Consider the following 115,343-nt stretch of genomic DNA (forward strand, 5'->3'; position numbering starts at 1 on the left):
GCGGGTGGCCAGCACGGCGCCGCGGTGCACGGTTCCGGTGGCGGGATCCCGGTACGCGGACGCCGGGTCGAGGCCGCGCAGCCGCAGCGGCGGCTGCGGTTCGCCGAAGGACTGGGAGTGCAGCCAGGCGAGGACGACGATCTCGTCGCCGTGCACGTACTGCACGGCGCTGAGCCCGCCGTCGCCGGGCGCGCGCAGCCGGTACAGGTCGCCGTACTGCACGACGGGCCGGATCTCCTTGTAGAGCTCGACCCAGTCCGCGGCCTCGGCCAGCTCCCGCTCGCTCCACGCCGTCAGGTCGCCGCCGACGCCGAGCACCCCGGCCATGGCGCTCACGAAGCGGAAGCGCAGGCTGCTGACCCGGTGGTTGAGTATGCGGTTGGGGCTGTCGGTGACCCAGGCGGCCATCACCCGGGCGGGGTGCAGCTGACTGAACCCGTACTGGATCGGCAGCCGGTCCAGCGGGTCGGTGTTGTCCGAGGTCCACACCTGGTCGGTACGGGACAGGATCCCGAGGTCCACCCGGCCGCCGCCGCCCGAGCAGGATTCGAAGGCGACGCCGGGGTGCGCGGCCCGCAGCCGGTCGAGCAGCCCGTACAGGCCGTGCACATGGTCGACCCACAGCCGCTGCGGGTAGGGCTCACCGGGCCAGCCGGCGTCGGTGAAGCAGCGGTTGAAGTCCCACTTCACGTAGTCGACGGGGGCGCTGTGCAGCAGCGCGTCCAACTGCTCCCAGAGGTACTCGCGCACGTCCTCGCGGGCGAGGTTGAGGACGAGCTGGTTGCGGAACTCGGTACGCCGCCGTCCGCTGTGGTGCTGCACCCAGTCCGGGTGCGCGCGGTACAGGTCGCTGTCGGCGTTGACCATCTCCGGTTCCACCCAGATGCCGAACCGCATGCCGAGGGCGTGCACCTCGTCGGCGAGCGGCTTGAGTCCGTTCGGGAACCGGTCGGGGTTGGCGGTCCAGTCGCCCAGTCCGGCGCGGTCGCTGGTCCTGGCGCCGAACCAGCCGTCGTCGACGACGAAGAGCTCGACGCCCATCGCCGCGGCCCGGCGGGCGAGTTCGCGCTGCTGCTCCTCGCCGACGTCGAAGCGGGTCGCCTCCCACGAGTTGTAGAGCACCGGCCGTGGCTGTTCGGCGTCCGGGATCACGTGGGCCAGCTGGTGGGCGTGCCAGGCGCGGCTCGCGGCGCCGAAGCCGCCGTCGGTGTAGAGCCCGGCGAAGACCGGGGTGGTGAAGGACTCCCCCGGTTCCAGCCGCAGCAGTCCCGCGTCGTCGTGGCCGGCGCCGCCGGTGGCCTGCACCCGGCCGTCGGGCAGTTGCTGCACGGCGATGCGCCAGGAGCCGGACCAGGCGAGCGCGGCGGTCCACACCTCGCCGTGCTCCTCGCCGGCGTCGCCCGCGTCGAGGCCGATCCACGGCAGGTGGTGGTGGCCGGTGTGGCCGCGCCGGCTGCCGATCACCTTCTCGCCCGCGGTGAGCCCGGTCCTGGCCAGCCGGGTCTCGGCCGCCCAGCGGCCGTGCAGGTGCGACAGCCGCCACCCGTCGCGTTCCGGCAGGGTCCAGGCGGCGGAATCGGCGCGCAGCAGCTCGACGGGGCCGGCGTGCCCGTTGGCCACGTGGGTGGCGGTGGTCCAGCGCTCCACGACGTCGGAGCCTGTGCGGACCCGGTAGTGCAGGGTCAGGTCGAGATGGTGGACGGAGTCGTGGAAGTGCAGCCGCAGCTCGTCGTCCTCGGTCTCCGCCTCCTCGAAGCACCATTCGGTGCCGCGCGCCGTGGCGTCACGGACCGACAGCGCGGGCCGGACGAAGCGCGGGCCGCCTTCGACGGGGTACTCCTCGTGGCCGTCGAGCGGTGACTCGAAGGAGCTCCCGCCAGGGAGCGGTTCCGCGGCCAGCGCCTCGGCGTCGGCGAGCTGGATCCGGGCGCCCCAGTGCAGGTGGAGCAGCTCGTCGCGCTCGGTCAGATGCACGGCGTAGCTGCTGCCGGGACCGGAGAGCAGCCACAGCCGCCCGGTTCCGCTCGTCTCAATCATCAGAACTCCCCTTTTCCGATCACGTCCGAACATCGTCACGCGCGCGGGAGCCGAAGGCAATGGCGCCGCGGACACATACCGGCCGGTACGTCAGCGGGCCCGGTGTCGTATCGTCGGCTGAGGTTCAGCCCCGAGCTCTGAGCCGTGACCCGAAGGAGCGCCGGTGACCCAGCAGCTGCCGCAGACCCCCGCCACCGACACCGAAGCAGGGACCGGCACCACGCCCGGTGCCGAGCCGGTACTGACCGGTGTCCGAAACTTCCGTGACGTGGGCGGTCTCCGGGCCGCCGACGGTCGCCGGGTCCGGCCGGGGAAGCTGTTCCGCAGCGGTCACCTCGCGCACACCACCGACGAGGACGCGGCCTTCCTGGCCACCCTCGGCCTGCACACGGTCTTCGACTTCCGCAACGCCGACGACATCAGGATGGAAGGCCCCGACGTCGATCTGCCGGGCGTCCGCAACGTCAACATGCCGCTCAGCGACCCGGCTCACGGCGCCGACTTCTGGCACACCGTCCGTGACGGCGACCTGGACGCGCTGCGCGACGCCCTCGGCGACGGCAAGGGCGCCGAGCGGATGACCACCGCCTACCGGCAGCTCATCCTGGACCGCACCGCCCAGCACAGCCGCATGCTGGAACTGCTCGCCGAGGAGCCCGCCGTCCCGGCCCTGCTGCACTGCGCCGCGGGCAAGGACCGGGCCGGCACGTCGATGGCGATCATCCTGCTCGCCCTCGGCGTGGAGCGCGCCGACATCGAGGCCGACTACCTGGAGAGCAACGCCGCCCACCGCCGCTACAAGGTCCAGCGCGGCGACGGCGCCACCGGCTCCGCCATCGACCCGGAGATCATGAAGCTCCTCAGCCCGCTCTTCGAGGCCCGGCTGGAGTACCTCACCGCCGCCTTCGACACCATCGACGAGCGCTGGGGCTCCGTCGACCACTACCTGTCGGAGGGCCTGGGCTGTACGGAGGAGCGGCGCGCGCGACTGCGCGAGCTGCTCCTCACGGACGCCTGAGACACGGCCGCCGGGTCACCAGCCGCCCCCGCCCCACCGCTCGTCGATGACCGCGTCGTGCGGGTCGGTGACCCAGCCCGCGGTCAGCACCAGCCCGCTGGCGCGGTGCACGGCGAGGAAGCCGAAGGGGCGGTCGAAGGTCACGGCCACGAACTTCGCCTTCTTCTGCGGTGCCCCGCCCGCGACCATGGAGAATGCGGTCACGGCCGCGGCCACGAAACCCTCCGCGCTGAACGAGGCCGTGATCGACTGCCGTGCGGCGGCCACCGCCAGCGGCACCTCGCTGACCCCCGGGAAGTGACCGCGGCCCGTGTCTCGGGCCGCGCCGAGGCCGAACAACTCCGCACGCTGCAGCAGGTCGTGGTCGTCGCTGACGGTGAAGGCGGCGGTCGTCGTGTACAGCTGCGGGTCGGAGCTGAAACTGGTGATCTTCTGGATCGCGACTCCGGGCCCCGGGAGTCCCTCGGCCAGCCGCCCGCCGGGTACCACCTCGTACGCCCCGGCCAGCACCTCGGTACCCGCCCGGAGTACGTCCCCGGCCCCGGCGGTCTCCTCGCCGAGCAGCAGCCGGACGTCGATGCCGTTCGCACCCTGGACGTCCAGGACGGTGAGCGCTCCCGCCGGCGTCGCCGCGACGCCCAGCAGACCCAGATCGGAGCCGGACCGGGACAGCCCCGCGACCTTGCGCTCCGCCCAGGGGCCGCGCTTCGGCTCCAACGTCCTCGGGGTGAACGGCTGCTGCCATTGGGTCTGTACGCACAGCGCGCTGGCGAGCACCATCAGCGTCGAGGCGTCCAGCTCGACGGGCATCTCCTCGATCAGGCCGTGGGTGTTACGGGCGGCCCAGGCGTCGAGTTCCTTGCGGTCCACGGCCGCGTCGCCGGTCAGCCGCCCGGCGACGCCGAGCGGAAGCCGCTCCACCCATTCCTCGCGCAGCGGCACCTCCCGCTTCGTCCAGACGCCCAGCGCCGTGTCGATGCCGTCGGCCGCGCCCAGTGCCTCCAGCAGCGCGCGGCCGTGCTCGACGGCCTGGTCCGCGGGCACGCCGAGCGCCTGCTCGAGCTCGGCGCGGGCCGGGCCGTCCGCCGCGCCGCCGAGGAAGGCCAGCAACGGCCAGACGCCGACCGCGCTGAACGCGGTGCCGTTCCCCGGCGTGACCGCCACCCCCGCCCATCGCGCCGTCAACGCGTTGACCGCCCGCACCGTCGCCGTGTCCATCACTCGCCACCCCGTTCTCACCGATTGGCGACCGCCTGCTTGACCAGCGTCCGCCCGAAGTCCCACATCAGCCCGCCGCCACCGTGCGCGTCGTCCATCACGGCGGTGAACGCCTCGACGAAGCGGTCCACGTCCGACTCGTCGATGATCAGCGGAGGGATCAGCTTAATGACTTCGAGGTGGTCGCCCGAGACCTGCGTGAGGATCCGGTGCCGCTGCAGCAGCGGAACCACCACCATCTGCGCGAACAGGCCCTTGCGGGCGGCCTGCAGCATCGCCCAGCGGCTGCGCAGGCCGAGTGAGGTCGGCTTGCCGAACTCGATCCCGATCATCAGGCCGCGCCCGCGCACCTCGCGCAGCAGCTCGTAGCGGTCGACGAGGGCGGCCAGCCGGGTGCGCAACAGGTCGCCGGTGTGCCGGGCGTTGGCGACGACGCCCTCGTCGTCCATGACGGACAGGGTGGCGAGCCCGGCCGCCATCGCCTGGGCGTTGGAACCGAAGCTGGCGGAGTGCACCAGGACCCGGTCCATCGACGAGTAGACCTTCTTGAAGATCCAGTCCTTGCCGAGTGTTGCGCTGACCGGCACATAGCCGCCCGACAGCGCCTTGGAGACGCACAGCAGGTCGGGCTCGACCCCGGCCTCGTGCTGGTAGGCGTAGAAGTCGCCGGTCCGCCCGAGGCCGGTCTGCACCTCGTCGGCGATCAGCAGCGCCTTGTGCTGGTGCAGCAGCTCTTGCGCCGCGCGGAGGTAGCCGGGCGGGGCCTCGTGGACCCCCTTGCCCTGAATCGGCTCCACGATCAGTCCGGCCACGTCGCCGCGCTTCAACTCCCGTGCCAGCGCGTCCAGATCGCCGAGCGGGATCGCGGTGTCGGGCAGCAGCGGGGCGAAGCCGTCGCGGAAGCCGTCCTCGCCGTTGACGGACAGCGACCCCGTCGTCAGCCCGTGGAAGGCGTGAGCGCAGTACAGGATCCGCGGCCTGCCGGTGGCGTATCGGGCGAACTTCAGCGCGGTCTCGACGGCCTCGGTGCCGCTGTTGCCGAAGAACACCCGGTCCAGGTGCGGGCTGTAGGTGAGCAGCTTCTCGGCGAGCAGACCTGGCAGCGGCTGGCAGTCGAAGCGGGTCAGGTCGGCGAGCCCCGCGTCCAGGACGTCGTGCAGCGCCTTGCGGACGACGGGGTGGTGCCGGCCCAGGCCCATCACCCCGAAGCCGGCGAGCATGTCGAGGTAGTCCTGGCCCTCGGCGTCCCAGAAGTGCGCGCCCTCGGCCCGCTCGTAGACCTTGTCGAAGCCGATGGTGTGCAGCATGCGCGGCAGTTGATGGTTGAGGTGCCTGGTGTGCAGGTCGTAGCGCTCGCCGCCGCGTTCGGCGAGGAGGGTCGCGAGGTCGAAGCCCTTGGCCACGGGTGGTGGCTCTACGGGCTGCGACTCAGACGGTGTCATCGGGTGCCAGCTCCTTGAGTGCGTCGCCCACGTCGCCGGCCCCGTTGCGGCGGGCGAGCGTGGCGCTGATCCGGCCGGCGATCTCGGCCGGGGTGAGTCCGATGTCGGCGAGCACTTCGCCGCGCTTGGCATGGGCCAGGAAGTCCTGCGGGATGCCGAAGTCGCGCAGCGGTACATCGACGTCCGCGTCCCGCAGCGCCTGCGCGACGGCCGAACCGACGCCGCCGGTACGGCTGTTGTCCTCGACGACCGCCACCATGCGGAACCCGGCGGCGAGCGGCGGCAGCGCGGCGTCGACCGGTTTGACCCAGCGGGGGTCGACGACCGTGACGCCGAGGCCGCGCTCGTCCAGCAGGTCCGCGACCGCCAGGCAGGTGCCGGCGAGCGCCCCGACCGATACCAGCAGCACGTCCTGGCGAAGGCCGCGGCACAGGACGTCGAGGCCGCCGATCCGCTCCAGGGACGGCACCGCCGCACCGACCGTCTCCTTGGGGAACCGGACGACGGTGGGCGCGTCATCGACGTCCACGGCCTCGCGCAGCTGGGCGCACAGCTGGTCGGCGTCGCGCGGCGCGGCGATCCGCAGCCCGGGGACGACCTGGAGGATCGACATGTCCCACATGCCGTTGTGCGAGGCCCCGTCCACGCCGGTGACGCCCGCCCGGTCCAGCACGAACGTCACACCGCACTTGTGCAGCGCCACATCCATCAGCACCTGGTCGAACGCCCGGTTCAGGAACGTCGCGTACACGGCGACCACCGGGTGCAGCCCGCCGGTGGCCAGGCCCGCCGCCGAGACGGCGGCATGCTGCTCGGCGATGCCGACGTCGTAGACCCGCTGCGGGAACGCGGCGGCGAACGCGCCGAGCCCGACGGGTTGCAGCATGGCCGCGGTGATGGCGACGACGTCCGGGCGCTCCGCGCCGATCCGCAGCATCTCGGCGCCGAAGACCGACGTCCACGAGGGGCCGCTGGACGGCGCGAGCGGCTCGCAGGTGAGCGGGTTCATGGCGCCGACGGTGTGGAAGCGGTCGGCCTCGTCCTGCTCCGCCGCCGCGTAGCCGCGGCCCTTCTGGGTCAGGCAGTGCACGAGCACCGGCCCGTGGAAGCGTGCGGCGCGGCGCAGCGCGGACTCGACGGCCGCGATGTCGTGCCCGTCGATCGGTCCGACGTACTTCAGCCCCAGGTCCTCGAACATGCCCTGCGGGGCGAAGGCGTCCTTGAAGCCCTTCTTCGCCCCGTGCAGGGACTCGTAGAGCGGCTGGCCCACCACCGGGGTCCGCTGCAGCACGTCCTTGCCCCAGGCGAGGAAGCGCTCGTAGCCGTCGGTGGTGCGCAGCGTCGCCAGATGGTTGGCGAGGCCGCCGATCGTCGGCCCGTAGGAGCGCTCGTTGTCGTTGACGACGATGATCAGCGGCCGGTCCTTGGCCGCGGCGATGTTGTTCAGCGCCTCCCAGGCCATCCCGCCGGTCAGCGCGCCGTCACCGATGACCGCGACCACATGGTCGGGCCGGCCCAGCACCTGGTTGGCCTTGGCGAGGCCGTCGGCCCAGCCGAGCACCGTCGAGGCGTGGCTGTTCTCGATGACGTCGTGCTCGGACTCGGCGCGTGACGGATAGCCGGACAGGCCGCCCTTGCCACGCAGCTTCGAGAAGTCCTGCCGCCCGGTGAGCAGCTTGTGGACGTAGGACTGGTGACCGGTGTCCCACAGGACGCGGTCGGCGGGCGAGTCGAAGACCCGGTGCAGGGCGATGGTCAGCTCGACCACGCCCAGGTTGGGTCCGAGATGGCCGCCGGTCCTGGCCACCGCCTGTACGAGGAAGTGGCGGATATCGGCGGCGAGTTCGTCGAGCCGGGATTCGGGCAGTGCCTTCAGGTCGCGCGGGCCCCGGATGTTCTCCAGTATCGACACGATGGACCTCGTTCCCCCCTACCGGGATTGCTGCGGTCAGCCGACAGTGACTTCCGGTACCCCGGAGAACGCGCCGTCGGATTCCATCTGCTCGGCGATCTTCATCGCCGGTTCGACCGGCGTGCCGGCCGCGGCCGCCGCCCTCGCGATCGTCGGGGCGCTGCCACCCAACGCGACCGGCCCGCTCCCGGTGCGCCGCGAGGGGCGGCGCATCGGGAGCGGGCGGGCCGGTACCCCGGGCAGGCCGAGCGCTACCGGCTCGATCCCCGACATCGCGGTCGTCACTTCCCGCGGTTTCCGGCCACCGTCTCGCGGGCGGCGCGGAGCGACTCCTTGAGGGAGCCCATCGTGGCGAGTACGGCGGTCGGCTCGTAGCCGCAGTGCGCCATGCAGTTGGAGCAGCGCGGGTCCTTGCCGCGGCCGTACTTGTCCCAGTCGGTCTCCTCGACGAGCTCCCGGTACGTGGGCACATACCCGTCCGCCATCAGGTAGCAGGGGCGCTGCCAGCCGAAGAGCGAGTAGTTGGGGATGCCCCAGGCGGTGCACGGGAAGTCCACCTTGCCTTCCAGGAAGTCCAGGAAGAGCGGGCTGTGGTTGAGCCGCCACTTCCGGCGGTTGCCGTTCGCGAAGGACTTCTTGAACAGCTCCCTGGTCTGCTCGACGCCGAGGAAGTGCTCCTGGTCGGGTGCCTTCTCGTAGGCGTAGGCGGGCGAGATCATCATCTCGTCGACCTTCAGATCGTCATTGAGGTAGTCGAGGACCTCGATGATGCTCTGCGGGGTGTCGGTGTTGAAGAAGGTCGAGTTGGTGGTGACCCGGAAGCCGCGCTTCTTGGCCTCCTTGATCGCCTCGACCGCTTCCTCGAAGACGCCCTCCTTGGCGACCGACTCGTCGTGCCGCTCCTTCAGCCCGTCGATGTGCACGGTGAAGGCGAAGTACGGGGACGGCTTGAAGTTGTCCATCTTCTTGCGCATCAGCAGCGCGTTGGTGCAGAGGAAGACATACTTCCGCTTGGCCACCAACTGGCGCACGATCTCGTGGATCTGGGGGTGCATCAAGGGTTCGCCACCGGCGATGGACACCATCGGGGCGCCGGACTCGAGCACCGCGCCGACCGCCTGGGCGACCGGCATGCGCTGCTTGAGGACTCCCGCCGGGTGCTGGATCTTTCCACAGCCCTCGCAGGCCAGGTTGCAGGCGAACAGCGGCTCCAGTTCCACAATCAAGGGGAACTTGTCACGGCGTCGGAGCTTCTGTTCCATGAGGTACGTTCCGACCCGGATGGACTGGCGGAGCGGCATAGCCATCTAGCTCACCTCCAGGAGAGCACAGCGGTAGTACGGTGCCATTCGAAAAAGGCAGGAAGAATAGCCCTTAGCACGCGGAATGCGGTAATTCCGGTGCGCAGCGTGCCGACACGGAGCAATTCATGCTCGGGAGTGTCGACAACAACGCGGACGGCGGCGACAGGCCGTGGTCCGTGCGCCAGGGCGGCATGGAGTATTGCGGTGGATTCCATATCGACCGCGATCGCTCCTGTCGACCGCAGAACGGAGCGTTCCGCGCCCCGTACGACATGGTCGGACCCGGCCAGGCGTCCGGTGTGAACGGTGTGCCCCGCCGCTTCGAGTGCGGCGGCCAGTTGTCCGGCCCCGTGGGTCTCGTCCGAGACCACCAGGTCGCCGGGGCGCATGCCGGGGCTGAGCCCGGCGCAGAATCCGGTGGCGAGCACCGCCGCGTCCCGCAGTTCCGGGGCGCGCAGCGCTTCGGTGACGGCCCGGCCGGCGGCCTGCGGTCCCATGCCGGTGCGCAGCAGGGCGACGGGCCCCGCGGCGCCGGTCCGGTCCCCGCCCCGCAGGGCGAACCGTTCGACGCCGAGGGCGCAGACGACCAGCAGAGCCGTCATCCGGCCGCCTTCCCCTTCGTCACGTTGCCGATGACTCCCAGCGGTTCATCGCGGGCGTAGCGCCCGAGCGCCGTGAGCGGGAAGACCATCCGGTACAGGTGGTAGTTGATCGAGAAGTCCCGGGGGAACCCGGTCCCGGTGAAGTACGGCTCGTCCCAGGAGCCGTCGGCCTTCTGGGTGTCGACGAGCCAGCGCACCCCGCGCTCCACCGCCGCGCTGTCGCGCTCGCCCGCCGACAGCAGGGCGAGCAGCGCCCAGGCGGTCTGCGAGGCGGTCGAGACACCGCGGCCGATCCACTCCTGGTCGGAGTAGGAGCGCAGGTCCTCGCCCCAGCCGCCGTCCTGGTTCTGCACGCTCTGCAGCCAGCTGACGGCCCGTCGGACGGCGGGGTGGGTCACCGGGAGACCGGCGGCCACCAGCGCGGGCACCGCCGAGCCGGTGCCGTAGATGTAGTTGACGCCCCAGCGGCCGAACCAGGCCCCGTTGTCCTCCTGTTCGGCCAGCAGCCAGTCGATGCCGCGCCGGGTGTGGGTGTCGTCCTCCAGGCCGAGCGAGGCGAGCATCTCCACCACGTGCGCGGTGACATCGGCGGACGGCGGGTCGATGACCTCACCGAAGTCGCAGAACGGCAGCCGGTTGGGGAACGCGCTGGTGTTGTCGGCGTCGAAGGCACCCCACGCGCCGTTCTTCGACTGCATGCCGATGTTCCAGCGGACGGCCTTCTCCACGGCGGCGTCGACCCGTCCCGGATCGGGGTGCTGGACCCGCAGCAGGGCCAGCACGACCTCGGCGGTGTCGTCGATGTCCGGGTAGTTGTCGTTGTGGAACTCGAACGCCCAGCCGCCCGGCTGCAGCCCCGGCCGCTGGACCGACCAGTCGCCCGGCTTGGTGATCTGCTCGTCGAGCATCCAGTCGACCGCCTTGACCAGCGCCGGGTGGTCGGTCGCCACCCCGGCGTCGGCCAGCGCGATGGTGGCGAGGCAGGTGTCCCAGACCGGGGACTGACAGGCCTCGATCATCCGGGTGTCCTCGTCCGGCCACACGGCGAAACGATCCAGCGAGTCGAGCCCGGCACGCACGACCGGATGGTCGAGTTCATAGCCGAGCAGATGCAGGGCGATGACCGAGTACACGGCGGGCGGCTGGATCCCGCCCCAGCAGCCGTCGTCCTCCTGGCGATCGATGATCCAGCGCGCGCAGGCCTTGAGCGCGGTACGGCGCAGCGGTCGGACGCCGACCCTGCGGTACAGGTGCAGGGCCCGGTCCAGCCGCTGGAAGAGCCCGTCCCAACTGGCGAGCGGTGCGGGCGGGCGCGGCGGATTGGGCTGCGCCGGGTCCTTGTGCAGTTCGCTGATCCCGAAGTGCGCCGGCCGGACCGGCCGGTGGGCGGCGACGACGGTGAGCGGGACGATGGTCTGCCGGGCCCAGCAGCCGAAGGCGTAGATGTTGAGCGGGAACCACTTGGGGAGGTAGATGATCTCCGGCGGCAGCTCGGGGAGGTCCTCCCACCGCCACCAGCCGAACAGGGCCAGCCAGATCCTGGTGAAGACCCGGGCCCCGACGACACCGCCGGCCTCGCGCACCCACGCCGAGGCGCTCGCCATGTGCGGCGCCTCCGGCGTGTCGCCCGCCAGCCGCAGCGCGACATACGCCTCGATCGTCGCGGACAGGTCCCCCGGCCCGCTGTGGAAGGTGGGCCAGGACCCGTCGTCGCGCTGCAGCGAGCGGATCCAGCGGGCGGCGGCCTGGGTGGTCCGCTCGTCCTGGATGCCGAGGAACTGACGGAGCAGCAGATCCTCGGAGTCCATGGTCACGTTGGTCTCGAGGTCGCCCTTCCACCACCCGTCGGGATGCTGGGCCGCCAGGAGATGGGCGGCGGCGCGTTGCGCGGCACGCTGCGCCGCCGCCTCGGCACCACCGACGTGTACGGGGTGCGGTGCCGAGGTGGTGCTGGCCGAAGGTGCCTGGGGGGCTGGGGCCCCCGGACCGCCGTCGGTCGTCGCTGTCATGGCTTCCCCTTTGCAGTTGAGACTTCTGCGGTGTTGGGGCTGCCGTCGACCGTTACACGTGCTTGGTCGGCGACGTGCTGCGCTCCACGTTAGATCTTTATTTCTCGCGAACCACCACAAAATCCGCCAGGCCTACGAGCTTACGTTGAATTTCGTCCGGCATGTCCATTTTATCCAGCGCGGCGATTGCAGTGGCGTATTGCCGGCGGGCTTCCTGGGATGTCCACTCCCGGCCTCCCGCCTCTTCGATCAACGCCGCCCGCAGGGCGAACTCTTCCTCACTGAACGCACCTGTTTCAGGATTCTTGGCATCTGCCGCCAGCAGTTCCCCGAGTTGTTCCGAGGCGCTGCCGCCGGCCGCCAGCGCGGCGACCACGGGCAGTGACTTCTTGCGCTGCCGCAGATCGCTCCAGGTCTGCTTGCCGGTCGCGGCCGGGTCGCCCCAGATGCCGAGCAGATCGTCGATCGCCTGGAAGGCCAGCCCGAGGTGGTAGCCGTACTCCTCCAGCGCGTCGGCGTCGGAGTCCGACGCGCCGCCGAGCACCGCGCCGATGGAGGAGGCGCAGGCCAGCAGGGCACCGGTCTTGTTGCCCTCCATCTCCAGGCACTCCTCGACGGTGACCCGCTCGCGGTGCTCGAAGGAGATGTCCTGGGCCTGGCCGTCGATCAGCTTGCGGGTCGCGACGGTGAGCCGGCGGGTGGCGCGGCCCGCGTCCACGGTGCACTGCTCCAGCAGCACCTCGTTGGCGAGCGCGAACAGTGCGTCACCGACCAGGATCGCCTGGGCGGGACCGTGCACCTTCCATACGGTGTCGCGGTGCCGGCGCTGCTCGTCGCCGTCCATCAGGTCGTCGTGCAGCAGTGAGAAGTTGTGCACCAGCTCGACGGCGACCGCACCGGGGATGCCGACCTCGGGCGGCACTCCCGCCGCCTCGGCGGACAGCAGGGCCAGCGCGGGGCGCACGGCCTTGCCGCCGTCGCCGTCGGCCGGCCGGCCGGCCGCGTCGATCCACCCGAAGTGGTAGGCGGCGACGGTGTCCATCGGTGGCGCGAGCCGTTCCACGGCCGAGCGGAGCACCGGTGTGGACAGGGTGCGGCCGCGCTCCAGCAGCTCAAGGACGCCGGCAGCGGTCACGTTTACTCCTCTGGTTGCACTGGCTGTGCTCATACGGCCCTCACAACATCGTTCTCGAACGGAAGGCCTAGTGCGGTCAAAGCTTCTCGGGAGGCGTGCAGTCCGCTGCGCACGGCGCTCTCCATGGTCGCGGGCCAGCCGGTGTCGGTCCACGCGCCGGCCAGGTACAGACCGGGGGCGCGGGTGGCCGCTCCCGGCCGCAGCCGGCCGACACCGGGAGCCGGGGCGAAGGTCGCCGTGCGCTCCCGGGTGACGAAGAAGTCCGTCACACCGGCTCCCCTGGCCGCGGGCAGCAGGCGTTCCAGCTCCGGCAGATAGCGCTCGCGCAGTTCCGCGACCGGCAGATCGATCTCGTCCTCGACGGCGGACTGCGAGACGGCCAGGTACTGGCCGGGACCGGTCATCCCCGAGCTCCCGGTCCGGTCGAAGACCCACTGGACGGGGCTGCCGAGCGCGGCGAAGAACGGCTGGCGCAGCACCTGGCGGTCGTAGACGACGTGCACGTTCAGGATCGGCGCGGTGCCGATCCCCAGCAGCGCGTCCGGGTCGTCCAGCGCGCCCTCGGGCAGCAGCCCGTGGGTCTCGCGCTGCGGCAGGGCCATGACGACGGTGCCGGCGTCGAGCTGCTCGCCGCGCCCCGGCCCGGTCTCGGCGTCGACCAGCCAGCCGCCCCCGGCGGCCGGCTTGATGCCGGTCACCCGGGACCGCAGCATGATCCGGACGCCCGCCGCGTCCAGGGCCTTGCGGGCCCGGTCGTCGTGCAGCTCGCCGAGCGGCGCCGCCGCCCAGCCGATGTCGGCGGCGCCGGCCTCGGACAGCAGCCCGGTCTTGAAGACCATGGCGGCCAGCCCCAGCGAGGCGTTCGCCGCGGTGGCGTTGAGCGTCGCGACGCCCACCAGGTCCCACAGCGCCTCGATGGTGCGCGGGGACTGGCCCCGGTCCCGCAGCCAGCTCGCGAAGTCGGTGTCGTCCAGTGCCGGGTCCGCCAGGTCCAGGGCGCGCAGCGCCAGCGCGGCGCGGCCGACCGTGGCCCGCTCCCGGAGCGACAGGTGCGGATACGTGGCGAGGCTCGCCGCCAGGTGCAGCGGCACGGGCAGCGCGGCGCGGCGCAGCCGGCCCAGCCGCATGGTCGCCGCGTCCAGGACGGGCACGTCGAGCCGGTCCTGGAGGGTGACCAGGTCACGGGCCGCGATCCGGTCGACGAACCACTGGTAGGCGGTGCAGCAGCGCAGGAAGACATGCTGCCCGTTGTCCACGGTCAGCTCACCGCGCTTGAACGAGAACGCCAGTCCGCCCAGCCGGGGACGTGATTCGATCAGCGTCACCCGGAGCCCGGCGTCGGCCAGCTCCAGCGCCGCCGTGGTGCCGGCCAGCCCGCCGCCCACGACCACCGCGGCCGTCTCCGGAGGACGTCCGAACACCTCGGATCCGCTCATCCGCACTCCCCCTTTCGCCGGCGCCCGACGCGACGCGACGCTCCGTCACCGGCACTGACGCGCTGGGGACCTGACTGGTTGCTAGGAACGTCACCCGCGCCCCCGTGCCGAGCGGCGGGCGTCAAGACCGGCCAGACCACGTACGGCTACGTACGCCTTCTGGTGACCCGGAAGCGAAACCCGGCCGCGCAGCACCGCCTCGGGATCCGCGGCGATCCGGTCCAGCAGTCTGCGGTAGATACCCGCCATCGCGGCCACACAGGCGCCACTGCGGCGGTCGAGCATAGGTAGCAATTGGTAGCCGGTCGCGAACAGGGCGCGGGCCCGGCGTACTTCGTACTCGATCAGGCCGGCGAAGTCCGAGCCGGGCGGCGGGGTGTCGGTGTGGAACCCCTCCGAGCAGCCGAACTTGGCGAGGTCCTGGGCGGGCAGATAGGTCCGGCCGTTGCCGGCGTCCTCCCGGACGTCCCGCAGGATGTTGGTGAGTTGCAGGGCGAGGCCGAGGGTGTCGGCGTACCCGGCGGCGCGCTCCATGTCGCCGGTGCCCCGTCGGCCGGGACCGACGGTGCCGAAGACGCCCAGCGAGAGCCGTCCGATGGCGCCCGCGACGCAGCGGCAGTACGCCGCGAGGTCGTCCCAGGTCTCGTACGTCTCGCCGTGCACGTCCATCAGGACGCCGTCGATCAGTTCGTCGAGTCCGCCGAGCGGCAGCGGAAAACGGCGTGACGCGTCGGTGAGCGCCACCGCGACCGGGTCGGTGTCGTCCTCGCGGATCTCACCCGCGCGGATCCGGGCCAGCAGGGCCCGGGTCTCGTCGAGCCGGATCTGCTTGACCGCGGGGTCGAGGTCGCCGTCGCCGATGTCGTCGACGCGGCGGGAGAAGGCATAGAGGGCCGACATGGCCTGCCGCTTGGGGAGGGGCAGCAGGCGGATGCCGTAGGCGAAGTTGCGGGCCTCGTGCCCGGTCACGCTCTCGCAGTAACGGTAGGCGGCGAGAACCGGCCCGGACGTGTGGGCAGAACCGTTCACGGTCCGCCTCACCCCTTTCTTCGCAATGTCGACCCCACTTCGCGCAGCAGGCTTGGTCTGGTGGCTTTCGGCGGTCCCGGGAGCACGTCGTAGCCCGCACTCTCGACCGCCTTCAGCGCGGCACGCCCGCCGCCGACGAAGCCGGCGAGCAGAAGCCTGAGCCTGCCACGGACGCTACCCACCAATGGGGTGCCTTCATTCAGAAGGTCCCGGGCGCGTTCCGCTTCGAATGCCACCAGTGCGCGCACCTGTGCGCCAGCGGTGGGGGCGGCGAGGTCCGCTTCGGTGACTCCGAAGCGTTTCATGTCCTGTGCCGGCAGGTAGATACGGTCGCGGCCGAGGTCCTCGGTCACGTCCTGCAAGTGCTCGACGATCTGCAGCGCGGTGCAGACGGCGTCGGAGAGCCGGTTCCGCTCGGGTGTCGAGGTGCCCGTGATCCCCAGAACGAGCCGGCCCACCGGGTTGGCGGACAGCTCGCAGTAGGCGAGCAGGTCCTCGTACGTGTCGTAGCGCCGGACCCGCTGGTCCTGGCGGTTGGCCTCGATCAGACCCTCGAAGGGGCCGGGGGTCAGCCCGTGCCGGCGGACGGTGGGCTGCAGCGCCAGCAGCAGCGGATGGCGGGGGGTTCCGTCGAACACCTTCCGCAGATCGTCCTCGAACGCGTCGAGCATGACGATCCGGTCCTCGGCGGCGTCCTGCGGAAGGCCGAGCCGGGCGGCGTCGTCGCGGCCGCCGTTGGCCAGATCGCCGTCGCCGATGTCGTCGACGAGCCGGGCGAAGCCGTAGACGGCCATCAGATCGCCGCGCCACGCCTTCGGCACGAAGAACGGAGCGACCGGGAAGTTCTCGCGGGCGGCCTTGTCGAGGACGGCGCGCGACTGCGCGTCGGCGGTCACCGCGGGCTTCCCGTCCCACGCGCGGCCGGCGCGCTGTGGAGCTGGATGGTCCCGATCTTCATGGCCGCCACACTCCCCGTTCTACACCGCTGGGAAGAATCTTCCCATTTCGGACACGCCGCGCCCACCCCGGAGCACCGCTACAGCTTACGTCGGGCAGGTCACCGGCGTACGCCGGGGGCGCGAGCGACAGGCGGGATTCCGTTCGGATTCCCCCCGTCCGCCGGCAATCGGGCTCCCGGCAGCGCCGGTTGGCGTCCCCGGAGAGGGGCGCACGGGGCGTTCCAGGGGTGTGCCTTGGCCCCGGCGGCGGATCACGCGCGAAACGGACGGGCCCCCGCCGGTTCTGCCCGGCGGGGGCCCGATCGTCCGTGCGGCGGCGCGGACCGCTGGTCCGGGCCGCCCGCCGGCTACTTGTTGCTGGCCTCTTCGTAGGCCTTCAGCACGTCGTCCGTCGGGCCGTCCATGAGGAGCTCGCCCTTCTCCAGCCACAGCACCCGGTCACAGGTGTCGCGGATCGACTTGTTGTTGTGGCTGACCAGGAAGACCGTGCCGGCTTCCTTGCGCAGCTCGCGAATACGTTCCTCCGAGCGGCGCTGGAAAGAACGGTCGCCGGTGGCCAGCGCCTCGTCGATCATCAGCACATCGTGGTTCTTGGCCGCCGCGATCGAGAACCGCAGCCGGGCCGCCATGCCCGAGGAATACGTCCGCATCGGCAACGAGATGAAGTCGCCCTTCTCGTTGATCCCGGAGAACTCCACGATTCCCTGGTACCGCTCGCGGATCTCCTCCTGCGACATGCCCATCGCCAGACCGCCGAGAATGACGTTCCGCTCGCCGGTCAGGTCGTTCATCAGCGCCGCGTTGACGCCCAGCAGCGAGGGCTGGCCGTCGGTGTAGACCCGGCCGCTCTCCGGCGGCAGCAGACCCGCGATGGCCCGCAGCATCGTCGACTTGCCCGACCCGTTCGACCCGATCAGGCCGACCGCCTCACCCCGGTACGTAGTGAAACTCACCCCGCGCACGGCATGGACCAGCCGGACGTTGGGCGACGACTTGCGCGAGATTATGCGTCCCAGGGCAGCCGTCGCGCTGCCCTTGCTGTTTCCCGCGCCGTGCACCCGGTAGACGATGTGCACATCGTCCACGATCACGGTGGGGACACGGGTTTCGGTCTGCTCAGCCACGGCCGTACTTCTCCTCAGCCTTCCAGAAATACACATACCCGCCGACGCCCGCGAAGATCGCCCAGCCCACCGCGACCGCCCACACGTGCGGCGGCATCTGCTCGGCCGTCACGCTGTCGATCAACGCGAAGCGCATCAAGTCGATGTAGACGGCCACCGGGTTGATGTCGAGCAGGAGCTTCACGAAATACGGTGCGTCCTTCGTGAAATTGGCGATGCTGTACATCACGCCGGAGGTGTACATCCACGTCCGCAGGATGAACGGCATCAGCTGCGCCAGGTCCGTCATCTTGCTGCCCAGCCGGGCCACCGCCAGCGCCACACCGGCGTTGAACACCGACTGGATGAACAACGCCGGAATCGCCAGGAACCACGACCAGGTCGGCACCTCACCGGTCATCAGCACGATCGAGAACAGCACCAGCATCGACATCAGCAGCTGCTGCAGCTGCATCAGCGTGAACGCCAGCGGCATCGACGCCCGGGGGAAGTGCAGCGCCCGGATCAGCCCCAGGTTCCCCGCGACCGCCTTCACACCGCTCATGATCGACGACTGGGTGAAGGTGAAGATGAAGATGCCGGTCACCAGGAACGCGATGAAGTTGTCCACACCGCGGTCGGTACCCAGCAACAGCCCGAAGATCAGGTAGTACACCGCCGCGTTCAGCAACGGCGTCATCACCTGCCACAGCTGACCCAGCCGGGCATCGGTGTACTGCGCCTGCGTCCGCGCCTTCGCGAATTCGTTGATGAAGTGCCGCCGGCCCCACAACTGCCGGGTGTACTCGGCCAGGCCCGGCCGGGCACCACTGACCGACAGCCCGTACTTCGCCGCCAGCTCGGAAGCCGACAGCCCGCCGTCGGCCGGGGAGTCCGATGGGACACTCACGGCGACGGCGCCGTCGTGCGCTGTTCCGCTCACAGTAGACACTTTCGTCCTCAAGGTGCGCGTCCGGGGTAGGGGGTCCCGGACTGCGACCGATGCTCTCAGGTTCGAGCTTGTCAGATGATCGGGGGTCGGCCCAGTCGGGTCAGCCGCCATACCGTGCGCCACTTCATGGGACGCCGGGGGCCGCACGGTGTCGACCAGCCTTCCCGGAATCCACCGATCCAGGCCCGCAGGGCGGGACCGGAGGGGCGTCTGGCCAGGGTCAGCAGGATCCAGGTGCCGAGGTAGGCGGGCACCAGGGGCCAGGGCAGGTTCCGGCGCGCCAGCCACACCCGGTTGCGGGCCACCATCCGGTGGTAGACCGCGTGCCGGCTGGGCTCGGTGAGCGGGTGGTGCAGGACCATGTCCGACCGGTAGTCGATCATCCAGCCGGCGTCCAGCGCCCGCCAGGCCAGGTCCGTCTCCTCGTGCGCGTAGAAGAACTCGTCCGGCAGCCCGCCGACCTGCGCCAGCACCTTCGTACGGACCGCGCTGGCGCCGCCCAGGAAGGTGGTCACCCGCGAGGAGTGCATGGGGTCGGACGCCCGCAGCCGCGGCACGTGGCGGCGCTGGGTGGTGCCGGTCTCCGGGTCCGCGATCCGGAAGCTGACGATGCCGAGCTCCGGGTCGGCCGCGAAGGCCTGGCGGAGCAGCTCCCCGGTGTCGGTGCCGGGCAGCAGCCCGTCGTCGTCGAGGAACAGCACCACGTCGACGTCGGAGCCGTTCGGGCCGAAGAGCTCGACGCCGACGTTGCGGCCGCCGGGAATGCCCAGGTTCTCGGGCAGCTCGACGGTGCGCAGCCGCGGCGCGGACCCTGCCAGCTCGGGCAGCGGGGACCCGTTGCCGACCAGGGCGACCTCGATCGGCGGGCCGTCCTGCTTGGCGACGGAGTCCAGCAGGTCGCGCAGCTCCACGGGACGGTTGCCCATGGTGATGATCACCGCGCCGAGCTTCAGCGGCGTACTCACTTCAGCCTGCTCGACGCGAGGATGCTGACCAGGTGCAGGAGCGACTGCAGCAGCGCGATGCCGGCCAGCACGGCGATGCCGAGGCGCGAGAAGAACAGATCGCCCCTGACCTGGTCCAGGATCGCCAGGACCAGGATCAGCAGGGACGCCTCGATGCCGAGGACGAGCCGGTGGAACTTCAGCGCCGCGGCGGCCTTGCGGGCCAGCGCCATACCGGACGAACGCGGCTCGGACGCCGCCTCCTTGACCGGCGGCAGCCCGTGCTGGTGGCGGGCGACACCGACGAGGTCGGTCTCCGCCTTGATCAGCACGGCGCCGAGGGCGGCCAGCGTGCCGAGGAAGGCCCACAGCCAGTCGATCCGCCCGGAGCCCCACAGGTCGGCGCCGCGCAGACCGAACCCGACCAGCACCGCGGCGTCGCACAGATAGGCGGCGACGCGGTCCAGGTACACCCCGCCCAGGGAGTACTGCTTCTTCCAGCGGGCGAGCTCGCCGTCGACACAGTCGAGCAGCAGATACAGCTGGACCATCACCACGCCGAGCACGGCACCGGCGATCCCCGGCACCAGCAGAGCCGGGGCGGCGAGGACGGCGGCGACGGTCATCACGTAGGTCACCTGGTTGGGCGTGACCCGCGTGTTCACCAGGTGCCGGTCGATGCGCAGCGAGAGCTCGCGCATGTAGAGCCGGCCGGCCCAGTGCTCGCCGCTCCGCCGGTCCTTCACCCCTGGGGGATGAACGACCGGGCGGAGTTCAGCTACTGATGGTTTTGGCATAGTCGGCGTATGCGTCCTTGATCTGGTCTGCGGACAGGTCGAGGTGTTCCAGGATCGTGTAGCGCCCGGGGCGGGTCTGCGGTGCGTACTCGACCGCCTTGACGAACTCCTCGTCGGAGAAGCCGATCTCGCCGGGTGTGACCGGCAGGCCGTGGCGTCGCAGCACCTCGGCGATCAGGCCGGACTCCTCGTGTGCCCCGCGCAGGTACATGGCGAAGGCGGCGCCCAGGCCGACCTGCTCGCCGTGCGCGGCGGCGCGCTTGGGGTACAGCAGGTCGAAGGCGTGGCTGATCTCGTGGCAGGCGCCGGACGACGGGCGGGTGTCCCCGCTGATCGACATGGCGATGCCGGAGAGCACCAGGCCCTCGGCGAGCGTGGTGAGGAACGCGTCGTCGCCCACCCCGCCCGGGTGCCGCAGTACGGACTCGCCGGCGGAGCGGGCCATGGCGGCGGCCAGACCGTCTATCGGCTCACCGGTCTCACGGTGCGACAGTTCCCAGTCCGCGATGGCGGAGAGGTTCGACACCGCGTCGCCGATCCCGGAGCGCACGTAGCGCACCGGGGCCTCGCGGATCACGTCCAGGTCGATCACCAGCGCTATCGGGGTGGGCACCCCGTAGGAGCCGCGCCCGTTGTCGTTGTCCAGCGTGGAGACCGGCGAGCAGATGCCGTCGTGCGAGAGGTTGGTCGCGACGGCGACCATCGGCAGCCCGACCCGGGCGGCCGCGTACTTCGCGACGTCGATGATCTTGCCGCCGCCCAGGCCGACGACCGCGTCGTACCGCTTGCCGCGCATGGCGTCGGCGAGCTTGACGGCGGCGTCGATGGTGCCGCCGTCGACCGGGTACCAGTCGGCGCCGGGCAGCTCGGGAGCCAGCCGGTCGCGCAGCTTGAGGCCGGAGCCGCCGCTGACCGCGATGGCGAGCTTGCCCGAGCTGGAGATCCGCTGGTCGGCCAGGAGGCCGGCCAGATCGGCGAGAGCCCCGCCGTTGATGTCGACGACGACCGGCGAGGGGATCAGCCGGGTCAGTACTGGCACGCGATCCCCCGTGCCTTCTTCAGGTCGTCGTGGTTGTCGATCTCGACCCAGGCCACGTCGCCGATCGGCGCGGTGTCGATGGTGAAGCCGCGGTTCACGAGCTCCTGGTAGCCGTCCTCGTAGTAGAGGTCGGGGTCCTTCTCGAAGGTCGTCTTCAGCGCGTCGGCCAGATCGGCGGCGGCCGACGACTCGATGAGCGTGACGCCGATGTACTCGCCGGTCGCGGTGGCCGGGTCCATCAGCTTGGTGATGCGGCGCACACCCGCGGCCGGGTCGGTGATGACCTTCATCTCCTCGTCGGCGAGCTTCTTCACCGTGTCGAGGGCGAGGATGATCCGGCGGTCCTGGCCGCGGGCGGCCAGCAGGGTCTTCTCGACGGAGACCGGGTGCACGGTGTCGCCGTTGGCGAGGATCACACCCTCCGTGAGGATGTCCCGGGCGCACCACAGCGAGTAGGCGTTGTTCCAGGTCTCCGCCTTGTCGTTGTCGACGAGGTGCAGCTTGACGCCGTACTTCTTCTCCAGGGCGGCCTTGCGCTCGACGACGGCTTCGCCGCGGTAGCCGATCACGATCGCCGCGTCGGTGAGGCCGACCTCGGCGAAGTTGCCCAGGGTCAGGTCCAGGACGGTGGTGGTGCCCGCCCCCTCGGGATCCACCGGCACCAGAGCCTTGGGCAGGGTGTCGGTGTAGGGACGCAGACGCCGTCCGGCGCCGGCTGCCAGCACGAGGCCGATCATGCGGGTTCTCCTGATTCGTCGTGTACAGCGGGTGCGGCTGACGACACCCAGAAACGGATGCTCTCGGTGAGCACCACGAGTGTCAGCGCCCCGGCGATGACCGTCAGCGTGACGGTAAAACCTGTGTGGTGCGCGAGGGCGGCCGCCGCGGTGACCGCCAGCGCCCTGCCCTCGTGTCCGCCCGTCGCGCGTACCAGGGCCCTCGGTGGCGCCCCGGTGCCGCCGCGGATGCGGTACACCGTGTCGTAGTGATGGTAGGCGACGGCGGCCACCAGGCCGAAAGCGGCGGGCAATGCGCCGTTCACGTCCGAGACGGCCGCCAGCGCGAGGATCGTGGTGTATTCGCCCGCCCGGAAGAACGGCGGGACCAGCCAGTCGAGCGCGCCCTTCAGCGGCCGGGCGACGGCCAGACCCGAGGTCAGGACGTATACGCCGGCGGCCAGCACCGGCCACCAGCTGCCCCACGGGGCCAGTGCCGCGGTGGCCACCAGTGCGGCGGAGCCGAGCAGGGCGACGGCGGGGGCGGTGAAGGACGGCAGCCGGCGGGCGAGCGGCCCGGTGGCGCGGGCGACGGCTTCGGCGAGCGGACCGCTGTCGGCCAGCTCGGCGAGCGCCTGGGCGGCCCGGTCGGTGCGGTTCGCCTTCCGGGTCAGCGAGCGCAGCACCCGGCCGGCGGTGGTGTAGCAGGCGGCGAGCGCGCAGCCGATGATCAGTACGGTCAGGGTGGTGCGCGGCGTGGTGACGGCGGTGAGGACCGCGATCATCGCCCAGCGCTCACCGATCGGCAGCACGATCATCCGGCGCACCCAGACCGTCCAGCCGACGCTGTCGAGCTTGTCGGAGAGGGCAGCTGTCGGGCTCGTGTTGGCCGTCGCGTCGTGGTTGGCCTCGGTGAACGAGAAGTCGACGACGTGCCGGCAGGTCTGCAGCACCATCGCGCCGAGCGCCAGCGCCCACACGTCGTCACCGCCGCGGGCCGCGCCGAGCGCGAGGCCGGCGTAGTACGCGTATTCCTTGGCCCGGTCGAAGGTGGCGTCCAGCCAGGCGCCGAGCGTCGAGTACTGCAGCGAGTAGCGGGCCAGCTGCCCGTCGGTGCAGTCCAGGACGAACGAGGCGATCAGCAGGACACCGGCGGCGACGAAGCCGGGCCGGGTGCCGGTGGCCGCGCAGCCGGCCGCGATCAGGGCGACGAGCAGGGACGCGGTGGTGACCTGGTTCGGGGTCAGCCCGCGGCGGGCGCACCAGCGCGCGAGGTACCGGGAGTACGGGCTGATGCAGTAAGTGGTGAAGAACCCGTCGCGCGCCTTGACGGCGTTGCGCAGCCGGACCTGCTCCCCGTCGACCGCGGCCACGGCCGCGGCGGCTGCGGCACGGTCGGCGTCCGAGGCGGGTACGGCGGCGACCAGGACACCGAGCTCAGGACGGTGCGGAGGCACGCCCTCGGCCTCGATGGCGGTGGCGAGGTCGTCCGGCAGCCGGCCGCCGGCCGGTCCGGCGGCGAGCGCCCTGACCAGCGCGGGACGCGCCGCGGCCTGTACGGCCAGCGCGCCGGGAACGGCGGAGGCGTCGAAGCGGGGGTCCGTGAGTGCCAGTCGCAGTGCGTGCGTGTGGCCGACGAAGCGCCGGTCGACGATGGCCACCCGGTCGGTGGCGGGGACCGCGGCGATACGTGCCGCGAGACCGCCGGCCGCCGCTTCGGACCCGCTTCCGGACTCCGGCGCTTCGATCACGTCGAATCCGAGCGACCTCAGGTCGCCCTCGAGCGGCGACGCCGGAGCCGGCGGGCCGGTGAGGATGGCGATCGGCAGAGGAACTCACTCCCTGGACATGTGGGGGTGCCGGCGAGGATGGCGGTCGGCGGGCCGGTGTGGACGGCGGTCGGCAGAGGCTATCGGATCCGCGGAAGCGGCCGTTCACCACCCGTTTGCTTGCCCGTGCGCTTGCCGGAGCCCTCTCCGCCATGCGAACCACGTGATCATCATGGTCGATCCGGGCCCCAGCAACAAACAGCGGCCGTGCGGTGGCCGCACTCGGCCGTCCGGGTGACGCCGCAGCGGCTCCCGGACGCTTCATCGCCGCAGCTCATCGCGGACGACGGGGGTCATCGGTAGCGGCCGGCGCACTGTGCGTCACGCCGTCGCACCGGCAGCCGGCACACGTGGAACGCGCGTTCCACCGACCCCGTCCGGGTGACATGGAGCAGGCGGTGCAACCACTTCGGTGAGCGGCGCGTGAGGCAGACTGAGGACTTGTCGTCGAATGCGAAGGATGGACATGCCAACCAGTCCCGCCACCGGCCGGCCCGGCACCCCCGCGACGGATCCCTCCAGCAACGGGGTCGCGGAACCGATCATGCTGGAGCTGGTCGACGAGGCCGGTGTGACGATCGGCACCGCCGAGAAGCTGTCCGCGCACCTGGCCCCCGGCCGGCTGCACCGGGCCTTCTCCGTCTTCCTCTTCGACGACGAGGGCCGGCTGCTGCTCCAGCGCCGGGCGATGGGCAAGTACCACTCCCCCGGCGTCTGGTCGAACACCTGCTGCGGGCACCCGTACCCGGCGGAGCCGCCGTTCGTGGCCGCCGCCCGCCGCACCGCGGAGGAGCTGGGAACGGCTCCCGCGCTGCTGCGTGAGGCCGGCACCGTCCGCTACAACCACCCGGACCCGGAGTCCGGGCTGGTCGAGCAGGAGTTCAACCACCTGTTCGTCGGCCTCGTACGGGCGCAGCTGCGGCCCGACCCCGAGGAGATCGGCGAGACCGCGTTCGTGACGCCGCCGGAGCTGGAGGAGATCCGCGAGCGCGGCCCGTTCTCCGCCTGGTTCGGAACGGTGTGGGACGCGTCGCTGCCCGCGATCCGCGAGCTGACCGGCGACGCCGGCTGGTAGGAACGTGCTGATCCGCCGGTGCGGCTCCACGGAGCGGCACCGGCGGACCGGCTCCACAGCGGTGAAGGTTCGTGATCGTCAGCGCTGGAGGTTCGTGATCGTCAGCGTTGAAGGTTCGTGATCGTCAGCGTTGAAGGTTCGTGATCGGCAGTGGCAGCAGCGCCCAGATCACCTTGCCGCCGGAGTCGGTGTGCGTCACGTCGCACATCCCGCCGGCTTCCGCCGTAATGGCCTTGACCAGCAGCAGGCCACGGCCGCCGGTGTCGCCGTACTCCGCTTCCAGCGCCTTGGGGCGGTACGGGTGGTTGTCCTCGACGCCGACCCGGATCCAGTCGGGGCCCACCGCGATCTCGATGGTGATCTGCGGTGACAGCAGCGCCGCGTGCCGGACCGCGTTGGTCACCAGCTCCGACACGATCAGCAGGATGCCGGCCATCAGATCGTCGCCGACGGGCACCCTCCGGTCGGTGATGAGATCCCGGACACCGTGCCGGACCTGGGGTACCGAGGAGTCCACCGCCGGTGCGGTGAAGCGCCACGCCCCGGCGTACGGCGGTGGCGCCGCGAACGGAGCGCCCGGCCCGCCCGAAGCGCCAGGACCACCCGGATCATCCGGATCGACCGGCACCTCGGCCGTCGCCGGATCGGGCGGGACGCTCCCGCGGACCTCCATGACGGCATCCACCATCGCCTTCGTGTGACGTGTCCCCGCAGTTCCCGCCACTGCCCGCTGTCGGGCCGACGACGAGATCCGCCTCACGGATCGAGTCTCCGGAGTGGGGGCAGTTCACCGGGCGGGTGCCCGTAAGTCCGCACCTTTCGGCGCTTCATGTCCATCGGCGAAAGACTTTGTCACCCGGGCGATTGATTCCGATCGCCTTGTTCCTGCTTCGTGGAATGTTCCACCATCGGGTCATTCGGCGGTCCCGCCGGCGCCGCGGCTTCCGGGCCCGGCCCCACCACGCCCTCCCCCCGCGCTTCCCCCTGGGCCGCCGCCTCGGCGCGGGCGTCCGTGACCATGCCGACGACGCGCCGGCCGCCGATACCGCCGGCCATCAGTCCCAGGCCGTCGAAGAGCAGCATGAGGGAGAAGAAGAAGCCGAGGACGTACCGGCTGCTCTCCGGCCAGTTGGCCAGCACCAGGACGCCCAGCAGGATGCCGACCGCGCCCTGCAGCACGGTCGAGACCGTCTGCGGGCCGCGCACCACCAGTCCGCCGAACAGCCGGAACACCCCGCCGGCCAGGAAGAGCAGGGCGGCGAACATCGTCAGTGCCGCGGCGGTGCCGTCCGGCCTGCGGATGACGACGACGCCGGCCGCCAGGTTCAGCGCCGCGACGACCAGCGCGAGCCAGAAGAAGTTCGTGTCGCGCGACTGGACGGCGTGCAGCAGGCCGACGAAGCCCCCGATCAGCAGCAGCCAGCCGAAGAGCAGCACCGAGGTGAGGGTGGCGAAGGCCGTGTAGGCGAGACCGAACAGCCCGCACAGCACCAGTACGGCGCCGAGTGCGGTGAGCCATCCGAAACTGCGGCTGATCCGGGCTTCCGGTCGCGGGTCCCGCTTCCTGAGTGCGGCCACGGCTGCCTCCTCGCCTCGATCGAATGGATGTCCCCTATAGCCTTTTTACCCCTATTCGGTCGCGGATAGGATCCGATGATCGGCCACCTGCGCACAGCACACGCGCCGCGCGGGACATGCGGAACATACGGAAGGGGAGCCCGGATGCCCGAGCCCGGCCCGAAGCCCGGTCCACAGCCCGGACTGCTGCTGGACATCGCGGACGGCACCGCCACGGTGACGATCAGCAATCCGGCGAAGCGGAACGCCATGACCACGCAGATGTGGGAGGCGCTCCCCGGCCTGCTGGACGGGCTCGCCTCCGATCCGGCCGTCCGGGTCCTGGTGCTCACCGGGGCGGACGGCACCTTCTGCGCGGGCGCGGACATCTCGGGGCTGCGGGAGGCCGGCAGCGGCTCCGCCCGGACGCAGGACGCGGCGGTCCGGGCCGAGGAGGCCCTGGCCGCCTTCCCGAAGCCGACGATCGCGGCCGTGCGCGGTTTCTGCGTGGGCGGCGGCTGCCAGCTCGCCGCCGCCTGCGATCTGCGGTTCGCGGCCGAGGGGGCGCGCTTCGGCGTCACCCCGGCCCGGCTCGGCATCGTCTACGCCGCCTCGTCCACCCGGCGACTGGTCGGCCTGGTCGGGCCCGCGACCGCCAAGTACCTGCTGTTCTCAGCCGAGTTGATCGGCCATGAGCGGGCGCTGCGGACCGGGCTCGTCGACGAGGTGCTCCCCGACGGGCAACTCGACAAGCGGGTCGCGGAGTTCACCGCGGTCCTGGCCTCGCGCTCGCAGCTCACCCAGGCCGCGGCGAAGGAGTTCGCGGCGCCCGGCCTGGACCCGGCGCGGATCGAGCACTGGGAGCGGCAGGCGCGCGCGAGCGAGGACACGGCCGAGGGCGTCGCCGCCTTCCTGGAGGGCCGGCCGGCCCGGTTCGCCTGGTCGCCGACGGCCGGCTGACCCGGCCCGGAGGGTCGGTCCTGAAGGCCGGACCCGGAAGGCCGGACCCGGGAGGCCGGCCCCGGAGATCAGCCCGGCAGGTCAGCCGGCGTGCCCGCCCGCTCCGCGACGTGCGGCGGGAGCGGGATGCCGGCTCGCAGGGCCGGGTCAGGCTCGGGCTCGCCCCAGGTGTGGAGCAGCGGCAGCACCCCGGCCCATACGGGCAGTTCGCCGTCGGGGCCGTCGGCGTCGTCGGTGTGGCCGGTGCTGGTCTTCACCGAGGCCTCGTCGATCCCGAGCGCGAGCAGCGTGGTGGCGGCGAGCTCCTTGCGGGACGGGCCGCGCGCGTAGTCCCAGCGGCCGGGCGCGGACTGCTCGGCCAGGACGCGCAGCCCGTGCAGCTTCTCGTCGGGATCGGTGACGGCGCGCGGCACCCCGAGCACCATCGCACTGCGGTAGTTGACGCTGTGCTCGAAGACGGACCGGGCCAGCACCAGTCCGTCGATGTGGGTGACGGTGACGCAGACGGACGCCCCGGGCGACTGCACCAGGCTGCGGCTGGCGGCCGAGCCGTGCAGATAGAGCGTGTCGGCGGCGGCGTCGAATCCGTAGACGGTGGGGACCGCCAGTGGCGAGCCGTCCACCACCACGGCGAGGTGGCAGACGAAGCCGGCGCCCAGCACCGCGTCCAGGTCGTCGCGGGACACACTGCCCTGCTCCCGCAGCCGCCGATGACGGGTCCGATCCGTGACCGGGAGCATGCGCGCGGGTATGTCGGTGGACATCAGGGCCTCCGTAGGACGTACAGCGGACACCTCAATACTATCGATCTCGTCACTTGGCTGCCGTTCCTTCCACTGATTCATGATTCTGGAACTTCTCGTACAACGTTTTCCGTCGCGATGGCCGGAACGTGCGCACGTCTCTCGGCAGCATGCTGACCGGTCGGTAACCTGGGTTCATGACTACTACCGCTTCGGACCCCCGCGCGTCGCGCCGCTGTCAGAACACTCTCAACCCGCTGCACTCCAGTACGTACTTCTCGCCCGAGTTCGCCGCCGAACTCTCCCGGCTCGGCCTCGAGCCCGGCAGCATGACGTACTTCGCGGGCCGGGCGGCGCCGCTGGGGGCCGTCGGAGCCGGTACGGTCACCGCGACCTTCTACAACTTCAACCACGACCTGGTGGCCCGGCACATCCCGCGCGCCTGGACGATCGCCACCCCCGAGGCCGTCATCGACGCCCGGCTGCGCGCCGTCGACACCGCGCTCACCCGGCTGCTCGGCGCGGAGACCGTCGCCTCGCCGGAGATGGCGGAGGCCGCCGCCCTGGCGCTGCGCGCCACCGAGGCCTGCGACCGGGCCGCCCGCCCGCTCTACGCCGCCAACGCCGACCTGCCGGTGCCCACGGAACCGCACCTCGCGCTCTGGCACGCCGCCACGCTGCTGCGCGAGCACCGCGGCGACGGACACCTCGCCGCGCTGGTCGCGGCCGAGCTCGACGGCCTGGAGGCCATCGTCAGCCACACCGCGACCGGCAAGGGCTTCACCCCCCGCTTCGTCCAGGCCAGCAGGGGCTGGACGGCCGAGCAGTGGGCCGCCGCCCAGGACCGGCTGAGGGAGCGCGGGCTGCTCGACGCGGCGGGCGAGCTGACCGACGCGGGCGTCGAGCTGCGGCGGGACATCGAAGCCGGCACCGACCGCGTCGACCGGGCCCCGTACGAGCACCTCGGCGCCACCGGCGTCGCCCGTCTCACCGAACTGGCCGGATCCTTCACCCAGACCGCCCTGGCGTCCGGCGCCTTCCCGCTGGAGCACTTCGGCAAGGGATGACACGGTCGCTCGGTAGCGGGAGGACAACGGGCCGTTCGTGAGCGGATGCACAAGCGCTGGGCGGCGGGTGCGGCAGGATGGGGTCCATGCCGGAACTGACGCCCGCCCAGGTGCGGGCCTGGCGCGTCCACGCGCAGGGGCTGGCCGGCCCGCGCGACGGGGCCGGGGTCGTCGACGCGGCGCGCCGGGCCGGCGCGCTGCAGGCGCAGGACGCCAAGGCGTGCCGGTTGCAGGTGCGCGCCAGGACCTCGGGGCTCACCGCCGGGGACGTCGACGCGGCGTGCGGCGCCGGTGACCGGTCGCTGGTCCGTACGTGGCTGATGCGCGGCACCCTGCACGCCGTCCCGGCGGCGGACGTGCGCTGGATGACGTCGCTGCTGGGCCCGCGTGCCGCCGCCGCGCAGCGCGGCAGACGACTGCGGCTCGGCCTGGACGAGGAGACCTGCGCCCGCGCGCTTCCCGCGCTGGGGAAGGTGCTGGCCGGGCGCCCGCCGATGCTCCGCGACGACATCGTGCGCGGCCTCGGCGAGCTCGGCCTGGTCCTGGATCCGCGCAGCCAGGCGCCGGCTCATCTGCTGCTGTACGCGGCGGCGGCGGGTCTGGTGTGCCGGGGGCCCGAGGCCGAGGGCGACAAGTCGACTTATGTGCTGCGCGAGGAGTGGCTCGACGGGGTCGCCGGGCCGGACCTGTCAGGGACCGAGGCGCTGGCCGCGCTCGCCGAGCGGTATGTCTCCGCCTACGGACCCGCGACCGAGAAGGACTTCGCCAAGTGGTCGGGCCTGCCGGCCGGCCAGGCCCGGCGCGGCTTCCAGGCGGCCGGGGAGAAGCTGGCGGAGATCGCGGGACCGGCCGGCCCGCTGCGGGTGGCGGCCGGCACGGACGCGCCGTGGCCACCGAACCCGTCCATCCGGCTGATCGGGCACTTCGACCCGTATCTGCTCGGCTACCACGACCGGGATCTACTGCTGGATCCGTCCTTCGCCCGGCTGGTCGCGACCGGCGGCGGGTTCCTCACCCCGTGCGTGCTGGTCGACGGTGAGGTGGTCGGCGTCTGGCGGCACGAGCGGGGTAGCGGCGGCCGGCTCACCGTCCGCGTCGACCCGTTCCGGCCGCCGCTCGACGCCGTTGTAGCGCGCGGTATCGAGGCCGAGGTCGCCGATCTGGGGCGGTTCCTCGGGGTCGACGCCGGCTGGGACCGGGATTGAGCGCCAGGCAGGGCCGCAGCAGCACTCCACTCAGCGGCGCGACCCTCAGCTCGCGCTCGCCGTGGGTTCCTTCTCCGGCTGGCCGTCCGACTGCGAACACGGCATCGCCGGGTGCCGTCCCAGCAGCACCACCCCCACCGTGATCGCCGCGAGCCCGGCCGCCTCCCAGGCCAGCGCCCCGGGTGTCACCCGCAACCGGTCCCCGAGGAAGCCGATGCCGCAGGCGATGCCCGCCAGCGGCTGGGCGGCCGTCAGCGCGGGCAGCGACATCCGCAGCGGGGCGGTCTCGAAGGCGCTCTGCACGAGGACGAGCCCGGTGAGCCCGATCGCCGCGACCACGTACGGCTGCCAGTGCACCGCCAGTATCTGGACGCCGTCCTCCCGGGCCAGCTCACCGCAGATCCGCGTCAGCGCGTCCTGCAGCCCGTAGAGCAGGCCGGCCGCCAGCGCCAGCAGGGTCGCCTCGGACGAGGCGGGCAGCCGTTTGGCGCAGGCCACCAGCAGCAGCGCGAGCCCGACGACGATCCCCAGCACCAGCCAGTGGCGCAGCGCTCCCGCCTCCGGGCCGCCGCCGGCCGGCTGCCCGGCGACGATGAAGGCCGTCACACCGAGGGCCAGCAGCGCCACTCCCGCCCAGCCGCTCCGGCCCAGCGGCTGCCCCGACAGCCATCTGGACAGCGCCAGGGCGAACAGCAGGTTCGTGGCGAGGAGCGGTTCGACGAGGGAGACCTCGCCGCGCGCCAGGGCCAGCGCCCCGAGCACCTGGCCGCCGATCATGAGGGCCATGCCCAGCAGCCACTGGGGCATCTTGATCAGGTCGAGGAGGAGTCGGAAGGAGAGGAAGTCCGCGAGCGGGGCACGCTGCGCCGCGCGCTGCTGCAGTACGAAGCCCAGTCCGAGGCAGCAGGCGGCACCGACTCCGAGCAGGAACACGGCCACGCGGCCACCTTAACTCCAGTGACGCGCGACCGAACGCGTCCCGGCCACCCCGGCGGGGGGACGGTCGCGACCGCCCGGCGACCCCGGCCCGGTCAGAGCCCGGCGCCGCTCACGACGGCGGATCCATGGGCCGTGTCTCGGCGCTCCCCCATACGGTCAGGAAGGCGAGGCGCAGACAGCCCGCGAGGGCCGGGTGTTCGATGAAGAGCGCGGTGGTGGAGCCGGTTCCGGCCACCGGGTCGGGCATGTCGCACAGCACCAGCGAGGCGTCCGCGATGATCAGCTTCATCGGCAGCTCGGCGGCGAACCGCGCCTCCTCCCCCGCCTCGCCGAACCGGCGGACGTTCTCCAGGACTTCCGCGTCGCCGAGCGCGTCGTGCGTGTAGATCGCCCGGACCGTTCCCCCGGCCTTGCGCAGCCTGCGGACCACCTTGATGCCCTCGGTGTTGGCGGCGGGGGCGACGAAGGGCGGCTTGCAGAAGCTGAGCAGCTCGTGCCCGGCCTGCTCCTGGATGTCCGCGAACCGCTCGGCGATCACCTTCGGGTCGCGCAGCACCTCGATGTAGTCGAGCGGATCGGTGTGCGTCCGCCCGTCGGTCCAGATCGGCAGCAGCGTGGAGGCGAGCCCGGCCGAGACCCGGTCCAGCCGTTCCAGCGACTCCCGCTGGAGGGCCATCAGCCGGGCGATGGCCAGTTCCGGCGCGATCGCGGAGAACGTCGCCACCCGGCCGGGCCGGGCGACGGCGAGCCGTCGGCGCACGAGCGCGTCGAGGACGTCGTAGACCCGCTGCCGGGGGACGTCCGCCTCGCGGGCCACCTCGGCGGCGGTGTACGACTCGCGTCTGACGAGCGCGAGGTAGACGCGTGCCTCGTACCGCGCGAGCCCCAGCGCCACAAGGTCGTTGACCGGACCCTCTTCGAACTCCATGAGCGCTCAAGCTATACGCCCGAGATCACCTACCGAAAGGAAGACTTTGCCATTGCCCGGTAGTCCCTTGGGGGCAGGTGTCACTACGTTCAGCGTTGGCCACCACTGAACGGGGTGGCAGTTCTTACCCCAGCGTCGGCGTCACCCTCGCCACGCATTCCTCACCAATGAACGTGCGCCACTCGAAGCCCTGCGGCGTTCCCTTCATCAGGTCATGTCATGACCATGACATGACCTGGACGGTTGCCCGCCGCCGGGAACCGATCCCCCCATGGAGGGCTGTTCATTGCCATCGAGAACCCCCACCCGCGCCGGACGCCTCACCCGCCGCGGCGTCACCGCCGTCCTGTCGGCGGCGGCCCTGGCCTCCGCCGGCATGCTGGCCGTCGCCGGCCCGGCAGCCGCGTCGGCCGCCCCCGCAGCGGCCGCGGCGAGCAGCACCACCGCCCACACCGAGCGGCTCTGCTCGGAACCCACGCAGGCCGGCTACATGGCCTGTCACGCGCTGGCCCGCACCGACCTGGTCCAGCACCTGACCCTCGCCCCGAACGCGCTCCCGTCCGGCTACGGCCCCACTGACCTGCAGAGCGCGTACGCCCTGCCCTCGGCCGGTGCCGGTGCGACCGTCGCGATCATCGACGCCAACGACGACCCCAAGGCCGAGGCGGACCTCGGCTCGTACCGCAGCACGTACGGTCTGCCGGCCTGCACCACCGCCAACGGGTGCTTCAAGAAGGTCGACCAGAACGGCGGCACCAGCTACCCGCCGGCCGACGCCGGCTGGGCGGGCGAGATCTCGCTCGACGTCGACATGGTCAGCGCCGTCTGCCCGCAGTGCCACATCCTGCTCGTCGAGGCGGCCACGGCGTCCATGGAGGACCTGGGCGCCGCGGTGAACCGCGCGGTCACGATGGGCGCCAAGTACGTCTCCAACAGCTACGGCGGCGACGAGGACTCCACCGACCCCAGTTCGGACGCCGCGTACTTCAACCACCCCGGCGTCGCGATCACCGTCAGCTCCGGTGACAGCGGCTACGGCGTCGAGTACCCGGCCGCCTCGCAGTACGTCACCTCGGTCGGCGGCACCTCGCTGAGCCGTTCCAGCACCCCGCGCGGCTGGACCGAGAAGGTCTGGGGCGCCACCAGCGGCGACGGCGCCGGCTCCGGCTGCTCCGCCTACGACCCCAAGCCCTCCTGGCAGACCGACACCGGCTGCGCCAAGCGCACCGTCGCCGATGTCTCGGCGGTCGCCGACCCGGCCACCGGCCTCGCGGTCTACGACAGCTACCAGGCGAGCGGCTGGAACGTGTACGGCGGCACCAGCGCCTCGGCGCCGATCATCGCCTCCGTCTACGCCCTCGCCGGCACCCCGGCCGCGGGCACCAGCCCGGCCTCGTACCCGTACGCCCACACCTCGTCGCTCAACGACGTGACCACGGGCACCAACGGCTCCTGCGGCAGCAGCTACCTGTGCACCGCCAAGTCCGGCTACGACGGCCCGACCGGTCTCGGCACCCCCAACGGCACCGCCGCCTTCACCAACGGCTCGACCGGCGGCAACACCGTCACCGTGACGAACCCGGGCAGCCAGTCGAGCACCGTCAACACCGCGGTCTCGCTGCAGATCCAGGCCTCCGACTCGGGCAGCGGACAGACCCTCACCTACAGCGCCACCGGCCTCCCGCCGGGCGTCACGATCAACCCCTCCACCGGCCTGATCAGCGGCACGCCCACCACCGCCGGGACCTACAACGTGACGGTGACCGCCAAGGACGGCACCAACGCCACCGGCAGCGCGTCCTTCACCTGGGTCGTGAACCCGGTCGGCGGCGGCTGCAGCACCTCGCAGCTCTTCGGCAACCCGGGCTTCGAGACCGGCACCGCCACTCCCTGGACCGCCACCGCGGGCGTGGTCGACAACAGCGCCAGTGAGGCCGCCCACTCCGGTTCCTGGAAGGCCTGGCTCAACGGCTACGGCTCCACCCACACCGACTCGCTCGCCCAGACGGTGACGGTCCCCAGCGGCTGCCACGCCACCCTGACGTTCTGGGTGCACATCGACACCGCAGAGACGACCACCTCGACCGCCTACGACAAGCTGACGGTGAAGGCCGGCACCACCACGCTGGCCACGTACTCCAACCTCAACAAGAACACCGGCTACGCGCAGAAGTCCTTCGACCTCTCCTCGTTCGCCGGGCAGTCGGTGAAGGTCACCTTCACCGGTACCGAGGACTCCAGCCTGCAGACGAGCTTCGTGCTCGACGACACGGCCCTCAACATCAGCTGAACCAACGCTGGTTGAGGTAGTCCCGCATCCCGCGAAGAAGTCAGACGGACCCGGGCAGGCCCCCACAGCCTGTCCGGGTCCGTGTCTATGGCTGCCGCACGTCGACCGTCACGGTCCATGCCTGCAGGGCGTGGCAGGAGACCATGCCGGGTGCGGAGGGCGCGGGGCAGGCCTTCCGGGCGGTGGCCAGCTTCACCGAGCCGGGGGCGGACGCGCGGAAGGAGTCGGCGGAGACCTCGGTCAGGCCGGCGCCGGACGTGGTCACCGGGCCCCACCCGGCACCCGGCAGCGCGACGCGGACCGAGCTGCCCACGTCCAGACAGAGGTGGTTGCCGTCCGACGACTCGGTCACGACGGTGGACCCGCAGCGGGGCGCGTCGGCCTTCCCCTTCTGTGGTTGATCCGCACCGCAGCCGACCGCACTCAGCAGCGCCAGCACGGCAACTGCCCCTGCCCATACGCGCATCCGGCGGCCTCCCGGTCTCCCGGTTCCTGAACGGTCACGGGTTGGACGTGGCCCGCGGCATTCCGGTTCCGCCCGGCTGGCCGCGGCCGGGAGCAGGCCCCTGGACCAGGCCCGGACCGGGCCCGGATCAGGCTTCGGAGACCCTGCCGTCCGCGACCTCGATGCGCCGGGTGGTGCTCACCGCGTCCAGCATCCGCCGGTCGTGCGTGACCAGCAGCAGCGTGCCGTTGTACGAGGCGAGCGCCGACTCCAGTTGCTCGATCGCGGGCAGGTCCAGGTGGTTGGTCGGCTCGTCGAGGACCAGCAGATTGACGCCGCGGGCCTGCAGCAGGGCCAGCGCGGCACGGGTCCGCTCCCCCGGTGACAGCGTCGCCGCCGGGCGCAGCACGTGGGCGGCCTTGAGGCCGAACTTGGCGAGCAGCGTCCGCACGTCGGCGGGCTCCAGGTCGGGGACCGACAGCGAGAACGCGTCCATCAGCGGTTCCTCGCCGAAGAACAGTCCGCGGGCCTGGTCCACCTCGCCCACGACGACGCCCGGGCCGAGCGCGGCGTTGCCGGCGTCCAGTGGGAGCCGGCCGAGCAGCGCGGCGAGCAGCGTGGACTTGCCGGAGCCGTTGGCGCCGGTGATCGCGACCCGGTCCGCCCAGTCGATCTGCAGGTCCACCGGGCCGAACGTGAAGTCCCCGCGGCGGACCTCGGCGCCGCGCAGCGTCGCCACCACGGCCCCGGACCGGGGCGCCGCGGCGATCTCCATCTTGAGCTCCCACTCCTTGCGGGGCTCGTCGACGACGTCGAGACGTTCGATCATGCGCTGCGTCTGGCGGGCCTTCGCGGCCTGCTTCTCGGACGCCTCGCTGCGGAACTTGCGGCCGATCTTGTCGTTGTCCGTCGCCTTGCGGCGGGCGTTCTTGACGCCCTGGTCCATCCACGAGCGCTGCATCTGTCCGCGCGCTTCGAGGGAGGACTTCTTGTCGGCGAACTCGTCGTACTCCTCGCGGGCGTGCCGGCGGGCGACCTCCCGCTCCTCCAGGTACGCCTCGTAACCGCCGCCGTAGATGTTCACCTGCTGCTGGGCGAGGTCGAGTTCGACGACCTTGGTGACGGTGCGGGTGAGGAACTCGCGGTCGTGGCTGACCACGACGGTGCCGGCGCGCAGCCCCTTGACGAACTTCTCCAGCCGGTCGAGGCCGTCGAGGTCCAGGTCGTTGGTGGGCTCGTCGAGCAGGAACACGTCGTAGCGGCTGAGCAGCAGCGAGGCGAGGCCGGCGCGGGCGGCCTGGCCGCCGGAGAGCGAGGTCATCTGCTGGTCGAGGCCGATGGACAGCCCCAGCGAGGCGGCGACCTCCTCGGAGCGCTCCTCCAGGTCCGCGCCGCCGAGGTCGAGCCAGCGCTCCAGGCCGGTGGAGTACGCGTCGTCGGCGCCGGGCGCCTCGTCGACCAGGGCCTGGGTGGCGGCGTCGAGCGCGCTCTGCGCGGCGGCGACGCCGGTACGGCGGGCCAGGAAGTCCCGTACGGTCTCCCCGGGACGCCGCTCCGGCTCCTGCGGCAGATGGCCGACGGCGGCGCTGGGCGGGCTCAGCCGCAGCACCCCCTGCTCGGGGGTGTCGAGCCCGGCGAGCAGCCGCAGCAGCGTCGACTTGCCGGCGCCGTTGGCACCGACCAGGCCGATGACATCGCCGGGAGCGACGACGAGTTCGAGGCCGGAGAACAGGACACGGTCCCCGTGTCCTGCGGCAAGATCCTTGGCAACAAGAGTGGCACTCATCAGGGAGCAGATCCTATATGCCCAGCAAGAAGGCGATCGTCCGCCGTCCCAGTCCGCGCCTGGCCGAGGGCCTGGTCACGCACATCGAGCGCTCGCCGGTCGATGCCGCCCTCGCGCTGCGGCAGTGGGAGCGCTACACCGCCGTCCTCGCCGAGCACGGCTGGGAGACCGCCGAGGCCGCCCCGGCGGACGACTGCCCGGACGGGGTGTTCGTCGAGGACACCATGGTCGTGTTCCGGAACGTGGCGCTGATCTCACGCCCCGGTGCCCCCTCGCGGCGGCCCGAGACGGCCGGCGCCGAGGCGGCCGCGGTCGCGCTCGGCTGCTCGGTGCAACGGATCCAGGAGCCCGGAACGCTGGAGGGCGGCGACGTCCTGAAGGTCGGGGAGACCATCTACGTCGGCCAGGGCGGGCGCACCAACGCCGAGGGCCTGCGGCAGCTGCGTGCGGCCTTCGAGCCGCTGGGCGCCCGGGTGGTCGGCGTCCCGGTGGCGAAGGTGCTGCACCTGAAATCGGCGGTGACGGCCCTGCCGGACGGAACGATCATCGGCTATCCGCCATTGGTCGACGATTCGGCCATCTTTACGCACTTCCGACCGATGCCGGAGGAGGCTGGGTCACACGTGGTGCTCCTCGGCGGAAACGCGCTGCTCATGGCCGCGAGCGCTCCCCGGAGCGCGGAGCTGCTGAGCGGCCTGGGATACCGGCCGGCGCTGGTCGACATCAGCGAATTCGAGAAGCTGGAGGGCTGCGTCACGTGCTTGTCCGTGCGGCTGCGCGAGCTGTCCGCGCGGAGCTAGCCATTCCGTATCTGTCCGTAGCTGTTCCATACACCCAGCGGGGCGACGGTTGCCTTTTCGGCGACTCATAACCTACGGTTGCGTAACTTACGTCCCCGTAGGTGCCTTGCCAGCCATCAGGAGCCACCGTGACCATCACCGAATCCCACCGTCCCGGATCGGACACATGGAGTGACGCGCGGCTGCTGTACGCCCTGGAAGAGGTCGTGGAGACCGAGCTCAACCGCCACCTCTCCGTAGCCAAGGAATGGATGCCGCACGAGTACGTGCCGTGGAGCGACGGCCGTAACTTCGACGGGATCATGGGCGGCGACGCCTGGGCCCCGGAGCAGTCCAAGGTCACCGACATCGGCCGGATCGCGCTCGTCGTGAACCTGCTCACCGAGGACAACCTCCCGAGCTACCACCACGAGATCGCCTCGCTCTTCGGCCGCGACGGCGCCTGGGGCACCTGGGTGCACCGCTGGACCGCCGAAGAGGGCCGGCACGGCATCGTCATGCGCGACTACCTGCTGACCAGCCGTGCCGTGGACCCGGTCGAGCTGGAGCGCTTCCGCATGATGCACATGTCGGAGGGCTTCGAGTCCGACAACCGGCACAGCATGCTGCACTCGGTGGCGTACGTGGCCTTCCAGGAGCTGGCCACCCGCGTCTCGCACCGCAACACCGGACACCAGTCGGGGGACCCGGTCTGCGACCGGATGCTGGCCCGGATCGCGACCGACGAGAACCTGCACATGGTCTTCTACCGCAACCTGCTGGCGGCGGCGCTGCAGCTCGCTCCGGACCTGACGATGCAGGCCATCCGCGATGTCGTCGTGCAGTTCCGGATGCCCGGTCACGGCATGCCCGGCTTCGAGCGGGCGGCGGCCCGGATGGCCATCGGCGGCATCTACAACCTGCGCATCCACCATGACGACGTGCTGCAGCCGGTGCTGCGCCACCTCAAGGTCCTCGAGGTCAGCGGCCTGAGCCCGGAGGGACTGCGGGCACAGGAAGAGCTGGGCATGTTCATGGGCGGCCTCAACGACCAGGCCGTGAAGTTCGACGAGCGCAAGCTCGCGCTCGAGGCACGCCGGGCGGCCCGCGCCTCCTGACGCCCGGCCGGGTGGCGGCGCGGCAACTGCCCCTCGGATCAGCGCGTGAACGCGACACCGCTCGCACCGCCGCGTGAACGCAACACCGCTCCACCGTCGCGTGAACGCGACACCGCTCGCACCGCCCATCGCCCCTGCGTACCAGCGCGGGGGCGATGGGCGGTTTTCGTGCGCGGTCAGAAAATCATGCATGCACGCTTGATTGTTCTTGGCGGCACTGCCAGTCTCTGACGCACAACGTTGCTGACCGGGTGTCAACAAGGGGTGGTCATGGCCGATCCACTGTCCGTGCTCGTCGACCTGCGGGCCGAGAGCGAAGACCTCGACCGGCTGGTGGCGCCGCTCCCGGCGGCCCGCTGGGCGGCGCCCACCCCCGCCGAGGGCTGGACGATCGCCCACCAGATCGCCCACCTCGCCTGGACCGACGGCGTCGCGCTGCTCTCGGTGACCGACCCCGAGGAGTTCGCCCGGGAGACCGAGCGGGCCGCCGCGACCTTCGGGACGTTCGTCGACGACGAGGCCCGCAAGGGTGCGTCGCTGCCGCCGGCCGAGCTGCTGAACCGCTGGCGCACCGGACGCCAGGCCCTGCTCGACGCCCTGACCGCCCAGCCGCCCGGCACCCGTTTCCCCTGGTACGGGCCCCCGATGAGCGCCGCCTCGATGGCCACCGGACGGCTGATGGAGACCTGGGCACACGGCCAGGACGTCGCCGACGGCCTGGACGTCCGGCGCGAGCCGACCGGCCGGCTGCGGCACGTGGCCCGGATCGGCGTGCGGGCCCGCGACTACGCGTACTTCGTACGGGGACTGAAGCCGCCCGCCGAGGAGTTCCGGGTCGAGCTGACGGCGCCCGACGGCGAGCTGTGGACGTACGGGCCGGAGGACGCCGCGCAGCGGGTGACCGGTCCCCTGATCGACTTCTGTCTGCTGGCCACCCAGCGCAGGCACCGCGACGACCTCGCCGTACGCGCCGAGGGCGAGGACGCGGACCGGTGGCTGGAGATCGCTCAGGCCTTCGCGGGCCCGGCAGGACCGGGGCGGCAGCCGGAGTCCCCGACGCGGCCGCGGCCCGTGGACCGGCCCGGATCCGTGGACGCGCCAGGGTCGGCGGACACCGCGGCCGAGGACGGGGCCGGCGCATGACCCTCCTGGACACCGCGGACGAGGAGTACACGGCGAACCGCGCGACCATGCTCGCCCGGCTCGCGGAGGTCGACGCCGCGCACACCACCGCGATCGGCGGCGGCGGAGCGAAGTACGTGGAGCGGCACCGCAAGCGCGGCAAGCTGCTCGCCCGCGAGCGCATCGAGCTGCTGCTCGACCCGGACACCCCGTTCCTCGAACTCTCACCGCTGGCCGCCTGGGGCAGCGACTACCCGGTGGGCGCTTCGCTGGTCACGGGCATCGGCGTCGTGGAGGGCGTCGAGTGCCTGATCACCGCCAGCGACCCGACCGTGCGCGGCGGCGCCAGCAACCCGTGGACGCTGAAGAAGGCGCTGCGCGCCAACGAGATCGCCTTCGCCAACCGGTTGCCGGTGATCAGTCTCGTCGAGTCCGGCGGCGCCGATCTCCCCAGCCAGAAGGAGATCTTCATACCCGGCGGCGCGCTGTTCCGGGATCTGACGCGGCTGTCGGCCGCCGGCATCCCGACCATCGCCGTCGTCTTCGGCAACTCGACCGCCGGCGGCGCGTACATCCCCGGCATGTCGGACCACGTGATCATGGTCAAGGACCGGTCGAAGGTCTTCCTCGGCGGGCCGCCGCTGGTCAAGATGGCGACCGGCGAGGAGAGCGACGACGAGTCGCTGGGTGGCGCCGACATGCACGCCCGGGTCTCCGGCCTCGCCGACTACTACGCCCTCGACGAGCCCGACGCCCTGCGGACCGCGCGCCGCGTCGTCTCCCGGCTCAACTGGCGCAAGCAGGGCCCGGCCCCACGGGCGTCCGTCGAGCCGCCGCTGCACGACGAGGACGAGCTGCTCGGCATCGTCCCCGGCGATCTGCGGACCCCCTTCGACCCGCGCGAGGTCATCACCCGCGTCGTCGACGGCTCGCGGTTCGACGAGTTCAAGCCGCTGTACGGGCCGAGCCTGGCCACCGGCTGGGCCGAGGTGCACGGCTACCCCGTCGGGATCCTCGCCAACGCGCAGGGCGTGCTGTTCAGCGCCGAGTCGCAGAAGGCGGCGCAGTTCATCCAGCTCGCCAACCAGCGGGACATCCCGCTGCTCTTCCTGCACAACACCACCGGCTACATGGTCGGCAAGGAGTACGAGCAGGCCGGGATCATCAAGCACGGCGCCATGATGATCAACGCGGTCGCCAACTCCAGGGTCCCGCATCTGTCGGTCCTGATGGGCGCGAGCTACGGCGCCGGCCACTACGGCATGTGCGGCCGGGCCTTCGACCCGCGCTTCCTCTTCGCGTGGCCCAGCGCCAAATCCGCCGTGATGGGGCCCGCCCAGCTCGCCGGAGTGCTCTCGATCGTCGCCCGCCAGTCGGCGGCGGCGAAGGGGATGCCGTACGACGACGAGGCGGACGCCGCGCTGCGCGCCATGGTCGAGCAGCAGATCGAGTCCGAGTCGCTCCCGATGTTCCTGTCCGGACGGCTCTACGACGACGGCGTCATCGACCCGCGCGACACGCGGACCGTACTCGGCCTGTGCCTGTCCGCCGTGCACGGCGCGCCCGTCGAGGGCGCGCGTGGCGGCTTCGGCGTCTTCCGGATGTGAGGGCAGTGATGCCGGATGTGAGGGCAGTGATGATCGAGTCCGTTCTGGTGGCCAACCGCGGCGAAATCGCCCGGCGGGTCTTCCGCACCTGCCGTGACCTGGGGATCGCCACGGTCGCGGTGTACTCCGACGCGGACGCCGGCGCCCCGCACGTACGGGAGGCCGACACCGCCGTACGCCTGCCGGGAAACACTCCCGCCGACACGTATCTGCGCGGCGATCTGATCGTCGCGGCCGCCAAGGCGGCGGGCGCGGACGCCGTCCACCCCGGATACGGCTTCCTCTCCGAGAACGCCGGCTTCGCCCAGGCCGTGCTCGACGCGGGGCTGGTCTGGATCGGCCCGACCCCCGGCGTGATCGAGTCCATGGGGTCCAAGACCCGCGCCAAGAGCATCATGTCGGCGGCCTCCGTTCCGGTGCTGACCGGTCTGCGGCCCGAGTCGATCGGCCCGGACGACCTCCCGGTGCTGGTGAAGGCGGCGGCCGGCGGCGGCGGGCGCGGCATGCGGATCGTGCGTGATCTCGCGCTGCTGGAGGAGGAGTTGGCCGCGGCGCGTGCCGAGGCGGCCTCGGCCTTCGGAGACGGTGAGGTCTTCGTCGAACCGTTCGTGGAGACGGGCCGGCACATCGAGGTGCAGGTCCTCGCGGACACCCATGGAACGGTGTGGACGCTCGGCGAACGCGACTGTTCGGTGCAGCGGCGGCACCAGAAGGTGATCGAGGAGACCCCGGCCCCCGGCATCGGCGACGAGCTGCGCCGTACGCTGCACGACGCGGCCGCGGCGGCCGCCCGTGCGATCGGCTACACCGGCGCCGGGACCGTCGAGTTCCTGGTGGCGCCGGGCGGTCGGCCGTTCTTCCTGGAGGTGAACACCCGCCTCCAGGTCGAACACCCGGTCACCGAATGTGTGACCGGACTCGACCTCGTACAGCTCCAGTTGCGGATCGCCGAGGGCGCCGCGCTGCCGGCGGAGCCGCCCGCTCCGCAGGGCCACGCGATCGAGGCCCGCCTGTACGCCGAGGACCCGGCACGCGGCTGGCAGCCGCAGTCCGGCGTCCTGCACCGGATCGAACTGCCCGAACTCCCCGGACTGCGGCTCGACTCAGGAGTGGAGAGCGGCGACACCATCGGTGTGCACTACGACCCGATGCTCGCCAAGGTCATCGCCTGGGCAGACACCCGGGACGAGGCCGTACGGCTGCTCGCCCGCGCCCTGGAACGGGCCCGGCTGCACGGCCCGGTCACCAACCGGGAGCTGCTGGTGCGCGTGCTGCGGCACCCGGAGTTCGCCGCGGGCCGGCACTCCACCGCGTTCCTGGAACAGCACAGCTCGGTCCTGGCCGGGGACGGCGCGGACACCGGTCAGGTACGGCTGGCGGCGCTCGCCGCCGCGCTGTCCGACGCCTCGGGCCGCTCCGCGTTCGGCGGCTGGCGAAACGTCCCTTCCCAGTCGCAGACCAAGAGTTACGCGACGGTGCCCGGCGCCGAGCCGTACGAGGTCCGGTACCGCCTCACCCGCTCCGGCCTGGACGCCCCGGACCATCCGGGGGTGCGGCTGCTGCACGCGGAGCGCGGGCACGTCGTCCTGGCGGCGGACGGGGTACGCCGCGCGTTCGACGTGGCGGTCTACGGCGACCGGGTCCATGTCGACTGCGCCCTCGGCGCGTTCGCGTTCACCGCACTGCCGCGCTTCCCGGAACCGGTCAGCGGCACCGAGCCGGGCTCACTGCTCGCTCCCATGCCCGGCACCGTCATCCGGATCGGTGAATTCGCCGTCGGCGACCACGTCGAAGCGGGCCGCCCGCTGCTCTGGCTCGAAGCGATGAAGATGGAGCACCGGATCACCGCTCCCGCCTCGGGAACGCTCACCGCACTGAACGCCGAGGTCGGCCGCCAGGTCGACGTCGGCGCCGTACTCGCCGTCGTCAAGGAGGAAGCACGCCCATGACCACCAGCCAAGGCACCTTCGACAGCGCACTCCTGGAAAGCGACGAGCGGCGCGCCCTGCGTGCCGCCGTCGGGGATCTCGGCCGCCGCTACGGCCGCGACTACTTCACCGCGGCCGTTCGCGCGGGGAAGCAGACCGACGAGCTGTGGCGGGAGGCCGGCGCGCTCGGCTATCTCGGGGTGAACCTCCCCGAGGAGTACGGCGGAGGAGGCGGTGGCATGGCCGAACTCTCCATAGTCCTGGAGGAGTTGGGTGCGGCCGGCTGCCCGCTGCTGCTACTCATTGTCTCCCCCGCCATCTGCGGCACCGTCATCGCCCGCTTCGGCACCGAGGAGCAGAAGCGCCGCTGGCTGCCGGGGCTGTCGGACGGGTCGCTGCGGATGGCTTTCGGCATCACCGAGCCCGAGGCCGGCTCCAACTCGCACCGCATCACCACCACCGCCCGCCGCGACGGCGACGACTGGCTGCTGACCGGGCGCAAGGTCTTCATCTCGGGCGTGGACATCGCGGACGCCACGCTCATCGTCGGCCGCACCGAGGACGCGCGCACCGGCAAGCTCAAGCCGTGTCTGTTCATCGTCGACCGCGAGACACCGGGGTTCGAGTACCGGCAGATAGAGATGGAACTCGGCGCTCCCGAGAAGCAGTTCCAGCTCTTCCTCGACGATGTACGGCTGCCGGCCGACGCCCTCGTCGGCGACGAGGACGCCGGGCTGCTGCAGCTGTTCGCGGGCCTCAACCCGGAGCGGATCATGACCGCCGCGTTCTCGCTGGGCATGGGCCGGTTCGCCCTGGACAAGGCCGTCGAGTACGCCCGCACCCGCCAGGTGTGGCAGTCCCCCATCGGCGCCCACCAGGCGATAGCCCACCCGCTCGCGGTCGCCCACATCGAGCTGGAACTCGCCCGGCTGATGATGCAGAAGGCCGCCTACCTCTACGACGCGGGCGACGACATGGGGGCGGGCGAGGCCGCCAACATGGCGAAGTACGCGGCCGCCGAGGCCGGGGCCAAGGCCGTCGACCAGGCCGTGCACACACTCGGCGGCAACGGGCTCACCACCGAGTACGGGCTGGCCGCCCTGCTCACCGCGTCCCGTGTGGGCCGGATCGCTCCGGTCAGCCGTGAGATGATCCTCAACTTCGTCTCGCACCACACCCTGGGCCTGCCCAAGTCCTACTGACATCCACCCATTCACGGTGATTCGCACCGAGTCCGGGGCCCGGAGTCCTTCCGGGCCCGACGAGTCCCGCCGGGCCCGCCGCGGCCTGCCGATCCGCATGGAGGAGACCGATCGTGTCCGACGCGCCCTTCGTACGCCGCGACCACCAGCGCGGTATCGCCCTGCTCACCCTGGACTCGCCGCACAACCGCAACGCCCTGTCGGCCCGTCTGGTCACCGAGCTGCGCGAGGGGCTCGACGAGGCGGTCAATGACCCCGGCGTCCGCGCGATCCTGCTCACCCACACCGGGAGCACGTTCTGCGCGGGCGCCGACCTCAAGGACCCGGCCGCCGGCGGGCCGCTCGGCCTGGCGGAGCTGCTGCGGAGCATCGTCGAGTCGCCCAAGCCCGTGGTCGCCGAGGTCACCGGCCACGCACGGGCCGGCGGTCTCGGACTGCTCGCGGCGTGCGACATATCGGTGGCCGGCGAGGGAGCGACCTTCGCCTTCACCGAGGCGCGGCTCGGCCTGGCCCCGGCCGTCATCTCGCTGACCGTGCTGCCCCGCACCGACCCGCGTGCCGCCGCCCGCTACTACCTGACGGGCGAGGTCTTCGACGCGGCGGAGGCCGTCAGGATCGGCCTGGTGAGCGCGACCGCCGACGCGCTGGACGGCATCCTCGACGGTCTGCGGGCCGCCTCGCCGCAGGGTCTCGCCGAGTCCAAACGGCTCACCACCGCCGAGGTGCTGCGCACCTTCGACCGGGACACGGCGGCGCTGGCCGAACGGTCCGCCCGCCTCTTCGCCTCGCCCGAGGCGGCGGAGGGGATACGGTCCTTCGCCGAACGCCGGAGCCCGTCATGGGCGTGGTGACCACCCGGGCCCCCAAACAGGACCGCAGCCGCGCCACCCGGCGGAAGCTGCTGGAGGCGGCCGTGTCCTGCCTGGCGGAACGCGGCTGGAGCGGCAGCACCGTCGCCGCCGTCGCCGAACGCGCCGGGGTCACCCGGGGCGCGGCCCAGCACCACTTCCCGACCCGGGAGGACCTCTTCACCGCCGCGATCGAGCATGTCGCGGAGGAGTGGCTGGACGCCGTCCGGGAGCGGGCCCGCGCGCTGCCCCGTGACGGCGCGTCCCGTACCCGCGCCGTGGTCGACATGCTCGTCGGCGTCTACACCGGCCCGCTGTTCCGCGCCGCGCTCCACCTGTGGGTCGCGGCCGCGGACGAGGAACAGCTGCGGCCCCGGGTCAACGCCCTGGAGGCCCGGATAGGCCGTGAGGCCCACCGGCTCGCGGTGGAGTTCCTGGACGCCGACGAATCCGTCGAGGGCGTCCGTGAATCCGTCCAGGCGACCCTGGACATGGCCCGCGGCCTCGGCCTCGCCAACCTGCTCAGCGACGACTCGGCACGCCGCGCGGGCATCGTCCGGCAGTGGTCCAGCATCCTGGACACCGTCATCCGCACCCGTCCGGAGCAGCCGCCGGGGTCGTGACGGCGGCGTTCCGCGCTCGGCGGATGATCACGGGCATGGGCGCGCACGGCAGGCGGGCTGTCGGACCCCGGCCCTACCATCGATCACAGACAGCCACGGTCCGCCGCCGAGCCCCTGGAGTCGCCATGCCCCGCCGCGCCCACGACCCGCTCGCCGTCCGCGGAAAGGTCCGCGAGTTCGCCCTGCGGTTGCCGGAGGCGGTCGAGGAGTTCCCCTGGGGCGAGTCCGTCATCAAGGTCAACAAGAAGGTCTTCGTCTTCCTCGGCGTCGAGGACGGCAGCTATCCGCCGGCCATCACCGTGAAGCTCAAGGACGAGGACGTGCACGCCCACGCGATGACCGCTCCCGGCGCGGAACCGGCCGGGTACGGCCTGGGCAAGGCGGGCTGGGTCCGGATCCCGCTGGACGAGGGCGTCCCGTCCGCGGAGCTGTTGTCGGACTGGACGGAGGAGAGCTATCGCGTGATCGCCCCCAAGCGGCTCGTCAAGGAGCTGGACGGGCCGCCGGCCCCGTGACGGCGTCGACGAGCGCGGTGAGCGCCCGCACCACCGCGGACAGACCGTCGGTGGGCGCTCCGCCCGGCTCGGTCATATAGAGGTCCCGGCGGATCTCGATCATGAGCGCCGACACCTCGGTGCGGTGGCCGTAGTGCTTGAGCGGGACGTAGCAGCCCGCGAACGGGGTGTTGAGGCCCAGCTCACCGCAGTCCGCGAAGGCCCGGCGGGCGGCGTCGAGCAGCCAGGGCGGGGTGTGGTGCTCGTCCGTGCCCAGGCAGATGGCGGGGCGGGCGCCGGCCGCGTGCAGTTCGTAGGGCAGCGGCCGGGACGGGTACGAGTGCACGTCGATGATGACGGCGCGGCAGGCGGCGGCGAGGCGGCCGTCGATCAGCTCGGTGAAGGCGGCCGCGTACGGGTCGAAGTGCTCGGCGAGCAGCTCCCGTTCGTGGTCGGGGTCCTCGTCGCGCAGCCGCCCGCGCTGCGAGGTGCCGGTGTAGACCGCGCCCATGCCCACCGCCCGCATCTCCTCCCGCTCGTCGGGGAATCGCTCGGGGTCGACGACGAGGCGCGAGAGCAGATTGGCGTGCGTCCAGGGCGTGACGGCGGCGCCGTCCGCGGCCCGGCCGGCGATGAGGTCGGTATGGGCGTCCGTCATGTGGTCCAGCTCCCGCGACAGCTGGGCGTCGTCCAGCAGAACGCTCCCTCGTGCGGCGGGAGTCAGCGTCCGTGAACTGTGCGGGACATGGAGGACGACGGGCGATCGGTCGGCACCGGGGCTCTGCTCATACATCGGTCCGGTATATCCCAACGGATCTTCCCGATCACCTGCTTTGCGGCGTCGCCACCCACCCGGCACCGGCACATGACAAAGCAGCAGGCCCGGTGCTTGCGCACCGGGCCCGCTGTGTAAGTAGCGGGAACAGGATTTGAACCTGTGACCTCTGGGTTATGAGCCCAGCGAGCTACCGAGCTGCTCCACCCCGCGTCGGTAAACCTGACTCTACGCGTTGGGTGACGCAGGACCAAATCATTATCCGCGCGGTGCCACGCAACCCGCGCGGTGCTCCCCGGGAGCCGGTACAGCCGGCCCGGCCGGTCAGAGCCGGACCACGACCTGGTCGAGATCCTTGCGGTGGATGTCCGGGACCCGGGCGCCTTCCGCCGGGTACCCGACCGGGATGACGTACGAGGCACGCTCCTCGGGCGGGCGGTCGCAGACGTCGTTCAGGAAGCGCATCGGGCTGGGGGTGTGGGTGAGGGTGGCCAGACCCGCCTGGTGGAGGGAGGCCAGCAGCAGGCCGACGGCGATCCCCACCGACTCCTTGGTGTAGTAGGGCCGGGGCGATTCCGGGCCCTTGTGGACCTCGAAGACGACGATGACGGCCGGGGCGTCCTCGAGGAACGGCTTGTGCCAGTCGGTGCCGATCGGGGCGAGGGCCGTCAGCCACTCCTCGGAGGCCCGGCGCTCGTAGAACTCGCGCTCCTCGGCCTCCGCCGCCTCGCGCAGGGTGCGTTTGCGCTCCGGGTCGGTGAGGACGACGAAACGCCAGGGCTGCACGTTCGCCCCGCTCGGGGCGGTGGCCGCGGTGCGGATCGCCCATTCGACGACGCCCTGCGGGATCGGCCGGGAGGAGAAGTCCCGCACGGTCCGCCGGCTCGCCATGACCTCGTGGAAGGTGCGGCTGCGCGCCTCCGCCTCGTGGGCGGGGACCGTGTGGGGGTGGAGCGGCACCGTGGGATATGCGGAGTCGTCAACCATGGGCATCACCTCAGCACATCGCGCGCCGCCACGGAAGAAGGCATCCGCGGTCCCGCGACCCCCTGCCACCCGGGCGGCGGGCGGCAGGCGGCAGGCGGCAGGCGGCGGGTGGCAGACGGCGGGCGGCAGGCGGCGGGTGGAAAAGGCGTTGCCCGCCCACCACCCCCGGCGTAACGTCGTCGTCGGCCCTGTTGTCGTCGATTGGAGAAGGCCGTTGCGCGTCTGAGGTCATGAGACACCGTGCCCGTGGGATTCCCGCGTGCCCGAGTGCGACCTCGGCAGTGTGACCCGCCTTCCGTTCCGCCAGGGCGTCACCACCCAGTCATCTCCCCTCCGGGGTTGAGCCGCGTCGCGTTCCGGTGTCTCCACAGTTGCCCTCTCATCCAGCAACCAGGAGGCCCTCATGGCATTCACCCCCCTTTCCATCAGCTGCTCCCGTCTCTCCTTCTCCTGGCCGGACGGCACCCCCGTGCTCGACGACTTCGACTTCGCCGCCGGCCCCGGCCGCACCGGCCTGATCGGACTCAACGGCTCGGGGAAGTCGACGCTGCTCCGGCTCATCGCCGGTGAACTGCGCCCGGCCGAGGGGACGGTGAGGGTCTCCGGCGAGATCGGCTACCTGCCGCAGAACGTCTCGCTCGACACGTCCGTCAGGGTCGACACCGCGCTCGGCATCGACGTGACCCGCGCCGCGCTGCACGCGATCGAGGGCGGCGACGCGAGCGAGGAGCACTTCGCCGCGGTCGGCGACGACTGGGACGTGGAAGAACGCGCCCTCGCCACCCTCGACCAGCTCGGCCTCGGCCACATCACCCTCGACCGCACCATCGGCGAGGTGTCGGGCGGCGAGTCGGTGCTGCTGCGGCTGGCCGCGCTGCTGCTGCGCCGGCCGGACGTCCTGCTGCTCGACGAGCCGACCAACAATCTGGACCTGGACGCCCGGCGCCGGCTCCATGAGGCCGTCGCGTCCTGGTCCGGGCTGCTGCTCGTGGTCAGCCACGACCGGGAACTGCTGGAGCTGGTCGACCGGATCGCCGATCTGCGCGGCGGCGAAACGCACTGGTACGGCGGGAACTTCTCGGCGTACGAGGAGGCGCTCGCCGTCGAGCAGGAGGCCGCGGAACGGATGGTGCGGGTGGCCGGGACCGAGATGCGCCGGCAGAAGCGCGACCTGGCCGAGGCCCGGATCAAGCTGGCCCACCGGGCCCGCTACGGCCAGAAGATGTCCGACCAGAAGCGCGAGCCGAAGATCGTGATGAACCAGCGCAAGCGCGACGCCCAGGTCTCCGCAGGCAAGCACCGCATCCTGCACACCGAGAAGCTGGAGGAGGCCAAGGAGCGGTTCGACGAGGCCGTCGAGGCGGTCAGGGACGACGACGAGATCCGCATCGACCTGCCGCACACCGCCGTCCCCGCCGGCCGGACCGTACTGACCCTGCGCGGGCTGGAGGTCCGCTACGGCGCCCGCGCCGACCTGGACGTGCACGGCCCGGAGCGGATCGCGCTCCTCGGCCGCAACGGGGCGGGCAAGTCCACCCTGCTGCGGACGATCGCCGGGCAGCTCGAGCCGGTGGCGGGCGAGGCGGTGGCGCACGTACCGATGCGGTACCTGCCGCAGCGGCTCGACCTGCTCGACGACGGGCTGACGGTCGCGGGCAATGTCGCCCGCTTCGCGCCCGGCGCGACCGACAACCAGATCAGGGCGCGGCTGGCCCGTTTCCTCTTCCGGGGCGGGCGCGCGGACCAGCCGGTCGGCACCCTCTCGGGCGGTGAACGGTTCCGCGTGTCGCTCGCCGCGCTGATGCTCGCCGATCCCGCTCCGCAGCTGCTGATGCTCGACGAGCCGACGAACAATCTGGACCTGGCCAGCGTGCGCCGGCTCACGGCGGCCCTGGCCTCGTACCAGGGAGCGCTGATCGTGGCCGGCCACGATCTTCCGTTCCTGCACGGCATCGGCATCACCCGCTGGCTGCGGCTCGACGGCGAGCTGACGGGCATCGATCCGCCCACCGCCGGCGGGGAGCCGGAGCGGGAGGCGTGGAGGGAGGTGTGAGCTGGAGGTTTGGGAACGCCGGCGGTCCGACAGGAATGAGAGATGGACCCTCGTACAGTCGTTCCCCCCTCGCTGTCCCTTGCGCTCTCCGACGAAGTGCGGGACGCCCTCGACCGGCGCGCGCCGGTGGTGGCCCTCGAATCGACGATCATCGCCCACGGTCTCCCCCGGCCCCGCAACCTCCGGGTGGCCGTGGAACTGGAGGAGATCGTCCGTGCCGCGGGCGCCGTCCCGGCGACCGTCGCCGTCCTCGACGGGACCGCGCACATCGGACTCGGCAAGGATCAGCTGGAGCGGGTCGCGAGCGACCAGGGCCTGCGCAAACTCGGCTTCCGTGACCTGGCCCCGGCGCTCGCCACCGGCGCCGGTGGCGCGACGACGGTCTCCGGCACGGCGTTCCTGGCCGCGCGTGCCGGGATCCGGGTCTTCGCCACCGGCGGTCTCGGCGGGGTGCACCGGGACTGGGTCAGCCACCAGGACGAGTCCGCGGACCTCAGGCTGCTCGCCCGCACCCGCATCACGGTCGTCTGCGCGGGTGTGAAGTCGATACTCGACGTGCCGGCCACCCTGCAGCGGCTGGAGACGCTCGGCGTCGGCGTCCTCGGCTTCCGCACCGGCACCTTCCCCGGCTTCTACCTGACGAGTTCCGGTGAGCCGCTCGACTGGACGCTGCAGGAACCGTCCGAGGTCGCCGCCGTGATGCGCGCCCAGGACGCGCTGGGCGGTCCGGGCGCCGCGCTGATCGTGGCCAATCCCGTACCGGAGGCGGAGCAGCTCGATCCCGCGCTCCATGACCGCGTACTGGTCGAGGCCCATGAGGCGGCTCGCGCGGCGGGGGTCACCGGGCAGGCCATCACGCCGTTTCTGCTCGCGTACTTCGCCGAACACACCGGCGGCGCCTCCCTGGAGGCGAATCTGGCGGCGGTGCGGGGCAATGTCCGGCTCGCCTCCGCGATCGCCGCGGACTGGTCGCGGCACATATGACGGCGACGGCCGCAGGAACGTCCCTGCTGGTCATCGGTGACGTCGTCACCGACATCGTGGCGCGGCACCACAAGCCGCTCGCGCCCGACACCGACACCTCCGCCAGGATCGCGGTCAGACCCGGTGGGTCCGGCGCCAACACCGCTTCGTGGGCCGCTCGTTCGGGGGCCGACGTGCGGCTGCTGGCCCGTGCCGGGGCGGATTCCGCCGACTGGCACCGGGACGTGTTGCGGCGCTGCGGGGTACAGCCGCATGTGCGCGTCGACCCGTCGCTGCCGACCGCCGTCGTGATCGCCCTGGTCGACGCGGCGGCGGAGCGCACCCTGGTCACGGACAGCGGCGCGAGCATGCGGCTCGGCCCGGCGGACTGGGACGCGGCGCTGCTCGACGGCGCCGGCCGGCTGCACCTTTCCGGCTATCTGTTCTTCAACGAGCCCGGCCGGGAACTCGCCGCGCTGGCCATGGCCGCGGCCCGCGCCCGGCACATCCCGGTGAGCGTGGATCCCGCCTCCACCGGTTTCCTCCAGCAGCTCGGCGTCCGCCGTTTCCTGGACGCCGTCGCGGGCGCCGACCTGCTGCTGCCGAATCTCGCGGAGGCCCGGTTGCTGACCGGCGACCCCGATCCCGTGCGCGCCGCCGAGCAGTTGAGCGCCGCCCATGGAGTGGCGGTGGTCAAACTCGGCGGCGCCGGTGCGCTGGTCGCCGAGCGGGGAAAGGTCACCGCCCGCGTGCCCGGAGTCGCGGCGGACGCCGTCGACACCACGGGGGCCGGCGACGCCTTCGCCGGCGGCTTCCTGGCGGCCCGGCTCACCGGCGCGGACCTGGCGGGAGCGGCGGCCGCGGGCTGCCGTACGGGCGCGGCGGCGGTCGCCGCGGTGGGCGGCCGGCCGGAATATTCATGAGACCAGGCGCACTGTCATACGGCAAGGTGATGATCGTCGCCGATCACGCAGCGGGGCGGTTCCGCGGGCCGTCGATCCCGCGACCGGCCGACTCCGCCGCCGTCCGAAGGAGCAGCACCCATGCGCACCACCACACTCGGCAGCAAGGGCCCCGCCGTGGGCGTCGTCGGACTCGGCTGCATGGGCATGACCCATGCCTACGACCCGAGCGGCCGTGACGACACCGTGTCCGTCGACGTCGTCCGGCGCGCCCTCGACCTGGGTGTGACGCTCATCGACACCGCCGACGCCTACGGTCCCTGCACCAACGAGGAGTTGGTCGGCCGAGCGCTCGCGGGCCCCTACCGGGAGCGGGCCGTACTGGCCACCAAAGTGGGCCTGGTGCTGACGGGCACCGACGAGGGACGGCCGGTCTACGGCCGGAACGGGCGCCCGGAGCACATCAAGGCGTCGATCGACGCGAGCCTGCGCCGGCTGGGCACCGACCACGTCGACCTCTACCAGCTGCACCGCATCGACACCGAGGTCCCGGTCGAGGAGACCTGGGGCGCCCTCGCGGAGGTGGTGGCCGCGGGGAAGGCCCGCAGGATCGGCCTGTCCGAGGCCTCGGTCGAGGAGATCGAGCGGGCCCACGCCGTCCACCCGGTCGCCTCCGTCCAGTCCGAGCTGTCGCTGTGGACCCGCGACGCGCTGGCGGACGTCCTGCCCCACTGCGAACGCGAGGGCATCGCCTTCCTGCCGTTCTCCCCGCTGGGCCGCGGCTTCCTCGCCGGCCGCTTCAGCTCGTACGACGACCTCCCCGCCGACGACATGCGCCGCAACCTCCCCCGCTTCCAGCAGGAGGCGCTGCGCACCAACCTCGCCATGGTCGGCACGGTCCGCGCCATCGCCGAGCGCACCGGCTCCACCCCCGCCCAGGTCGCCCTCGCCTGGGTCCTCGCGCAGGGCCGCTACGTCGTCCCGATCCCCGGCACCAAGACCCCGAAGTACCTCACGGACAACGCGGGCGCCGCCGGCCTCACCCTCTCCCCCGCCGACCTCACAGAACTGAACGACCTCCCGGCCGCCACGGGTACCCGGTACTGACCCGCGGCGCCCTGCCGGCCCGGAGCATCAACGGGTCGCGGAAAATCACCGGGCGGCCGCCGCGCGCCCGATGGCGGTAACGGCGGACCGCGAGGAAGGTGGTCAGCGGGGGATACACACACGCCCGGGCGCCGCCCGCGGCGGACCACCGCTGGGAGACGCCAGATGTCCGAAGTCACCGCTCCGTACGAACCCGGAACACCGTGCTGGATCGACCTGATGGTTCCGGACCAGCAGGCCGCCCTGGACTTCTACCGTGACCTCTTCGGCTGGCAGGGCGAGGTCGGCGCCGAGGAGTTCGGCGGCTACTCGATCTGCACGCTGAAGGGCAAGCCGGTCGCCGGGATCATGAAGGCGATGTCGATGGGCGACGAGCCCGCACCGCCACCCAACTGGACCAGCTACTTCTCCACCGCCGACGCCGACGCCACACAGGCCGCGATCAGCGAGAACGGCGGCACGGTGATGGCCCCCGCGATGGACGTCGGCGACACGGGCCGGATGCTGGTCGCCGTGGACCCGCAGGGCGCGGTGTTCGGCGTCTGGCAGCCGAAGGAGTTCCCCGGCGCGCAGATCGTCAACGAGCCCGGCGCCCTGGTCTGGAACCAGCTCGCCACCCCCGACCCGAAGGCGGCCGGCACCTTCTACGAGGCGGCGCTGGGACTGGCGGCCGGCCCGATGCCGGACATGCCGGAGTTCACCGGCTTCCAGGTCAAGGGCCGCACCATCGGCGGCGTGCAGGGCATGGAGAACATGCCGGAAGGCGTCCCGCCGCACTGGCTGGTGAACTTCGCCGTCGACGACGTCGACAGCACGGTCGACGCCCTGGTCCGCGCCGGCGGCTCCGTGATGGCGCCCCCCTTCGACATGGACAAGGTCGGCCGGATGGCAGTCGTGGTGGACCCGCAGGGCGCCGCCTTCGCCGTGGTAGCGACCACGGCACCCGCACAGCCCTGAGCAAGCCCGTGCCGGGCGCGTTCGTCGCGCCCGGCCCCGGCCCTATTCAGGTGCCGTCGCCAGCAGCAGCGCCTCGTCCCGGACGTCCGGGCGCGGGTGGCGGCGCAGCAGCCGCAGCTGCTCGCGCCAGGACTCCGACCACTGTGTGCGCCTGCCGCCCACCTCGGTGAGGGCGACGGCGAGCAGCCCCGCGAGACAGCCGTCCTCCGTGGACAGCCGACGGGCGGCGTGCAGCAGGCCGTCCGGGGTGCCCGGCTGCCCCGCGGTCTTCAGCCGTCCGCGCAGGATCTGGGCGGTCCGTACGGCGAGCGCGGGCCGGCCCTCGACCAGCGGCACCAGCCGGACGAGGGCGGCCGTGAGCACCGCCGGCTCGGCGTCCAGATCCACGGCGCTCACCAGGACGTGGGCCGCGTCGGGTACGAACGCGTCGAATCCGGCAAGGAGCTCGCCGGCCGCCTTGGCGGCGGGCCGGGTGGCACCCGCCGCCATCCGGGCGTGGACGGCGAGGTGCTCGGCGAGGGCCCGGACCCGCCGCCGCGCCGGGCGGTCACGGTCGGGGGCCGCGTCCGGCTCGTCCGGCAGAGCCGCGGCGGCCACCAGCGAGGCCAGGGCGCGGGCCAGCGGGTCGCCCTGCCCCGAGCCGGCCGATACGGCCGATCCGGAGATCGTCAGGGCGATCAGCGCCCCGGCCGCGGCACTCCACGTCTCCCGGTTGTCGAGATCGGTGACGGCGGACACCACCACCTCTGCCGCCTCGGGCGCCCAGAGGGCCCATTGCGGAAGTGCCCCCAACGCACGCAGGGCGGTTTCCGGATCAGCGCTCTCGCACACGGCGGTGACGAGCCGCGCGTAGCGCCCGCGGTACCGGTCCGCGATGTCGAGCGGCTGGGTGCGCAGCACGGCCTGCCGGACTTCCGGCCCTCCGGTCGCCGCCGCCTCCAGCAGCTCCCAGGCCGGTTCGCAGCCGAGCAGCCCTGTCGTGAAGGCCACGCACGCGGCCCGCACGTCATGGTGCTGGCCGGCCCGCCGGTAGGCCTCGGCGAGCAGGGCGGCCGCGTCCGCCAGGGGAAGCCGGGTGGCGGCCAGCCTGGCCGCCTCCTTGCGGCTCGTCACCTTCGTGGGGGCGGCGTCGTCGGGCAGCAGTACGGCGCGCAGGTGGGCCTGCAGCCGGGACGGCTCGACGTACAGCGTCGCGCGGGTCGCCGCGTAGGCGGCCACCCGGGCGCGGTCGCCCCCGACGTGGGCGAGCAGCTCCGGCAGTGCCTCCCCCGGCCGGTCCGTCCACACCAGCGCGCCGAGCGCGGCTTCGGCGAGCGGCACGCTGGAAGACCCGGTGAAGCGGCGGACCAGGCCGGCGCCGAGTTCCGGGATGACGGCGGCCTGGGCCATCGCCGCGGTGCGCTCGTGCATCGACAGGGAGGCGTCAGCCGCGCGCCGGGCCAGCAGCCGCGCTCCGGCGGCCTGGTGGCGGGGCAGCCAGTGATGCACCGACCTGTCGATCCACGGCATCCATCGGGCCCCCTCGACCAGGAAGCGCCCGTAGGGCGGGGTGTCCCCCAGAACGGCGTCGAGCAGATCGGTGCGGTGCTCGGTCAGTACGGTCAGGACAGGCTGCAGCACGGCCGCCGACGGTTCGAGTTCGAGGATCACGGCCACCTCGGTGTCCCGGTCCGGAGAACCCTCCAGCCAGTACCCGATGGCTTGCTCCACCGTCGCGTTGTCACCGAACCGGATGGCCTGCCACAGCAGTTCGCGCAGCTGTGGCATGGCGCGGGCGCGCCGGCCCAGCGAGCGGGTGAGGGCGAACGTCAGGCTGTGATCCGCTTTCGCGGCGCCCGCCTCCAGCCACGGCCGCAGTGCCTCGAACACCTCGTGCTCCTGGCCGCGGCGCAGCTCCTGGTCCAGCCGGCCCAGATCGACGCCGCCGGTGTGCCCGTGCAGCCGCTCCATGGTGCTCAGGGCCCAGCCGACCAGCCGCTGTTCCCGCGTGGCGGCATGTTCGCGCAGAAGGTTCACGGCGAGCGTGCGCAGGGCGTGGTGGGTCTGCCAGGACGAGTCGCGGGCCTCGATCGCGTCCGTGGTGATGCGCTCCAGGGCATCCGCATCGCCATCCGTGAAGAGGCGGGCATGCGTCTCCGCGAGCGCCGCGAGCGCGGCGGACCGCACAGGATCCTGCTCATTGCGCAGGCGTTCCATCGTGCCCAGCACCGCGGTGACGCGCGCGGGCTCGCCGGAACGGGCCGCGTTGCGCACCAGCAGCGGCCACGCCTGAGCCCGGCCCTCCGCCTCGGACCGGCGGGTCGCGGCGGTCAGTTCCGCGACCGCCTCCCCGACCGGCAGGTAGGAGACCGCGGTCAGCACCGCCGTCCAGAACGCGCCGCGCTCGCGCGCCTGAGCGGCCATCCGGCGCGCCTCGGACTCGCGGCGCGCACGCGGAAGCACCTCGAGCAGCACCGGGTCCAGAACCGCCCGGCTCATGTCCCGCCCGCTGGTGAAGGCATCGAACAGGGCGTTGCGGCGGGACGGCGGCTGCGTCTTGAGCAGCTTGGCGAGAGCCGCGTGGTCGTGGCTCAGAGCCCGGCCGAGATCGGTCAGTTCGGGCGGGTCCAGGCGTACGAGGCGGTTCAGGGTGGAACGGTTCAGGCCCCGCCGCCGCAGCACGTCGGCCCGTTCGGGGGCCAGCAGATAGCGCAGGGCACGGCCGGGCGCCGCCGACACGAGATCGTCGATCCGGTCCAGGATCCGGGCCGGGGGCGGCCCGGGACACAGCCGCTCCAGCAGATCGAGCACGCGCTCCGGCTCCGCCGTCACGGCCGCCGCCACTCCCGCCGCCCGTCCTTCCCACCAGGCGTCGCGCATCGTCTCCGGCAGCGCTTCGAGCTGGCGTCCCGCCTCGTCCAGCACCTCCACGGGGTGCCGCAGCCCCAGCAGCGCCCATCCCCTGACGGCGTGGGACAGTTCCGGCAGCAGCCGTACGACGGTCGCCGTACCGCACGCGGCCAGCAGCCGGGCAGCCTCCTCGTCGCCCCAGCACGTCCGGTAGGGATCGATCAGCCGGTCGGCGAGCACGGAGCGCCGCCCGGCGACCACCGCGCGAACCACCTGGCGGCGCACGGCGGCGGGGGCGTCGTCGAGGACGTCGACGACCGCGGCATCAGGGATGTGCCCGCGCTCGACGGCCTTGACCGCATACCCGCGCACGAGCGCGTCCGGGTCCGCGAGCCTGACCTGCAGATAACCGACGTCACGTCCGACGGCAGCCGCGGCGGCGGCCAGCCGCCGTTCGTAGGTGCCACGGCCCGACAGCTCCCGCAGCAGCACAGCCAGTTCACCGCGCGCGGCGGCGTCCCGTGCGCGCCGGGCGAGCTCACGCATGCGCGCCGGATAGGGCAGCGGGTCCAGCTCCGTGAGCAGGGCGTCGGCGAGGGATCCGGAATCGTGCGGGATGCGGGCCATGAGAGCGATCATGCCGGGCCGACCACCGCCCTGACCAGCGGATTTGCGGGCAGCGAGCGACGAGGTACTGCCCCAACGCAAAAAGTGCCGACCGAAGACCGGTCGAGACTGTGAGGACCGGGGCCGCCTCCAACGCCAGGCCATCGACACCCTCGGGGTCGTTCTCAGATCAACCGAAAAGACCCCTACAACCCATCCGTCGCGCAGCCGTAGTCCGCTGACGTTTCCGTCAAACACCCCAGGTGCCCCGGCCGGAAGGGCTTCCGGTCGGGGCACCATGTTCACTAGGGCGAATGACTATCCTTCGTCAGCCGAAGGGGCACTCTTCGGGAGCTGAGACAAGGCCCCCCTGTGACCTCACCATTAGATCGCTCCCGGATTTCCTCACCGATTCAAGGACCTGGTTCACCCGGTGACCGACTTCCATATCGGACGTCATCACATGGATCCGAGAAGAGCCCTCAGGCAAATATGTGAGATGCGGCTCGATATGGACCGCGACATCACCACTCAGCCACCAGGATGTCTCGCGTGACGAAGCACACTCCACTTCGGAGAGTTCGCTCAGATCACCCAGAGCATCTAGCACATCGCCCGGATTACCGTCACACAGAGCCAGCCTTCGCCATCCGACGAGATCAACCCAAATAGCGCTTGACTCGACTAGACGGAAAACGTCGGAATGCCATGGCAGAAATTCTCCCGACCAGGACACCCCGAAGTATCCATCCGCCCTGCAGACGAGTCCGCACTGGACGAACTGCGGCTCCGCGAAGTTGAAGATCCATTCACCAGCCCCGGATTGCCACGGCTTCCCAGATTTGACACCGAGCCGCATCCAACCTTGCAACTCGCCTCCCTGTACCGGAAACGAAATGCCTCCGAATTCCTGTTCATGCGAGAGAATTACGTCCCTCACGTAGCCAGGAGCGTCGAATGGAATCATGGGAACGGGCCGCGAAATCCTCTTTCCCCAGACATCCAGAAAACGGTGAGCCTTTGGCGTCAATTTAGTTACCACTTACGATGCTCATTTCTTTCCGTCAAGGAAATCGAAGAGCGCTCTGCACGAAGGGCATTTCGGATAGAGCTCACCATGCGCCTCGGGCCCGTACTCTTGGCTTCCTCCCATCACCTTGACGGTCGTAGCCTTAGTTCCTGTTAGATCCGCACCCTGCAGCTCCAATTCACACAGCGCCCCAATCTCAGAACACCCTCTGTGGTGCCCTGTGGCCTCTGCTGCAGTGCGCACCTGGGGCGTTAGCGCAGAAGGAGCTCGCGCACCGCTGACCCCGTGCCCGACCTTCCCGTCCGCTGAGACGATTTCGCTGGCCGTATTAGTCTTGCCGATATGCCCGTCAGCAATATCGAGTAGTTCGTCGGACGCATCGCCACAGTTATGAACCAGGACCGGCGTAGCCCCCGCCAGCACATAGTACGTGTGGATGCCGGCGACGGTGAGGTCATGTGTGCGCTGGCGCTTGTCGAAGTGGCGGACCGCTTCGACGGTGACTCGATCACCCTTGGGGGTGTGGAGGTTCATGCCGGGCTTGAGGTCGCCGGCGTTGATCCACTTTGCTTCGGACTCCACCCAGAAGGGGTGGGTTGTGGTGGCGACGATCGCCGCCGCGTCGGTGGTCTCGGTCTTGACGGTGAGGTCGACGAAGTGCTTGTCGTCCTCGGTTGTGATGGTGCCGACGACCTCGCGGGTGGACGTTTCACCGGTGTCGGGTTCGGTGGTGGTGACCTTGTCGCCGAGGGCTACTTGCTCGATCGGTTTGGAGGTGCCGTCACTTAGCTGCACCAAGGTTCCAGGCAAGAAGCTATGGGTGCACTCCGGTCCCTTACTGAGCAGCTCCTTCCCCTTGGCTACGGCGACCTTGGCCTTCTCACGGGCTATTTTGAGCGCGTCCTTCGCCCTGCCGAGGGTCTTGGAAGCCTTGCCGATGTCGCGGATCCCGCTGATGAGGTCGCCGACCAGCCCGACGACCTTCTTCGCGAGCTTGATGCCCTTGGCCCATTTCCATGGGGTGCCGTACTTGGCAAGGATCTTGCCTGCGATACCGCCGGCGAAGCTGCCCGCGACGTTGAGGAGTGTCTCTCCGCAGGCCCCGAGGTCTCCGCTGGAGAAGCAGTCCAAGGCCGCATCAATACCGATGAGCTCCTTGACAATATTGATCAGGATCTTTGCGGCTTGCTTGACCTGGTGCTTCTTGTTGCTGAGGTTCGTCTGAGCGACGTCTACGTCCTGCTGGGCCTTGGACTCGGCGTCCTTCGCCGGGGCGCAGACGCCGACGGTGCCCGCACAGGGATCCGATGAGCCCGTGCAGAAGGGCGCGAAGGTGCAGGTTCCGGTGGGGTCGGAGTAGGTCACCGGCGAGTTGTGCGAGTAGGAATACGCGTTCATCTGCTCGGGCTGCGTGTAGTCGATGATGGGATCGACCGACATGAATTTGCCGATATCGGCGTCGTACTCCCGGGCCCCGAGGTGGGTCAGTCCGCTCTGGGCGTCACGAGTGCCGCCGACGAAGCCCTTTTCGCCGGGCCAGGCGCCGGCCGGTGTCCCGCGGTTCGCTCCATAGGGGTCGAAGCGGCGTTGGCTGACGACTCCGGTGGTTGAGTTGATGGCGAGGCTGCTGGTGCCCTGGTGGTCAGAGGCGAGGAAGGACAGGTCGCCGTTGTTCTGGCGCACCGCGATGGATTCGCCGGCGAAGGAGTAGTAGCGGGTTGCTTCCACGGTGTTGCCACCGGTGGGCAGGCGCAGTTCCAGGCCGGGCAGATAGACGGTGGTGGCGCTCGCGTCACGGCGCAGGACGCGGCTGCCGTCCGTGTCGTAGAGGTAGCTGGTTTCCGTGCCGTCGGCCTCGACGGTCTTGTTCAGTTCGCCCTGGTCGTTCCACTGCAGTGACTGGGTGTTGCCGCCGGTGGTGCGGGTGGTGGTGTTGCCGGCGTCGTCGTAGCCGTAGGTGGACTTGGACTCGCCGGTGGGCTTCTTCTCGGTGAGGGTGGTGGCCGCGTGGGGTCCGTCGCCGTTCTCGCCGTAGGTGTAGGTACGCGAGACGTCCTTGGCGGCGTCCAGGGAGGTGTCGTGGTCGACGTCCTTGGTGCGGTTGCCGATGGAGTCGGTGGTGTAGGACTTCCAGTACGCGGCCGGCCCTCCCAGTGCGCTGGTGCCGGGGGCGGCGGCGCAGGCGCTCGGGGTACTGGCGGGGGTGTCGGCGCCCACCTTTCCGCCGACGGTGCCGGAACCGGTTGCGGTGGCTGCGGCGGCGGCCGGGGTCCACGCCTCGGCCAGGCGCTGACCGCTGTCGTAGGCGAAGCACTGGACGTCCGGGGACGCACCCGCGGTGTCGGAGATCGACAGGACGTTGCCGGCCTGGTCGTAGGCGTACTGGGAGGCCTTCACCGCGCCGGTGACACCGGAGATGTCGACCTTGGAGCTGGTGAGGCGGTCGGTGCCCTTCTCGTAGGCGAAGGTCTGCTGAACGGCTTTGCCGCTGCCGCCGGTGGACAGCGTCAGACCCTTGAGCTGACTGGTGGGCGTGTAGACGGTCTGGGTGACGTAGGTGGACGCGCTCGTCATGGTGCTCGGGCGCTGCAGTTCGTCGTAGGTGTAGGCGATCGCCTCGCTGGGCAAGGCGCCGGCGGCGGGCAGGCCCGCACCCTGGACGGTGCCGTCACGGTTGTAACTGCTGGTGAAGGAGTAGGTGCCCTTCAGGGCGCCCTGGGCCGCCGGCACGATGTAGTCGGTGCGCAGCGGGCGGTAGAAGGCGTCGGTGCCCTGGACGACGGTGGCGAAGTACTCGGTGGCGCTGGTGTAGCGCAGGCTGGCCCAGGCCTGCCCGAGCCGGCCGGCCTTGTCGTAGCGGCTCTCGGTGAGTTTGGTGCCGGTGGTCGGGTCGCCGTTCCAGGTGGTGAGGGTGCGTCCCAGCTTGTCGTAGACCGTTGAGGTCTTCTTGCCGCGGGCGTCGGTGGACACGATCGGGCGGTCGAGTCCGTCATAGGCGGTGGTCGAAGGGCCCGCGTCCGGGTCGACGGTCTTGATCTGACGGCCGAGCTGGTCGTACTGGAAGCTCCAGGTGTGGTTCTGGGCGTCGGTGACGGTGTCCGGCTGTCCGCTCGGCGTATACGTGTACTTGGTGCTGTCGTACTGCGCTCCGGGCGATCCTGGGAGCGGTGCGTCGCTGTGGTAGTGGCGCAGTTCGGTGGTGCGGCCCTGGGCGTCGGCGATGCTGGTGGTCGGCATCTGGCCGGTGGGCGGGTCGACGTGGGTGCGTTCCCCGTCGTAGGTGGTGGTGGTGCGCCATTGCTCGACACCGGCCACCTGGAAGATGTCAGCGGTGGTACGTCCAAGGCCGTCGTACTCGGCGAGGCTCTGAGCCCCGACCGCACCGTTCGCGACCAGCAGCAGTTCGTCGGAGGGGGTGCCGGCGGCGTTGTAGGTGTCGTTGGTCTTCTTCGGCTTGCCGATGCCGTTGTAGAAGACGTCTCCGACCATGCGGGTGCCGCCGGGGCCTTCGGTCTGCTTCTGGCGTGGCCGCAGCAAGCTGTCGTAGAGCTGGTATTCGACGCCGTAGTTGCCGCCGTTGTCGATCTTCTCGGTCTTGATCGCGGTGGGCTTGTCGCGGCGGACGTTGTAGGTGTACTTGATGCTCGGGGTGGAGGTCTTGGCCCGGTCGGCCAGCCATACCGAGGTCAGGCGGCCCAGCGCGTCGTACGCCAGGTCGGTGCGCTTGCCGTTGGGATCGGTCTGCCCCACCGAAACGCCCCAGGCCTGGGCGTAGTCCGTGGTGGTGACGTGGCCCAGCGCATTGGTGTTCTTGGCCTGCGTGATCAGGCCGTTGAGATCGGTGTACCCGGTGGTCGTGGTCGCGTCCCCGGCATCCGTCTGCGAGATCGGGCGGCCGAACTTGTCGTACCCGGTGACACCGGTGACCTGGTAGGTGGCGGTGGTGCCGTTGTGAGCGGTCAACCGCTCGGTCTTGACGGCGTTGCTCTGGCCGTCGTACGTGGTCCGTTCGTCCGCCAGGACCTGGGTCTTACGGTCCGGGGTGGCGGCGCAGGTGACGGAGACGGCTTCGCTGCGGGAGGCCAGTTCGTAGATGTTCCTGGCCGGGTCGTCGGCGTACCACAGTCGGGTGCACCGGTCATCCGCGGTGACCTTGGGGTCGCTGTCGCCGAGGTCCTCGGTGTACTGGAGCCGGCCGTTGGGCACCGAGGTGTCGTACGTCGAGGTCGACTTGGTGGCCTGCCAGCTGTTGTCGGACTTCTGGGTGTAACCGCGCGACACACCTGTCTTGACCAGCGTGGCCTTGTTGGTGCCCCAGGTCCTGGTCTGGGTGGCGGTGTCGTACTTCCACGGCTCTGAGATCGTCTTGGCGATGACCTTGCCGCCGGTGGCGTTGTCGTAGGTCTGGGCCTCGATCTCGAAGCCGGTGTACTCCTTGTCCCCGGTGTATTCGGTGCCGGTGGAGTCCTTCACCTTCTCGCTTCGGGTGCCACCGCCGGGGAGTTTGTCGCCGTCCAGTCCCTGCAGATAGGTGTAGTTCAGCCGGGTGGCAGGGGTCTGGCCGTTCCCGCTGGTGACGGTGACCTTGCCGTAGCCCTGCCACTGCCCCCAGGTCAGGAACTTCTCGTCGATGATGCCGTTCGGCTCGGCGTGCCGCCAGCCGGCATTGCCCTCGTAGTCGTAGTGGGTGACCAGGTCGTCGCCACCGCCGGTGCGGTCGGTCTCCCGGACCTCCTGGACGACGTACTTGTGGAACCAGTCCGTCTTGGGCTCGATGGTGCCCGGCGGGGCCCACACCACGGGGTAACAGCGCTTGGTGGACTCGCCCGGCTTGGGCAGCGCGGCGGCGGTGCACTCCGTCGGCGCGTAGGTGACGTCCAGTTGCGCCCCGGTCTCACTGACGACCGTGGCCAGGCGGAAGCGGTGAATGGCGTCGGTGTTGTCGGTGTCGCTGTCCACCCGGTTCTTCAGGTGCACGCCGCCCAGTTCCAGAGAGGGCAGCTTCTCGCTGCCACCGGCCTTGCCCTCATGGTCGATCTTGGCGAGCCACAGGGTCTTCGTGGCATCGCCGTTGTCGGTGAAGGTGTGGGTGAAGGTCCAGGCGTCCACATCACCGTAGGCATCTGCGGCGGGGCCGGTACTCATCTGGGTGGTGATGCCGGTCAGTCGCTTGGTCGTCCAGAAGGTCGGGCTGGCCTGGCTGAGGGTGCACTTGGTGCCCACCGTGCAGGACTGATCGACCGGGGTGTCCGGCCAGTTGGCCGCGTTCGCGGTGGTGAACTTGGCGGCGGCGCAGTCGAAGGTGTCGGTCGGCAGGCAGCGCTCTTTGGTGCCGAAGACCACGCGGGCCGGGGCCTTGGCGTAGGCGGCGTCGGCGCGCTGGCCGTAGTCGATGTGCTTGAGGTAGCCGCCGCGGGTGTAGCTGGTGCCGTTGACGTCCGTCTTGCCGTTCAGCGCGTAGGCGTTGGCCTCTTTCCCGTAGAAGTAGGACATGGCATTGCCATGGGTGTCCTTGACGAAGTCGAGGTTCCATCGCCATGCCTGGTCGCAGTGCGCGTTGGCGAAGGTGGCGTTGTAGCAGGGCTCGCCCGAGTCATCGCCGAAGACCGGTGATGTCCAGGTCGATGCGGTTTCTTCCTTGCCGGAACTCCAGCCGGGCAGCCGGTTGAGGCCGAAGTAGTACTCGGTACCGTCGGTCGTGGTGATCTTCCAGTGCTCGCCGTCGTTGTCCCCGTTGCCCGTGACGGTGTCGGCGTTGCTGAGCTGTTCGATCTTCGAGCCGGACTCGGAGGCGAAGTGCCACTTGCCGGTCTTGTCGTCCTTGATGAGCTCACTGGATGAGCCGTCGAGCATCACGGTGGCGTTGTCGAACGCCCAGCACTGCTCGCCGGAGGCAGGGTGCCCGTCGTCCGAGCAAGGCTTGTAGGAACGCTCGACGTAGCCCGGCTCGTAGCCGAAGCCCTCACCGACCCAGGAACCCTGGTTGTTGGTGGCCGAAGTGCGGCCGTCAGCGGACTGCGAGGAGTAGCCCAGGCCGACCGTGGGGCTCAGACCGCCCGGGGTCGGGACCACGCGCAGCGGATAGTTCCAGGAGAATCCGCCGGAGGAGTTGGCCACCGACCAGCTCGCCGACGGGGACAGCGAGGTGGCCTTGTAGTCGCCCTTCGAGGACGAACTGCCGGCGGCCAGCGCGTACACGGCCGGCGCGGCTTTCGCCGTCCGGGTGTTCGCCGCCATGGCGGTCGGCGCCGCGGCCACTGTTGCACTCACGGTGAGCGCGGCGGTGTCATTGGTCGAGGCGATGACGGTGGGCGTGGCGGGGCAGTCCCGGCCGGGAGCCTTGGTGGCAGCACACGCAGGCAACTGGATCAGCCGAAGACGCGAACCGTAGCCACCGCCGGCCGCCTCGGTGAACTTCGAGTAGTCCAGCGAAAGCTGTACCGGGGCCGCGTCGGGCACCGCGTCACCGCGCTCCACGGTGAGCAGGGCCGCGCTCCCCCATTGCTGTGCCGTCTGTCGGCTCAGTGAGGTGACCTTGACGTGGGCAGGCTGCTTCGCGGCAACGCGCCCCTTGGCTGCGACGGGACGCACCGCAACGGGCAGGCCACCCACACTGGCTTTCGCCCCCTCGGCCGCCGACCTGGCTACGGTTGCGGCAGGCAGGGGTATGTCGATGCTTCCGGCTCCCGGCCATGCGGCCGGATCAAGGGTCTTGACCGCTGCCTTCTTCGCAGCATCCGCCGGCCTTGCCTTGGCGGCGTTCGCGTTCTTGCCCGCGACCGGGTCCGGGTTGTCGGCAAAGCCGGGCAGGCGCCCGGTCTCCGGCGCGAACGCCGCGGCTTGAAGGGTGCCGGCCGACAGCGCCAGGGCCAGACTCAAAACGGTGCTGGCCACCGCACGCCGGGGCATGCGAGAGGCGAGCAGCCGACCGTTCAGAAACATCACACAACTCCGCAAGGAAAGATCAAAAGAGCAGCAAAGGGATGATCCGGCATGCCTGTCCGGGGCCGCGGTTGGTGGCGGACCCGGACAGGCAGGAGAGCGAGCGGTTACAGGTCCGAGACAGGCAGGTTGACGGCCATCCGCTGGATGGCCACCTGGTCGACAGCGCCTTCGTACATGCGGACCTCGTCGATCGCGCCGGCGAAGTACGCGCTGCCGCCGGCCTGCGCCGAACGGCCGATCTGCACGCCGCCTGTGGAGGGCCAGTGCGCGGTGTCGACGCCGGTCGCCGTGTCGGTGTGGTTACCGTCGACGTACAGCCGCACTTGATGGGTGAAGGCGTCGTAGGTCACCGCCAGGTGACTGCCCGGAAAATCTGCGGTGGGCAGGCTGTCGCCATCGGTGACCGTGGTCGCCTTCGGACTGGTGCTGTCAGCGTCGGTCACGGCCAGTTCCCATCGCTGGCTGGCGGCCTGGTAGCGCACCACGAGACGATCGGCGTTGTGACCCGGCAGGGACAGCACGGTCTGGGACCTGGTCGGATCCAACGAGGTGAGGCGGGCCCGCACCGCGACGGTGAAGCTGCCTGACCCGCTCACGACCGGCGCGGCGGTGTCGGCCCAGTCGTCCACGCCGTCCAACTGCAGATGACCGCTCCCCGTCAGGGCCGGATCGGACAGATCGTCCGCCTGCTGGTAGATGCTCGCCCCGTGCACCAGCAGCGGCGCTCCGTTCGCCTGCACATTCGCGACGCTGTTGCCGGTGGCCTGATCCAGTTGCCAGTAGGCCTTCCGGGTGGGCTTGACCGTCATCAACTCGGCGACCTGCGCCGACGGCAGGATCCGGTCGTAGGCGCGTACCTCGGCCAGATCGCCTTGGAAGGGATCCCGGTAGCCACCGGCAGACATGGCGCGGCCGATCTGGAAGTTGCCCTGCGCCGACCACTTGACGGGGCGGGCAGCACTCCAGGCTGCATGGTCATTGACGTAGATCTTCAACTGCGGCTTGGCCGGATCGGTCGCATCGAAGACACCGGTCACCAGGTACCACTGGTTTGCCTTGACCTCGTAGCCGGTGGCCGTGGCCTGGTACCGGGTGGTCATCTCACCGTCCGCGTCCGGGGTGGAGAACACGAAGGCCTTGGAGCCGGCGTCATAACCCAGCACGAACCCGGACTCATCGGTGCCGTCCTGGCTCACCACGGCCATGTTGCGGTCCACGGCGGCCGGTTTGACCCAGGCGCTCACACTGAAACTTGAGTCCGTGTCCAACACCTTGCCGCCCGTGTCCAGGTACGCCCCGGCGCTACCGTCCAGGCGAGCCGCGTAGTCCGCGGTACCGCCCGGCCCGGATACACCGAACGTCGCTCCCGGGCCCGCCGTGGCGGCATGGTCTGCTGTCTCGTCATGCGCCTCGGAACTCCCAGCCTGGTCCGCCAGGTTCCACTGACCGGCGGGTGCCTTGCCGTCGGACACCAAGAATTCGTAGTACGCCGGGACGCTGGAGGTGTTGCCCGCTCCGTCGTATGCCTCGACGGTCACCGAATGGCGTCCGGACCACAGGGGTGTCCAGTTGACGGTGACCGCGTCGCCCTTGGTGGTCGGCTTCGTCGCCGTCGCCTCGCCATCGAAGGTGTAGCGGTAACCCTGTACGTCGTTGTCCTCGGCGTCGAAGGTGAACTTGCCTGGCGTGCCCACCCCGTCGCGCACCGTCTCATCCGCCTTGTACGGATCGGCGCTGACCGCGGGAGCCTTGGGCCGGGCCGCATCGCGGCGGACGAAGCAGCGCAGGCCACCGTTGGCGGCACTCCACGGCCCCCACGCGTCCCCGTCGAAGGCCCGCGCCTGCCAGGAGATGAGCGAGGTCGCCGGGATCGCGGCGTCGCTGCGCCAGGTGCCGACGATGGGGAGCATGCCGGTGCCGCCGTAGACGAACGACAGATCGGCGACGTTGTTGGTCGACTCGTTGTTCAGGTAGAAGAAGTGGTTGCTGGGCCGCCACACACCGATCGTGTCGATCTTGTCGCCGTTCCAGTCGCCCACCACCGGCTTGTCGATGGCACTCCCGAAGGACATCTCGTAGCTGTTGCCGCCCGAGCTGTTGGAGTCACGTACATAGAACCTGTACGTCGATGGAAGGAACATGCCGATCGAATCGATGCCGTTACCGTTCCAGTCGCCGGCGATCGGCGTCATGCCGGTGCCACCGTAATTGAAGGAGTAATCGGCGACGCTGTTGGTCAACTCGTTGTTCAGGTAGAAGAAGTGGTTGCCCGGCCGCCACACACCGATGGTGTCCTTGCCGTCGCCGTTCCAGTCCCCGGCCACCGGCAGGTCGCCTGCGTTGCCGAACTTGATCTCATAGTCGTTGCCCCCCGCGCTGTTGTCGTTGCGCAGGTAGAACGTGCTTGTTGTCGGGTCGTACATGCCGATGGAGTCGACACCGTCGCCGTTCCAGTCGCCCGACAGCGGGGTCATCCCCGAACTCCCGTACTTGAACTCTGCGTCATTGCCACCCGAATTGGCCGCGTTGCGCTGGTAAACCGTGCCCAAGGAGGGGGCCCACATGCCCACGCCGTTCCCTGCGGCCGGCTGGACCACCTGGTGGGTGAAGGCCGTCCCCGCACTCGGCGACTTGTAGCCGGTCTCCGCGAAGTAGTTCTTTTCCGCGCCCGCCTTGTCGGTGTAGAACACCTGGAACTGCATCTTGACCTGGTCGGTGTTGGACGCGGTGTGGTCCGGATCCCGCGCCTCCGCGCTCAGCTGCGGCAGCACATCGGCATAGGGCGCGGATGCGGCATCGCGCACGCACTTGCCGCCGGGGTTGGACGACATCAGCCGGAAGTCAACCTGCTGCGGCGGCGTGTTGTACTCGATCTGCAAGAAGGTGTTGCCGCAGATCCGCTTCCAGCCGGGGAAGTTGGACTCGTCCTTCGCCTTCAGACCCAGCGACATGCTCGACCACGAACCCGCGGCTGCCGTCTGCACCTCGCTCAGCAGTTCACCGTTCTTCATGTTCAAATTGGTGCCGGTGCTGGAGCAGGACGTCGGCGAGATCGCCGTGTCCGTCGTCATCAGGTAGTCGGACCAGTCGTCCTTGGTGTTGGACCAGTTGCTGCCCGCGGTGACGGTGTAGTTCTTGTCACCGATCCGGTACAGATCGACCGGCTCCGCTCGGGCATCGGCCCAGTACACGCTCTCCACCCGGGCGGAGAACTGGGAACTGATGATCTGCTTGCCCGCGTAGAACGACGTGGGGAAGGTGAACAGCAGCCGCCGCACCCCGATGTTGGCGCACTGGGTGGGGTTGTAATTGGTGGGGCACTTACCCATGCCCGCACTGCCGCTGTAGGCCCAGTCCTGCTCGTTGGGCATGCCGGACATCACCGAGGTCCAGGCGGTGCGGCTGGTGGTTTTCGGAATGGGGTCCACTACCACTGGATAGACGGTGTTCGCCCCGCGCAGCAGGCCGGCATCCGGCGTGAGGGTGATCTTGTTGCTGGTCACGTCGAGTCCCACCGCCGCCTTACGACCCCCGTCCGCGGGGTCCAGCTCGGCCTTCGGCGCTGTCGCCGGGCCTGCCGCCGCAAGGGTGCGGGCCGCAGGCGCGCCGCCGCCCGTGGAGGTGTCCCACATGACGGCCCGGCCCGCTTCGAAGACCGTGCCGCCCACCGCCGCATCCACGGCCTTCAGTGAGCCGCCGGCGCTCTCCTCGACCTTCAGCCCCTTGGTCGACAGACCCAACTCGATCTGGTCCAGGGCCGGGTTGGCCGCGGCCGCGGCCGTCTTGATGATCAGATAGTGGGCGAAGCCTTCGGCATCGGCGCGCACCGCCAGGTCCACACCGGGCAGTACCTCCGCATAGCGCGCGGTGTTGCCGTCCACCTTCGGCTGCGGAAGAGCGCCGTCCGGCCACGTCAGCGCGTACTCGCGCCCGGCCCGGTTCATCCGGGCGAACGCGCCCGTCCCACCGCCGGAGAACTCGATCTCCACTGTCGCCGCCCTCGGCGACCAACCGCCGTCCGCACGCCGCACCAGCGTCTCGTCGACCGGAACCCAAGTGCCACCGCGCTGCGTACGCACCGGCTGGGTGTACTCCTGCGCGGTGAACGTGCCCTGCGGATTGGCGAACACCTCCCGGCGTTCCTGACGCAGCCGAGTGACCTCCACGGGCTCCCCGCCGGCCTTCGCGGCCGCCAGGGCAATCTCCTCGGAGGGTGCCTCGCCCGCATCCTGTGCGGCGGTCACCGCCGAGTCGAAAGCCCGGGCGGCCGGTGCCGCGGCTTCAGCCGGAACCGCCGTAGTACCGCTGGCAAGTACCGCTGCCAGCACGCCGAACGCCACCCCGCGCGCCGCTCCCCAACGACGCATTCGCCGTGCCATGCCGCCCCACAATCTGAAGATTCAATAAGAATCAAATAAGTAATGTGAAGCTAGTCGCCAAGTAAAGCTCCGACCAAGCGACTTGCGCGGGGCGAATAATGTTCAATTGAACATTTCGGACATTCGCACCTGTGATGCCTGGCACGGTTGTACGACGGTCGGACTCGATACGATCACGGCTCGAGCACGCGGGTCATGCGCTTCGCCGCGACGGAGACCCAGCACTTGGATGATCTGACGCACCTGCTCACCACAGCGGGCCGGCGCCCCGCACCGGTCCGACTACGCGAGGATGTCGCCGAGGCCTACCGGCTGCTCGGTCTGACGCCGGCCAACGACCGTGAAACGCAAACAGTGCCGACCGGAGACCGGTCGACACTGTGAGGACTGCAAAAAGTGTCCGAGGGGGGACTTGAACCCCCACGCCCGATAAAGGGCACTAGCACCTCAAGCTAGCGCGTCTGCCATTCCGCCACCCGGACAGGGTGTGTGCCGAGGTTTCCCGCGGCGACATGGACAACGATACCAAGGAATCGGAGTGCTTCTCACCTGCATAAGACGCCGTGCTGGGCGCCGTGCCGGGGGCCGTGCGCGGGGGTGGGTGGGGTCCCGGGTTCGGGGGGTGGGAGGACGTAGGGTCCGGGTGTGAGCGATATGTCACCTTTGGTTACACACCGTGAAAGCCGCAGGCCACGGGCGCTTTCGCCGCTGCGGGAGCATCTGCGGGACACGTTCTGGTTCGCGCCGGCCGTGGGGCTGGTCGGGGCGCTGCTGCTGGCGGGTGCGGTCGGGGAGCTGGACGCCTGGCTGATCGGGTCGCTGCAGGACGAGGGCGACTACGACTCGGTCACGTCGTTGATCAAGATCGCGGAGGACGCGAAGTCGGTCGTCACGACGGTGGGCTCGGCGATGCTGACGTTCATCGGTGTGGTCTTCAGCATCTCGCTGGTCGCGCTGCAGATGGCGAGCAGCCAGTTCTCGCCGCGGGTGGTGCGGCTGTATGTGCGCAGCCGGATCACCAAGGGCACGTTCGCGGTCTTCCTCGCGACGTTCCTGTTCTCGCTGGCGGGCCAGTCGGCGTACGACGGGGAGAAGGATCCGAAGCTCGTCACCAGCGTGCCGGTGTTCACGCTGCTGACGGCGGTGCTGCTGGTGCTGATCAGCCTGGGGCTGTTCGTGGCGTATGTGAACGCCACGATCCGGCTGATGCGGGTCAGCTATGTGATCGACCGGATCACCCGGGAGTCGTTCCGGGTGCTGGGGGCGTATCCGCTGCGGTCCCCCGAGGGGGCGCTGCCGCTGCCGGCGGAGGTCTCGGTGATCACGCACCGGGGGCGGGCGGGAGTGCTGCGGGACGTGAACATCGCGCGGCTGTCGCGGATCGCGCGGCGGGGCGGGACGGTGCTGCGGCTGGTGCCGCGGATCGGCGACTTCGTGGTGCCGGGGACGCCGCTGCTGACGGTGCACGGCCCGAGCGAGGGCCGGCTGCCGGTGCGGCTGCTGCGGTCCACGGTGTCGGTGGGGTGGAGCGGACGTTCCACCAGGATCTGGGGTTCGGGCTGCGGCAGCTGGCGGACATCGGGCTGCGGGCGCTGTCGTCGGCCATCAACGATCCGACGACGGCGGTGCAGTGCCTGGACCGGATCGTGCAGTTCCTGGCGGCGGTGGCGGACCGGCCGCTGGGCGCGGTGCACCACACCGATCGTTCGGGGACGGTGCGGCTGGTGCAGGATCTGCCGTCCTGGGGTGATCTGGTGGATCTGGGGTTCACCGAGATCCGGCTGTGCGCGACGACCAGCCCGCAGGTCACCCGGCGGCTGCTGGCCGGTCTCGACGATCTGCTGCTGCTCGCGCCGCCGGACCGCCGCGAGCCGCTGGAGCGGCACCGCGCGCTGGTGGAGCAGGCCGTGGAACGTACGGTGCCGGAGGCGGCGGACCGTGAGTTCGCGCTGCTCGCCGACCATCAGGGGATCGGCTGACCGGCCCGGGGGTGACGGCACGCACCGTCACCACCGGGCCGGCCGGGGATCAGCTGGGCTGGAGCCGGTAGTCCGGGAAGTTGCCGGGCAGCCGCTCGTCGGCCGCCCCCTCGGTGACGGCGCGGACCAGCAGTTCGCCGCCGACGAAGGCACCGCGCCAGGAGGCGCCGAAGCCGCCGAAGAGCTCTTCGCGGTCACCGCGCGAACGCGGCTTGCTGTGACCGACCTTGAAGGCCCTGATCTGCGGAGCGAGCCGGTCGAAGGCGCCCTGGTCGTCGGTGGCGAGGGTCGCCACCAGCGCGCCGTTGCTGGCGTTCATCGCGGCCAGCAGTTCGGCCTCGGTGTCGACCAGGACGAGGGTGTCGACCGGGCCGAACGGTTCCGCGTGGTGCAGCGGTGAGGTCGAGGGCGGGTTGAGCAGGGTGACCGGCGGCAGGTACGCGGAGGTGTCCTGGCCGGGCAGGAAGCGTCCCTCGGCGAGCGAGCCGTGGTGCAGCGGGACCGCGCCGCGGCTGATGGCCTCGGAGACGAGGTCGCCGAGTTCCTTGGCCTTGGCGGCGTTGATCAGCGGCCCGAAGTCCAGCTCGGGCAGGTCGTCGTCGGGGTGCTCGACGGCCAGCGGGTGGCCGAAGGTGACGGCCTGGACGCCCGGCAGGTACGCGGTCAGGAACTGGTCGAACGTCTCGCGCTGCACGACGAACCGCGGGTAGGCGGTGCAGCGCTGCTTGGCGTAGTCGAAGGTCTTGCGGATGTGCCCGGTCAGGGTGGGCCAGTCGGTGTAGTTCCACACACCCCAGGCGTTGAGGCCCTCCTGCTCCAGGATGTGCCGCTTGCCGAGGTCGGCGACGGAGGCGGCGACCCGGCCGCCCGCGTCGCGGCCGCCGACGAAGGAGACGCAGCCGATCTCCGGAGCCCTGACCAGCGCCTCGGACAGCTCGCCGCCGCTGCCGCTGACCAGCGTGACGGGCAGGCCCTCGCGGGCGGCCAGCGCGGTGGCGAGGGTGAGACAGGCGAGACCGCCGTCGGTGGGGGTCTTGGCGATGACGGCGTTGCCGGCCAGCGCCTGCACCAGCATGGCGTGGACCAGGACGCTCATCGGGTAGTTCCAGCTGGCGATGTTGCTGACCGGTCCGGGCAGCGGGGTCCGGCCCTCGACCATCCGGTCGATCTCGCCGACGTACCAGCGCACGCCGTCGATGGCCCGGTCCACGTCCGCCTGGGCGAGCCGCCAGGGCTTGCCGATCTCCCAGACGAGCAGCAGCGCGAGGAGTTCACGGTGCTCGGTGAGCGCGTCCAGGGTGGCGCTCACCCGCGCCTTGCGGTCGGCGAGCGGCACCTCCCGCCACGCCCGGTGCTGATCGAGCGACGCCCGTACGGCCAGATGGGCGCTGGCCGCGTCCAATCGGGGGAGGGCGGCGAGGGGTGAACCGTCGACGGGCGAGGTGGTCGGCAGCAGCCGGCCGTCCGCCTGCCAGCGGCCGTTCCAGTGGTTGAGTACGCGGTCTTCGTGGAACGCCTCGGGGGCGACCTCGACGCAACGCCGCCAGGCGTCGGACCAGGCCGTGCCGGGCTTGAGGATGAGGGTCATCAGTTCTCCGCTCGTTCGGGGCGGATCTCGCGCGGAGCACCACCGCGCGTGGAGACGAAGCCGCGCACCACATCGGTATGGGGCAGCTCTTGGTTGTCACGGAGCCGGATCAGACACGCCCGTAGATCATCGGCGGGATCACCGAGAGCCGCACAGTCCTCGTGGTGCACCAGCAGGATTTCACTGGTCCCGCCTACAGTCTGACTCAAGCGCAGCGAGTGGAGGGTGTCGTCATTGACGCATCCGCCCGCATTGCGGATGACATGGGCGTCGCCCGGCCGCAGTCCGGACATCGTCCCGACGCCCGGTCGGGCGTCGCTGCCGGTGACGATAGCGACACCGGTTCCGGGAAGCTCCGACTTCGGGGGAAGTGCGGTGAGCGCCACACCCCCGGTCCAGGCGACTCGGTCGCCCTCGCCCTCGCCCTCGCCCGTGCCCGCGCTCTAGCCCGCGTCCTCGCCCGTGCCCGCGCTCTAGCCCGCGTCCTCGGTGGAGCGTCCGGCGATCACTTTGTGGTGCCGAACGACCTCGCCGATGATGAAGTTCAGCATCTTCTCGGCGAAGGCCGGGTCCAGCCGGGCGTCCTCGGCCAGTTCACGCAGCCGGGCGATCTGGGCTGCCTCGCGGGCCGGGTCGGCCGGCGGCAGGTCGTGGGCGGCCTTCAACTCGCCGACCTGCTGGGTGCACTTGAACCGCTCGGCGAGCAGGTGCACCAGGGCCGCGTCCAGATTGTCGATACTGCCGCGCAGGTACAGCAGTCGCGCTCTGACGTCGTCGTCCGCGACGAAGGTGCCCGAAGCGGTCGGCTGCTCACTCATGTCGTCTCTCGCGTTTCCGGGTCGGGCCCTGCCGGCCCGGTCGACCTGAGCGGCGAGCCCGGCCAGACATTCGGGCCCGGGAAATCGGTTTCGTCCGCAGTCTACTGAGTACATCCTGCGACATACGTCGTCGAGGCCGCCGACGCGATCACCCTGGCACCGGTCTGACCAGGCGGTCAAGGTGACCTCGCCGCACGACAACCCGGTCACCCATGGCAACCTCTGTATCAAGGGCCGATTCGGATATCGGTTCGTCGGACGCAGCCAGCACGTACAGAACCGGGACTGATCAGCTATGGGACGGGTCACCGAGCGCCGCCGCGTACTCCGCATCAGGGACGGCGTGGCAGGACACCGCGCCGACACCCTGGTGGCGGAGGAGCCACTGGAGATCCGCCTGAACGGCAAGGCGCTGGCCATCACCATGCGCACCCCGGGCGACGACTTCGCACTCGCCGTGGGGTTCCTGGCGAGTGAGGGCGTGATCGGGCGGGCCGACGAGATCGCGAACATCGTGTACTGCGCGGGTGCGACGCTGGGGGTCCCCCCAGCGGTAGCTGGGGGAGGCGCCAACACGTACAACATCGTCGACGTCCGGCTGGCCGAGGGCGTGACCGTCCCCGACATCACGCTGGAGCGGAACGTGTACACCACGTCCTCGTGCGGCCTGTGCGGCAAGGCCAGCCTGGACGCCGTGCGCACCAACGCCCTCTGGAAGATCGGCGACACTCCCCCGGTCCGCATCGGCACGGATCTGCTGGCCGTCCTCCCCGACCGGCTCAGGGCGGCCCAGCAGGTCTTCGAGCGGACCGGGGGGCTGCACGCGGCGGCGCTCTTCACGGCGGACGGGGAGATGGTGGACGTCCGGGAGGACGTCGGCCGGCACAACGCCGTCGACAAGCTCGTCGGCCGGGCCCTGCAGCAGGACCTGCTGCCGCTCTCGGAGTCGATCCTGCTGGTCTCCGGCCGCGCTTCCTTCGAGCTGGCCCAGAAGGCGGTGATGGCCGGCATCCCGGTGCTGGCCGCGGTCTCCGCGCCGTCGTCGCTGGCGGTGGACCTGGCGGCCGAGTCGGGGCTGACCCTCGTCGGCTTCCTGCGCGGCTCCTCCATGAACGTGTACGCGGGTGAGCACCGGATCATCCTGCGGACCGCGGCCGACGGAGACTGAGGCCGTCCGCGCACACGGGCGGGGACCGGCCGGCGGGGTGCGCCCCCTGCGCCGGCCGGTCTCCGCCGCTCCGGAGGTCCTGTCGTACGCTGCGCGGTGTGAGAGACCGTGAGACTGATCAGGGGTACGAATTCGACCGCGGAACCGCTGTGTTGGCGCGGTCCGGGGAGCCGTCCGTCTTCGATGCCGAGCTCGACGGCGGCTGGCGGATCGGCAAGGGCATCAACGGGGGTCTGCTGCTGGCGCTAGCGGCCCGCGCGCTGGCCGCCGAACTCGGCGGCGGGGAGGACGGGCACAGCGACCCGTTCTCCATCACCGCCTACTACCTGTCCACGTCGACCGCGGGCCCGGCGGAACTGCGCACCGAGACCCTGCGGCGCGGCCGCACCGTCTCCACGGGCACCGTCTCGATGCTGCAGGGCGGCGAGGAGCGGCTGCGGGCCATCGCCACGTACGGCGATCTGGACCGCCACGCGGCCGGCGACATCCGTACCAGCGCCACTCCCCCGAACCTTCCGCCGCCCGAGAAGTGCGTCGGCGCCGAACTGGCGCCGCCGTCCTTCGTCGAGCAGGCGGAACTGCTCAGCCGGCTCGATCTGCGGCTCGACCCGGACACCGTCGGCTGGGCGATGGGCGCACCGTCCGGCCGGGGCGTCATCCAGGGCTGGCTGCGGATGCCCGACGGGCGCGAGCCCGACCCGCTGCTGCTGCTCCTGGCGGCGGACGCGCTGCCCCCGACCAGCTTCGACCTGGGCATCGGCGGCTGGGCCCCGACCCTGGAACTGACCGTGCACGTACGGGCGAAGCCCGCCCCGGGCTGGCTGCGCATCGTCCACTCGACGCGCAACTTCGCGGACGGCTACATGGAGGAGGACGCCGAAGTGTGGGACTCCTCGGGCCGGTTGGTCGCCCAGTCCAGACAACTCGCCCGCGTCCGCACCCAGCGCTAGGAGATCCGGTGTTCACACTGACCGTGGTGCTGACGGTCCTGCTGCTGTGTGAGGTCGTCCCCTCCGCGGTCGTCGCGCTGTTCCGTGCGAGAGTCGGCCTCGTCCGGCTCGATGAACTGACCCGGCTGGGCCTGCTCCAGGGGCAGTTCCTGTGGGTCGTGTCCCTGCTGGGTGTGCTGCATCTGTTCGCCACGGTCGCGGTGATCGTCGGCCTGTGGGTGCCGGCGCTCGGGGTGGCGGGCGCCGCCGTCGAAGCGGTCATCTTCGGCTGGGTGCTGTCGCGTCAGCTCCGGGCGGGCGACCGGGGGCGCTCGCTGGGCGCGTATCTGCTCTTCCTGGCGATGGCCCTGGCGGTGCTGGTCGTGAACCTCCTGCGCTGACCCTGCGGGGAGACCGGGTCCGGGTCCGGGCCGCCGTCCCGTCGCGCCCAGCGTTTGGCGATCACCGCGCAGACCATCAGCTGCATCTGGTGGAAGAGCATCAGCGGCAGGATCGTCAGGCCCGCCTGCGCGCCGAACAGCACGGTGGCCATCGGCAGTCCCGACGCGAGGCTCTTCTTCGATCCGGCGAAGACGATGGTGACGCGGTCCGCGCGGTCGAAGCCGAGCCGGCGGGCGCCGTACGACGTCAGGGCGAGCATCACCGCGAGGAGCACGGCCTCCACGACGAGCAGTTCCAGCAGCCGCACGGGAGTGACCTGGTGCCAGATGCCCTGGGCCATCCCCGCGCTGAACGCGGTGTAGACGACCAGCAGGATCGAACCCCGGTCGACGTGGCCCAGGGCCTTCTTGTGCCGGGTCAGGAAGCCGGTGGTCCAGCGGCGCAGCAACTGCCCGGCGAGGAACGGCGCGAGGAGCCGCAGCACGAGGTCGAGCACCGAGTGCGCCGAGACCCCGCCGCCGCCACCGAGCAGCAGGGCGGCCAGCAGTGGGGTCAGGAAGACGCCGATGAGGCTGGAGAACGAGCCCGCGCAGATGGCGGCGGCCACGTTGCCGCGGGCGATCGAGGTGAAGGCGATCGACGACTGGATGGTGGAGGGGAGCAGGCACAGGAAGAGCAGTCCGGTGTACAGCTGCGGTGAGAGGGCGAACGGAACGAGGCCGCGGGCGGCCAGTCCGAGCAGCGGGAAGACCGCGAAGGTGCAGGTGAGCACGGTCAGGTGCAGCCGCCAGTGCTTGAGGCCGTCGAGGGCCTCGCGGGTCGACAGCCGGGCGCCGTAGAGGAAGAAGAGCAGCGCCACCGCCGCGTCGGTCGCACCGCCCGCGACGGTGGCGGCGCCTCCGGTGGCGGGCAGCAGCGCTGCGAGCAGGACGGTGCCGAGGAGCCCCGCGATGAACGGATCGACCGGGAGCCAGGCGGGGTACGTGGGGCGGCGCATTGCTCCTACTTCGTGGGGCGGCCCGGCCTCTGGGGGCGGGCGGGTTGCCTCCCCAGCCTCCTCCTGATCATGGCGATCGGGAATCCCTCTGGCCGCTCTGACTGTTATCACGTTCCGCGATAACCTGGCACCGTGTACGACCCCGCGCAGTTGAAGACGTTCCTGACCGTCGCGCAGACCCTGAGCTTCACGCAGGCCGCCCGGCGGCTGGGCCTGCGGCAGTCCACGGTGAGCCAGCAGGTGCGGCGGCTGGAGGAGGCCACCGGGCGCCGGCTCTTCTCCCGCGACACCCACAGCGTCGGTCTGACCGAGGACGGCGAGGCCATGCTGGGCTTCGCCCGCACCATCCTGGAGGCGAACGAACGGGCCGCCGGTTGGTTCGCGGGCACCCGGCTGCGCGGGCGGCTGCGCTTCGGCGTCTCGGAGGATCTGGCGACGCCACGGCTGCCGGAGATCCTGGAGCGCTTCCGCGGCGACCACCCCGAGGTGGACCTCGAACTGACCGTCGAGCTCTCCGGCACCCTGCACGAGCGGCTGGCGGCCGGCCATCTGGACCTGGTGCTCGCCAAGCGGCTCGGCGAGGGCGGGCCTGGGCAGCTCGTCTGGCGCGACAAGCTGGTGTGGATCGCCGCCGAGGGCCGGCGGCTGCGGCTGGATCCCGACCGGCCGGTGCCGCTGATCGTCTATCCGCCGCCCGGCATCACCCGGGCCCGCGCCCTGGACGTCCTCGGCCGGCAGGGCCGCGCCTGGCGGATCACCTGCACCAGCCGCTCCCTGAGCGGGCTGACCGCCGCGGCCCTCGCGGGGCTCGGCGTGATGGTGCACGCCCAGGGGCTCATCCCACCCGGCCTGGCTCCCGTCCCGCCCCGGGCGGGCCTGCCGGAGCTCGGTGGCGTCGACTTCGTCCTGCTGCACGGCCGCCGCCGCGGCTCGGCCCCGGACGCGGCCGATGCCGCGTACGCGCTCGCCGCCGCGATCCTGGCCGCGGGCGACCGGCTGCACCGGGCGGTGTGAGCCCTTCCGACCGGAAGACGGACCGAAAGGCGGACCGGACGACGGGCCGGCTCAGCGCCGCCGCTCCTCGTACGCCAGGTGCTTGACGCGGCGCAGCGTGGGCGCGGTCTCGACGTGCTGGACGCCGTCGAGCGCGCCGATCTTCTCGCTGAGGTAGCGGTAGAGGTGCGCGGTGTCGCGGCACAGGACGGCGGCGAAGAGGTTCGACGATCCGGTGGTCGCGCAGGCGAAGGCGACCTCGCTGTGCTCGGAGAGCGCCTGGCCGACGGCGGACAGGGCGGACGGCCGCACGGTGAGCCAGAGCACGGCGTGCGCCCGGTAGCCGAGCTGGTCCGCGTCGAACTGGACGTCCATGAAGAGCGCCCCGATCCGGCGCAGCTGCTCCAGCCGCCGTTTGGCGGCCGACTCCGACAGCCCGGTGAGCTGCTGGAGTTCGGGGTAGGTGGCCCGGCCGTCGCGGCCCAGCGCGTCGATCAGCCGCTCGTCCTCGGCGTCGAGCGTGATCACTTCGGTGAACGGTTCGGCCGGCGGCGGGGTGAGTGCCTCGACCTCGGCGGGGGTCAGCCCCTCGCCCTTGGCGAACCAGCCCAGCGGCCCGCCGTAGAAGGTGTGCAGCAGGCACAGGGCGCTGATCTCCAGAATGCTGGGCGTCCGCGGGAGCTTGCCGAGCATCAGTGCCGCGTGGTCGTCCCGGGTGCGGGGTTCCGCGACGCAGAGCAGTTCGGTGCCGCCGGAGGTCAGACCGATCCACTTGGTGTCGGGCCGGCGGGCGAGTGCCTGGGCGATGGCCTCCGCGGCGTCGGGCGCGCAGCGCAGCCGCAGCAGCCAGCTGGTGCGGCCGAGCCGTTCGGCGTCGGCCACGCCGACCACCCGCAGCCCGCCGTCGGCGTGCAGCCTGCGGAAGCGCCGGGCGACCGTCTGGTCGGAGACGCCGAGGACCGCGGCGATCCGGCTGAAGGGCGCCCGTCCGTCGAGCTGCAGCGCCTGGATCAGCTTGAGGTCCAGCTCGTCGAAGGACGGAGAATCCACCGCTCAAGCCCTCCTTGATGTCGGAAAGCGACGCTTGGTCCGCCGTGGCTGGTGGATGCGTCCGCCGCTGTCGATCGTAGGGCGAGTCGCGGGGTCAACGGGCGCCGGACCGGGAGAACCGAAGAGAACGAGGAATCGCGATGCGTAAGTGGGGACCGCTGGTAGCGGTCTGTCTGGGTACGTTCATGCTGCTGCTCGACGTCACGATCGTGATCGTCGCGCTGCCCGACATCACCAGCTCGCTCGGCGCGTCGCTGTCGGACCTGCAGTGGGTCATCGACATCTACGCGCTGGCGCTCGCCGCCCTGCTCATCGGCGCCGGATCCGCGGCGGACGTGGTGGGCCGGCGGAAGATGTACGTGGCGGGGACGGTCGTCTTCGCGGCCGCCTCGCTCGCCTGCGGTCTGGCGCCCAACACCACGGTGCTGGTCGCGATGCGCGCGGTCCAGGGGATCGGCGCGGCCGCGATGTTCGCGACGACGCTCTCCCTGCTGGCCGCCGTCTACCAGGGCAGGGACCGGTCGGTGGCGCTCGGGGTGTGGGGCGCGGTCAGCGGCGGGGCGGCGGCGCTGGGCCCGATCGCCGGCGGTCTGCTCACCCAGGGGTTCGACTGGCGCTGGATCTTCTTCGTCAATCTGCCGGTCAGCCTGGTCGCGGTGTGGCTGACCCTCAAGGTGGTCCCCGAGTCGCGGCGGGAGGGCGCCGGGCACCGCATCGACTGGGCGGGCACCGCCACCTTCACGCTCTTCGCGGGCCTGGCCACGTACGCGGTGATCCGGGCCGACGCGGTCGGCTGGGGTTCGGGGCGCACCATCGCCACGCTGCTCGCGGCGGTCGCAGCGCTCGGGCTGTTCATCGCGGTGGAGCGCCGGTCGGCGCATCCGCTGCTCGATCTGAGCCTGTTCCGCAACGCCTCGTTCGTCGGGGTGATGGCCGGCGCGCTGGCGCTCAACGCCGCCGCGTTCGGGTTCCTGCCGTACACCTCCCTCTGGCTGCAGACGCTGCTGGGGCTGAGCCCGGTGCTCGGCGGCCTGGTGCTGGTCCCGCTGGCGGCGGCGGGGTTCGTCACGGCCGCGCTGGGCGGCAAGTTCCTGCACGGTGCCCCGTACCGGCTGGTGATCGGGATCGGGCTGGTGCTGATCGGGCTGGGCGCGTTCGGCCAGAGCCTGCTGGACGCCGGTTCGGGCTGGGCCTCGCTCACCGCTGGCCTGCTGGTGGCCGGGGTCGGCGTCGGGCTCGTCAATCCGGCGGTGGCGGGCGCGGCGCTCGCCTCCGTACCGCCGCACCGCGCGGGCATGGCCAGCGGCGCGGTCAACACCTTCCGCCAGCTCGGGTACGCGCTCGGGGTCGCGGTCTTCGGCACCATCGTCGCCTCCCGGATGGAGACCTCGCTGCGCGGTGCGGTGCCCGACGCGCACGGCACGGCGCGGGCGCTGGCGGGCGGCGGCGCCCAGGGCGTGCTGGGCCGGACGCCGGCCGGTCAGCGGGCGGCCGTGGACCATGCGCTGCACTCGGCCTTCGCGTCCGGGCTGAGCACGGCGGCCATGGTGGCCGGTGTCATCGGGGTGCTGGCCGGCATCGCCGTGCTGCTCCTCGTGAAGACTCCCGCGGCCCGGCCCGTGGTGCCCGCTCCGGCGGGCGCGGGAGCGGCTTCCGGGACGGAATCGGGGTCCGTCCCCGCGGCCGTCCCCGCTGTAGAGCGGCGGTAACCGGTTGGCGCAGATTTGGTGGAGATCGGCGGGGCCGGACAACCTTCGGGGGTCCGGCCCTCCGGCGTAACTCCTTGCCACAACCGGGAACCAGTGCCCTACCAGCACAGATGTCCGAAGGTACTGGTGCGGACCAAGCCTTCCCGCCCGGTCGGCGGATCAGGTAGCTTACGGCCCGCCCGCCGGACAGGCCCAGCGGCTCGAGGAGCACCAGTTGCGCGAGTTCACCGTTCCCCCGATGGCCACGGCGCCCCAGGTCGGAGGACTGGCGGACGCGGTGTTCAACAACGCTGCCGACCACCCGGACCAGGTGGTGCTCGGCCGCCGGGTGGACGGGCACTGGCAGGACGTGACCGCGCTCGAGTTCCGCGACGAGGTGGTGGCCGTCGCGAAGGGCCTGCTCGCCAACGGGGTGCGCTTCGGCGACCGCGTCGGGATCATGTCCCGCACCCGCTACGAGTGGACCGTCTTCGACTTCGCGCTGTGGACCATCGGCGCCCAGCCGGTCCCCGTGTACCCGACGTCCTCCCTCGACCAGGTGCGCTGGATGCTGCACGACTCGGGCGCGGTCGCCTGCGTCGTGGAGCACGAGGACCACGCGATGACGATCGGTGCCGCCGTCGACGAGCTGCCGCAGCTGAGCCGGCTGTGGCAGCTCGACGCGGGCTGTGTCGAGGAGCTCGCCGCGGCCGGCACCCACATCGGCGACGAGGTGATCGACCGGCACCGGCTCGCGGTCACCCCGGACGCGACGGCCACCATCATCTACACCTCGGGCACCACCGGCCGGCCGAAGGGCTGTGTGCTGAGCCACGGCAACTTCATGGCCGAGGCGGACAACGTGGTGGCCCGCTGGGAGACGGTCTTCGCGAACAAGCCGGGTGAGGAGCCGTCCACGCTGCTCTTCCTGCCGCTCGCGCACGTCTTCGGGCGGATGGTGGAGGTGGCGTGCGTCCGGCACCGGATCCGGCTCGGGCACCAGCCGAGCATGACCGCCGCCGACCTGCTGCCGGACCTGGCCGTCTTCCGGCCGACGTTCGTGCTGGCCGTTCCGTACGTCTTCGAGAAGGTCTTCCAGGCCGCGCGCCGCAAGGCGGAGGCGGGCAGAAAGCTCGGCCCGTTCGACAAGTCGGTGGAGATCGCCGTGCGGTACGCGGAGGCGGTCGAGGCCAAGGCGTTCGGCACCGGGCACGGCCCGAGCGCGGCCCTGCGGATGCAGCACCAGATCTACGACAAGCTCGTCTTCAGCAAGGTGCGGGACGCGCTCGGCGGCCGGGTGCGGCACGCGATCTCCGGCGGCTCGGCGATGGAGCGCCGGCTCGGGCTGTTCTTCAGCGGCGCGGGAGTGACGATCTACGAGGGCTACGGGCTCACCGAGACCACCGCCGCCGCCACCGCCAACCCGCCCGAGCAGACCCGCTTCGGCACGGTGGGGCAGCCCGTGCCGGGCACCACCGTGCACATCGCGGAGGACGGCGAGATCTGGCTGAGCGGCGGCCAGGTCTTCCAGGGGTATCTGAACAACCCGCGGGCCACCTCCGAGGTGCTCGGCGACGGCTGGCTGGCGACCGGCGACATCGGTGCGCTCGACGAGGAGGGCTATCTGACCATCACCGGCCGCAAGAAGGAGATCCTGGTCACCAGCGGTGGCAAGAGCGTCTCGCCGAGCGGTCTGGAGGACCGGGTGCGGTCCCATCCGCTGATCGCGCAGTGCGTGGCGGTCGGCAACAACCGGCCGTTCATCGCCGCGCTGGTGACACTCGACCCGGACGCCGTCGGGCACTGGCTGACGATGCGCGGCAAGCCGCGGCTGCCGGACGAGGAACTGGTCCACGACCCGGAACTGGAGACCGAGATCCGGCGGGCGGTGGTCGCCGCCAACACCCTGGTCTCGCAGGCCGAGTCGATCCGTACGTTCCGGATCCTGGCCGCCCAGTTCTCCGAGGAGCGCGGGCTGCTGACGCCGTCGCTGAAGCTGAAGCGCAAGGCGATCGAGAAGGCGTTCCCGGAGGAGATCGAGGCGCTCTACCGGGGCTGACGCCTCCCGGACCGGCAACCGACCGGGAGCCGACCGGGAGCCGTCCGGGAGCCGTCCGGAGAGCGGATCCACATCTGATGGATCGTCACATGATGTTGGATTATTCATTGACGGACCGTCAGGTCGACCGCAGAATGCAGGAACTCATCCGGCCCCGGAGGGACCCTGACGTGTCGCGACCGATCCGCTTCCTCGCCGCAGCCGCGGCCTCGCTGCTGCTCGCCACCGCCTGCAACTCCGCCTCCACCAGCACCTCCCCGCAGGACAAGGCCGGTGCGTCCGCCCGTGGTGTCACCGCTGACTCGATCACCGTCGGCGGCATCGTCTCCAAGACCTCGTCGAGCGGGTACAGCAAGGCCGACACCGACCTCGGGGCGAAGGCCCGCTTCCAGCGCGCCAACGACGAGGGCGGCGTCAACGGGCGGAAGATCGACTATCTGGGGGCGGAGGACGACGGGCAGGACCCCAGCCGCAACCTGGCCGCCGCCCGCAAGCTCGTCCAGCAGGACAAGGTCTTCTCGGTCGTGCCGATGAGCTCGGTCACCTTCTCCGGCGCCGACTTCCTGCAGCAGCAGAAGGTGCCGGTCTTCGGCTGGGGCACGCTGCCCGCCTTCTGCGGCCCCGCCACCACCTACGGCTTCAACGGCTGCCTGGTCCCGAGCCCCGGCGGCACCATCACCCAGTCCTGGCCCGAGGGCCTGGCCCAGGCGCTCGGCGGCGCGAAGGACCGGAGCGTGGCGCTGATCGCCGCCGACAGCGACGCGGGGAAGTTCGGCATCAGGACGTACACCCAGGGCTTCACGGCCGCCGGCTTCAAGGTGACGTACGCCAAGGCCTCGGTCCCGGCCGCCGCCGCGCCGAGCGACTGGTCCGCGTACACCGGCGAGATCCTGAAGAGCAACGGTGGCAAGGCGCCGGACGCGGTCGTCTCCGTGATGCAGACCCCGCAGAACATCGGCCTGTTCACCGCCCTCAAGCGGGCCGGGTTCCACGGCGCGCTCTCCGACCCGACCGACTACGACCCGGGGTTGCTCGCCAAGGCCACCACCGCGCAGGCGCTCGACGGCGTCTACGTCCTGGTGCAGTTCGAGCCCTTCGAGTCGACGAGCCCGGCCATCGCGCAGTTCCTCAAGGACGTCAGGAAGATCGGCGGCGCGGATGTCCGCCCCAACCTCCATATGATGACCGGCTATCTGTCGGCCGACCTCTTCCTGGCCATCGCGAAAAAGACCGGCCGGGACCTGACCACCGCCACCTTCCAGAAGGCGGCCGACAGCTTCTCGGACACCGGCAGCCCGGCGGGCGAGCGGAGCTTCCCCAAGGGACACACCCAGGGCTTCGGCTGCGGCAGCCTGGTGCGGCTGAAGGGCGGGACGTACGAGGTCGCCGTGCCCTTCAAGTGCTACCCGGCGATCCCGTTCAAGTAGGGCGGCGACAGGTGCTGGGCCTGCCCTGCACCTCCTCCTCAGGTAGTCACGTAGTCATGAGCGACCGCGGAAGGCAGTGGCCATGGGAGACCTGCTGGGTTTCGTACTGAGCGGCCTGGTGTCGGGGGCGCTCTACGCGCTGCTGGCGACGGGACTCGTCCTGTCGTACTCCGCCTCGGGCCTGTTCAACTTCGCGCACGGCGCGACCGCGTACCTGTGCGCCCTGGGCTACTACGAACTGCACTCCGGTTTCGGCTGGCCGGCCGTCCCCGCGGCGCTGCTGCTCGTCGTGGTCGTCGCGCCGGCCACCGGCTGGGCGCTGGACCGGGCGATGTTCCGGAAGCTGGCGAAGGCCGGGGAGACCGCGCAGATCGTGGCGACGATCGGCCTGCTCGTCGCGCTGCCGGCGGCCGGGCTGTGGGCCGTGGAACTCCTGCGGGACACGGGGGTCTCCGTGCAGCCCGCCGAGAACCAGTTCGGGCTGCCGGGCGTCGGGCCGAGCCCGGCGAGGTCCTGGCAGCTCATGGACGGAGTGGGCGTCGACTCCGACCAGCTGATCACCTGGATCACCACGGCCGTGGTCGCGTTGGGCCTGTGGGTGCTGCTCCGGCACACCACCCTCGGCCTGCGGCTGCGCGCCGCCGTCGACAACCGCTCGCTGACCGAGCTGCGCGGGATCAGCGCGGACCGGCTGTCGTCGATCGCCTGGATGCTGTCCTCGGCGCTGGCCGGACTCGCCGGGGTGCTCGCCACCCCACTGCTCGGCCTGTCCGCGCACGACTACACGCTCTTCCTCTTCGTGTCCGCGACCGCCGCCGTCCTCGGCCGCTTCGCGTCGATCCCGCTCGCGTTCGCGGGCGGCCTCGCGCTCGGCGTCCTGCAGAACCTGGCCGCCGGATACGCCTCCTTCGCCGACCGGATCACCGGATTCCGTACCGCCGTTCCGTTCTTCCTGCTCTTCGCGGGACTGCTGCTGATGGCCCGCCGGCAGCGCGCGGCGGGCACGGCCGCGGCGGACGTCACCACCCCGGACTATCTGGCGGGAGCGTCCTGGGCGCGGCGCTGGGGGCCCTGGACGGCGGCCGCCGCGCTGCTCGCCCTCGCCTTCTACACCGTCACCACGCCGTTCTGGAGCGGTCTGCTCACCCAGGGGCTGGCGATCTCCCTGGTGTTCGTCTCGTTCACCCTGGTCACCGGGCTCGGCGCGATGGTGAGCCTCGCGCAGGCGACGTTCGTGACCGGCGCCGCGCTGGTGGCCGGGCTGCTGATGAGCCACGGCTGGCCGTTCGTCGCGGCGGCGGCCGTCGGGACCTGTGTCGCGGCGGTGCTCGGCGCGCTGGTGGCGCTGCCCGCGCTGCGGCTGGGCGGCCGGAGCCTCGCCCTCGCCACGCTCGCACTGGCCTTCCTCGCCGACCAGGTGCTGTTCCAACTGGGCTGGCTGCGCAACGGCGACGCGGGCTGGTCGATCCCGCGGCCCGTCCTGGGTCCGGTCGACCTCGCCGACGACCGGGCGATGGGCGTCGCCCTGATCGTGCTGCTGTCCGTGGTCGTCGCGGCGCTCAGCGCGCTGCGCGGCTCGGCGACCGGCCGCGCGATCCTCGCGGTGCGGTCGGCGCCCGCCGCCGCCATGGCGTCCGGGGTCTCGGTGGTCCGCACGAAGCTGGTGCTCTTCGCGCTGTCCGCGGGGCTCGCGGGCTTCGGCGGCGTCATGTACGCCTCCTACAACACCCGGATCACCGCAACGGACTTCACCGCGCTGACCGGTCTGGTCTGGCTGGCGGTGGTCGTCGCCGCCGGGTTGCGGAGGCCGCAGTTCGCGGTGGTCGCCGGGCTGGTCTTCGCGGTCGTCCCGCACCTCTTCCAGACCTACGTCACCGACTCCGCGCACCTGCCGGTCATCCTCTTCGGCCTGGCCGGACTCGCCCTCGCCAACGACCCCGACGGCTACTGCGCGGCGGTCTCCGTGCGGCTGCGCAGACGGCGGGCGGAGGGGGCGGCACGGATCGAGCGGACCGTGGAGGATCCTCCCCCGGCCGCACCGGGACGCCCGCTCGCCCCGGCCCCCGCCACCTCCCGGCCGCCCGCGCTCGAACTGCGCGGCGTGCACGCGGGATACGACGGCGCCACCGTCCTGCACGGGGTGGATCTGACCGTCCGGCCCGGTGAGATCCTGGCGCTGCTGGGGCCCAACGGGGCGGGCAAGAGCACCATCTGCCGGGTCGCCGCCGGCATCCTCGCACCCGCGCACGGCTCGGTACTGACGCACGGCAGGGACGGTACCCGCGAGGGTCCGGTGCGGCGCTCCCGCGACGGAATCCTGCTCGCCCCCGAGGGCCGCGGGATCTTCCCCGCGCTGACCATCGAGGAGAACCTGACGCTGTATCTGCCCGGCAGGACCGCGCGCGGGCAGGTCTACGAACGCTTCCCGCAGCTCGCGGCGCGGCGCGGGGTCCTCGCCGGTTCGCTGTCCGGCGGCGAGCAGCAGATGCTGGCGCTGGCCCCGCTGCTGCAGCGGCCGCCGAAGGTCCTGATCGCCGACGAACCCTCGCTGGGCCTCGCCCCGCGCGTCGTCGACGAGGTCTTCGCCGTACTCACCGAACTGCGTGCGGCGGGCACCGCGCTGCTGTTCGTCGAGGAGAAGGCGGCGGAAGTGCTCGGCCTCGCCGACACCGTCGCGTATCTGTCGTCCGGCCGGGTGTCGTGGTGCGGCCCGCGCGCGGAGGTCGAGACGGACCGGCTGACCGAGGCATACCTCGGCATCGCCGCCCCGGCGGTCACCGGCCCGGGCGCGAACACCGATGTGGACGTCGACGGAGAGGTGGCCGGCCGTGACCGGTGAGGTGCTGCGGGCGGACGGCATCGGCGTGCGGTTCGGCGGCGTCCGCGCCCTGGACGGGGTCGGGCTCGGCGTCCGCGCGGGCGAGGTGTGCGGGCTGATCGGCCCGAACGGCGCGGGGAAGACCACGTTCTTCGACGCCGTCTCCGGCATCCGCCGCCCCGACGCGGGCCGGGTGCTGCTCGACGGCCGGGACATCACCGGCCGCTCCCCCGTCTGGCGGGCCCGGCACGGCCTGCGCCGCACGTTCCAGCGCCAGCAGCTGTTCGGGCAGCTCACGGTCATCGACAATCTCGTCGTCGCCCAGGAGTGGGACGGCGGAGGAGGCGGCCTCGCGGCCGATCTGGTGTCGGCGCCGTCCCGGCGGTCGCGGGAACGGGCCCGCCGGTCCCGGGCCGAGCAGGTGCTGCGCCAGTGTGGTCTCTACGACCTGCGGTCGGTGTACGCCGGAACGCTCCCGGTCGGCCAGGCCCGGATGGTCGAGGTCGCCCGCGCGCTGGCGGACCCGCCCCGGGTCCTGCTGCTGGACGAACCCGCCTCGGGGATGTCGGGCGGGGAGCGCGAGCAGCTCGCCGGCGTCGTGCGGCGGCTCGCCGGGCAGGAGGGGTGCGCGGTGCTTCTCGTCGAGCACAACGTGGCCTTCGTGATGGAGCTGTGCGCCCGGGTCGTCGTCCTGGACCTCGGAACCGTGCTCGCGCAGGGCAGCCCGGCTCAGGTGAGGGCCGATCCGGCGGTACGGGACGCCTACCTGGGGACGACGGCCTGACCGGCGGGTCCGCAGCCGGCTCCGGCAATCCCGGAAACGTTTACGGAGAACCGGAGGAGAACGGGAATGGAGGTCCTGAGGACATCGTTGGACCAGAAACCCCCATGAACGTCAACGTTAGGATCGCCGCTCGTGAGCAGCAAGGTCCCCTTCATCACCCTCAACAACGGCGTCCAGATGCCGCAGCTCGGTTTCGGTGTCTGGCAGGTGCCGGACGACGAGGCCACGGCCGCTGTCACCACCGCGCTGGAGGCCGGGTACCGCAGCATCGACACCGCCGCGATCTACGGCAACGAGGAGGGCACCGGCAAGGCGATCGCCACCTCCGGTGTGCCGCGCGAAGAACTCTTCATCACGACGAAGCTGTGGAACAACGCGCACGGGTTCGACAAGGCCCTGGCGGCCTTCGACGACTCGCTGGCCAAGCTGGGCCTGGACTACGTCGACCTGTACCTGATCCACTGGCCGACGCCGGCCCGCGATCTGTACACCGACACGTGGCGCGCCCTGGAGAAGATCCAGGCGGACGGCCGCGCCAGGACCATCGGCGTCTCCAACTTCGGCCCCGCGCAGCTGCGCCGCGTCCTGGACGAGGGTTCGATCGTCCCGGCCGTCAACCAGGTCGAGCTGCACCCGGACTTCGCCCAGGCCCCGCTGCGCGCCGTCCACGCCGAGCACGGCATCGCCACCGAGGCGTGGTCGCCGCTCGGCCAGGGCAAGGGCCTGCTGGACGAACCGGTGATCGGCACGATCGCGCAGCGGCTCGGCCGCACCCCGGCCCAGGTCGTGCTGCGCTGGCACCTCCAGATCGGCAACGTCGTGATCCCCAAGTCCGTGACGCCGTCCCGGATCAAGGAGAACATCGACGTGTTCGACTTCGAGCTGACCGACGCCGACATGACGGCTCTCGCCGGTCTCGACGCGGGCAACCGCATCGGCCCGGACCCCGAGTCGGTCAACTGACCGCATGATCCGATGGCGGCACCCGTTCGGGTGCCGCCATCGTCATGTCCGGTTCAGGGGCGGGGGCGGGGGCGGGGGCGGGGGCGGGGGCTACAGCGTGAAGGTCTCTCCCGCCCGGTAGGACCTGACGGTCGTCGCCTCCCCCGCGCGCACCAGGTGGACGCGGCCGAGGCCGGAGACCGCGCAGCGCGCGCCGTCCACCGTGAGCAGCGTGTTCTCGTCGATGGCGACGCCCACCGCGACCGCGCCGCGGGCCACCGTCTCGACGATCCGGGCCAGCGTTCCCCACTGGGCCGCGTGGACCTCGACGGTGCACGGGACGAGGCCGAGCCCCGGCCGCAGGGTGATCTCGTCGAGATCCTCTGCGGTCTCCTCCGGGCAGACCGGGATACCGTCCGCGAGCCAGCCGCCGACCAGCGCGAGGTCCGCGGCGACGGCCGCGCCCGCCGAGAATCCCGCGTACGGGACCGAGCGCAGCAGGCCCGCGTGCGCGGCGACGACGTCGCCGTAGGCGGGGGTCAGACCGCCGCAGACCAGCACCGCGGCCGCCCCGTCCAGCGCGGCGGGGTCCAGTTCGCCGCCGGGCGGCACCAGGACGGGGTAGGGCCGGCAGGGCGCCACGGCGCGCAGCACCGCCTCGTACCGGCCGAAGTCGGCCGCCCCGAAGCCCTCGTCGATCAGCAGGCACGCGACGACCGGGTCGTGGCCCGCCGCGGCGAGGAACGGCCTGTACACCGCGGGCGCGGCCGCTTCGTCCCAGCCGCCGCCGATCAGATACGTCTCCATCCGGCCGAGTCTGCCGCCCCGGCCGCCGTACCGCACCACATTTCACGGCCCGCACGGCCCGCCCGCCCGCACGGCCTGTCGGCGGGCTTCACACCATCCGGAAGACCGGGCCCTTCGGGGTGAACGGGAGGACCGCGCCGCGCGGTACGAGGTACGCGTGCTCGCGGCGCGGGCGCAGCACGTCGCACTCGGCGTCGGTGATGATCAGGACGGGCGCGGTCGGCGGGAAGTCGTCCGCGCGGTGCAGGAGGTCCAGGGCGGGCTGGAGCACGGTGCCGCCGCGCCCGTGGATGCGGACCCGGCCGGCGATGTCCGCGACCGGGACGTACCCCGCGTCGTGCGCCGCCGCGTCGCACATGATGACGCGGGCGGCGGGCACGTCGCGGGCCGCGGCGTAGGAGGCGATGGCGCCCAGCGCCTTGCCGATCAGCGTGGTGCTCATCGATCCCGAGGTGTCGAGGACGACTCCGAAGGTGCAGCGGGCCACCTCCTCGGGCGGGAAGTACCGCCCCGCACGCGGGATGTCGGGGGTGGACGACTGGCGGCGGGAGGGGCGGGCGTAGGAGCGGACCGGTTCGGGACGGGGGACGTACTCGTCGAACCAGCGGGCGAGTTGGGCGTCCCAGGCCAGCGGCGGGTGACTGAGCGCGTTGATCTCCTCCACGAGCCCGGCCGGGAGCAGCCCGCGCTCGCGCGTCGAGTGCAGGTCGAAGCCGGACATCAGGCCGCGGCGGTAGAACTCGTCGAGGTCGACCCACTCCGCCGGCCGGGCGGGCCGGGGCAGCGGCTCGCCGAGGATGTCGCCCTTGCCCTTGCCGCGCAGCGTCGCCAGCCGCCGCATCCGGCGCAGGTCGGTGGCGATGCGGTCGTAGACCTCCTCGGCGGACAGGCCGTGGAGTTCGGGATCGTGCAGCAGTCCGGCGGGCATCTCCCCGACGTCCATCTCGATCAGCCAGGCGTTGATGACGTAGTCGGCGGCGACGTTGAACAGGTACGGGTCGCGGCCGCCGCAGCGCTCGCCGTGCCGCAGGGCGGCGTGCAGCATCTCGTGGCCGAGGATGAAGCGCCATTCCTCGTCCGTGTGGTGGAGCAGCGGGTTGATGTAGATCTCGGCCGCTTCCGGGCTGACCGCGGCGATGGAGATGCCGTGCGCACGGGCGAGTTCGGCGTCCGCGACCAGCGTCATGCCCGCGGCGATCCCGCCCAGCAGCGGGTACGAGGACACGAACCAGTTGAGCGCGCGCTCCCAGGGCCGCTGCTCCACCCGGGCTCCGGTGAGGGTGTCGCGCCGGCCGCCCGCCATTTCCATCGCGGCCGACACCGTACGGGTCAGGGCGTGCGCGAGGGCGTTGCTCCAGTCCGGCGGACTGCCGCGCCAGGAGATCCACTCGGTGAGCAGCTGGTCGGGCTCGCCGGGGCCGGCGGTGCCGCAGTCGGCGTAGGCGGGCGGAACGCCGTCCCGGCGGAAGCGTTCGGCGAGCTTGTCCTCGTCGCCGTCCGGCCAGCTGCGCGGCAGGTGTTCGGGCGCTTCCCCGACGGGCATCGCGGCCAGGAAGCGGTTGACGACGACGCAGCGCGCGGCGAGGTCGAAGGCGTCGGGCTGCTCGCGCGGCCCGGCAGCGGCGGGCACATGGCCGAAGCCGAGGTGCAGCAGGCAGTGCGCGAGCGCCCAGGCCCAGGCGCCCGGCTCGGCACGGCGGTACGGGTGGGCGTGGACCGTGCCGTTGGAGGTGACCATGGCCAGGCCGCGCTCCGGACGGTGCTCACACGCGGGCAGCCGGCAGAACGAGACGTCGAGGGCGGACAGCGCGGGGTGCGCGGAGACGATCGCACACCCCTTCAGGTACGCCGCGTCCGCCAGTTCCCGCTGCTTGTCGGGCCGCTTCGCGCGGGCCTTCACCGGCGCGCCTCGACCAGCCGCGGCATGTCGCGGGCGGCCTCGACGAGGAACCAGGCGGGCAGCACGGGATTGCCGTCCATGTCGTCGGCGATGACGGTCTGGGCGACCTCGACGGAGATCTCCGCGAGCTGCACGAGCAGCGCCTTGGAACGGTAGGCGGTCTGCCGGACGGACTCGGAGGTGTGCTCCTTGCGGTCCGGCAGCTCCTTGGCGAGCCGGCCGCGGAACGCGTCGGCGAGGTAGTAGAGCAGATCGCGGTCCTCGATACGGCGCGGCCAGGGGGCGTCGCCCTTGATGATCGCGTCGATGCCGTAGGCGTTGCGGACGATCTTCGCGTAGCCGCAGAACGAGACGGCGTGCGCGGGGGTGAGCGTGCCGTGCGTGATGACCTTGAGGGTGTCCTCGTCGAGCGTCGGGCCGAAGGAGTGCAGCGCGTCGGAGAGCATGTGCCATGAGCGCGGGGTGGAGAACGCCTCCTCGGTCTTCGGCGCCTTCGACCACAGGTGGTCGGGCCGGTCGGTGAGGTAATCCGTCACCCACGGGTGGATGCCGTTCTCGCCCGCCCACACCAGCCAGTCCTTCGCGGAGGCCTGCAGGTGCACGTGGGTGAGGCGGTTGATGAGCGCGGACGCGATGGGGCGGGCGAGCGCGTTGTCGGTGGACCGGTTGCCCGCGCCGATGACGATGGAGCCCGCGGGCAGCTCGTAGGAGCCGATCCGGCGGTCCAGGATCAGCGAGTAGAACGCCTTCTGGACGTCGGGCGTCGCCGCGTTGAGCTCGTCCAGGAACAGGCAGTACGGCTCGTCGCGCGCGATGGCCTCGGGCGGGCAGAAGCGCGTCCGCCCGTCGTGGATCTGCGGCACGCCGATCAGGTCCTCCGGGGCCAGCTGGGTGCCCAGCAGCGAGACGCACTCCAGGCCGAGCGATTCGGCGAAGGCCCTGACCAGCGAGGACTTGCCGATCCCGGGCGCGCCCCAGAGGAACACCGGACGCACGGTGGCCAGCCCGAGCAGCAGCTCGGGTATACGGGTGGGCGTGACGGTGATGGCGGACTGCACGGTGCGGGCTCTCCGGGGAGGTGAGTGGAGCGGCGGGGTGAGTGGAGCGGCGGGGTGACTGGTTACCCAGCGTGACGGTCGACGATGGTCCGCACAACTGGTTTTCCGGCCGCCGCACCGCCGCCGCACCCCCGCCGCACCCACTCCTCCTTCGGAGGGGGCGCCGCCGGTTACACGTCGCCCGCGACCAGCGGGTAGTGGTCGGAGTAGTCGGTGTACGAGTACGTGGTGCCCCAGCTGGAGACCGACCACTTCGGGGAGTGCTCGTCGACGACGCGGTTGTTCCAGTGGGCCGGCCGGGCGTGGCCGTTGCGCAGCAGCGCGTGGTCCAGGCGCTGGGCCGGGTCGTTCGGGTAGCGGTCCCGGGCGACGGAGTTGGTGACGGGGTCGAAGCTGTTCGCGGGGCCCGGACCGGCGTCGGGAGCGGCCGCGTCGAGGTCCGCGAGCAGGCCCGGGTAGTCGCTGCCGTGCGCGTCGATGTTGAGGTCGCCGGCGATGATGACGGGTTCCGCGGCGGGGATGTCACGGGCGTCGAGGAAGGCGTCGATCTCCTGGTCCTGACCGTGCCGGATGCTCGCGGCCTCGCCCGATCCGCAGGAGGAGTCGTCGGCCTGGGTGTGGGTGCCGACGACGTGCACGCGGGTGCCGTTCACGTTCAGGACGACGTACACGAAGCCCTTGTTGGAGTAGTAGTCGGCGCCGCAGCCGTCCGCGTAGACGTGCTGCACCTTCTCCAGGATCGGCCACTTGCTGACGACGGCGACGCCGCCGTCCTCCGGCGTCCAGGAGCTGTACGCGCCCTCGGTGCGGTCCCAGCCGCTGGTGGAGCGGCCGAGCACGGGCGTCTGGTACGGGTAGCGGCCCTTGACGTTGCCGAGCAGCCGGTCGGAGGCGGCGTTGTCGAACGCCTCCTGGAATATGACGACATCGGCGTTCTGCGTGTAGCCCGCGTTCGCGATCAGGTCGGCGCGCTGCAACTGCCCCCAGTTCGGGTACAGGTTGCGCGACAGCATCATCACGTTGCTGGTCACGAGCTTGATCTGGGGGACCTGCGGGCTCTGCGCCGTGCCCGCCGCGTCCGCCGTACCGGCGGGGGACGCGACGGCGGGCGTGGTGGCGGCGGAACCGAGCAGGAGCACGAAGGCACAGGCGGTGGCGGCTCGGGCAAGTCTCACGGAACACTCCCGGTGAACGTGGGTGGAGAAGCAGCGGAAGCCTAGGCGGACATGGTTACCGAAGGGTAGATACGTGCGGACATCCGGTCTACGATCTGCCCCCAGATGTCAATCTGACGGAGGATCAGTGACCGCCAAACCGCTCCATGCCGCCGCCGTACTGGCCGGTGCCATCGCCCTCACCGTCGTCGGCTCCACCGCCTCGGCCGCCTCACCCGGCGGCTGGACCGAGTCCGGCACCTCGTACACCGGCTCCCTGACCGGCGGCGAGGGCGTGGCCAGCCGCGCCGACGGCTCGCTGCTCTACCGGGGTCTCGGCTCGATACCGATCGCCCTGCGCATCAAGGGCTGGAACCACGTCGGCGACCCGGACATCGCCCAGGGCCATGTCTTCGACGCCTACCAGGGCGGGGACGGCGCGACGTCGAAGATGTACGCCGTCACCACTCCCGGCGGACAGCGCTACGAGTACGTCCACCCACTCGACCCCGGCGAGGCGCTCAACAACTCCTTCGCCACCGTCTCCCCCGACGCGCAGTGGCTGGTCTCCGGCGAATGGGGCACGCAGAACCGGCTCCAGGTCTTCCCGGCACCGCTGCTCAACCCGGCCACCCCGCGCACCGGCGGCGCGCTCGCGCAGGCCGGGCAGATCACCCTGAGCCGCGCGGTCGACAACATCCAGGGCTGCGACTTCGTCTCCGGCACCCGTCTGGTGTGCGTCTCCGACGACGACGCCAAGGACCTGGTGCAGGTCGACCTCCCGCACGCGCTGGACGGCACCGCGGTCACCGGCCAGGTGACGACGCTGCTCCAGCTGCCGAAGCGCAGCATCTGCTCCGGCACGTTCGAGTCCGAGGGCATCGACTTCGACCCGCGCACCGGCACCCTGCGCGCGGAGGTCGTCCAGCCGGGCATCTGCATGGTCTCCACCTCGGTGTACTCCTACTCCCCCACCACATAGGAGCGGCCGGCACCTGCGCAGGCGCGGCCGGCACCACGGCCCGTTCATCCCCCCACCCGTAGGAGGCAGTTCATGCGTCTCATGCGTCGCCGATCGACCGTGCTCCTGTCCGTACTCGGCGCCCTGGCCCTGCTGTTCGGCGCGGCGCCCGCGTCGATGGGCGCCCAGCCCGCCGGCCCGCCCGCGCACCATCCGGTGATCTTCGTCCACGGCTACAACGCCGACCCCGGCGTGTGGGGCGGGATGATCGCCGACTTCAAGGCCGCCGGGTACACCGACGACGAACTGTTCAGCTGGGGCTATGACACCCACCAGTCGGTCAACGAGGTGCTGGCCGGCCGGTTCACCGACTACGTCAACAGCGTGCTGAGCAGCACGGGCGCGTCGAAGGTCGACGTGGTCGCGCACTCCTTCGGCAGCCTGACCACCCGCTGGTACGTCAAGTTCCGCGGCGGCACGGCCACCGTCGACCACTGGGTCTCGCTCGGCGGCCCCAACCACGGCACCTACACCTCGTGGGCCTGCGTGATCTGGGACCAGGCGTGCCGTGACATGTCGCCGGGCTCCTACGTGCAGAACCAGCTGGCGGCCGGGGACGAGACGCCGGGCGCCGTCAAGTACGCGACGTTCTGGTCGGAGTGCGACGAGGTCATCAACCCGGACAGCAGCGTCGCGCTCAGTGGCGCCGTCAACACGGACGCCGGGTGCCTGAAGCACAATGACCTGCTGGGGGACGACGGGGTATCGCAGGGAGTACGCGATTTCCTCGCCGGCTGATGACTCCCCGTAGGCTGCCCGTGTGCTGAACTACGACGCAGAAGCCGAACGGTACGACGCGACCCGCGGAGGCGTCCCCCGGGCGGAAGCCGCGGCCCGCGCCGTACTCCAACTGGTGCCGGACCGGGCCCGCACCCTGCTCGACGTGGGGTGCGGAACCGGTCTGGTGACCGAGCGGCTCGCCCGGCCGGGGCTGCGGGTCCTGGGCGTCGACGCGTCGGCCGGTATGGCGTCGGTGGCCGCCGGCCGGGTCGGACCCACCGTGGTGCTCGGCGACAGCCGGCGGCTGCCGGTCGCCACCGGGTCCGTGGACGCGGTCTGTGCCGTCTGGCTGCTGCATCTGCTGCCGGACGCCGCGGAGGTCGTCGCCGAGTGCGCGCGGGTGCTGCGGCCCGGCGGGGTGTTCATCACCACCGTCGACAAGGACTTGGCGCACGGGGTGGACAGCGACATCGACGTGCTGCTCGCCCCGCACCTCATCCCCGACGCCTACGACGAGGCCGCGGCCGTCGTCGGCTGGGCGGCGGGCCACGGGCTGCGCCCCGGCGCGGAGACCTCCTTCACCGGCCACGGCCAGGGCCGGTCCCCGGCGCTGACGGTCGAGAAGATCCGCGCCGGATACTTCGCCTCCGCCCTGGAGTTCAGCCCGCGCCAGGCCCAGGGCGTCATCGAGGGCCTGGGCGCGCTGCCGGGCCAGCACACCCCGCGCCCTGACCCCGTCTACCGGCTGCTCACCCTGGGCAAGGACGCCTGACGGCCTCGTCCGCGCGGCCGGTGGGGCCGGTGGGCCGGCGGTTGGCGGGTCGGCGGGGCTACTTCGACAGTTCGTGGAGCGTCGCGACGACCCACTCCTCCGTCAGTCCCTTGGTGACCCCCAGGCCCACCAGGGCCTGGGCGGCGGGGTCCTGTTCGTCGCTGAGGACGCCGAGCAGGATGTGCTCCGTGCCGATGTAGTTGTGCCCGAGGCGCAGCGCCTCGCGCAGGACGAGGTGCAGCGCCTTCTTGCCGCCGGCGGTGATCGGCATGTGGCCCTGCACCGGTTCGGTCTCCCCGCCGGGGGTGCTGACGGCGGCGCGGACCGCCTCCGGCGGCGCGCCCAGTTCGACCATGGCGCGGCAGGCCAGCCCTTCCGGCTCATGGAGCAGGCCGAGGACGAGGTGTTCGGTGCCCAGGCTCGTGTGCAGCGCGGCGCGCGCCTCCTCCTGGGCGCTCTTGACCGTGTTGCGGGCGCGGTTGGTGAAGCGGCCGAAGAGGGAGTCGAGCGGCAGGTCGAGGTCGTCGGGGGTTCTCGGTACGAAGCGCTTCTGTACGGCCTGCTTGCTGACGCCCATGTTCTGGCCGATGTCGGTCCAGGAGGCGCCGGCCCTGCGGGCCTGGTCCACGAAGTGGCCGATCAGATGGTCGGCGACTTCGCCGACGTGCTCCGCCAGGGTCACCGCGTCGGAGAGGTTCTGCAGCGGGTCGCCGTCCGGGTGCCGTTCCTTGACGTGGGAGATGAGGTCGTCGAGTCGTACTGGATGTCCCGTCATGCGTCAACTTTAAGTTGACGATCGGAGGGCGTCAACCCTTGGTTGACGATTGCCGTGGCCGACAGGTCCCCCGTTCCGGGGATGCGGATCGTCTTCCGGCCGGACGTGGCGGCCACGCCCGGCCGGGAGCGTGGACGGTAGGGAAACCACCGTGCTCGGCCAGCAGTCCCCGCCCACCGCCTCGGACGGCGGACCACGCCGGCCCGCCGCGCCCTGCGGGCCGTGGCCATCGCCGCCTGCCTCCCGTATCTCGCACTCAAGGTCGCCTGGCTCTCCGGCAGCACCGTCGGCATCCCGACCGGCAGTTCGCTGCGCGGCAGCCTGGACGACAGCGCCTTCTACGCCGTCAACGTCCTGACCGTCGCGATGGACCTGACCTACGCTGTGCAGATGCTCCTCGGGATGCTCGTTCTCGTCGCCGGCGCCCATCTGCTCGCGGAACGCGCGGCGGCGCACGGCACGACCGCCGCCTCCCGGCGTGGCTGACCGAACGGACCGGCCGATGCGGGGGCCGACGCCCAGGACGGCAAACGATCCGACGCGGTCGGTGTCCCGGGCGCGTGGCGCGCTGTTCCGGGCGGCCGGCGCGCTGTTCGGCCGGCGGGCCCGGCTGCGCTGGGTCCATCTCATCCTCGGCGGCGCGCTGTTGATGCCGTTCTACCTGCTGACGAACACCGCGCTGAACGTCGTTGCGCACGCCGACGAGGGCAGCGCCGCGTGGGTCGCGCAGCAGTTCGGGGCCTTCGCACTCGCCCTCCCCATCGCGGCGGCCGCCGCCGCGGCCTTCCCCCTCGTACGCGATCTGGAGGGCTCGGCCGCGCGGGCGCTCGGCGCCGGCCCCGAGGGCGGGCCCGCGCCCTCGGAGGACCGGACGTGGGCGGCACGGGCCCGGACGTCCTGCTGGTTCGTGCTGCACGTGGGGCTCGGCGGCATCGTCAGCGGAATGACCCTGGCCGTTCCGCCGGGCGCCGTGGTGCTGCTGGCGCTGCCGTTCTCCGCGCGGCTGCGCGAGAACGAACTCCCCTGGTCCCGCCCGCTCACCCTCGGCCATCACGTTCTGACCCCATTCGCCGCCGTGCTCCTGCTGGCCGCGCTCGCGCTCACCGCCAAGGGTGCGGCGTCGCTCCTGGCGCGCTGCTCCCCCGAGCTGCTCGGGCCGACCCCCGTCGACCGGCTGGCCGCCGCCGAACAGCGCACCGTACGGCTGGCCCTGCGCAACCGGCTCGCCCGCGAGTTGCACGACTCGGTGGGTCACGCGCTGAGCGCGGTGACGCTGCAGGCCGGCGCCGCGCGCAAGGTGCTCGACCGCGATCCGGAGTTCGCCCGGCAGGCCCTGGCCGCCATCGAGGAGACCACCCGGCGCGCGGTCGCCGAACTCGACGACGTACTCGGCCTGTTGCGCGAGGACGGCGACGGCTCGACCGCTCCCCCGGGGCCCACCCTGGACGGCCTCGACGCCCTGCTCGGGCAGACGCGGGCGGCGGGCGTCCCGCTGGACGCGTCCGTCGAGGGCGATCTCGGCACGGTGCCGCCGATGGTCTCCCGCGAGGCGTACCGGATCGTGCAGGAAGGCCTCAGCAACGCGCTGCGGCACGCGGGACAGGTCCCGGTCCGGCTGCGGATCGCGCTGACGGACGACGAGTTGGAGATCGAGATGATGAACCCGGTGACGGCGGCCCCCTCCCGCAGAACAGGCGGCGGACGCGGCCTGATGGGCGTCGAGGAACGCACGTCCGTCCTGCGCGGCCGCTTCGAGGCGGGAACCGACGGTTCACAGTGGCGGCTGCGCGTCGCCCTGCCGCTGGGGGCGGGGACCCGATGAACCTGCGGATCGTCCTCGCCGACGACGAGCGGATGGTGCGCACCGCGCTGCGCGCGATCCTGGAGAGCGAACCGGACATGGAGGTCGTCGGCGAGGCCGCCACCGGCGCCGAGGCCATCCCCCTGGTGCGCGAACTGCGTCCGGACGTCGTCCTGATGGACGTCCGAATGCCGGAGATCGACGGCATCCGCGCCACCGAGCAGCTGGTGCGCACCATGACGGATCCACCGCGCATCGTCGTCGTGACGACCTTCGAGAACGACGCGTACGTCTACGAGGCGCTGCGCGCCGGCGCCTCCGGCTTCCTGCTGAAGCGCGCGGGGGCGGACCAACTCGTCCAAGCCGTACGGCTGGTGAGCCGCGGCGATTCCCTGCTCTTCCCGGCGGCCGTACGCGCCCTCGCCGCCCGCTACGCCCCCGTCGACCCCTCGCAGGCCCTCCGCGACCGCCTCACCGAGCGCGAGGCCGAGGTACTGCGCCTGATGGCGTCGGGCCTGTCGAACGCGGAGATCGCCGAACGTCTCGGCCTCGGCCCCGAAACCGCCAAGACCCACGTCGCCCGGATCCTCGCCAAACTCGGCGCCCGCGACCGCACCCAGGCCGTCATCGCCGCCTACGAATGCGGCTTCGTGGTGCCCGGTTGATGCGGGTTGGTGGCACCGGCCCAGGAAGTAGGCTTCGGTCCGGTAACGGCCCGGTCTCGATTCGGGGAACCAATGGCCGTCGTTCTGCGTCATATTCAGCATGAATGATCTTCCTGTACGCATACGCCCTGCCGAGATGGACGACCTGGACGCGGTCGTGAGCATCCACACGGCGGCGTGCGCCGCGGCGTACCGGGAGGGCGCCGCGGCCGGAGCGGAGCCCGACGCGGCGGGCGGGCTGCTCTCGCGGTTCAACGGGTGGGCGCGGGCCATCCAGTTGCCGGGGAAGACGACGCTGATCGCCGAGGCCGACGGGGAGGTGGTGGGCGTGCTCTCCATGGAGTCGGACGCGCCCGGCACCGCGCTGGAGCTGTCGCAGATCCATGTACGGCCCGGCCAGTGGCGGCGCGGGATCGGCGGCCGGCTGCATGCGGCGTACGTCCAGTCCCTGCGCGAGACGGGCGTACTCACCGGGCTGGCCGGGGTGTGGGAGCACAACGACCGGGCGCGGGCGTTCTACACCCGGCTCGGGTGGCGGCCGGACGGAACGGTGGAGACGAACGGGGACGGCCTGCGCCGGCTGCGGCTGCGCCTTGAGGTCTGATGGCCGTCCTTCGTTTTTGATCGATCGTTCTTGACCGATCGTTCTTGATACAGGTAGCGTCCTTCTCGTGGCCAGGACCAAGGAATTCGATCCGGACGCCGCGCTGCAGTCGGCCCTTGAGCTGTTCTGGCGGCGCGGCTACGAGGCGACGTCGATGGCCGACCTCGTCGAGCACCTCGGCATCGCCCGCGCCAGCATCTACGGGACGTTCGGCAGCAAGCACGGGCTGTACGTCAGGGCGCTGGAGCGGTACGGCGAGCTCTGCGACCCGGGCCTGATGGAAGAGCTGTCCCAGCCGGGACCCGCGCTTCCCGCGGTCCGTTCCGTGGTGACGCGCTTTGCCGAGGAGTCCGCCTCCGACGACCTGCGGCGCGGCTGTTTCATCACCAACACCGCCGTCGAGCTGGCTCCGCACGACCGCGTCGCGGCCCGGCGCGTCGAGGCCAGCTGGGACTGGCTGGAGACGGCGCTCACCTCGGCCCTCACCCGCGCCGGAGCCCAGGGGGAGCTGCCCGAAGGGCGCGATCCCCGGGCGCTGGCGCGGCTGTTGCTGGTGCTCATGCAGGGCATGCGGGTGGTCGGCAAGGCCGGCCAGGACCCGGCCCGCGTCAGGGACGCGGCGGCACAGGCCCTCTCGCTCCTCGACTGACCGTCCGGGTCCGGAGTGGATCCTTGCACGCCTCCATTCGAGAACGATCGATCCAATATCAGGCCAGAAGGGCGCAGGGGGACATGTCGTCGAAGCACGGCTTCGCGCTGCTCGGAACCATCCAGGCCACACTCATCTTCACCATCATGATCCTCATGGTGCCGCTCCCCCGGATAGCGCGGGAGTTCGGCCTCGACCCGTCACAACTCCTGCTGCTCAGCGCCGCGTACGGACTCTCCTTCAGCGGACTGCTGCTCCTCGGCGGCCGGCTGGCCGACCGGCACGGCGGGCGACGGATGCTGGTGGTCGGTCTGTCGGTCTTCGCCGCCGCCTCGGCGGCGGGCGCCCTGGCGCCCGGCTTCACCGTGCTGACGGCCGTCCGGTTCGCGCAGGGGCTCGGCGCCGCACTGACCGCTCCGGCCGCGATGGCCCTGGTACGCGCCCTGTTCCCGGCCGCCGCCGGCTACGACCGGGCCATGGCGACATGGGGCGGGCTCTCCGTCCTCGGCGCGACCGCCGGGAGCCTGTTCTCCGGTGCCGTGACGACCTGGGTCTCCTGGCGGCTGACGTTCCTCGTCCCGGTGCTCGTCGCGCTGGCCGGGCTCGCGCTCGCCCCCCGGCTGCTGCCCGCCGACCCGCCCCGCGCCGACGCACCACCACCGCTCGACGTACGCGGCGCCGTGACGGCGACCGCGGGCATCACCGCGGCCGGCTACGGACTGGTCGCCGCCGGGGAGCGCTCCTGGGCGTCGGCCGCCGTACTCGTTCCGCTGGCCGCGGGCGTGCTCCTGCTCATCGCCTTCGTACTCGTCGAACGCCGGGCCCGTGAACCGCTGTTGCCGCCCGGTTTCCTCCGCGACACCCGGCGCGTCACCGCGCTGGCCGCCATCATGATGACGGCGGCGGGCACCGCTCTCACCTTCTTCCTGCTCGCCCTCTACCTCCAGCAGGTGCGCGGCTGGACACCGCTGCGGACCTCCGCCGCCTTCGTTCCGTACGCCGCCGCCCTCGTCGGCTCGGGCCGCGCCGCCGGTCCGCTCATCAGGCGGTACGGGGCCCGCGCGGTCACCGCCGGCGGACTGGCACTCGGCGCCGCCGGGCTCCTGCTGCTCGCCGGCCTCGACGCGCGGTCGCCGTACGCGACGGGCCTGCTCCCCGGCCTCCTCCTGCTGCCCGCCGGAGCCGGCCCCGCGTTCGCGGGCGCCACCGTGCTCGCCACCGCCGGGGTGCCGCGCCGGCGGACGGGGCTGGCGGCCGGCGTCATGAACACCGCCATGGAACTCGGGCCGACCATCGGCCTGGCCGCGCTGATGTCGGTCGCGGCCACCCGTTCCACACCCGTCGCCGGCTACGCGGCGGCTTTCGGCGCCGCCGGCATCGGCTACGCACTCACCGCGGTGGCCGCCGCGCTGGCCCTGCGCCCGCGCCCCGTACCGCCGACCCTCGCGACCCCACCCACCACTCCCCTCCCACCACTCACCACCAAGGAGTTGTCGTCATGACCTCACGCTTCACCGGCAGGACCGTCCTCGTCACCGGTGCCGGATCCGGTATCGGCCGGGGCATCGCCCTCGCCTTCGCCCGGGAGGGGGCCAGGGTCGCCGTCGCCGGACGCACGGCGGAGCCGCTCAAGGAGACCGCCGCGCTCATCGGGGCCGAAGGCGGCGAAGCCGCCGTCGTCACCGCCGACATCACGCGCTCTCAGGACGTACAGCGCCTGGTCCAGGACACGGTGGAGCACTTCGGCGGACTCGACATCGCCGTCAACAACGTCGGCATCCTGACGACTCCGGCCCCCGTCGCCGACATCTCCGAGGACGACTGGCGGGCGAGCCTCGACACCAACCTCACCGGCACCTGGCTCTCCATGAAGTACGAGATCGCCCACATGCGCGCCCACGGCGGCGGCGCCATCGTCAACGTCTCCTCCAACCTCGGCGCCCACGGCCGCGGCCGGAACCTGGGCGCGTACGTCGCCGCCAAGGCCGCCGTCAGCGCCCTCACCCGCAACGCCGCCCTCGACCACATCGCCGACGGCATCCGCATCAACGCGGTCAGCCCCGGCCCGGTCGACACCCCCATGTCCACCAGCCCCGGCGAGACCCCCGCCGACAAGGCGGCCCGCATGCGCCGCGACGTCCCCGCCGGCCGGGCCGGCTCCCTCGACGAGATCGCCGCCGCGGTGCTCCATCTCGCGTCCCCCGAGGCCGGGTTCACCGTCGGAGCCGACCTCGTCCTGGACGGCGGCCTCACCGCCTGACCCACAGAAATCCGGGCGACACCCAGCGATCACCCGGCTAAGCTGACGTCGTCCAGGTGCGCAGGCAACGGTTACTTCCCTTCAGGAGGACGTGGTACCGGGTTCGACTCCCGGTCGGCGGCCCAGCCGCCGGTAGCTCAACGGATAGAGCGCGTTTGTCACCGTCGCCGACTCAGATCTCTGGACACCTACGCGAACAGGCGCCCCCTTCCGCTCCGGCGGAAGGGGGCGCTCTGCTGTCCGGGACGTCGGCGGCCGGCCACCGGACGCCGGCCACCGACGCCGGAAGGGCGGCACCCGGTCTCCGGGTGCCGCCCTTCCGCTGTGCAAGGAACTCCGCTGTGCAAGGAACTCCGCTGTGCAATGAACTCCGCTGTGCAGTGAACTACGAGCAAGGGCGGCAGGAATTGAACCTGCGACATCTGGTTTTGGAGACCAGCGCTCTGGCCATCTGAGCTACGCCCCCTGGTGTTGGGGCAACTCTCCCGGCTCCGGCAGGTCCGGTGCAAACGGGTTTTCGGGGAGGGGCCGGTCAGGGCGCTCGGCGAGCCAGTCGCGCAGGACGCCGTGGAGGGTTTCGGCGCCGGCCAGGGGGTGTTCGGGTTCGGTCAGGGTGCCGGGGAAGAGGAGGAAGGGGCGGCTCTGGTCGCCGCCGAGGCCGCCGTGGGAGCCCGCTTGCTGCTCGAAGGCGTGGACGGCGCCGGTGGCGGGGTCGTAGGAGGAGTTGACCATGAGGTCGGCGACGTGCGGGAAGCCGTCGGTGCGGCGGACCGTTTCCGCGGCGCCCTTGCCGAACGGGGCGAGAGGGTCGGCGCCACGGATGCGGCCGGTGTCGAGTTCGTGTTCCGAGCCGCCCGCGCCCAGCGCGAGCGGGCCCCGGGTGGCGCTGCGGACGAGGACGAAGCCGATGCCCGGGTGGTCCACCAGGGTCTTCAGCAGGGTGGGGTGGCGCTGGTCGATCTCCTCGCGGGTGACGCGGCCGGGGAGGTCGGGGAAGGTGACGAGGCCGAGGTTGCCCGAGGCCAGGACCACCGGGTCGGAGGGCGGGCCCGCGCACTCCTTCTCCTCCTCGGGGTGCCGGCCGCGTTCGTCCCGGTGGAGCGCGGTGCGGGCCGCCGTCCTGGCCTCCGCGCCGCTCACGCTGCGCCCGGCGCGGCGCGGTACGGGGAGGTCGCAGCCGGCGCGGACGAGTTCCTTCAGCGTCAGTCCGTACGCGTCGGCGAAGGTCTGGCCGTGGCTCTGGCCGTGGTCGGAGAGCAGCACGATCCGGTACGGGCGCGGGGCGTAGCGGGCGGCGTCGGCGATGAGCCGGATCGAACGGTCCAGCCGGTTGAGCACCTTGAAGGCGTCGCGGCTGCGGGGCCCGGAGTGGTGGGCCACCTCGTCGTACGCGACGAGGTCCGCGTAGACCGCGGTGCGGCCGGCGAGCATGTCGCCGATCACGGCGGCGACGGCGACATCGCGTTCGATGACGGTCGCGAAGGCGCGCAGCAGCGGGTACAGGCCGCCGCGTTTGATGCGCGGCCGGTCGCGGCGCAGCCGGGAGGCCGTCGACTCGACGATCTCGCGGGCGACTTCGGCGACGAAGGACCAGGCGGTGCGTACGGCGTTGGCGGGGTCGGAGAAGTAGGCGAAGTAGCCGGACCGGGAGCGGCGGAAGGTGCCGCGCCGGGCCGCCGCCGACATCACCAGCGCCATCTGGTCCGCGCCGCCGCTGAAGAGGTTGCCGCGGCTCGCGCCGTCCTCGGCGAGCAGACCGCGCGAGCCGGTGCGCTCGACCGCCCGGCGTTCCAGTTCCGCGGCGCTGGAGGGCCGGTTGCAGACCATCAGCTGCCCGGTGTCCTTCTCGAACCAGCGGAAGGCGGGCACGTCATGGTTGGAGCCGTGCAGGATGCCGAGCTGGCTGGCGCCGGTCTGGCTGCTCCAGTCGGTGCGCCACGGCAGCAGCCGGTGGCTGCTGTCCAGCCACCCGGCGACGGTCTCCATCGCCGGCGGTCTGGTCCGGCCGCCGCGCTGCGAGGGGCGGACGGCCTCGCGCAGTACGTCGTGGCCGACGCCGTCGAGCTGGAGGAAGACCGTGCCGGGAGGCGCCGGCTCCGCCGCGCCGCGCTCGGGCCTGCGGCGGCCCGCGAGCCGCGCGAGCCGGCGTCCGTACGCCTCGTCGTCGCGCACCGCGAGCGCGGTGCTGGTCGCCGACGAGGTCGCCGACATCACGGCGGCGATGACGACGGCGGTCGCGGGGGTGACCTCGCCGTGCGGGGTGAGCCGCAGCGCGATCAGCAGCAGCGACCCGTTGAGGAAGAAGACCAGCATGCCCAGCACCAGCGCCGGGACCATCAGCAGGGCGCGCACCAGCACCGGCCAGACCAGGGCGCTGAGCACACCGAAGGCGCCCGCGCCGATCCCGGCCGTGACCGCCATCTGCGGGGGGTCGTCGCCCTTCGGCGACTGGATGCTGAAATCGGGCAGGATCCCCGCCAGGACGGCCAGCGTCGCCGCCGACACCGCCCAGACGATCACCACCCGCGCGGCGGCCCGCCCCATGGACCGCCACCGCCACCGCCGCAGCACGCCCAGCTCACCTCACGTCCCGTTCCGCGGCCCGGTCACCGGCACCGCCGGCTCCGGGAAACTGCTCCACGCCGTCCACCCTGCCACAACGTCCCCCGGCCGCCGGTCAAGCCACCCCCGGCGGCCACCCCTGGCGGGCACCCCCGGCAGGCGCTCCCGCACCGGCCAGGTGATCGGCATAGGGTCGGGGACAGCGGGCAGGGGCGGACGGACGACGGTGCGGCGGAAGGACGGTTCCGGTGGCGGTGGAGATCACGTGGTGGGGGCATGCCACGGTGACCGTGCGGGACTCGGGCGTCCGGGTGCTGACGGATCCGCTGTTCGTGAGCCGGCTCGCGCATCTGCGACGGCGGCGCGGGGCCGTGCCACCGCCCGAGGCGGCGGTCGCGGACGTCGCCGTCGTCTCCCATCTGCACGCCGACCATCTGCATCCCGCCTCGCTGGCCCGGCTCTCACCCGGCACGCGGGTACTGGTGCCGCGCGGCGCTCCGCAGGCCGTGCCGGGGCTGCGGCGGCTGCGGGAGCTCGACCTGGTCGAGGTGGTGGCGGGCGACGAGGTACGGGTCGGCCCGCTGACGATCCGCGCGGTGCCCGCGGCACACGACGGGCGGCGGCTGCCGTACGGTCCGCACCGCGTCGCCGCGCTCGGGTACGTCGTGCACGGTGAGGCCCGGACGTACTTCGCCGGGGACACCGGGCTGTTCGACGCGATGGCCGACGAGGTCGGACCCTGTGACGCGGCGCTGCTGCCGGTCGGCGGCTGGGGCCCGTTCCTGGGCACGGGGCATCTGGACGCCGGACGGGCCGCGCAGGCCCTGGCCCGGCTCGCGCCCGGAGCGGCGGTCCCGATCCACTACGGAACGTACTGGCCGGTGGGCATGGACGCGGTCCGGCCGCATGAATTCCACTCCCCGGGCACCGAGTTCGTCCGGCAGGCCGCGCTGCTCGCGCCGGAGGTGGCCGTGCACCGGCTGGACCACGGCGAGAGCGTACGGCTGGCGGCGGCACGGTGATCCGCTTTCTCGCGGAGACGGCGTCGTCCCCCACCTCGCAGACCACCCAGCAGGCGGTCGGCTATCCGACGCTCTTCCTGCTGGTGGTGCTCGGCTCGCTGGTGCCGGTGATCCCGACCGGGGCGCTGGTCAGCGGCGCGGCCGTGGTCGCCTTCCACCAGACGTCGCCGTTCGCGCTCGCGCTGGTCTTCGGGGTGGCGGCGCTCGCCGCGTTCCTCGGCGACGTCGGTCTGTACTGGCTCGGGCAGCGCGGGATCCGCTCCAGGAACGGCTCGCGCTGGCTGCATCGTCTGCAGAGCCGGGCGGATCCGGATCATCTGGCCAAGGCCCAGCGGCAGCTCGACGAGCACGGGGTGGCGGTCCTGGTGCTGTCCCGGCTGATCCCGGCCGGCCGGATCCCGGTGATGGTGGCCTGTCTGCTCGGCGAGCTGCCGCTGCGCCGTTTCGTGCGCGGGGACATCGCGGCCTGTCTGGCGTGGGCCGCCGCGTACCAGCTGATCGGGATCGTCGGCGGTTCGCTCTTTCCCGAGCCCTGGCAGGGCGTGGCGCTCGCGGTGGGCATCGCCTTCCTCGTCGCGCTGGTGCCGCAGGTGTGGCGCCGGGCGGGGCGGAAGGCCGGCCCGCCCGGCGAATAGCGAATAGCGAATAGCGACAGTCGGCTACGGCTCGCGGCTCAGTACCCGTGAGGCCCCGACCGGCAGGTCCCAGAGCCCCTCGCGGGGACGTCCGGTGGCGGCCCAGGCCGCCCGCACCCGCGCCAGCGGTTCGAGCGGCGGCTCGGCCGAGAGCAGGAACGTGGCCCAGTGCATGGGCGCCATGGCGGCGGCGCCCAGGTCGAGGCAGGCCTGGACGGCCTCCTCCGGGTCGGTGTGGACGGGGCTGAGCATCGCCCGGGGGTCGTACGCGCCGATCGGCAGCAGCGCCAGGTCGATGCCCGGATGGGCGCGGCCGATCTCGGTGAACCAGTGGCCGTAGCCGGTGTCACCGGCGAAGTAGACGCGCTGCCCGTTCCGGTCGGACAGCACCCAGCCGCCCCACAGCGAACGGCAGGTGTCGGTGAGGGTCCGCTTGCTCCAGTGGTGCGCGGGCACGAAGTCGAGGCGCACACCGCGCAGTTCCACCGCCTCCCACCAGTCGAGTTCCGTGACGTGGGTGAAGCCGCGGCGGCGGCACCAGCGGGCGAGTCCGGCGGGGACGAAGAGCGGGGTGTCGCGCGGCAGCCGTCTGAGGGTGGGCGCGTCGAGGTGGTCGTAGTGGTTGTGGCTGATGACGACCGCGTCGATGTGCGGCAGTTCCTCCCAGGCGACACCCACCGGGGTGACGCGGGCCGGGGTGCCGAGGATCTTCTCCGACCAGACGGGGTCGGTGAGGACGGTGAGCCCGCCGATCCGCAGCACCCAACTGGCGTGCCCGGCCCAGGTGACGGCCACGGTGTCGGCGTCGACTTCCGGCAGCGGGCCGGGTTCCACGGGCAGCCCGGGAACGGTGGCGAGGGATTCGGCGGTGGGGCGCAGGCCGCCCTCGCGCAGGGTTCTGGCCATCTCGCGGAACCCGGGGAGCGGGGCGGTGAGCCGGTCCGCGAAGGATCTCGGCCATACGCGGCGTTCACCGGGCGGACGTGGCTCGGCGAGGGCGCGCTCGGTCTGATCGGTCATCGAGTCTCCCATCCGTTGGCGGCGCGGGCTCGGACGGGCGCGGTGGGACGCGCCCCCGGTCACCGACCGTAGTTCAGCCGGCCGTCAGTTCGGTGAAGGCCGCCTCGAGTTCTGTCAACGCTTGGGAGACGTGTGGGACTTCCAGCGGATCGATCGCGTCGAGTGCGCCCCGCCGTTCCTGGTCGGTGCCGCCGTGCAGCGGGCCGGTGTCGATCCTGACCCGGAGCGCGGCCGGGTCGTCGCCGAACCGGTGGCCGCCGAGGACCCGCCGGCCGAGCCGCAGGGAGAGGTGGCGTTCGAGGGCGGGCGCGTCGGGGAGGTCGTGGGTGTCGTGGGAGGTCAGTTCGGCGTAGAGCTGGAAGCCAGCCTGGGGCGGGCGGCACAGGGCGCCGGCGCCGGTGACGGCACGGTACGCGCCGGCCCCGACGGCCGCGTGCAGCCGGTTCGCGGCGGCGGTGTGGGCGCGTACGTCGTCCGGTTCGGTCAGGGCGTACGACGCCGCCGAGGCGACCGGCGCCAGCAGGACGGCCCGCATCTCGGCGCAGCCCCGCGCCACCCGCTCCCGCAGTCCGGTGCCCTCGTCGGAGTCCGGGAACCTGGCCAGCGCGACCGGACAGCAGGTGGGCGCGAGGGATCCGCCGAGGTCGGTGAGGACGATGGTCCGCTCGGGAAGCATCTCGGCGGGGCTGAGCAGCACCGTGCCGGGGTCGTGTCGGGTGTCGCTGTACGTCTCGTCGGAGACCACGATCAGCCCCGCCTCGGCGGCCGCCTCACAGCTCTCGTGCAGCAGCTCGGGCGAGGTGACGGTGCCGGTCGGGTCGTCCGCCGGCGACAGCAGGAGCACCCGCGGGTCCGCGCCCTCCGTCCGCGCCCGGCGGACGGTCTCCAGCAGGGCGAACGGGTCCGGTGCCCCGCCGCCCTCCGCCGGCGTCGGTACGGCGAACACCTCGCGGCCGAGCAGCCGGGCGACGGGCGCCTGCCAGGCGGCGGAGGGCCGGGCGAGCACCAGACCGCCGCCGGTGGCGGCGAGGATCGCGAGCAGCAGCGGCTCGGCGCCGGGTGCGGCCACGATGCGCCCCGGATCGGTCCACAGCCCGCGGCGTCCCCAGTACCCGGCCGCCGCCTGCCGCACCGCCGGGCTGCCGCCGGCCGGTTCCGGCCCGCCGCCGCCCACGAGGTGCGCGGTCCAGTACGCGGGGACGGGCAGCCCCGGATCGGGCCTGAGGTCGTACGGGGTCGTCCCCTGCATCCGTGCCTCCGGTGGGTCAGTGGCTGCGGCCACCTTCCCAGTCGGCGCGCGCGCCACAGGAGTGCCATGCCCTCCCGCCGCGCCGCCCACCCGTTTGCGCCGGGGCCGGGTTCGCGTCGATCCGACCGTGAGCGGCTCGGGGGAGACCCGGTCCGGCTCGGGTGTGACTCGGGTCCCGCTCCCGCGCGGCTCCCTCAGAGTCACGCGCGGCTCCCTCAGAGTCACGCGCGACTCGCTCAGAACCCGCCGAGCAGGAGTTCCGGCAGGTCGCGCATCTCGTCGAAGACGACCGTCCCCGGGCCTTCGAGCCAGGCCCGCGGCGTGAGCCCGCCGTAGTAGCCGAAGGCGCGCATGCCCGCCGCGCGGGCCGCTTCGACGCCGAAGCGGCTGTCCTCGACCACGACGCAGTGGGCCGGGTCCGCGCCCATCGCGCGGGCAGCGTGCAGGAAGAGGTCGGGGGCCGGCTTGCCGTGCTCGACCTCGGACGCGCTGAAGATCCGGCCCTCGAAGCGGGAGTGGAGGCCGGTGAGCCCGAGCGAGTGCCGCAGTCCCGGGTGGGTGTTGCTGGACGCGACGCAGGTGGGGAGGGTGATCAGGCCGAGGGCCTCGGTGATGCCGTCCACGGCGGTCAGTTCGGCCTCGAACACCGACCGGTACCAGGGCCGGTAGCGGTCGTACCAGCCCTCGGGGAGCGGCCGGCCGAGCTGCTGCTCGATCGAGGCGGTCAGGTCGCGGTGCGAGCGGCCGACGAAGCGCTCGACGATCTCGGCCTCGGTCAGCGGCCAGCCGAGTTCGGCCAGCATCAACGCGTCGACGCGGACGGCGAGGCGCTCGCTGTCCACCAGGACGCCGTCGCAGTCGAAGATCACCAGGTCTATTCGATCATCAGCCACCCGGGCATCCTAGGGGAGCGGGGTGGTATCGATGGCCGTTGCCCGGGTAGCCGCTAGCGCATGAAGCAACGCGCCAGGGCCCAGTCCTTGAAGATGTGGGACCACCAGCTGTTCCACCAGGTCGCCAGCCGTCGCTGGCCGGGCGCCGAGCCCGTGCTGCCCCGGCTGAGCCGCAGCGCCAACCACGGGCTGCTGTGGTTCGGGGTGGCCGCCGGGATCGCCGCGGTCGGCGGGAAGCCCGGCCGGCGGGCGGCGCTGCGCGGGGTGGGGTCGCTGGCGCTGGCCTCCGCGACGGTGAACACCGTGGGCAAGCGGGCCGTCCGCCGGGCCCGTCCGATACTGGAATCCGTCCCGGTGATACGCCGTCTGCGGCACCAGCCCTTCACCACCTCCTTCCCCTCCGGGCACGCGGCCTCGGCCGCCGCCTTCGCGACCGGGGTCCTCATGGAGTCGGGCCGCTGGGGCACGGTGGTGGCACCGATCGCCGCCTCGGTGGCGTTCTCCCGGGTCTACACGGGGGTGCACTACCCGAGCGACGTGGTCGCCGGTGCGGCGTTCGGCATGGGAGCCGCCCTCGTGGTGCGGGCGCTGATCCCCACTTCGAACGGGCCGGCCGCCGACGTGGGCCCGGCCGTGAACGCCCCTTCGCTGCCGGCCGGGCGCGGGCTGTTCGTCGTGGTCAACGAGGCGTCGGGACCGCCCGCGCTGCTCAACCCGCCCGCCGACCGGATCCGCGCCGCGCTGCCGGAGGCCGGGGTCGCGGAGCGCTCGGAGGACGACGACCTGGCGGAGCTGCTGGAGAAGGCCGCCCAGCAGGCGGTCGAGCACGACGGTTCGCTCGGGGTGTGCGGCGGCGACGGAACGGTCACCCTGGCCGCGTCGATCGCCCTGCGGCACGGCCTTCCGCTGGTGGTCTTCCCGGGCGGAACCCGCAACCACTTCGCGCTGGACCTCGGCATCGAAACGGTCGAGGACGCCGCCGCGGCGGTCGTGGCGGGCACCGCGGCGGCCGTCGACCTCGCCACGTACACCTCGTACGACACGCCGGGCGGCGCCGAGGCCGTCCCCTTCGTGAACACGTTCAGCATCGGCTCGTACCCGGAGCTGGTGCGCATCCGCGAGCGCTGGTCGCGGCGGGTGGGCAGCTGGCCGGCGAGCGTGCTGGCGGCGGTGCACGTGCTGCGCACGTCCGAGCCGGTCGACGTCGAGATCAACGGGCGCCGCCGGTCGGTCTGGCTGATCTTCGCCGGGAACTGCGAGTACTCCAGTGTCGGGCTCGCGCCGGTGCGCCGCCGCGATCTGAACGACGGGATCCTGGACGTACGCATCGTGGACGGCGGACCGTTCGCCCGCACACGGCTGCTCGGGGCCGCCGTGACCGGCTTCCTCACCCGCTCCCCCGTGTACTCCGCCGCCAAGCTGCGCCGGCTGCGGATCCGCGGTCTGGCCGCGGGAAGCCATCTCGCCTACGACGGCGAGGTGGTCCCCGCGCCCTCGGAGCTGCTGCTGGACAAACTGCCCAGCGCCCTGGTGGTCTACCGGCCGTGAGCCTGCGGGACGCCGGGCGACGGGATGCCGGGCGGGGCCGGGGCCGTCGCGGCCCCGGCCCGCATCCGGATCATGCGGCCGGGCCTGCGCCCGGCCCTGATCCCGACAGGGCGGCCAGCGCCCGCACCCCGGGACCGGCGATGCTCAGCGCGTCCGGGGAGCCGGTGTCGATGGAGAGCGTGAGCTCGTCGGACGGCCAGCTGCCGCTGAGGGCGGACAGCGGCACCAGCCGGTAGCGCTGCGTACCCGGCAGGGCCTGCGCCATCCGCTCCTCGGAGGTGAACACCGGCACCAGCTTGACCCCGTCCTCCTGCTCGTACACCGGCAGCTGGATCCCCTGCGGCGCCGCCGGGTCCTGCTCCGGTGCGTCGGGGTCGGGGTCGCCGGGTCCGCCGGGAACGGGAAGGAGCACGTCACTGAGGGCGAGGGTGCTCAGTGCGATCACGTTCTCGCCGCCCTGGGCGATCTCGTGGAGGGCTTGCTGCGCCGGGGGCAGGGCGCCATTGGAATGGATGTCGGTCATGGCTACGAGTCCTTTCGGCGGCTGAACCTCCCGCGTACCCCACCGAGGGCCGGAACATGCCGTCCAGGATCCAGAACCGGCTGGCCGGACCGAGGGCGCTGTGGTTACGGTGCGTGCATGGTTGCCAAGTCGCCCTCGCCCACCGTCCTGACCGGCCGCTTCGTCCGGCTCGAACCGCTCGGACCGGAACATGTGCCGGATCTGTTCGCCGCCGGAGGCGGTGACGAGGAGGTCTGGCGCTGGCTGCCCGCGGAACCGCCGCGCACGGAGGAGGAGCTGCGTGATCTCGCGATCACGGTCTGCGCACAGAGCCGGGAGGCGGGCGGTGTCGCCTACGCCGTGATCGAGCTCGGCAGCGGCCGGGCGGTCGGCTGGACGACGTTCCACGAGGTGAGCACCGTCGACGAGCGGCTGGAGATCGGCTGGACCTGGTACGGCCGCGCCTACTGGCGCAGCCCGGTCAACACCGAGACGAAGCTGCTCCTGATGACCTACGCCTACGACGACCTGGGCATGGGCCGCATCATGTGGAAGACCGACCTGCTCAACACCCGCTCCCAGGAGGCGATCCTGCGGCTGGGCGCGCAGCGCGAGGGCGTCTGGCGCCGCCACCGGCTGCGGTCGGACGGTGTCACCTGGCGTGACAGCGTCTTCTTCTCGCTCCTCGCGGACGAATGGCCGGACGCGAAGCGCCGGCTCCGCGCCCGCCTGGACGGCTGACGGGCGCGGAGCGGTGCTGACGGGCGCGGTCTCACGCGTCGCACGCTCTCACTCGTACTCGGTGCCGCCCTTGCGGGTCAGATAGGCGTCACTGACGACCTTGGCGATGGCCCGGCCACCGACCACCGGGCTGTAGCGGTCGTCGGCGGTCCGCACCACGACGCCCTCGCGCACGTGCAGCCCGCGCCCGGAGACCGTCTCCGCGCCCTGGGCCAGCTTCAGCGCCGTGTCCAGGTCGAAGGGGCCGCTGAACAGGACGGGCACCAGCGGCAGTTCGCCCGCCAGCAGCTCGTGCGGATCGAGCCAGCGGACCTGCCCGTCGATCTCGGCCGACACGTCGAAGGCCGCGAAGGCGGGCACGTCGTGCCGGCCGTCCTCCCCGTACCCGAGGTCCTGCACGCCGGCCCCGTAGACCTCGCCGAAGATGCCGACCCGGGACGCGCCGAGCCGCGCCGCGAGCCGGGCGGCGACGGCGGGCAGGCCGTGGCCGCGCACGGCGCGCCAGTACAGATTGCCGTCGGCCTCCTGGAGCGCCAGCCGCTGCGAGCCCAGCCCCTTGGAGGTGACCTGGATCCGGCCGGTGTCCGCGAAGTAGCTGAAGCAGCACGCGGTGCCGTGCAGCTTCTCGGTGATCACCACCTGGTCGCCGGACGCGAAGATGTCCGGATAGCGCTTGAGGTTCTCGATGTCGGTCCACGGCAGCAGATCCGGCGCGGCCTCGACGTCACCGCTCATCGACACCGGGATCGGCGGCACCCACTTGACGATGCCCAACCGCTCCGCGAAGTCCTCCCCTTCGGCGGCGGCCCGCTCCAGATCCGTGCCCGCGAGCACTTCCGGCCGGCACACGATGCCCTGCGAGAGCTCACCGCGCAGCCGCACCGCCCGCACCCGGTTGGCAGCCGACCCCGCGAGCCGGCCGGTCAGCCCCAGCTCCCCGATGAGCCCCTCGGGCAGCACGGCCTGCTCGGGTATGTACACCGCGAACTCACCCGTCCGGTAAGCACCCTTCGCGACGACCGCCCGATAGAGCCCGACCTGCGCCAGCTCCAGCGCGTCCGCGTTCGGGTGCTCGTGGATCGTGAGCCGCTCGGCGCTCACACGCAGCGTGGACATGCGGTAACCCTCCCCCGTCATACGTCAAGGAACCGGCGAACGCGGGCTCCTGCCACCACTCTCGCTGCCGGAACGCCGCCTCGGCCAGCGGATTTCCCGGGGCGGCGCCCGCTACAGGTCCCTGATCACTTCGCGGGCCAGCCGTGTGCGGGCCGGGGCGAGTTCCCCGTCGATGGCGGCGGCCGCGTCGGCGTCCAGGATCACCGTGGCGGGGAGTTGGCCACCGTCGGCGATGAGGGAACGGCGCAGATGGGTCGGCGGATGGGTCGCGTCGACGGTGTGTCCGCGCAGCACGCTGACGCGGCGCAGCCGGTCGTACTCCCGGTCGGGGATCGATGCGATGCGGGCGGCGAGATGGGTCCACAGTCCGGCCTCGACGGCCTTCGGGTCGACACCGGGGAGGCGGGTGCGGGCGCGGATCGCCTGCGTACGGAGGTCGTTGCTGACGGACTCTCCCGTCAGCAGCCGGTCGAACAGGCCGACGGCCGCCTCACTGG

Annotated in this window: 93 protein-coding genes, 3 tRNA genes and 2 pseudogenes (2 of these 98 cut by a window edge); 47 read left to right on the top strand and 51 right to left on the bottom strand. The window is 71.7% G+C overall.

The features are described 5' to 3' along the window. Positions 1 to 2,037, bottom strand: partial view of an alpha-galactosidase gene (locus tag LNW73_RS05035; protein WP_250989089.1) — the 5' portion only. The gene continues 63 nt to the left of window position 1, outside the view; 2,037 of the gene's 2,100 nt are visible here — the first part of the coding sequence; its start codon is at positions 2,035 to 2,037; its stop codon lies off the left edge, out of view. Between the two features lie 163 nt (positions 2,038 to 2,200). Between LNW73_RS05035 and LNW73_RS05040 the strand changes: the two genes are divergently transcribed. Continuing rightward, on the top strand, positions 2,201 to 3,055 hold the full coding sequence (locus tag LNW73_RS05040) for a tyrosine-protein phosphatase (protein WP_374118037.1): 855 nt from the start codon (positions 2,201 to 2,203) through the stop codon (positions 3,053 to 3,055). 15 nt (positions 3,056 to 3,070) lie between these two features. On the opposite strand, the gene LNW73_RS05045 is transcribed toward LNW73_RS05040, so the two are convergent. The 18 genes from LNW73_RS05045 to LNW73_RS05130 all read right to left on the bottom strand — a co-directional run bounded on the left by LNW73_RS05045 (position 3,071) and on the right by LNW73_RS05130 (position 23,481). Next, positions 3,071 to 4,273, bottom strand: coding sequence for a serpin family protein (locus tag LNW73_RS05045; protein WP_250989090.1), 1,203 nt, complete (start codon positions 4,271 to 4,273; stop codon positions 3,071 to 3,073). 17 nt (positions 4,274 to 4,290) lie between these two features. Further along, positions 4,291 to 5,715 (bottom strand): aspartate aminotransferase family protein, encoded by a 1,425-nt coding sequence (locus LNW73_RS05050; protein ID WP_250989091.1) that lies wholly within the window; start codon positions 5,713 to 5,715, stop codon positions 4,291 to 4,293. Further along, entirely contained in the window at positions 5,702 to 7,627 is a 1,926-nt protein-coding gene (gene dxs / locus LNW73_RS05055) for a 1-deoxy-D-xylulose-5-phosphate synthase (protein WP_250989092.1), read from the bottom strand. The genes LNW73_RS05050 and dxs overlap by 14 nt, the downstream gene beginning before the upstream one ends. Positions 7,628 to 7,663: 36 nt before the next feature. Continuing rightward, entirely contained in the window at positions 7,664 to 7,912 is a 249-nt protein-coding gene (locus LNW73_RS05060) for a hypothetical protein (RefSeq protein WP_250978513.1), read from the bottom strand. Beyond that, positions 7,909 to 8,934, bottom strand: a complete 1,026-nt coding sequence (gene hpnH / locus LNW73_RS05065) for an adenosyl-hopene transferase HpnH (RefSeq protein ID WP_250989093.1) — start codon at positions 8,932 to 8,934, stop codon at positions 7,909 to 7,911. The genes LNW73_RS05060 and hpnH overlap by 4 nt, the downstream gene beginning before the upstream one ends. 5 nt (positions 8,935 to 8,939) lie before the next feature. Beyond that, entirely contained in the window at positions 8,940 to 9,533 is a 594-nt protein-coding gene (locus tag LNW73_RS05070) for a 5'-methylthioadenosine/S-adenosylhomocysteine nucleosidase family protein (protein ID WP_250978511.1), read from the bottom strand. Beyond that, complete coding sequence (gene shc / locus LNW73_RS05075; protein ID WP_250989094.1) at positions 9,530 to 11,542, bottom strand: squalene--hopene cyclase; 2,013 nt, start codon at positions 11,540 to 11,542, stop codon at positions 9,530 to 9,532. The genes LNW73_RS05070 and shc overlap by 4 nt, the downstream gene beginning before the upstream one ends. Positions 11,543 to 11,639: 97 nt before the next feature. Further along, positions 11,640 to 12,710 (bottom strand): polyprenyl synthetase family protein, encoded by a 1,071-nt coding sequence (locus LNW73_RS05080; RefSeq protein WP_138358814.1) that lies wholly within the window; start codon positions 12,708 to 12,710, stop codon positions 11,640 to 11,642. Next, positions 12,707 to 14,113 (bottom strand): hydroxysqualene dehydroxylase HpnE, encoded by a 1,407-nt coding sequence (gene hpnE / locus LNW73_RS05085; RefSeq protein ID WP_250989095.1) that lies wholly within the window; start codon positions 14,111 to 14,113, stop codon positions 12,707 to 12,709. The genes LNW73_RS05080 and hpnE overlap by 4 nt, the downstream gene beginning before the upstream one ends. Before the next feature lie 90 nt (positions 14,114 to 14,203). Next, positions 14,204 to 15,154: a presqualene diphosphate synthase HpnD gene (gene hpnD / locus LNW73_RS05090; protein WP_374118038.1), complete on the bottom strand. Its 951-nt coding sequence runs from the start codon at positions 15,152 to 15,154 to the stop codon at positions 14,204 to 14,206. Further along, on the bottom strand, positions 15,151 to 16,038 hold the full coding sequence (gene hpnC, locus LNW73_RS05095) for a squalene synthase HpnC (RefSeq protein ID WP_250989097.1): 888 nt from the start codon (positions 16,036 to 16,038) through the stop codon (positions 15,151 to 15,153). Before hpnC ends, hpnD begins: the two co-directional genes overlap by 4 nt. Positions 16,039 to 16,448: 410 nt before the next feature. Next, positions 16,449 to 17,261: an ABC transporter ATP-binding protein gene (locus LNW73_RS05100; protein WP_250978506.1), complete on the bottom strand. Its 813-nt coding sequence runs from the start codon at positions 17,259 to 17,261 to the stop codon at positions 16,449 to 16,451. Continuing rightward, a complete protein-coding gene (locus LNW73_RS05105; RefSeq protein ID WP_250978505.1) occupies positions 17,218 to 18,147 on the bottom strand; it encodes an ABC transporter permease in 930 nt (309 codons plus the stop codon). Before LNW73_RS05105 ends, LNW73_RS05100 begins: the two co-directional genes overlap by 44 nt. Before the next feature lie 80 nt (positions 18,148 to 18,227). Next, positions 18,228 to 19,121: a glycosyltransferase family 2 protein gene (locus LNW73_RS05110; protein ID WP_250978504.1), complete on the bottom strand. Its 894-nt coding sequence runs from the start codon at positions 19,119 to 19,121 to the stop codon at positions 18,228 to 18,230. Further along, entirely contained in the window at positions 19,118 to 19,897 is a 780-nt protein-coding gene (locus tag LNW73_RS05115) for a CDP-alcohol phosphatidyltransferase family protein (RefSeq protein WP_250989098.1), read from the bottom strand. Before LNW73_RS05115 ends, LNW73_RS05110 begins: the two co-directional genes overlap by 4 nt. Next, positions 19,875 to 20,936: an iron-containing alcohol dehydrogenase family protein gene (locus LNW73_RS05120; RefSeq protein WP_250989099.1), complete on the bottom strand. Its 1,062-nt coding sequence runs from the start codon at positions 20,934 to 20,936 to the stop codon at positions 19,875 to 19,877. Before LNW73_RS05120 ends, LNW73_RS05115 begins: the two co-directional genes overlap by 23 nt. Next, positions 20,924 to 21,673 (bottom strand): phosphocholine cytidylyltransferase family protein, encoded by a 750-nt coding sequence (locus LNW73_RS05125; protein ID WP_250989100.1) that lies wholly within the window; start codon positions 21,671 to 21,673, stop codon positions 20,924 to 20,926. Before LNW73_RS05125 ends, LNW73_RS05120 begins: the two co-directional genes overlap by 13 nt. Then, positions 21,670 to 23,481 (bottom strand): DUF5941 domain-containing protein, encoded by a 1,812-nt coding sequence (locus tag LNW73_RS05130; RefSeq protein WP_250992809.1) that lies wholly within the window; start codon positions 23,479 to 23,481, stop codon positions 21,670 to 21,672. Before LNW73_RS05130 ends, LNW73_RS05125 begins: the two co-directional genes overlap by 4 nt. Before the next feature lie 466 nt (positions 23,482 to 23,947). Here LNW73_RS05130 and idi point away from each other — a divergent pair, with 466 nt between their 5' ends. Beyond that, complete coding sequence (gene idi, locus LNW73_RS05135; protein ID WP_250978501.1) at positions 23,948 to 24,556, top strand: isopentenyl-diphosphate Delta-isomerase; 609 nt, start codon at positions 23,948 to 23,950, stop codon at positions 24,554 to 24,556. Between the two features lie 124 nt (positions 24,557 to 24,680). Here the strand turns inward: idi and LNW73_RS05140 are convergent, their stop codons facing one another. After that, positions 24,681 to 25,229, bottom strand: coding sequence for an ATP-binding protein (locus LNW73_RS05140; RefSeq protein ID WP_374117432.1), 549 nt, complete (start codon positions 25,227 to 25,229; stop codon positions 24,681 to 24,683). Positions 25,230 to 25,408: 179 nt separating this feature from the next. Beyond that, a complete protein-coding gene (locus LNW73_RS05145) occupies positions 25,409 to 26,134 on the bottom strand; it encodes an HdeD family acid-resistance protein (protein WP_250989101.1) in 726 nt (241 codons plus the stop codon). A gap of 144 nt (positions 26,135 to 26,278) precedes the next feature. Between LNW73_RS05145 and LNW73_RS05150 the strand changes: the two genes are divergently transcribed. After that, positions 26,279 to 27,073 carry an enoyl-CoA hydratase/isomerase family protein gene (locus LNW73_RS05150; RefSeq protein ID WP_250989102.1) on the top strand — a complete coding sequence of 265 codons (795 nt, stop codon included), beginning with the start codon at positions 26,279 to 26,281 and terminating at the stop codon, positions 27,071 to 27,073. Between the two features lie 68 nt (positions 27,074 to 27,141). On the opposite strand, the gene LNW73_RS05155 is transcribed toward LNW73_RS05150, so the two are convergent. Next, complete coding sequence (locus LNW73_RS05155; protein WP_250978497.1) at positions 27,142 to 27,837, bottom strand: pyridoxamine 5'-phosphate oxidase family protein; 696 nt, start codon at positions 27,835 to 27,837, stop codon at positions 27,142 to 27,144. Between the two features lie 176 nt (positions 27,838 to 28,013). Between LNW73_RS05155 and LNW73_RS05160 the strand changes: the two genes are divergently transcribed. After that, positions 28,014 to 28,883: an SCO6745 family protein gene (locus LNW73_RS05160; RefSeq protein ID WP_250989103.1), complete on the top strand. Its 870-nt coding sequence runs from the start codon at positions 28,014 to 28,016 to the stop codon at positions 28,881 to 28,883. Between the two features lie 86 nt (positions 28,884 to 28,969). After that, entirely contained in the window at positions 28,970 to 30,088 is a 1,119-nt protein-coding gene (locus LNW73_RS05165) for a winged helix DNA-binding domain-containing protein (RefSeq protein WP_250989104.1), read from the top strand. Between the two features lie 45 nt (positions 30,089 to 30,133). Here LNW73_RS05165 and LNW73_RS05170 read toward each other — a convergent pair whose 3' ends face one another. Both LNW73_RS05170 and LNW73_RS05175 read right to left on the bottom strand, forming a co-directional pair. After that, positions 30,134 to 31,027: a DMT family transporter gene (locus LNW73_RS05170; RefSeq protein WP_250989105.1), complete on the bottom strand. Its 894-nt coding sequence runs from the start codon at positions 31,025 to 31,027 to the stop codon at positions 30,134 to 30,136. 109 nt (positions 31,028 to 31,136) lie between these two features. Beyond that, entirely contained in the window at positions 31,137 to 31,955 is an 819-nt protein-coding gene (locus tag LNW73_RS05175) for a TrmB family transcriptional regulator (protein WP_250989106.1), read from the bottom strand. Between the two features lie 376 nt (positions 31,956 to 32,331). Here LNW73_RS05175 and LNW73_RS05180 point away from each other — a divergent pair, with 376 nt between their 5' ends. After that, positions 32,332 to 34,245 carry a putative Ig domain-containing protein gene (locus LNW73_RS05180; RefSeq protein WP_250992810.1) on the top strand — a complete coding sequence of 638 codons (1,914 nt, stop codon included), beginning with the start codon at positions 32,332 to 32,334 and terminating at the stop codon, positions 34,243 to 34,245. 85 nt (positions 34,246 to 34,330) lie between these two features. Here the strand turns inward: LNW73_RS05180 and LNW73_RS05185 are convergent, their stop codons facing one another. After that, positions 34,331 to 34,711: a hypothetical protein gene (locus tag LNW73_RS05185; protein ID WP_250989107.1), complete on the bottom strand. Its 381-nt coding sequence runs from the start codon at positions 34,709 to 34,711 to the stop codon at positions 34,331 to 34,333. A 127-nt stretch (positions 34,712 to 34,838) separates the two neighbouring features. Then, positions 34,839 to 36,476, bottom strand: a complete 1,638-nt coding sequence (locus tag LNW73_RS05190; RefSeq protein ID WP_250989108.1) for an ABC-F family ATP-binding cassette domain-containing protein — start codon at positions 36,474 to 36,476, stop codon at positions 34,839 to 34,841. Between the two features lie 17 nt (positions 36,477 to 36,493). On the opposite strand from LNW73_RS05190, the gene ddaH reads away from it, so the two are divergent. From ddaH to LNW73_RS05235, 9 genes are all read left to right on the top strand, one after another. Further along, positions 36,494 to 37,276 (top strand): dimethylargininase, encoded by a 783-nt coding sequence (gene ddaH / locus LNW73_RS05195; protein WP_250989109.1) that lies wholly within the window; start codon positions 36,494 to 36,496, stop codon positions 37,274 to 37,276. 128 nt (positions 37,277 to 37,404) lie between these two features. Next, positions 37,405 to 38,373 (top strand): acyl-ACP desaturase, encoded by a 969-nt coding sequence (locus LNW73_RS05200; protein ID WP_250978489.1) that lies wholly within the window; start codon positions 37,405 to 37,407, stop codon positions 38,371 to 38,373. 270 nt (positions 38,374 to 38,643) lie between these two features. Continuing rightward, entirely contained in the window at positions 38,644 to 39,516 is an 873-nt protein-coding gene (locus LNW73_RS05205; RefSeq protein ID WP_250989110.1) for a TIGR03084 family metal-binding protein, read from the top strand. Then, entirely contained in the window at positions 39,513 to 41,102 is a 1,590-nt protein-coding gene (locus LNW73_RS05210; RefSeq protein WP_250989111.1) for an acyl-CoA carboxylase subunit beta, read from the top strand. Before LNW73_RS05205 ends, LNW73_RS05210 begins: the two co-directional genes overlap by 4 nt. Before the next feature lie 29 nt (positions 41,103 to 41,131). Next, positions 41,132 to 43,051 carry an acetyl/propionyl/methylcrotonyl-CoA carboxylase subunit alpha gene (locus LNW73_RS05215; RefSeq protein ID WP_250989112.1) on the top strand — a complete coding sequence of 640 codons (1,920 nt, stop codon included), beginning with the start codon at positions 41,132 to 41,134 and terminating at the stop codon, positions 43,049 to 43,051. Next, positions 43,048 to 44,232, top strand: a complete 1,185-nt coding sequence (locus tag LNW73_RS05220; RefSeq protein WP_138355743.1) for an acyl-CoA dehydrogenase family protein — start codon at positions 43,048 to 43,050, stop codon at positions 44,230 to 44,232. The genes LNW73_RS05215 and LNW73_RS05220 overlap by 4 nt, the downstream gene beginning before the upstream one ends. Before the next feature lie 113 nt (positions 44,233 to 44,345). Then, on the top strand, positions 44,346 to 45,083 hold the full coding sequence (locus LNW73_RS05225) for an enoyl-CoA hydratase family protein (RefSeq protein ID WP_250989113.1): 738 nt from the start codon (positions 44,346 to 44,348) through the stop codon (positions 45,081 to 45,083). Then, complete coding sequence (locus tag LNW73_RS05230; RefSeq protein ID WP_250989114.1) at positions 45,071 to 45,703, top strand: TetR/AcrR family transcriptional regulator; 633 nt, start codon at positions 45,071 to 45,073, stop codon at positions 45,701 to 45,703. Before LNW73_RS05225 ends, LNW73_RS05230 begins: the two co-directional genes overlap by 13 nt. A 125-nt stretch (positions 45,704 to 45,828) precedes the next feature. Then, complete coding sequence (locus LNW73_RS05235) at positions 45,829 to 46,218, top strand: MmcQ/YjbR family DNA-binding protein (protein ID WP_250978483.1); 390 nt, start codon at positions 45,829 to 45,831, stop codon at positions 46,216 to 46,218. Here LNW73_RS05235 and LNW73_RS05240 read toward each other — a convergent pair. The 3 genes from LNW73_RS05240 to LNW73_RS05250 form a co-directional block, all read right to left on the bottom strand. Beyond that, a complete protein-coding gene (locus LNW73_RS05240) occupies positions 46,187 to 46,990 on the bottom strand; it encodes an N-formylglutamate amidohydrolase (protein ID WP_250989115.1) in 804 nt (267 codons plus the stop codon). The genes LNW73_RS05235 and LNW73_RS05240 overlap by 32 nt on opposite strands. Positions 46,991 to 47,111: 121 nt before the next feature. Continuing rightward, positions 47,112 to 47,185: transfer RNA gene (locus tag LNW73_RS05245), tRNA-Met, on the bottom strand. 111 nt (positions 47,186 to 47,296) lie between these two features. Beyond that, a complete protein-coding gene (locus LNW73_RS05250; RefSeq protein ID WP_250978481.1) occupies positions 47,297 to 47,965 on the bottom strand; it encodes a nitroreductase family protein in 669 nt (222 codons plus the stop codon). A 397-nt stretch (positions 47,966 to 48,362) separates the two neighbouring features. On the opposite strand from LNW73_RS05250, the gene LNW73_RS05255 reads away from it, so the two are divergent. From LNW73_RS05255 to LNW73_RS05275, 5 genes are all read left to right on the top strand, one after another. After that, positions 48,363 to 50,012: an ABC-F family ATP-binding cassette domain-containing protein gene (locus LNW73_RS05255; protein WP_250989116.1), complete on the top strand. Its 1,650-nt coding sequence runs from the start codon at positions 48,363 to 48,365 to the stop codon at positions 50,010 to 50,012. 42 nt (positions 50,013 to 50,054) lie between these two features. After that, a complete protein-coding gene (locus tag LNW73_RS05260; protein WP_250989117.1) occupies positions 50,055 to 50,996 on the top strand; it encodes a pseudouridine-5'-phosphate glycosidase in 942 nt (313 codons plus the stop codon). Further along, on the top strand, positions 50,993 to 51,898 hold the full coding sequence (locus LNW73_RS05265; RefSeq protein ID WP_250989118.1) for a carbohydrate kinase family protein: 906 nt from the start codon (positions 50,993 to 50,995) through the stop codon (positions 51,896 to 51,898). The genes LNW73_RS05260 and LNW73_RS05265 overlap by 4 nt, the downstream gene beginning before the upstream one ends. A gap of 120 nt (positions 51,899 to 52,018) precedes the next feature. Next, positions 52,019 to 52,984 carry an aldo/keto reductase gene (locus tag LNW73_RS05270; RefSeq protein ID WP_250989119.1) on the top strand — a complete coding sequence of 322 codons (966 nt, stop codon included), beginning with the start codon at positions 52,019 to 52,021 and terminating at the stop codon, positions 52,982 to 52,984. A gap of 165 nt (positions 52,985 to 53,149) precedes the next feature. Next, positions 53,150 to 53,941 carry a VOC family protein gene (locus LNW73_RS05275; protein WP_250989120.1) on the top strand — a complete coding sequence of 264 codons (792 nt, stop codon included), beginning with the start codon at positions 53,150 to 53,152 and terminating at the stop codon, positions 53,939 to 53,941. 42 nt (positions 53,942 to 53,983) lie between these two features. Here the strand turns inward: LNW73_RS05275 and LNW73_RS05280 are convergent, their stop codons facing one another. From LNW73_RS05280 to LNW73_RS36285, 3 genes are all read right to left on the bottom strand, one after another. Further along, complete coding sequence (locus LNW73_RS05280; RefSeq protein ID WP_250989121.1) at positions 53,984 to 57,397, bottom strand: hypothetical protein; 3,414 nt, start codon at positions 57,395 to 57,397, stop codon at positions 53,984 to 53,986. A 1,030-nt stretch (positions 57,398 to 58,427) separates the two neighbouring features. Then, positions 58,428 to 65,348 carry a polymorphic toxin-type HINT domain-containing protein gene (locus LNW73_RS35890; RefSeq protein WP_285390640.1) on the bottom strand — a complete coding sequence of 2,307 codons (6,921 nt, stop codon included), beginning with the start codon at positions 65,346 to 65,348 and terminating at the stop codon, positions 58,428 to 58,430. A gap of 107 nt (positions 65,349 to 65,455) precedes the next feature. Beyond that, the gene (locus LNW73_RS36285; protein WP_250989122.1) at positions 65,456 to 69,595 is read right to left on the bottom strand and encodes a LamG-like jellyroll fold domain-containing protein; all 4,140 of its coding nucleotides are present in this window, start codon (positions 69,593 to 69,595) and stop codon (positions 65,456 to 65,458) included. Positions 69,596 to 69,925: 330 nt separating this feature from the next. Between LNW73_RS36285 and LNW73_RS05305 the strand changes: the two genes are divergently transcribed. Beyond that, on the top strand, positions 69,926 to 70,114 hold the full coding sequence (locus tag LNW73_RS05305) for a hypothetical protein (protein WP_250989123.1): 189 nt from the start codon (positions 69,926 to 69,928) through the stop codon (positions 70,112 to 70,114). Between the two features lie 13 nt (positions 70,115 to 70,127). Here LNW73_RS05305 and LNW73_RS05310 read toward each other — a convergent pair. Then, a tRNA-Leu gene (locus LNW73_RS05310) sits at positions 70,128 to 70,212 on the bottom strand. 172 nt (positions 70,213 to 70,384) lie between these two features. Between LNW73_RS05310 and LNW73_RS05315 the strand changes: the two are divergent. Continuing rightward, positions 70,385 to 71,709, top strand: a pseudogene (locus LNW73_RS05315) (DUF2254 domain-containing protein). A gap of 49 nt (positions 71,710 to 71,758) precedes the next feature. On the opposite strand, the gene LNW73_RS05320 reads toward LNW73_RS05315, so the two are convergent. The 3 genes from LNW73_RS05320 to LNW73_RS05330 form a co-directional block, all read right to left on the bottom strand. After that, a complete protein-coding gene (locus LNW73_RS05320) occupies positions 71,759 to 73,297 on the bottom strand; it encodes an aldehyde dehydrogenase family protein (RefSeq protein ID WP_250989124.1) in 1,539 nt (512 codons plus the stop codon). Further along, on the bottom strand, positions 73,297 to 73,683 hold the full coding sequence (locus LNW73_RS05325; protein WP_250989125.1) for a carbonic anhydrase: 387 nt from the start codon (positions 73,681 to 73,683) through the stop codon (positions 73,297 to 73,299). The genes LNW73_RS05320 and LNW73_RS05325 overlap by 1 nt, the downstream gene beginning before the upstream one ends. Before the next feature lie 87 nt (positions 73,684 to 73,770). Further along, on the bottom strand, positions 73,771 to 74,115 hold the full coding sequence (locus tag LNW73_RS05330; RefSeq protein ID WP_250989126.1) for a chorismate mutase: 345 nt from the start codon (positions 74,113 to 74,115) through the stop codon (positions 73,771 to 73,773). A 160-nt stretch (positions 74,116 to 74,275) separates the two neighbouring features. On the opposite strand from LNW73_RS05330, the pseudogene LNW73_RS05335 reads away from it, so the two are divergent. The 4 genes and pseudogenes from LNW73_RS05335 to LNW73_RS05350 all read left to right on the top strand — a co-directional run. Next, a pseudogene (locus LNW73_RS05335) lies at positions 74,276 to 74,404 on the top strand (2Fe-2S iron-sulfur cluster-binding protein); the annotation flags it as partial. 6 nt (positions 74,405 to 74,410) lie between these two features. Next, entirely contained in the window at positions 74,411 to 75,283 is an 873-nt protein-coding gene (fdhD, locus tag LNW73_RS05340; RefSeq protein WP_250978471.1) for a formate dehydrogenase accessory sulfurtransferase FdhD, read from the top strand. 98 nt (positions 75,284 to 75,381) lie between these two features. Continuing rightward, positions 75,382 to 76,233 carry a thioesterase family protein gene (locus LNW73_RS05345; RefSeq protein WP_250989127.1) on the top strand — a complete coding sequence of 284 codons (852 nt, stop codon included), beginning with the start codon at positions 75,382 to 75,384 and terminating at the stop codon, positions 76,231 to 76,233. An 8-nt stretch (positions 76,234 to 76,241) separates the two neighbouring features. Then, positions 76,242 to 76,613, top strand: coding sequence for a hypothetical protein (locus tag LNW73_RS05350; RefSeq protein ID WP_250989128.1), 372 nt, complete (start codon positions 76,242 to 76,244; stop codon positions 76,611 to 76,613). On the opposite strand, the gene LNW73_RS05355 is transcribed toward LNW73_RS05350, so the two are convergent. Beyond that, a complete protein-coding gene (locus LNW73_RS05355; protein ID WP_250989129.1) occupies positions 76,517 to 77,611 on the bottom strand; it encodes a bile acid:sodium symporter family protein in 1,095 nt (364 codons plus the stop codon). The genes LNW73_RS05350 and LNW73_RS05355 overlap by 97 nt on opposite strands. A gap of 132 nt (positions 77,612 to 77,743) precedes the next feature. Here LNW73_RS05355 and LNW73_RS05360 point away from each other — a divergent pair, with 132 nt between their 5' ends. Next, positions 77,744 to 78,625: a LysR substrate-binding domain-containing protein gene (locus LNW73_RS05360; RefSeq protein ID WP_250989130.1), complete on the top strand. Its 882-nt coding sequence runs from the start codon at positions 77,744 to 77,746 to the stop codon at positions 78,623 to 78,625. Positions 78,626 to 78,676: 51 nt separating this feature from the next. On the opposite strand, the gene LNW73_RS05365 is transcribed toward LNW73_RS05360, so the two are convergent. Next, complete coding sequence (locus LNW73_RS05365; protein WP_250978466.1) at positions 78,677 to 79,654, bottom strand: Lrp/AsnC family transcriptional regulator; 978 nt, start codon at positions 79,652 to 79,654, stop codon at positions 78,677 to 78,679. A 140-nt stretch (positions 79,655 to 79,794) separates the two neighbouring features. Between LNW73_RS05365 and LNW73_RS05370 the strand changes: the two genes are divergently transcribed. The 6 genes from LNW73_RS05370 (at position 79,795) to LNW73_RS05395 (ending at position 89,393) form a co-directional block, all read left to right on the top strand. Next, on the top strand, positions 79,795 to 81,363 hold the full coding sequence (locus tag LNW73_RS05370; RefSeq protein ID WP_250989131.1) for an MFS transporter: 1,569 nt from the start codon (positions 79,795 to 79,797) through the stop codon (positions 81,361 to 81,363). Between the two features lie 214 nt (positions 81,364 to 81,577). After that, positions 81,578 to 83,401 (top strand): AMP-dependent synthetase/ligase, encoded by a 1,824-nt coding sequence (locus LNW73_RS05375; protein ID WP_250989132.1) that lies wholly within the window; start codon positions 81,578 to 81,580, stop codon positions 83,399 to 83,401. A 170-nt stretch (positions 83,402 to 83,571) separates the two neighbouring features. Then, positions 83,572 to 84,828: an ABC transporter substrate-binding protein gene (locus LNW73_RS05380; RefSeq protein ID WP_250989133.1), complete on the top strand. Its 1,257-nt coding sequence runs from the start codon at positions 83,572 to 83,574 to the stop codon at positions 84,826 to 84,828. Positions 84,829 to 84,910: 82 nt separating this feature from the next. Then, a complete protein-coding gene (locus LNW73_RS05385) occupies positions 84,911 to 87,667 on the top strand; it encodes an ABC transporter permease subunit (protein ID WP_250989134.1) in 2,757 nt (918 codons plus the stop codon). Next, positions 87,657 to 88,430, top strand: a complete 774-nt coding sequence (locus tag LNW73_RS05390; protein ID WP_250989135.1) for an ABC transporter ATP-binding protein — start codon at positions 87,657 to 87,659, stop codon at positions 88,428 to 88,430. The genes LNW73_RS05385 and LNW73_RS05390 overlap by 11 nt, the downstream gene beginning before the upstream one ends. Positions 88,431 to 88,607: 177 nt before the next feature. Further along, positions 88,608 to 89,393, top strand: a complete 786-nt coding sequence (locus LNW73_RS05395) for an aldo/keto reductase (RefSeq protein ID WP_250992812.1) — start codon at positions 88,608 to 88,610, stop codon at positions 89,391 to 89,393. Between the two features lie 90 nt (positions 89,394 to 89,483). Here the strand turns inward: LNW73_RS05395 and LNW73_RS05400 are convergent, their stop codons facing one another. The 4 genes from LNW73_RS05400 to sph all read right to left on the bottom strand — a co-directional run bounded on the left by LNW73_RS05400 (position 89,484) and on the right by sph (position 94,312). Then, complete coding sequence (locus LNW73_RS05400) at positions 89,484 to 90,179, bottom strand: hypothetical protein (protein WP_250989136.1); 696 nt, start codon at positions 90,177 to 90,179, stop codon at positions 89,484 to 89,486. A gap of 88 nt (positions 90,180 to 90,267) precedes the next feature. Next, positions 90,268 to 92,079 carry a vWA domain-containing protein gene (locus tag LNW73_RS05405; RefSeq protein ID WP_250989137.1) on the bottom strand — a complete coding sequence of 604 codons (1,812 nt, stop codon included), beginning with the start codon at positions 92,077 to 92,079 and terminating at the stop codon, positions 90,268 to 90,270. Beyond that, the gene (locus LNW73_RS05410) at positions 92,076 to 93,137 is read right to left on the bottom strand and encodes an ATP-binding protein (protein WP_250989138.1); all 1,062 of its coding nucleotides are present in this window, start codon (positions 93,135 to 93,137) and stop codon (positions 92,076 to 92,078) included. Before LNW73_RS05410 ends, LNW73_RS05405 begins: the two co-directional genes overlap by 4 nt. 170 nt (positions 93,138 to 93,307) lie before the next feature. Next, positions 93,308 to 94,312, bottom strand: a complete 1,005-nt coding sequence (gene sph / locus LNW73_RS05415) for a sphingomyelin phosphodiesterase (RefSeq protein WP_250978457.1) — start codon at positions 94,310 to 94,312, stop codon at positions 93,308 to 93,310. Between the two features lie 127 nt (positions 94,313 to 94,439). Between sph and LNW73_RS05420 the strand changes: the two genes are divergently transcribed. From LNW73_RS05420 to LNW73_RS05430, 3 genes are all read left to right on the top strand, one after another. Further along, positions 94,440 to 95,273, top strand: a complete 834-nt coding sequence (locus tag LNW73_RS05420) for a hypothetical protein (RefSeq protein ID WP_250989139.1) — start codon at positions 94,440 to 94,442, stop codon at positions 95,271 to 95,273. 72 nt (positions 95,274 to 95,345) lie between these two features. After that, positions 95,346 to 96,050, top strand: a complete 705-nt coding sequence (locus LNW73_RS05425; protein ID WP_250989140.1) for an esterase/lipase family protein — start codon at positions 95,346 to 95,348, stop codon at positions 96,048 to 96,050. 22 nt (positions 96,051 to 96,072) lie between these two features. After that, positions 96,073 to 96,804 (top strand): class I SAM-dependent methyltransferase, encoded by a 732-nt coding sequence (locus LNW73_RS05430; RefSeq protein ID WP_250989141.1) that lies wholly within the window; start codon positions 96,073 to 96,075, stop codon positions 96,802 to 96,804. A gap of 58 nt (positions 96,805 to 96,862) precedes the next feature. On the opposite strand, the gene LNW73_RS05435 is transcribed toward LNW73_RS05430, so the two are convergent. After that, entirely contained in the window at positions 96,863 to 97,579 is a 717-nt protein-coding gene (locus LNW73_RS05435; RefSeq protein WP_250989142.1) for a Clp protease N-terminal domain-containing protein, read from the bottom strand. A gap of 222 nt (positions 97,580 to 97,801) precedes the next feature. On the opposite strand from LNW73_RS05435, the gene LNW73_RS05440 reads away from it, so the two are divergent. From LNW73_RS05440 to LNW73_RS05470, 7 genes are all read left to right on the top strand, one after another. After that, positions 97,802 to 98,065 (top strand): hypothetical protein, encoded by a 264-nt coding sequence (locus LNW73_RS05440; RefSeq protein ID WP_250989143.1) that lies wholly within the window; start codon positions 97,802 to 97,804, stop codon positions 98,063 to 98,065. Positions 98,066 to 98,126: 61 nt separating this feature from the next. Further along, entirely contained in the window at positions 98,127 to 99,401 is a 1,275-nt protein-coding gene (locus tag LNW73_RS05445) for a sensor histidine kinase (protein ID WP_374118039.1), read from the top strand. Then, complete coding sequence (locus tag LNW73_RS05450; protein WP_250989144.1) at positions 99,398 to 100,045, top strand: response regulator; 648 nt, start codon at positions 99,398 to 99,400, stop codon at positions 100,043 to 100,045. The genes LNW73_RS05445 and LNW73_RS05450 overlap by 4 nt, the downstream gene beginning before the upstream one ends. 136 nt (positions 100,046 to 100,181) lie before the next feature. Next, complete coding sequence (locus tag LNW73_RS05455) at positions 100,182 to 100,649, top strand: GNAT family N-acetyltransferase (RefSeq protein ID WP_250989145.1); 468 nt, start codon at positions 100,182 to 100,184, stop codon at positions 100,647 to 100,649. Positions 100,650 to 100,716: 67 nt separating this feature from the next. Continuing rightward, positions 100,717 to 101,298, top strand: coding sequence for a TetR/AcrR family transcriptional regulator (locus LNW73_RS05460; protein ID WP_250978449.1), 582 nt, complete (start codon positions 100,717 to 100,719; stop codon positions 101,296 to 101,298). Between the two features lie 83 nt (positions 101,299 to 101,381). After that, positions 101,382 to 102,800 carry an MFS transporter gene (locus LNW73_RS05465; RefSeq protein WP_250989146.1) on the top strand — a complete coding sequence of 473 codons (1,419 nt, stop codon included), beginning with the start codon at positions 101,382 to 101,384 and terminating at the stop codon, positions 102,798 to 102,800. Next, complete coding sequence (locus LNW73_RS05470) at positions 102,797 to 103,558, top strand: SDR family NAD(P)-dependent oxidoreductase (protein ID WP_250989147.1); 762 nt, start codon at positions 102,797 to 102,799, stop codon at positions 103,556 to 103,558. Before LNW73_RS05465 ends, LNW73_RS05470 begins: the two co-directional genes overlap by 4 nt. Before the next feature lie 392 nt (positions 103,559 to 103,950). Here the strand turns inward: LNW73_RS05470 and LNW73_RS05475 are convergent. Both LNW73_RS05475 and LNW73_RS05480 read right to left on the bottom strand, forming a co-directional pair. Further along, a tRNA-Trp gene (locus LNW73_RS05475) sits at positions 103,951 to 104,024 on the bottom strand. After that, positions 104,015 to 106,102: a phage holin family protein gene (locus tag LNW73_RS05480; protein WP_250989148.1), complete on the bottom strand. Its 2,088-nt coding sequence runs from the start codon at positions 106,100 to 106,102 to the stop codon at positions 104,015 to 104,017. The genes LNW73_RS05475 and LNW73_RS05480 overlap by 10 nt, the downstream gene beginning before the upstream one ends. A gap of 266 nt (positions 106,103 to 106,368) precedes the next feature. On the opposite strand from LNW73_RS05480, the gene LNW73_RS05485 reads away from it, so the two are divergent. Together LNW73_RS05485 and LNW73_RS05490 are read left to right on the top strand one after the other, a co-directional pair. Beyond that, positions 106,369 to 107,142: an MBL fold metallo-hydrolase gene (locus LNW73_RS05485; protein ID WP_250989149.1), complete on the top strand. Its 774-nt coding sequence runs from the start codon at positions 106,369 to 106,371 to the stop codon at positions 107,140 to 107,142. Further along, on the top strand, positions 107,139 to 107,777 hold the full coding sequence (locus LNW73_RS05490; protein ID WP_250978443.1) for a DedA family protein: 639 nt from the start codon (positions 107,139 to 107,141) through the stop codon (positions 107,775 to 107,777). Before LNW73_RS05485 ends, LNW73_RS05490 begins: the two co-directional genes overlap by 4 nt. Before the next feature lie 24 nt (positions 107,778 to 107,801). On the opposite strand, the gene LNW73_RS05495 is transcribed toward LNW73_RS05490, so the two are convergent. The 3 genes from LNW73_RS05495 to LNW73_RS05505 form a co-directional block, all read right to left on the bottom strand. After that, positions 107,802 to 108,797 (bottom strand): MBL fold metallo-hydrolase, encoded by a 996-nt coding sequence (locus LNW73_RS05495; RefSeq protein ID WP_374118040.1) that lies wholly within the window; start codon positions 108,795 to 108,797, stop codon positions 107,802 to 107,804. Positions 108,798 to 108,870: 73 nt separating this feature from the next. Beyond that, entirely contained in the window at positions 108,871 to 110,046 is a 1,176-nt protein-coding gene (locus LNW73_RS05500; protein ID WP_250989151.1) for an aminotransferase class I/II-fold pyridoxal phosphate-dependent enzyme, read from the bottom strand. A gap of 236 nt (positions 110,047 to 110,282) precedes the next feature. After that, complete coding sequence (locus tag LNW73_RS05505) at positions 110,283 to 110,939, bottom strand: HAD family hydrolase (RefSeq protein WP_250989152.1); 657 nt, start codon at positions 110,937 to 110,939, stop codon at positions 110,283 to 110,285. A gap of 60 nt (positions 110,940 to 110,999) precedes the next feature. Between LNW73_RS05505 and LNW73_RS05510 the strand changes: the two genes are divergently transcribed. After that, entirely contained in the window at positions 111,000 to 112,487 is a 1,488-nt protein-coding gene (locus tag LNW73_RS05510; protein ID WP_250978439.1) for a bifunctional phosphatase PAP2/diacylglycerol kinase family protein, read from the top strand. 70 nt (positions 112,488 to 112,557) lie between these two features. Here LNW73_RS05510 and LNW73_RS05515 read toward each other — a convergent pair whose 3' ends face one another. Then, the gene (locus tag LNW73_RS05515) at positions 112,558 to 113,010 is read right to left on the bottom strand and encodes an SseB family protein (RefSeq protein ID WP_250978438.1); all 453 of its coding nucleotides are present in this window, start codon (positions 113,008 to 113,010) and stop codon (positions 112,558 to 112,560) included. A 117-nt stretch (positions 113,011 to 113,127) separates the two neighbouring features. Here LNW73_RS05515 and LNW73_RS05520 point away from each other — a divergent pair, with 117 nt between their 5' ends. Continuing rightward, positions 113,128 to 113,730 carry a GNAT family N-acetyltransferase gene (locus tag LNW73_RS05520; protein ID WP_250989153.1) on the top strand — a complete coding sequence of 201 codons (603 nt, stop codon included), beginning with the start codon at positions 113,128 to 113,130 and terminating at the stop codon, positions 113,728 to 113,730. Between the two features lie 48 nt (positions 113,731 to 113,778). Here the strand turns inward: LNW73_RS05520 and LNW73_RS05525 are convergent, their stop codons facing one another. Together LNW73_RS05525 and LNW73_RS05530 are read right to left on the bottom strand one after the other, a co-directional pair. Continuing rightward, positions 113,779 to 114,846, bottom strand: coding sequence for an RNA ligase (ATP) (locus tag LNW73_RS05525; protein WP_250989154.1), 1,068 nt, complete (start codon positions 114,844 to 114,846; stop codon positions 113,779 to 113,781). A 111-nt stretch (positions 114,847 to 114,957) separates the two neighbouring features. Further along, positions 114,958 to 115,343 carry the end of a M48 family metalloprotease gene (locus LNW73_RS05530; RefSeq protein WP_250989155.1) on the bottom strand. 1,006 nt of this gene lie beyond the right edge of the window, so 386 of the gene's 1,392 nt are visible here — the last part of the coding sequence; the start codon falls outside the window, past its right edge; the stop codon is at positions 114,958 to 114,960.

Origin of the sequence: Streptomyces sp. RKAG337, from assembly GCF_023701715.1 — a bacterium.
Taxonomy (GTDB): Bacteria; Actinomycetota; Actinomycetes; order Streptomycetales; family Streptomycetaceae; genus Actinacidiphila.

Excerpts from the sequence above, each read along its gene's own strand:
- LNW73_RS05045 (WP_250989090.1), bottom strand. The coding sequence starts at position 4,273 with ATGGACACGGCGACGGTGCGGGCGGTCAACGCGTTGACGGCGCGATGG.
- LNW73_RS05050 (WP_250989091.1), bottom strand. The coding sequence starts at position 5,715 with ATGACACCGTCTGAGTCGCAGCCCGTAGAGCCACCACCCGTGGCCAAG.
- hpnH (WP_250989093.1), bottom strand. The coding sequence starts at position 8,934 with ATGGCTATGCCGCTCCGCCAGTCCATCCGGGTCGGAACGTACCTCATG.
- LNW73_RS05070 (WP_250978511.1), bottom strand. The coding sequence starts at position 9,533 with ATGACGGCTCTGCTGGTCGTCTGCGCCCTCGGCGTCGAACGGTTCGCC.
- shc (WP_250989094.1), bottom strand. The coding sequence starts at position 11,542 with ATGACAGCGACGACCGACGGCGGTCCGGGGGCCCCAGCCCCCCAGGCA.
- LNW73_RS05080 (WP_138358814.1), bottom strand. The coding sequence starts at position 12,710 with ATGAGCACAGCCAGTGCAACCAGAGGAGTAAACGTGACCGCTGCCGGC.
- hpnE (WP_250989095.1), bottom strand. The coding sequence starts at position 14,113 with ATGAGCGGATCCGAGGTGTTCGGACGTCCTCCGGAGACGGCCGCGGTG.
- LNW73_RS05100 (WP_250978506.1), bottom strand. The coding sequence starts at position 17,261 with ATGTGTATTTCTGGAAGGCTGAGGAGAAGTACGGCCGTGGCTGAGCAG.
- LNW73_RS05115 (WP_250989098.1), bottom strand. The coding sequence starts at position 19,897 with ATGCCAAAACCATCAGTAGCTGAACTCCGCCCGGTCGTTCATCCCCCA.
- LNW73_RS05125 (WP_250989100.1), bottom strand. The coding sequence starts at position 21,673 with ATGATCGGCCTCGTGCTGGCAGCCGGCGCCGGACGGCGTCTGCGTCCC.
- idi (WP_250978501.1), top strand. The coding sequence starts at position 23,948 with ATGCCAACCAGTCCCGCCACCGGCCGGCCCGGCACCCCCGCGACGGAT.
- LNW73_RS05140 (WP_374117432.1), bottom strand. The coding sequence starts at position 25,229 with ATGGAGGTCCGCGGGAGCGTCCCGCCCGATCCGGCGACGGCCGAGGTG.
- LNW73_RS05150 (WP_250989102.1), top strand. The coding sequence starts at position 26,279 with ATGCCCGAGCCCGGCCCGAAGCCCGGTCCACAGCCCGGACTGCTGCTG.
- LNW73_RS05155 (WP_250978497.1), bottom strand. The coding sequence starts at position 27,837 with ATGTCCACCGACATACCCGCGCGCATGCTCCCGGTCACGGATCGGACC.
- LNW73_RS05160 (WP_250989103.1), top strand. The coding sequence starts at position 28,014 with ATGACTACTACCGCTTCGGACCCCCGCGCGTCGCGCCGCTGTCAGAAC.
- LNW73_RS05165 (WP_250989104.1), top strand. The coding sequence starts at position 28,970 with ATGCCGGAACTGACGCCCGCCCAGGTGCGGGCCTGGCGCGTCCACGCG.
- LNW73_RS05175 (WP_250989106.1), bottom strand. The coding sequence starts at position 31,955 with ATGGAGTTCGAAGAGGGTCCGGTCAACGACCTTGTGGCGCTGGGGCTC.
- LNW73_RS05180 (WP_250992810.1), top strand. The coding sequence starts at position 32,332 with ATGCTGGCCGTCGCCGGCCCGGCAGCCGCGTCGGCCGCCCCCGCAGCG.
- LNW73_RS05185 (WP_250989107.1), bottom strand. The coding sequence starts at position 34,711 with ATGCGCGTATGGGCAGGGGCAGTTGCCGTGCTGGCGCTGCTGAGTGCG.
- LNW73_RS05190 (WP_250989108.1), bottom strand. The coding sequence starts at position 36,476 with ATGAGTGCCACTCTTGTTGCCAAGGATCTTGCCGCAGGACACGGGGAC.
- ddaH (WP_250989109.1), top strand. The coding sequence starts at position 36,494 with ATGCCCAGCAAGAAGGCGATCGTCCGCCGTCCCAGTCCGCGCCTGGCC.
- LNW73_RS05205 (WP_250989110.1), top strand. The coding sequence starts at position 38,644 with ATGGCCGATCCACTGTCCGTGCTCGTCGACCTGCGGGCCGAGAGCGAA.
- LNW73_RS05210 (WP_250989111.1), top strand. The coding sequence starts at position 39,513 with ATGACCCTCCTGGACACCGCGGACGAGGAGTACACGGCGAACCGCGCG.
- LNW73_RS05215 (WP_250989112.1), top strand. The coding sequence starts at position 41,132 with ATGATCGAGTCCGTTCTGGTGGCCAACCGCGGCGAAATCGCCCGGCGG.
- LNW73_RS05220 (WP_138355743.1), top strand. The coding sequence starts at position 43,048 with ATGACCACCAGCCAAGGCACCTTCGACAGCGCACTCCTGGAAAGCGAC.
- LNW73_RS05230 (WP_250989114.1), top strand. The coding sequence starts at position 45,071 with ATGGGCGTGGTGACCACCCGGGCCCCCAAACAGGACCGCAGCCGCGCC.
- LNW73_RS05235 (WP_250978483.1), top strand. The coding sequence starts at position 45,829 with ATGCCCCGCCGCGCCCACGACCCGCTCGCCGTCCGCGGAAAGGTCCGC.
- LNW73_RS05240 (WP_250989115.1), bottom strand. The coding sequence starts at position 46,990 with ATGTATGAGCAGAGCCCCGGTGCCGACCGATCGCCCGTCGTCCTCCAT.
- LNW73_RS05250 (WP_250978481.1), bottom strand. The coding sequence starts at position 47,965 with ATGCCCATGGTTGACGACTCCGCATATCCCACGGTGCCGCTCCACCCC.
- LNW73_RS05255 (WP_250989116.1), top strand. The coding sequence starts at position 48,363 with ATGGCATTCACCCCCCTTTCCATCAGCTGCTCCCGTCTCTCCTTCTCC.
- LNW73_RS05260 (WP_250989117.1), top strand. The coding sequence starts at position 50,055 with ATGGACCCTCGTACAGTCGTTCCCCCCTCGCTGTCCCTTGCGCTCTCC.
- LNW73_RS05265 (WP_250989118.1), top strand. The coding sequence starts at position 50,993 with ATGACGGCGACGGCCGCAGGAACGTCCCTGCTGGTCATCGGTGACGTC.
- LNW73_RS05270 (WP_250989119.1), top strand. The coding sequence starts at position 52,019 with ATGCGCACCACCACACTCGGCAGCAAGGGCCCCGCCGTGGGCGTCGTC.
- LNW73_RS05275 (WP_250989120.1), top strand. The coding sequence starts at position 53,150 with ATGTCCGAAGTCACCGCTCCGTACGAACCCGGAACACCGTGCTGGATC.
- LNW73_RS05280 (WP_250989121.1), bottom strand. The coding sequence starts at position 57,397 with ATGGCCCGCATCCCGCACGATTCCGGATCCCTCGCCGACGCCCTGCTC.
- LNW73_RS35890 (WP_285390640.1), bottom strand. The coding sequence starts at position 65,348 with ATGTTTCTGAACGGTCGGCTGCTCGCCTCTCGCATGCCCCGGCGTGCG.
- LNW73_RS05305 (WP_250989123.1), top strand. The coding sequence starts at position 69,926 with ATGCGCTTCGCCGCGACGGAGACCCAGCACTTGGATGATCTGACGCAC.
- LNW73_RS05320 (WP_250989124.1), bottom strand. The coding sequence starts at position 73,297 with ATGACCCTCATCCTCAAGCCCGGCACGGCCTGGTCCGACGCCTGGCGG.
- LNW73_RS05330 (WP_250989126.1), bottom strand. The coding sequence starts at position 74,115 with ATGAGTGAGCAGCCGACCGCTTCGGGCACCTTCGTCGCGGACGACGAC.
- fdhD (WP_250978471.1), top strand. The coding sequence starts at position 74,411 with ATGGGACGGGTCACCGAGCGCCGCCGCGTACTCCGCATCAGGGACGGC.
- LNW73_RS05355 (WP_250989129.1), bottom strand. The coding sequence starts at position 77,611 with ATGCGCCGCCCCACGTACCCCGCCTGGCTCCCGGTCGATCCGTTCATC.
- LNW73_RS05370 (WP_250989131.1), top strand. The coding sequence starts at position 79,795 with ATGCGTAAGTGGGGACCGCTGGTAGCGGTCTGTCTGGGTACGTTCATG.
- LNW73_RS05385 (WP_250989134.1), top strand. The coding sequence starts at position 84,911 with ATGGGAGACCTGCTGGGTTTCGTACTGAGCGGCCTGGTGTCGGGGGCG.
- LNW73_RS05395 (WP_250992812.1), top strand. The coding sequence starts at position 88,608 with ATGCCGCAGCTCGGTTTCGGTGTCTGGCAGGTGCCGGACGACGAGGCC.
- LNW73_RS05400 (WP_250989136.1), bottom strand. The coding sequence starts at position 90,179 with ATGGAGACGTATCTGATCGGCGGCGGCTGGGACGAAGCGGCCGCGCCC.
- LNW73_RS05425 (WP_250989140.1), top strand. The coding sequence starts at position 95,346 with ATGCGTCTCATGCGTCGCCGATCGACCGTGCTCCTGTCCGTACTCGGC.
- LNW73_RS05435 (WP_250989142.1), bottom strand. The coding sequence starts at position 97,579 with ATGACGGGACATCCAGTACGACTCGACGACCTCATCTCCCACGTCAAG.
- LNW73_RS05450 (WP_250989144.1), top strand. The coding sequence starts at position 99,398 with ATGAACCTGCGGATCGTCCTCGCCGACGACGAGCGGATGGTGCGCACC.
- LNW73_RS05455 (WP_250989145.1), top strand. The coding sequence starts at position 100,182 with ATGGACGACCTGGACGCGGTCGTGAGCATCCACACGGCGGCGTGCGCC.
- LNW73_RS05465 (WP_250989146.1), top strand. The coding sequence starts at position 101,382 with ATGTCGTCGAAGCACGGCTTCGCGCTGCTCGGAACCATCCAGGCCACA.
- LNW73_RS05470 (WP_250989147.1), top strand. The coding sequence starts at position 102,797 with ATGACCTCACGCTTCACCGGCAGGACCGTCCTCGTCACCGGTGCCGGA.
- LNW73_RS05480 (WP_250989148.1), bottom strand. The coding sequence starts at position 106,102 with ATGGGGCGGGCCGCCGCGCGGGTGGTGATCGTCTGGGCGGTGTCGGCG.
- LNW73_RS05495 (WP_374118040.1), bottom strand. The coding sequence starts at position 108,797 with ATGACCGATCAGACCGAGCGCGCCCTCGCCGAGCCACGTCCGCCCGGT.
- LNW73_RS05500 (WP_250989151.1), bottom strand. The coding sequence starts at position 110,046 with ATGCAGGGGACGACCCCGTACGACCTCAGGCCCGATCCGGGGCTGCCC.
- LNW73_RS05510 (WP_250978439.1), top strand. The coding sequence starts at position 111,000 with ATGAAGCAACGCGCCAGGGCCCAGTCCTTGAAGATGTGGGACCACCAG.
- LNW73_RS05515 (WP_250978438.1), bottom strand. The coding sequence starts at position 113,010 with ATGACCGACATCCATTCCAATGGCGCCCTGCCCCCGGCGCAGCAAGCC.
- LNW73_RS05520 (WP_250989153.1), top strand. The coding sequence starts at position 113,128 with ATGGTTGCCAAGTCGCCCTCGCCCACCGTCCTGACCGGCCGCTTCGTC.
- LNW73_RS05525 (WP_250989154.1), bottom strand. The coding sequence starts at position 114,846 with ATGTCCACGCTGCGTGTGAGCGCCGAGCGGCTCACGATCCACGAGCAC.